This is a genomic window from Streptomyces niger (assembly GCF_000718305.1).
Lineage (GTDB): Bacteria > Actinomycetota > Actinomycetes > Streptomycetales > Streptomycetaceae > Streptomyces > Streptomyces niger.
On the sequence record NZ_JOFQ01000003.1, the window covers coordinates 230687 to 344940 of the forward strand.

General features: G+C 71.8%; 109 protein-coding genes and 4 pseudogenes (2 of these 113 running past the window's edge). 73 read left to right on the forward strand and 40 right to left on the reverse strand.

What is annotated here, in order from left to right:
* The 4 genes in view from IF20_RS07580 to IF20_RS07595 are tightly spaced (at most 23 nt apart) and all read left to right on the forward strand, a layout consistent with a single transcriptional unit that may run on beyond the window.
* A protein-coding gene (locus IF20_RS07580; protein ID WP_052864227.1) for an acyl-CoA dehydrogenase family protein crosses the window boundary here: on the forward strand, positions 1–126 show its 3' end. 1026 nt of this gene lie to the left of the window's left edge; only the last 126 of its 1152 coding nucleotides appear in the window; its start codon lies off the left edge, out of view; its stop codon occupies positions 124–126.
* A gap of 16 nt (positions 127–142) precedes the next feature.
* Positions 143–652, forward strand: coding sequence for a PaaI family thioesterase (locus tag IF20_RS07585; protein ID WP_052864228.1), 510 nt, complete (start codon positions 143–145; stop codon positions 650–652).
* The gene (locus IF20_RS07590; protein ID WP_052864229.1) at positions 649–1431 is read left to right on the forward strand and encodes a thioesterase II family protein; all 783 of its coding nucleotides are present in this window, start codon (positions 649–651) and stop codon (positions 1429–1431) included. Before IF20_RS07585 ends, IF20_RS07590 begins: the two co-directional genes overlap by 4 nt.
* Before the next feature lie 23 nt (positions 1432–1454).
* Entirely contained in the window at positions 1455–2264 is an 810-nt protein-coding gene (locus IF20_RS07595; protein ID WP_052864230.1) for an AfsR/SARP family transcriptional regulator, read from the forward strand.
* Positions 2265–2329: 65 nt separating this feature from the next.
* Here IF20_RS07595 and IF20_RS07600 read toward each other — a convergent pair whose 3' ends face one another.
* Both IF20_RS07600 and IF20_RS07605 read right to left on the reverse strand, forming a co-directional pair.
* The gene (locus tag IF20_RS07600) at positions 2330–3391 is read right to left on the reverse strand and encodes a fatty acid desaturase family protein (protein ID WP_052864231.1); all 1062 of its coding nucleotides are present in this window, start codon (positions 3389–3391) and stop codon (positions 2330–2332) included.
* 38 nt (positions 3392–3429) lie between these two features.
* Complete coding sequence (locus IF20_RS07605; protein ID WP_052864232.1) at positions 3430–4428, reverse strand: bifunctional lysylphosphatidylglycerol flippase/synthetase MprF; 999 nt, start codon at positions 4426–4428, stop codon at positions 3430–3432.
* A gap of 238 nt (positions 4429–4666) precedes the next feature.
* On the opposite strand from IF20_RS07605, the gene IF20_RS07610 reads away from it, so the two are divergent.
* The 9 genes from IF20_RS07610 (at position 4667) to IF20_RS07650 (ending at position 13136) form a co-directional block, all read left to right on the forward strand.
* On the forward strand, positions 4667–5611 hold the full coding sequence (locus tag IF20_RS07610) for a diacylglycerol/lipid kinase family protein (protein ID WP_234426557.1): 945 nt from the start codon (positions 4667–4669) through the stop codon (positions 5609–5611).
* Positions 5604–7280, forward strand: a complete 1677-nt coding sequence (locus IF20_RS07615; protein ID WP_110943934.1) for an MmgE/PrpD family protein — start codon at positions 5604–5606, stop codon at positions 7278–7280. Before IF20_RS07610 ends, IF20_RS07615 begins: the two co-directional genes overlap by 8 nt.
* The gene (locus IF20_RS07620; RefSeq protein WP_052864234.1) at positions 7277–8560 is read left to right on the forward strand and encodes an aspartate aminotransferase family protein; all 1284 of its coding nucleotides are present in this window, start codon (positions 7277–7279) and stop codon (positions 8558–8560) included. The genes IF20_RS07615 and IF20_RS07620 overlap by 4 nt, the downstream gene beginning before the upstream one ends.
* A 1-nt stretch (position 8561) precedes the next feature.
* Positions 8562–9062 carry a type II toxin-antitoxin system RatA family toxin gene (locus IF20_RS07625; RefSeq protein WP_110943935.1) on the forward strand — a complete coding sequence of 167 codons (501 nt, stop codon included), beginning with the start codon at positions 8562–8564 and terminating at the stop codon, positions 9060–9062.
* A gap of 3 nt (positions 9063–9065) precedes the next feature.
* Positions 9066–9602, forward strand: coding sequence for a hypothetical protein (locus IF20_RS07630; RefSeq protein ID WP_052864235.1), 537 nt, complete (start codon positions 9066–9068; stop codon positions 9600–9602).
* Complete coding sequence (locus tag IF20_RS07635) at positions 9595–10572, forward strand: ferritin family protein (protein WP_052864236.1); 978 nt, start codon at positions 9595–9597, stop codon at positions 10570–10572. The genes IF20_RS07630 and IF20_RS07635 overlap by 8 nt, the downstream gene beginning before the upstream one ends.
* Positions 10573–10581: 9 nt before the next feature.
* Positions 10582–11613, forward strand: coding sequence for a beta-ketoacyl-ACP synthase III (locus IF20_RS07640; RefSeq protein ID WP_234426558.1), 1032 nt, complete (start codon positions 10582–10584; stop codon positions 11611–11613).
* 72 nt (positions 11614–11685) lie between these two features.
* Complete coding sequence (locus tag IF20_RS07645) at positions 11686–11916, forward strand: acyl carrier protein (RefSeq protein WP_052864237.1); 231 nt, start codon at positions 11686–11688, stop codon at positions 11914–11916.
* Entirely contained in the window at positions 11916–13136 is a 1221-nt protein-coding gene (locus tag IF20_RS07650; RefSeq protein WP_052864238.1) for a beta-ketoacyl-[acyl-carrier-protein] synthase family protein, read from the forward strand. The genes IF20_RS07645 and IF20_RS07650 overlap by 1 nt, the downstream gene beginning before the upstream one ends.
* Before the next feature lie 42 nt (positions 13137–13178).
* On the opposite strand, the gene IF20_RS07655 is transcribed toward IF20_RS07650, so the two are convergent.
* Positions 13179–13973 (reverse strand): AfsR/SARP family transcriptional regulator, encoded by a 795-nt coding sequence (locus tag IF20_RS07655; protein WP_052864239.1) that lies wholly within the window; start codon positions 13971–13973, stop codon positions 13179–13181.
* A 262-nt stretch (positions 13974–14235) separates the two neighbouring features.
* Between IF20_RS07655 and IF20_RS07660 the strand changes: the two genes are divergently transcribed.
* Both IF20_RS07660 and IF20_RS07665 read left to right on the forward strand, forming a co-directional pair.
* Positions 14236–14823 (forward strand): maleylpyruvate isomerase family mycothiol-dependent enzyme, encoded by a 588-nt coding sequence (locus IF20_RS07660; protein WP_052864240.1) that lies wholly within the window; start codon positions 14236–14238, stop codon positions 14821–14823.
* Positions 14824–14942: 119 nt separating this feature from the next.
* A complete protein-coding gene (locus IF20_RS07665) occupies positions 14943–15365 on the forward strand; it encodes a PaaI family thioesterase (RefSeq protein ID WP_052864241.1) in 423 nt (140 codons plus the stop codon).
* A gap of 24 nt (positions 15366–15389) precedes the next feature.
* Here IF20_RS07665 and IF20_RS07670 read toward each other — a convergent pair whose 3' ends face one another.
* Together IF20_RS07670 and IF20_RS07675 are read right to left on the reverse strand one after the other, a co-directional pair.
* A complete protein-coding gene (locus tag IF20_RS07670) occupies positions 15390–16316 on the reverse strand; it encodes a fumarylacetoacetate hydrolase family protein (protein ID WP_052864242.1) in 927 nt (308 codons plus the stop codon).
* Positions 16291–17625, reverse strand: a complete 1335-nt coding sequence (locus IF20_RS07675; protein WP_052864243.1) for an MFS transporter — start codon at positions 17623–17625, stop codon at positions 16291–16293. The genes IF20_RS07670 and IF20_RS07675 overlap by 26 nt, the downstream gene beginning before the upstream one ends.
* Before the next feature lie 184 nt (positions 17626–17809).
* On the opposite strand from IF20_RS07675, the gene IF20_RS07680 reads away from it, so the two are divergent.
* Positions 17810–19129: an enolase C-terminal domain-like protein gene (locus IF20_RS07680; protein WP_052864244.1), complete on the forward strand. Its 1320-nt coding sequence runs from the start codon at positions 17810–17812 to the stop codon at positions 19127–19129.
* 5 nt (positions 19130–19134) lie between these two features.
* Positions 19135–19893: a FadR/GntR family transcriptional regulator gene (locus IF20_RS07685; RefSeq protein ID WP_052864245.1), complete on the forward strand. Its 759-nt coding sequence runs from the start codon at positions 19135–19137 to the stop codon at positions 19891–19893.
* Positions 19894–19971: 78 nt separating this feature from the next.
* Here IF20_RS07685 and IF20_RS07690 read toward each other — a convergent pair whose 3' ends face one another.
* On the reverse strand, positions 19972–20190 hold the full coding sequence (locus IF20_RS07690; protein ID WP_052864246.1) for a hypothetical protein: 219 nt from the start codon (positions 20188–20190) through the stop codon (positions 19972–19974).
* Between the two features lie 179 nt (positions 20191–20369).
* Here IF20_RS07690 and IF20_RS07695 point away from each other — a divergent pair, with 179 nt between their 5' ends.
* A complete protein-coding gene (locus IF20_RS07695; RefSeq protein ID WP_052864247.1) occupies positions 20370–21317 on the forward strand; it encodes a hypothetical protein in 948 nt (315 codons plus the stop codon).
* Positions 21318–21716: 399 nt separating this feature from the next.
* Here IF20_RS07695 and IF20_RS07700 read toward each other — a convergent pair whose 3' ends face one another.
* The 3 genes from IF20_RS07700 to IF20_RS07710 all read right to left on the reverse strand — a co-directional run bounded on the left by IF20_RS07700 (position 21717) and on the right by IF20_RS07710 (position 24927).
* The gene (locus tag IF20_RS07700; RefSeq protein ID WP_234426559.1) at positions 21717–22760 is read right to left on the reverse strand and encodes a DUF6114 domain-containing protein; all 1044 of its coding nucleotides are present in this window, start codon (positions 22758–22760) and stop codon (positions 21717–21719) included.
* A 35-nt stretch (positions 22761–22795) separates the two neighbouring features.
* Complete coding sequence (locus IF20_RS07705) at positions 22796–23305, reverse strand: DUF6230 family protein (protein ID WP_407702470.1); 510 nt, start codon at positions 23303–23305, stop codon at positions 22796–22798.
* 320 nt (positions 23306–23625) lie between these two features.
* Positions 23626–24927, reverse strand: coding sequence for a glycoside hydrolase family 18 protein (locus IF20_RS07710; protein ID WP_052864249.1), 1302 nt, complete (start codon positions 24925–24927; stop codon positions 23626–23628).
* A gap of 349 nt (positions 24928–25276) precedes the next feature.
* Here IF20_RS07710 and IF20_RS07715 point away from each other — a divergent pair, with 349 nt between their 5' ends.
* Positions 25277–26449 (forward strand): acyl-CoA dehydrogenase family protein, encoded by a 1173-nt coding sequence (locus tag IF20_RS07715; protein WP_052864250.1) that lies wholly within the window; start codon positions 25277–25279, stop codon positions 26447–26449.
* Positions 26450–26573: 124 nt separating this feature from the next.
* Here IF20_RS07715 and IF20_RS07720 read toward each other — a convergent pair whose 3' ends face one another.
* A complete protein-coding gene (locus IF20_RS07720; protein ID WP_052864251.1) occupies positions 26574–26990 on the reverse strand; it encodes a hypothetical protein in 417 nt (138 codons plus the stop codon).
* Between the two features lie 208 nt (positions 26991–27198).
* Here IF20_RS07720 and IF20_RS07725 point away from each other — a divergent pair, with 208 nt between their 5' ends.
* The 10 genes from IF20_RS07725 to IF20_RS07765 all read left to right on the forward strand — a co-directional run bounded on the left by IF20_RS07725 (position 27199) and on the right by IF20_RS07765 (position 37595).
* Positions 27199–27639: an Lrp/AsnC family transcriptional regulator gene (locus IF20_RS07725; protein WP_030261445.1), complete on the forward strand. Its 441-nt coding sequence runs from the start codon at positions 27199–27201 to the stop codon at positions 27637–27639.
* 112 nt (positions 27640–27751) lie between these two features.
* Positions 27752–29392 (forward strand): amidohydrolase, encoded by a 1641-nt coding sequence (locus tag IF20_RS07730; RefSeq protein WP_052864252.1) that lies wholly within the window; start codon positions 27752–27754, stop codon positions 29390–29392.
* Between the two features lie 634 nt (positions 29393–30026).
* Complete coding sequence (gene lnt, locus IF20_RS07735) at positions 30027–31739, forward strand: apolipoprotein N-acyltransferase (protein WP_052864253.1); 1713 nt, start codon at positions 30027–30029, stop codon at positions 31737–31739.
* A complete protein-coding gene (locus IF20_RS07740; protein ID WP_052864254.1) occupies positions 31736–32515 on the forward strand; it encodes a polyprenol monophosphomannose synthase in 780 nt (259 codons plus the stop codon). The genes lnt and IF20_RS07740 overlap by 4 nt, the downstream gene beginning before the upstream one ends.
* Positions 32516–32677: 162 nt before the next feature.
* Positions 32678–33214, forward strand: a complete 537-nt coding sequence (gene fxsA, locus IF20_RS37495; protein ID WP_110943938.1) for an FxsA family membrane protein — start codon at positions 32678–32680, stop codon at positions 33212–33214.
* A 273-nt stretch (positions 33215–33487) separates the two neighbouring features.
* Positions 33488–34525 (forward strand): alcohol dehydrogenase catalytic domain-containing protein, encoded by a 1038-nt coding sequence (locus tag IF20_RS07750; RefSeq protein WP_052864255.1) that lies wholly within the window; start codon positions 33488–33490, stop codon positions 34523–34525.
* Between the two features lie 53 nt (positions 34526–34578).
* Positions 34579–35457, forward strand: a complete 879-nt coding sequence (locus tag IF20_RS07755) for a DUF1918 domain-containing protein (RefSeq protein WP_052864256.1) — start codon at positions 34579–34581, stop codon at positions 35455–35457.
* Positions 35458–35564: 107 nt separating this feature from the next.
* Complete coding sequence (locus tag IF20_RS40885; protein WP_199896520.1) at positions 35565–35780, forward strand: DUF2180 family protein; 216 nt, start codon at positions 35565–35567, stop codon at positions 35778–35780.
* A 49-nt stretch (positions 35781–35829) separates the two neighbouring features.
* Entirely contained in the window at positions 35830–36984 is a 1155-nt protein-coding gene (locus IF20_RS07760) for a site-2 protease family protein (protein ID WP_052864257.1), read from the forward strand.
* 35 nt (positions 36985–37019) lie between these two features.
* Positions 37020–37595, forward strand: a complete 576-nt coding sequence (locus IF20_RS07765; protein WP_052864258.1) for an Rv1733c family protein — start codon at positions 37020–37022, stop codon at positions 37593–37595.
* A 76-nt stretch (positions 37596–37671) separates the two neighbouring features.
* Here IF20_RS07765 and IF20_RS07770 read toward each other — a convergent pair whose 3' ends face one another.
* The 4 genes from IF20_RS07770 to IF20_RS07785 form a co-directional block, all read right to left on the reverse strand.
* Positions 37672–38661: an Acg family FMN-binding oxidoreductase gene (locus tag IF20_RS07770; protein ID WP_052864259.1), complete on the reverse strand. Its 990-nt coding sequence runs from the start codon at positions 38659–38661 to the stop codon at positions 37672–37674.
* Between the two features lie 205 nt (positions 38662–38866).
* Positions 38867–39676 carry an FAD:protein FMN transferase gene (locus IF20_RS07775; RefSeq protein ID WP_407702466.1) on the reverse strand — a complete coding sequence of 270 codons (810 nt, stop codon included), beginning with the start codon at positions 39674–39676 and terminating at the stop codon, positions 38867–38869.
* Positions 39669–40121, reverse strand: a complete 453-nt coding sequence (locus IF20_RS07780) for an FMN-binding protein (RefSeq protein ID WP_052864261.1) — start codon at positions 40119–40121, stop codon at positions 39669–39671. The genes IF20_RS07775 and IF20_RS07780 overlap by 8 nt, the downstream gene beginning before the upstream one ends.
* A 75-nt stretch (positions 40122–40196) precedes the next feature.
* Entirely contained in the window at positions 40197–41576 is a 1380-nt protein-coding gene (locus tag IF20_RS07785; RefSeq protein WP_052864262.1) for a ferredoxin reductase family protein, read from the reverse strand.
* Positions 41577–41735: 159 nt separating this feature from the next.
* Here IF20_RS07785 and IF20_RS07790 point away from each other — a divergent pair, with 159 nt between their 5' ends.
* Positions 41736–42530: a response regulator transcription factor gene (locus IF20_RS07790; protein WP_110943940.1), complete on the forward strand. Its 795-nt coding sequence runs from the start codon at positions 41736–41738 to the stop codon at positions 42528–42530.
* Entirely contained in the window at positions 42527–44005 is a 1479-nt protein-coding gene (locus tag IF20_RS07795; protein WP_052864263.1) for a sensor histidine kinase, read from the forward strand. The genes IF20_RS07790 and IF20_RS07795 overlap by 4 nt, the downstream gene beginning before the upstream one ends.
* Positions 44006–44063: 58 nt before the next feature.
* Here IF20_RS07795 and IF20_RS07800 read toward each other — a convergent pair whose 3' ends face one another.
* A complete protein-coding gene (locus IF20_RS07800) occupies positions 44064–45224 on the reverse strand; it encodes a pentapeptide repeat-containing protein (RefSeq protein WP_052864264.1) in 1161 nt (386 codons plus the stop codon).
* Between the two features lie 94 nt (positions 45225–45318).
* On the opposite strand from IF20_RS07800, the gene IF20_RS07805 reads away from it, so the two are divergent.
* From IF20_RS07805 to IF20_RS07850, 11 genes are all read left to right on the forward strand, one after another.
* Positions 45319–46170 carry a class I SAM-dependent methyltransferase gene (locus IF20_RS07805; RefSeq protein ID WP_110943942.1) on the forward strand — a complete coding sequence of 284 codons (852 nt, stop codon included), beginning with the start codon at positions 45319–45321 and terminating at the stop codon, positions 46168–46170.
* Between the two features lie 27 nt (positions 46171–46197).
* Complete coding sequence (locus IF20_RS39015; protein WP_199896522.1) at positions 46198–46335, forward strand: hypothetical protein; 138 nt, start codon at positions 46198–46200, stop codon at positions 46333–46335.
* A gap of 205 nt (positions 46336–46540) precedes the next feature.
* Positions 46541–47764 carry a 4Fe-4S dicluster domain-containing protein gene (locus tag IF20_RS07810; RefSeq protein ID WP_234426561.1) on the forward strand — a complete coding sequence of 408 codons (1224 nt, stop codon included), beginning with the start codon at positions 46541–46543 and terminating at the stop codon, positions 47762–47764.
* Positions 47761–48213: a Crp/Fnr family transcriptional regulator gene (locus IF20_RS07815; protein ID WP_052864267.1), complete on the forward strand. Its 453-nt coding sequence runs from the start codon at positions 47761–47763 to the stop codon at positions 48211–48213. Before IF20_RS07810 ends, IF20_RS07815 begins: the two co-directional genes overlap by 4 nt.
* 44 nt (positions 48214–48257) lie before the next feature.
* Positions 48258–49070: an FAD/NAD(P)-binding protein gene (locus IF20_RS07820; protein WP_110943990.1), complete on the forward strand. Its 813-nt coding sequence runs from the start codon at positions 48258–48260 to the stop codon at positions 49068–49070.
* 10 nt (positions 49071–49080) lie between these two features.
* Positions 49081–49875, forward strand: a complete 795-nt coding sequence (locus IF20_RS07825) for an NADH-quinone oxidoreductase subunit B family protein (RefSeq protein ID WP_234426562.1) — start codon at positions 49081–49083, stop codon at positions 49873–49875.
* Positions 49872–51245, forward strand: coding sequence for a Ni/Fe hydrogenase subunit alpha (locus tag IF20_RS07830; protein ID WP_052864270.1), 1374 nt, complete (start codon positions 49872–49874; stop codon positions 51243–51245). The genes IF20_RS07825 and IF20_RS07830 overlap by 4 nt, the downstream gene beginning before the upstream one ends.
* 9 nt (positions 51246–51254) lie before the next feature.
* The gene (locus IF20_RS07835) at positions 51255–51935 is read left to right on the forward strand and encodes a CBS domain-containing protein (protein ID WP_052864271.1); all 681 of its coding nucleotides are present in this window, start codon (positions 51255–51257) and stop codon (positions 51933–51935) included.
* Positions 51936–51960: 25 nt separating this feature from the next.
* Positions 51961–53067 (forward strand): hydrogenase formation protein HypD, encoded by a 1107-nt coding sequence (gene hypD, locus IF20_RS07840; protein ID WP_052864272.1) that lies wholly within the window; start codon positions 51961–51963, stop codon positions 53065–53067.
* Entirely contained in the window at positions 53064–54095 is a 1032-nt protein-coding gene (gene hypE, locus IF20_RS07845) for a hydrogenase expression/formation protein HypE (protein WP_052864273.1), read from the forward strand. The genes hypD and hypE overlap by 4 nt, the downstream gene beginning before the upstream one ends.
* 99 nt (positions 54096–54194) lie before the next feature.
* Positions 54195–54455, forward strand: a complete 261-nt coding sequence (locus tag IF20_RS07850; RefSeq protein WP_234426563.1) for an SHOCT domain-containing protein — start codon at positions 54195–54197, stop codon at positions 54453–54455.
* A gap of 117 nt (positions 54456–54572) precedes the next feature.
* On the opposite strand, the gene IF20_RS07855 is transcribed toward IF20_RS07850, so the two are convergent.
* The gene (locus IF20_RS07855) at positions 54573–55445 is read right to left on the reverse strand and encodes a universal stress protein (RefSeq protein ID WP_052864274.1); all 873 of its coding nucleotides are present in this window, start codon (positions 55443–55445) and stop codon (positions 54573–54575) included.
* Between the two features lie 182 nt (positions 55446–55627).
* Between IF20_RS07855 and hypF the strand changes: the two genes are divergently transcribed.
* From hypF to IF20_RS07915, 13 genes and pseudogenes are all read left to right on the forward strand, one after another.
* A complete protein-coding gene (hypF, locus tag IF20_RS07860; protein WP_234426564.1) occupies positions 55628–58009 on the forward strand; it encodes a carbamoyltransferase HypF in 2382 nt (793 codons plus the stop codon).
* 6 nt (positions 58010–58015) lie between these two features.
* Positions 58016–58366, forward strand: coding sequence for a HypC/HybG/HupF family hydrogenase formation chaperone (locus tag IF20_RS07865; RefSeq protein ID WP_110943945.1), 351 nt, complete (start codon positions 58016–58018; stop codon positions 58364–58366).
* Between the two features lie 85 nt (positions 58367–58451).
* The gene (locus IF20_RS07870; RefSeq protein ID WP_052864275.1) at positions 58452–61169 is read left to right on the forward strand and encodes a bifunctional acetate--CoA ligase family protein/GNAT family N-acetyltransferase; all 2718 of its coding nucleotides are present in this window, start codon (positions 58452–58454) and stop codon (positions 61167–61169) included.
* 60 nt (positions 61170–61229) lie between these two features.
* Positions 61230–61952 carry a CBS domain-containing protein gene (locus IF20_RS07875; RefSeq protein WP_052864276.1) on the forward strand — a complete coding sequence of 241 codons (723 nt, stop codon included), beginning with the start codon at positions 61230–61232 and terminating at the stop codon, positions 61950–61952.
* Between the two features lie 50 nt (positions 61953–62002).
* A complete protein-coding gene (locus IF20_RS07880; RefSeq protein ID WP_052864277.1) occupies positions 62003–62551 on the forward strand; it encodes a hydrogenase maturation protease in 549 nt (182 codons plus the stop codon).
* A gap of 3 nt (positions 62552–62554) precedes the next feature.
* Entirely contained in the window at positions 62555–63367 is an 813-nt protein-coding gene (locus IF20_RS07885; RefSeq protein WP_052864278.1) for an HAD family hydrolase, read from the forward strand.
* Between the two features lie 127 nt (positions 63368–63494).
* On the forward strand, positions 63495–64391 hold the full coding sequence (locus IF20_RS07890) for a universal stress protein (protein WP_052864279.1): 897 nt from the start codon (positions 63495–63497) through the stop codon (positions 64389–64391).
* A gap of 93 nt (positions 64392–64484) precedes the next feature.
* Complete coding sequence (locus IF20_RS07895; RefSeq protein WP_052864280.1) at positions 64485–64745, forward strand: hypothetical protein; 261 nt, start codon at positions 64485–64487, stop codon at positions 64743–64745.
* 440 nt (positions 64746–65185) lie between these two features.
* Positions 65186–65854: a DUF305 domain-containing protein gene (locus tag IF20_RS07900; RefSeq protein ID WP_110943946.1), complete on the forward strand. Its 669-nt coding sequence runs from the start codon at positions 65186–65188 to the stop codon at positions 65852–65854.
* Between the two features lie 133 nt (positions 65855–65987).
* Positions 65988–66581, forward strand: a pseudogene (locus IF20_RS40445) (cellulase family glycosylhydrolase); the annotation flags it as partial.
* 139 nt (positions 66582–66720) lie between these two features.
* On the forward strand, positions 66721–67452 hold the full coding sequence (locus IF20_RS40450) for a glycoside hydrolase family 5 protein (protein WP_267881122.1): 732 nt from the start codon (positions 66721–66723) through the stop codon (positions 67450–67452).
* A gap of 119 nt (positions 67453–67571) precedes the next feature.
* Positions 67572–68675 (forward strand): annotated as a pseudogene (locus tag IF20_RS07910) (pectate lyase family protein); the annotation flags it as partial.
* Between the two features lie 132 nt (positions 68676–68807).
* Positions 68808–69233, forward strand: a complete 426-nt coding sequence (locus IF20_RS07915; protein WP_052864282.1) for a pyridoxamine 5'-phosphate oxidase family protein — start codon at positions 68808–68810, stop codon at positions 69231–69233.
* A 36-nt stretch (positions 69234–69269) separates the two neighbouring features.
* On the opposite strand, the gene IF20_RS07920 is transcribed toward IF20_RS07915, so the two are convergent.
* The 5 genes from IF20_RS07920 to IF20_RS07940 form a co-directional block, all read right to left on the reverse strand.
* A complete protein-coding gene (locus IF20_RS07920) occupies positions 69270–70088 on the reverse strand; it encodes a hypothetical protein (protein ID WP_052864283.1) in 819 nt (272 codons plus the stop codon).
* Between the two features lie 76 nt (positions 70089–70164).
* On the reverse strand, positions 70165–71688 hold the full coding sequence (locus IF20_RS07925; protein ID WP_052864477.1) for a GMC family oxidoreductase: 1524 nt from the start codon (positions 71686–71688) through the stop codon (positions 70165–70167).
* 135 nt (positions 71689–71823) lie between these two features.
* Positions 71824–72633, reverse strand: coding sequence for a PIG-L family deacetylase (locus tag IF20_RS07930; protein ID WP_052864284.1), 810 nt, complete (start codon positions 72631–72633; stop codon positions 71824–71826).
* A 144-nt stretch (positions 72634–72777) separates the two neighbouring features.
* Positions 72778–73401 (reverse strand): hypothetical protein, encoded by a 624-nt coding sequence (locus IF20_RS07935; RefSeq protein ID WP_052864479.1) that lies wholly within the window; start codon positions 73399–73401, stop codon positions 72778–72780.
* An 81-nt stretch (positions 73402–73482) separates the two neighbouring features.
* On the reverse strand, positions 73483–77145 hold the full coding sequence (locus tag IF20_RS07940) for a discoidin domain-containing protein (RefSeq protein ID WP_052864285.1): 3663 nt from the start codon (positions 77143–77145) through the stop codon (positions 73483–73485).
* 360 nt (positions 77146–77505) lie between these two features.
* On the opposite strand from IF20_RS07940, the gene IF20_RS07945 reads away from it, so the two are divergent.
* From IF20_RS07945 to IF20_RS07965, 5 genes are all read left to right on the forward strand, one after another.
* Positions 77506–78525 (forward strand): LacI family DNA-binding transcriptional regulator, encoded by a 1020-nt coding sequence (locus IF20_RS07945; protein ID WP_052864286.1) that lies wholly within the window; start codon positions 77506–77508, stop codon positions 78523–78525.
* 135 nt (positions 78526–78660) lie between these two features.
* Positions 78661–80013, forward strand: a complete 1353-nt coding sequence (locus tag IF20_RS07950; protein WP_052864287.1) for an extracellular solute-binding protein — start codon at positions 78661–78663, stop codon at positions 80011–80013.
* 7 nt (positions 80014–80020) lie between these two features.
* Positions 80021–81001 (forward strand): carbohydrate ABC transporter permease, encoded by a 981-nt coding sequence (locus IF20_RS07955; RefSeq protein WP_110943947.1) that lies wholly within the window; start codon positions 80021–80023, stop codon positions 80999–81001.
* A gap of 12 nt (positions 81002–81013) precedes the next feature.
* Entirely contained in the window at positions 81014–81907 is an 894-nt protein-coding gene (locus IF20_RS07960) for a carbohydrate ABC transporter permease (RefSeq protein ID WP_052864288.1), read from the forward strand.
* 77 nt (positions 81908–81984) lie between these two features.
* Complete coding sequence (locus tag IF20_RS07965; RefSeq protein WP_052864289.1) at positions 81985–83586, forward strand: glycoside hydrolase family 13 protein; 1602 nt, start codon at positions 81985–81987, stop codon at positions 83584–83586.
* A gap of 158 nt (positions 83587–83744) precedes the next feature.
* Here the strand turns inward: IF20_RS07965 and hisD are convergent, their stop codons facing one another.
* The 3 genes from hisD to IF20_RS07980 form a co-directional block, all read right to left on the reverse strand.
* A complete protein-coding gene (gene hisD / locus IF20_RS07970; protein ID WP_052864290.1) occupies positions 83745–85064 on the reverse strand; it encodes a histidinol dehydrogenase in 1320 nt (439 codons plus the stop codon).
* Between the two features lie 226 nt (positions 85065–85290).
* Positions 85291–86286, reverse strand: a complete 996-nt coding sequence (locus tag IF20_RS07975) for a LacI family DNA-binding transcriptional regulator (protein ID WP_052864291.1) — start codon at positions 86284–86286, stop codon at positions 85291–85293.
* Positions 86287–86888: 602 nt separating this feature from the next.
* Complete coding sequence (locus IF20_RS07980) at positions 86889–87464, reverse strand: helix-turn-helix domain-containing protein (protein WP_052864292.1); 576 nt, start codon at positions 87462–87464, stop codon at positions 86889–86891.
* A gap of 63 nt (positions 87465–87527) precedes the next feature.
* On the opposite strand from IF20_RS07980, the gene IF20_RS07985 reads away from it, so the two are divergent.
* The 3 genes from IF20_RS07985 to IF20_RS07995 all read left to right on the forward strand — a co-directional run bounded on the left by IF20_RS07985 (position 87528) and on the right by IF20_RS07995 (position 90598).
* Positions 87528–87728, forward strand: coding sequence for a hypothetical protein (locus IF20_RS07985; RefSeq protein WP_199896523.1), 201 nt, complete (start codon positions 87528–87530; stop codon positions 87726–87728).
* Positions 87725–88855: an aminotransferase gene (locus tag IF20_RS07990; RefSeq protein WP_052864294.1), complete on the forward strand. Its 1131-nt coding sequence runs from the start codon at positions 87725–87727 to the stop codon at positions 88853–88855. The genes IF20_RS07985 and IF20_RS07990 overlap by 4 nt, the downstream gene beginning before the upstream one ends.
* A gap of 537 nt (positions 88856–89392) precedes the next feature.
* A complete protein-coding gene (locus IF20_RS07995) occupies positions 89393–90598 on the forward strand; it encodes an ABC transporter substrate-binding protein (protein WP_234426565.1) in 1206 nt (401 codons plus the stop codon).
* A gap of 22 nt (positions 90599–90620) precedes the next feature.
* On the opposite strand, the gene IF20_RS08000 is transcribed toward IF20_RS07995, so the two are convergent.
* The 7 genes from IF20_RS08000 to IF20_RS08030 form a co-directional block, all read right to left on the reverse strand.
* The gene (locus tag IF20_RS08000; protein WP_052864296.1) at positions 90621–91337 is read right to left on the reverse strand and encodes a chitinase; all 717 of its coding nucleotides are present in this window, start codon (positions 91335–91337) and stop codon (positions 90621–90623) included.
* A 130-nt stretch (positions 91338–91467) separates the two neighbouring features.
* Positions 91468–91986 (reverse strand): lytic polysaccharide monooxygenase auxiliary activity family 9 protein, encoded by a 519-nt coding sequence (locus IF20_RS08005; protein WP_052864297.1) that lies wholly within the window; start codon positions 91984–91986, stop codon positions 91468–91470.
* Between the two features lie 225 nt (positions 91987–92211).
* Positions 92212–93396, reverse strand: a complete 1185-nt coding sequence (locus IF20_RS08010) for a MerR family transcriptional regulator (protein WP_110943950.1) — start codon at positions 93394–93396, stop codon at positions 92212–92214.
* A gap of 301 nt (positions 93397–93697) precedes the next feature.
* Entirely contained in the window at positions 93698–94048 is a 351-nt protein-coding gene (locus tag IF20_RS08015) for a VOC family protein (RefSeq protein WP_052864298.1), read from the reverse strand.
* A 91-nt stretch (positions 94049–94139) separates the two neighbouring features.
* Complete coding sequence (locus tag IF20_RS08020; protein ID WP_052864484.1) at positions 94140–94889, reverse strand: SDR family oxidoreductase; 750 nt, start codon at positions 94887–94889, stop codon at positions 94140–94142.
* Between the two features lie 179 nt (positions 94890–95068).
* The gene (locus IF20_RS08025; protein WP_456113153.1) at positions 95069–95437 is read right to left on the reverse strand and encodes a cupin domain-containing protein; all 369 of its coding nucleotides are present in this window, start codon (positions 95435–95437) and stop codon (positions 95069–95071) included.
* Positions 95438–95897: 460 nt separating this feature from the next.
* Complete coding sequence (locus tag IF20_RS08030; RefSeq protein ID WP_052864300.1) at positions 95898–96854, reverse strand: LysR substrate-binding domain-containing protein; 957 nt, start codon at positions 96852–96854, stop codon at positions 95898–95900.
* A gap of 197 nt (positions 96855–97051) precedes the next feature.
* On the opposite strand from IF20_RS08030, the gene IF20_RS08035 reads away from it, so the two are divergent.
* The 3 genes and pseudogenes from IF20_RS08035 to IF20_RS08045 all read left to right on the forward strand — a co-directional run bounded on the left by IF20_RS08035 (position 97052) and on the right by IF20_RS08045 (position 99512).
* Positions 97052–98206, forward strand: a complete 1155-nt coding sequence (locus tag IF20_RS08035) for a diaminopropionate ammonia-lyase (protein ID WP_052864301.1) — start codon at positions 97052–97054, stop codon at positions 98204–98206.
* Positions 98200–98661, forward strand: a pseudogene (locus IF20_RS08040) (LysE family translocator); the annotation flags it as partial. The gene IF20_RS08035 and the pseudogene IF20_RS08040, both read left to right, overlap by 7 nt.
* Positions 98662–98699: 38 nt before the next feature.
* Positions 98700–99512, forward strand: a complete 813-nt coding sequence (locus IF20_RS08045) for an alpha/beta fold hydrolase (RefSeq protein ID WP_052864302.1) — start codon at positions 98700–98702, stop codon at positions 99510–99512.
* A gap of 296 nt (positions 99513–99808) precedes the next feature.
* On the opposite strand, the gene IF20_RS08050 is transcribed toward IF20_RS08045, so the two are convergent.
* Positions 99809–100465 carry a maleylpyruvate isomerase N-terminal domain-containing protein gene (locus tag IF20_RS08050; RefSeq protein WP_052864303.1) on the reverse strand — a complete coding sequence of 219 codons (657 nt, stop codon included), beginning with the start codon at positions 100463–100465 and terminating at the stop codon, positions 99809–99811.
* Between the two features lie 271 nt (positions 100466–100736).
* Between IF20_RS08050 and IF20_RS08055 the strand changes: the two genes are divergently transcribed.
* The gene (locus IF20_RS08055; protein ID WP_052864304.1) at positions 100737–101831 is read left to right on the forward strand and encodes a serine hydrolase domain-containing protein; all 1095 of its coding nucleotides are present in this window, start codon (positions 100737–100739) and stop codon (positions 101829–101831) included.
* A gap of 249 nt (positions 101832–102080) precedes the next feature.
* On the opposite strand, the pseudogene IF20_RS08060 reads toward IF20_RS08055, so the two are convergent.
* The 3 genes and pseudogenes from IF20_RS08060 to IF20_RS08070 all read right to left on the reverse strand — a co-directional run bounded on the left by IF20_RS08060 (position 102081) and on the right by IF20_RS08070 (position 105197).
* A pseudogene (locus IF20_RS08060) lies at positions 102081–102548 on the reverse strand (hypothetical protein).
* 103 nt (positions 102549–102651) lie between these two features.
* The gene (locus IF20_RS37505; RefSeq protein ID WP_234426566.1) at positions 102652–103170 is read right to left on the reverse strand and encodes a hypothetical protein; all 519 of its coding nucleotides are present in this window, start codon (positions 103168–103170) and stop codon (positions 102652–102654) included.
* Between the two features lie 515 nt (positions 103171–103685).
* Positions 103686–105197: a SulP family inorganic anion transporter gene (locus tag IF20_RS08070; RefSeq protein WP_052864305.1), complete on the reverse strand. Its 1512-nt coding sequence runs from the start codon at positions 105195–105197 to the stop codon at positions 103686–103688.
* A gap of 268 nt (positions 105198–105465) precedes the next feature.
* Between IF20_RS08070 and IF20_RS08075 the strand changes: the two genes are divergently transcribed.
* On the forward strand, positions 105466–105939 hold the full coding sequence (locus IF20_RS08075) for a MerR family transcriptional regulator (protein WP_199896524.1): 474 nt from the start codon (positions 105466–105468) through the stop codon (positions 105937–105939).
* 103 nt (positions 105940–106042) lie between these two features.
* Here the strand turns inward: IF20_RS08075 and IF20_RS08080 are convergent, their stop codons facing one another.
* Positions 106043–106954: an LmeA family phospholipid-binding protein gene (locus tag IF20_RS08080; protein WP_234426567.1), complete on the reverse strand. Its 912-nt coding sequence runs from the start codon at positions 106952–106954 to the stop codon at positions 106043–106045.
* Positions 106955–107303: 349 nt separating this feature from the next.
* On the opposite strand from IF20_RS08080, the gene IF20_RS37510 reads away from it, so the two are divergent.
* The gene (locus IF20_RS37510) at positions 107304–107867 is read left to right on the forward strand and encodes a DUF3574 domain-containing protein (protein ID WP_407702467.1); all 564 of its coding nucleotides are present in this window, start codon (positions 107304–107306) and stop codon (positions 107865–107867) included.
* Between the two features lie 146 nt (positions 107868–108013).
* On the opposite strand, the gene IF20_RS08090 is transcribed toward IF20_RS37510, so the two are convergent.
* Positions 108014–108199, reverse strand: coding sequence for an antitoxin (locus tag IF20_RS08090; protein WP_052864306.1), 186 nt, complete (start codon positions 108197–108199; stop codon positions 108014–108016).
* A 213-nt stretch (positions 108200–108412) separates the two neighbouring features.
* Positions 108413–108763 (reverse strand): MarR family transcriptional regulator, encoded by a 351-nt coding sequence (locus IF20_RS08095; RefSeq protein ID WP_052864307.1) that lies wholly within the window; start codon positions 108761–108763, stop codon positions 108413–108415.
* A 129-nt stretch (positions 108764–108892) separates the two neighbouring features.
* On the opposite strand from IF20_RS08095, the gene IF20_RS08100 reads away from it, so the two are divergent.
* Positions 108893–109768 (forward strand): ANTAR domain-containing protein, encoded by an 876-nt coding sequence (locus IF20_RS08100; protein ID WP_110943953.1) that lies wholly within the window; start codon positions 108893–108895, stop codon positions 109766–109768.
* Positions 109769–109893: 125 nt separating this feature from the next.
* On the opposite strand, the gene IF20_RS08105 is transcribed toward IF20_RS08100, so the two are convergent.
* Positions 109894–110760, reverse strand: a complete 867-nt coding sequence (locus tag IF20_RS08105) for an AraC family transcriptional regulator (protein WP_052864308.1) — start codon at positions 110758–110760, stop codon at positions 109894–109896.
* A 187-nt stretch (positions 110761–110947) separates the two neighbouring features.
* On the opposite strand from IF20_RS08105, the gene IF20_RS08110 reads away from it, so the two are divergent.
* Both IF20_RS08110 and IF20_RS08115 read left to right on the forward strand, forming a co-directional pair.
* Positions 110948–111517, forward strand: a complete 570-nt coding sequence (locus IF20_RS08110) for a TetR/AcrR family transcriptional regulator (protein WP_052864309.1) — start codon at positions 110948–110950, stop codon at positions 111515–111517.
* A 73-nt stretch (positions 111518–111590) separates the two neighbouring features.
* The gene (locus IF20_RS08115; RefSeq protein WP_052864492.1) at positions 111591–112772 is read left to right on the forward strand and encodes a GDSL-type esterase/lipase family protein; all 1182 of its coding nucleotides are present in this window, start codon (positions 111591–111593) and stop codon (positions 112770–112772) included.
* 16 nt (positions 112773–112788) lie between these two features.
* Here the strand turns inward: IF20_RS08115 and IF20_RS08120 are convergent, their stop codons facing one another.
* Positions 112789–113316, reverse strand: a complete 528-nt coding sequence (locus tag IF20_RS08120) for a DUF402 domain-containing protein (RefSeq protein ID WP_052864310.1) — start codon at positions 113314–113316, stop codon at positions 112789–112791.
* A gap of 195 nt (positions 113317–113511) precedes the next feature.
* On the opposite strand from IF20_RS08120, the gene IF20_RS08125 reads away from it, so the two are divergent.
* Positions 113512–114254 carry the beginning of an SDR family oxidoreductase gene (locus IF20_RS08125; RefSeq protein WP_052864311.1) on the forward strand. The gene runs 823 nt beyond the window's last position, so the window shows 743 of its 1566 coding nt (coding positions 1–743); it begins with the start codon at positions 113512–113514; its stop codon lies beyond the right edge, outside the window.

The following is a 114254-nucleotide window of genomic DNA, read 5'->3' on the forward strand; positions in this document are numbered from 1 at the left end:
CGCTCCCCGGAGAGCGCGCTGCTCGCGGCCGCGGTACGCCCGCTGGCCTTCCACCCGCCGTCCCGCACCAGCACCGCGGAGCCGCTGCTCGGTTACTTCGACGGCGCCCCGCTCGTGCTGTCCTGATGCGACGATGTCGGACATGCCGGAGACGATGGAGAGCGCGATGCTCGCGCGGTGGCACGAACTGACCGGGGCGCAGATGCTGCAGGCGCTGGCCGACGGGGAGGTGCCGCACGGCGCGCACCACGACCTGCTGGGGCTGCGGGTGACCGGGGCGCGGCAGGGCGCCGTCGAGGAGACCTGGCGGCCCCCGCGGCAGCTCGCCAACTTCGCGGGGAGCGGGGTGCACGCCGGATACCTCGCCATGGTGCTGGACGACGCCTGCTGCGCCGCGGGCATGAGCCACGGGGACCGCGCCTATCCCATGATCACGCTGAGCCTGCACCTCGACTTCCTGCGGGCGGTACGGCCCGGCGAGGAATACACCGTGCACGCCGAACTGGTCCACGCCGGCCGCCGGCGCATGGTCGCCAACGCCCGGATCGTGGACGCCGAAGGCCGGACGGCCGCCCAGGCCCGCGCCGGCGTCGTCCCGGACACGGACTTCACCGAGCGGATGCGGAACGCCCCGGAAGGAGACGCGCCATGACGCGGCAAGGCCGCTGGTTCCACACCCCGGAGCAGCGCCCCGACGCGGACCGCCAGCTGTTCTTCTTCCCGCACGCCGGGGGCAGCGCCGCGTACTACCACCGGTGGGCGGCGCTGCTCCCGGGCGTGGAGGTACGGGCGGTCCAGCTGCCGGGGCGCCAGGAACGCCGGGCCGAGCCGCCGTACCGGCGGACGGGGCCGCTGGTCGAGGCGTTGCACGAGGCGATCGAGGCGGAGCTGGACGACCGGCCGTACGCGTTCTTCGGACACAGCCTGGGCGCGCTGCTCGGCTACCGCCTGGCCGTGGCCATCCAGGAGGACGGGGGCAGCGGACCGGCCCTGCTCGGGGTGTCCGGCTGGGCGCCCGAGCGGTTCCGGCCGGTGGACGCGCTGCTGCCGCTGCCGGACGGGGAGTTCGCCGCGGCGGTCCGGCGCTTCGGCGTCCTGCCGGCAGAGGCCGGTACGGACCCCGAACTCCTCGCGCTGGTACTCCCCGCCGTCCGCGCGGACCTGGCCCTCGTCGCCGACTACCGCGACGACGGCGGCGGCGTCGGCTGCCCGGTCGCCGCGTACGGTGGCCGGACCGATCCGACGCTGGAACCCGGCGGACTCACCGAGTGGGCCCGCCGTACGCCTGCCTTCCTGGGGGTCAGCGAATTCCCGGGAGGCCATTTCTACCTCACCGAACACGCCCTTGCGGTCGCGACGGATTTCTCCCGGCATATGCAGCGGGTTTCACAGCAGGGGAAACTCGATACCGAGAGGAAAGTCGGACGATAGCGGCCCGGGATAGTGTCTGCGGCATGGTCGAGTTCAGGATTCTCGGTGGCTTGGAAATGCTCTCCGCGGACGGCCGGGTCACGGTCTCCGGAGGTTTTCAGCGCATGCTGCTGCAGGCCCTACTGGTGAGCGAAGGGAAGGCGGTCTCCAGTGAGGCGCTGATGGCCGAACTGTGGGCGGAAGCGGCACCGTCCGGTGCCGCCAACGCTTTGCAGGCCCACGCCAGTCGGATCCGCAAGAAGCTCAGGGTGATCGAGCCGGGCCGGGACCGGCCACGCCTGGTCTGCCTGCCCTACGGCTACCAACTCCTGATGGACGGCGCTCGACTGGACGCCACGGCCTTCATGGAAAGCGCCGCGCGCGCCGAACGGCTGCGCGCGGACGCGCCCGAGGAGGCCGTGACCCTGCTGCGTGGCGCGCTGCGGTTGTGGCGCGGGGCCGTCTGCGGCGGCAACCTCGGCGGACCGTTGGGCAAGGCCGCCGCGGCACGGTACGAGGAGCACCGGCTGCGGGCCCTGGAGACGCTGTTCGACAGCGAACTGCTGCTGGACCGGCAGACCGCGATCCTGGCGGAACTGCGCGAGGCCCACCTCGCCAACCCGCTGCGCGAGCGCTTCTGCGAACAGCTCATGATCGCGCTGTACCGCGCGGGCCGGCAGGCCGAGGCGCTGGACACCTGCCGGCAGACCTGGCAGTGCCTGGTCGAGCAGCTCGGCGTCGATCCTTCGCCGTCCTTACGCCGCGTCGAGCACGCCATCCTGGTCCAGGACCCGGCGCTGGACCGCGGTCCGGTGTCCGCCGTGCACGCGGCGCGGGTGCGGTCCCACCGCTGACCGCCGGGTCCGCCGGACACGCGCACAGCGGCCGCCCTCCGTCCGGACGGAGGGCGGCCCGGCGTTCAGGCGGCGCGCCGATGGCGCCCGGCCCCGCCGTCCGCCCGCATCGGGGCGCTGACCTCGTGGAGGAAGACCGCGACCTCGCGATAGGAAGCGGCGAACCCCAGCTCCCGGTACGGCAGACCGTGCACCGTGCAGTACCTGCGTACGATCTTCCGGCACCGGCCGAGGTTCCGCTGCGGCATCGCGGGGAACAGATGGTGCTCGATCTGGTAGTTCAGGCCGCCGTAGAGGAAGTCGGTCAGCGGCGAGGGGCGGACGTTGCGGGACGTCAGCACCTGCCGCTCCAGCCAGTCCAGCGCCTCCTCCTTGCCCTCACGCACCGCCATGCCCTTGTGGTTGGGTGCGAAGACCAGGCCGAGGTACACGCCCGTCAGGGCCTGGTGCACCAGCAGGAACGCCACGGCCGTCAGCGGCGGCAGCACGAGGAACACGGCGCCCAGGAAGAGGACGACATGGGCCAGCAGCAGCGAGCCCTCCAGGAGAGGGCGGCGCACCACCCCGCGGGCGACCGCCAGCACCGCGGTCTTCTGGATCTTGTACGCCTCCAGGACCAGCAGGACGAAGAAGAGCACCGCCTGATGGCGCACGATGAACCGCTGTCGCGCGTTCCGGGTCGCGTACTGCTTGGCGTGGAAGACGGCCGTACGGCGGGCGATGTCGGGGTCGCGGTCGATGTGGTTGGGGTGACTGTGATGACGGTTGTGGTGCCCCACCCACCAGCCGTAGCTGATGCCGTTGACCAGGTTCAGATGGATCAGCCCCACGGCCGTGGCCGCGCGCCTGTCCCGGAACATCGCCTTGTGGCCGGCGTCGTGGCCCATGAACGCACACTGCACCGAGCACAGCGCCAGGTAGGCGGCGACCAGCAGTTGCCACCAGGAGTCGCCGAGAAGGAGGAACGCCACCAGCCCGGCGCCGCACAGCGCGACGTTCAGCGCCAGCCGCCAGGCGTAGTAACCGGGCCGCAAGGCGAGCAGACCCGCGTCCTTGACCTCTTGGAAGAGTGCGGTGAAGGGGGCGCCGGAGAGCGCGCCGGAACGGTACGGGGATGCCTGGGTCATGTCGGATGGCCTCCTGGGAAGTCGGTGGCGGCGTGCGGCTACAGCGCGTTGGCCGCCCGGAAGACGTGGGTCAGCGACCTGAGGGAGGCCCGCCCGCGGAAGGCGATGTACTCCGGAATCACCGTGTCCGGAGCCCACTTCTCCTTGTAGGCGAGCTGGCTGCGCGCGGGATAGACGGCCTCGCCGCGCTCCCACAACGTGCCGACCAGCCACCGGAACGCCGGGCTGTGACCGGGCACCTCATTCGCGGGGTCGAGCCCGGTGAACGGGGTGAAGCCGAAGTGCAGCCACCGCGCGCCCTCGCCGCGGAACACCTCGATCGCATGACTGTTGAGGGCCTCCGCCACCCCCGGCGGCCCGTCGGGGCGGCGCCGGCTCAGGTCGTGCAGCCAGCCGGACCGGCTGCCGTAGACGGGCGAGTACGAGATGTACCCGGCCAGTTCGCCGCCGATCAGCCCGATGAACAGCCGGCGGTGCCGCTGGGCCGCGCCTCCGTGCTGCCCCACCAGGAACTCCAGCGGCTTGGCGTGTTTCCCCTTGCCCGCGAGCCAGCGCGCGTCCAGCTCCCGCAGCGCGTCGGCCCACTTCTCGGCCGGGGCCTCCTGCACGGTCAGGCCGCTGCGCAGCGCCCGCGAGATCTTGTTGCGCAGGCTGACGAAGCGGGAGCCGCGCAGGGTGAAGTCGGCCAGGCTCACCGCGTAGGACGCGCCGATCTGGTTGACCGTGAACCCCAGCTCCCCGTAGAGCGCGGCGTCGGCACGCTGGAGCTGGATGCCGACCAGTCGCAGCCGGTGCTGCCGCGCGTGGTCGACGAAGGCGCCGAGCAGCCGGGCACCGTCCTCGGCGGGCGCGAAAGGGCCGCCGAACTGGACCAGGCAACGGCCCGAACGCCGATAGGCGATCACGCCTTTCGCGTCGGGCGAAGTGAAGTGGCTGTTTCCCTCGTTGAGCGCGAGGAAAGCGCTCGGATTGTCGGATCGCGTATAGGTGCTGATGGCGTGGTGCGCGAAAGTGTCCGAGGCCGGTTCGGTGGTCATGCGTCCATTCCTCCGAGCATGCGCAGTGGACGAGCCGACGTCCGAGTAGAGCAGCGCGGACTCGGTCGGGACAAGTAATTCCCGGAACCTGGAGCGTGAATTGAGCTGCCGTCAGTGCGTTGTCAGGCAAATATCAGGAATCGGTCAGGGAGCGGTCAGGAACCGGTCAGTGTGCTGCGTCAGGCTCCTTTCCGTGAATTCCTCGAATTCCTCTCCATGCCCGCCGCACGCCCTCGTCGTGGCCAATCCGGCAGCCGGCGGCTACTCCGCGGAGCTGGTCGGACGGCTGGCCGCCCGCTGCCGCGAACGGCTCGCCTCGGTGACGGTGCACCGCACCACCGGACGGGGCGATGCCACCGCCGCCGTCCGACGGGAGCTGGCCGAAGGACCTGCCGCACGCCGCCCCTCCCTGGTGGTGGCGGTGGGCGGCGACGGCACCGTGCACGAGACGGCCGAGGGCCTGCGCGGCCTAGGCGACGGCGCCGAGGCCGCACTGCTCATGATCCCCGGCGGCAGCGCCAACTCCGGCTACCGCACGTTCTGGGACGACCGCCCCTGGGAGGACGCGCTCTCCATGGTGCTCGACGGCCGCGCGACGGTACGCCGGGTCGACCTCGCGCGCCTCCCCGAGGCCGGCGCCCACGTCCTCCTCGGCTCCTGCACGGGGCTGGGCGCCCAGATCCTGGCGGCGCTCCGCACGGCGCGCCAGGCCGGTACGGCGCCCGGCGCGGGCCGCGCCCGCTACGCGCGCCTGCTCGCCGAGGCCGCCGCCGACTTCCGCCCCTACCCGGGCCGGGTCACCGTCGACGGCGAAGTACTGGCCGAAGGCCCCACCGTCCTGGCGGCCGTCGGCGGCGGGCGCTACCGCGCCGGCCAGTACCTCCTGCTGCCCCGCTCCGAAGTGGACGACGGACTCCTGGACGTCTGCGTCGTCGGCGGCCGGACCGACCCGGCCCTGCTGCCCGAACTCGCCCGGGACGCCCGCCACCTGGACCTGCCGGACACCGCGTACGGCCGCGGTCGGCGCATCGTCCTGGAACGGCTGGACGGCCGGGCTCTCGTCCTGGAACACGACGGCGAGCTGTGCGACGGGACCGGCACCACGGCCACCTTCGACGTGCTGCCAGGGGCGCTGCCGGTGTGGGCCGCGGCCAGCGGAGCAGGTGAGCCCGGAAATGGCTGAGAAGAGCAGCGCGCCGGAAGGCGCTCCGGCCGCCGGGCGAACGCCCCTCTTCGAAGAGCTCGGCGGCTGGGCCGCGCGGCTGACTCCCGACGCGGTCCCCGCACGCGTGCTGCGCCGCGCCGCCAGCCAGGTGCTGTCCCAGCTCGGCGCCGTCCGCGCGGGCATGGCGGAACCGCTCGGCCGGCGGCTCACGGCCGCGTTCGGCCCACCGCAGCAGAGCGACCCGCGACAGGCGGCGAGCGTCCTCGCCGGCCTCGGCTCGTTCCTGAACCTCGACGACACCGCCTACGCCGGACACCTGTCCAACTCCACCGTCGCGGTGCCCCTCGCCTTCGCCCACGCCCTGGAGCTGGACGGACCCGCGCTGCTCACCGCCGTGGTCGCGGCCAACGAATGCGCGGCCCGGATCACCGCCGCCGCGACGCTCGGCCCGCTGCGCGGCCAGACCGCGCTGCACGCACACCTCGCGGGCGCGGTCGCCGGACGGCTGCACTGCGAGCGCGCCCCGGCCGCACGGTGGACGGCGGCGCTCGGCCTCGCGTACGCACAGCCGCCCTGGCCGCTGCTGCGTGCCTTCCTCGCCAGCGACGCCCGCATCCTGAACGCCTTCGGTCCGGTCCGCACCGCCATGGACGCCTGCGATGCCGCGGCCGCCGGCCTCACCGGCGCCCCCGACCTGCTGGAACACCCGGACGGGTTCCTGCGCCGGTTCGCGACCGTACCGCTGCCCGAGGCGGTCACGGCGGGGCTGGGAACGCGCTGGCACACCGAAACGTTCTCGTACAAGCTGCACCCGGGCGGGCCCGGCATCGACGCGGCCGTGGACTGCGCCCTGGACCTCCACCGCGACCTGGGCGCCCCGTACGCGGCGGGACTCGCCGCAACCCTCGACGACGTCCTCGTGGAGGCCTCGCTCTACACGGTCCTCGCCGTGCAGCGGGCCCGCCGCTATCTCGACGGGCCCGAACGCCCCCTTGGCGCCCTCGTCCTGGACATCGGCCACCCCGTGGCCACCGCGCTGCTCACCGGACGGCTGACCGTCGCCGATCTCGGCCCGCGGGCCGCCGACGACCCGGTGCGCCGCGCGGTGGCCGCGAAGGTGCGGCTGCGCCACGACCCCGACCTCACGCGCGAACTCCTCGCATCCGAGGCGCCCTTCGGTGAAGCGCTGCGCCGGGCGGGCCCGGCGGCCGAACCCTGGCTGCGGGAGTTCGGCGGCGACGACCTCGTCCGGCTGGCCGGCGAACAGGCCTCGCCCGCCGACGACTTCGCCGAGGCGACCAAGGCCACCGGCGCCCGGGTGACCCTCCGCCTCAAAGACGGCCGCACCGCCGTCCGCGAACTGCTGATCCCGTACGGTGCCGCGGGCCCGCACACCCGCGCCCACCACGCCGAGCTGGTGTCCGCCAAGTTCCGTGCGCTCGGCGGACCGGCCGACGTCGCCGACGCACTGGACCGGCTGCCGGAGATGGCTGCGGCCGAACTCCGCGCATGGCTCGCGGCGGCGTTGCGTCCCGCCGCCGATCAGGCAGCCGTCAGCGATCCGTCAGGAGCCCGTGCCACTGTGACAGCGCATTCCCACCGGGCGCCGGACGGGCACCGCTTGCGAGCCTCCCGGCCCGTCCGGCGCACCGGTCCGGCCGACGACATCGAGGAGCGACGCCCGTGAGCCCTCCGGCGGAACCCGGCACCGGTACGGACGCGGAGATCCTCCGCCTGTACCGGGGCCACCTGAGCAAGGGCCGCGCGACCGTGGCCGAACTGTTCGGCGGCCGGATGGAGGTCGCCTCGTCCGGCGCCTGGCTGACGACCAGCGACGGCGAGCGGTACCTCAACTGCGGTGGCTACGGCGTGTTCCTGATGGGAGCCCGGCACCCCGTCGTCCTGGCGGAGGTACGCCGCCAGCTCGACGTCCACCCCGTCGCGACCCGCATCCTCCTGGAGCCGACCGTGGCCCGCGCCGCCGAGGCGCTCACCGCGGTCACCCCGCCGGGCCTGGACCGCGTGCACTTCTCGCTCTCCGGCACCGAGGCGGTCGAGACCGCGCTGAAGCTGGCCCGCGCGAACGGCAGGCGGAAGGTGGTCGCCACGTACCGGGGCTACCACGGCAAGACGCTCGGCGCGCTGTCGGTCTCCGGCAAGGACGTCTACCGGCGGCCGTTCCGCCCCCTGCTGGACGGCGTCACGCACGTCCCGTACGGGGACGCCGAGCTGCTGGAGAAGGAGCTGGTCGCGAGCCCCGGCGAGGTCTGCGTGATCGTCGAACCGGTACAGGGCGAAGGCGGCGTGATCATCCCGCCGGACGACTACCTCCGGCGGGTGGCCGGCCTCTGCCGGGAGCACGGCGGGTTCTTCGTGCTGGACGAGGTGCAGACCGGCATGGGCCGGCTCGGCACGTGGTGGGGCGCCGACGCCGCCGGGGTGGTGCCGGACGTGCTGGTCGCGGGCAAGGCGCTGGGCGGCGGCGTCGTCCCGGTCTCCGCGGCGATCGCCACCCCCGAGGCGTTCCGGCCCTTCGACAAGGACCCCTACCTGCACACCGGTACGTTCTCCGGCGCCCCGCTCCTCATGGCCGCCGTCCAGGGCGCGATCCGCGCCGTGCGGGAGGACGACCTCGTCCCGCGCGCCGCCGAGCTGGGCGCCGGGCTGCTGCCGCGGATCGCCGAGATCGCCGCACGCACCATCCCCGACCTGGTCACCGAGGTGCGCGGCCGCGGGCTGCTCATCGGGGTGGAGCTGGTGGAGGAGGGCCTCGCCGGCGAGCTGCTGATCGAACTCTTCAACCACGGCGTGGTGGCCAACCACTCGATGAACGGCGGCAACGTGGTGCGGTTCACCCCGCCCGCCGTGCTCACCGACGCGGACGTGGAGCATCTGCTGACCGCCTTCGAAGCGGCCACCCGCGACCTGGTCGAACGCGCCGCCCGGATGCCGGAAGGCGGTAGCTGACATGCGGCACGTGACGGTGGAGGCGCTCGTCCCCGACGTCCCGGCGGAGACCGTCTTCGACGCCGTACTCCACTTCGAGCGCTACCCGGAGCTCACTCCGCACGTGCGCGCGGCCGCGGTGCACGAAGGGCCGCCGGCGCCGGAGGGCAGCTCCAGCTGGGAGCTGTACTTCCGCAGCGGCCTGCTGCGCTGGACGGAGCGCGAGACCTACGACCGGGAGCGGCTGCACATCGCCTTCCGGCAGACCGACGGAGACTTCGACGAGCTGTCCGGCACCTGGTTGCTGCGCCAGGACGGCCCGGACTGCGCCCTGCGCTTCGACGCCGACTTCTCCTTCGGCATCCCCAGCATGGCGGGCATCCTCGACCCGATCGCCGCGCGCGTCATCGAGGAGACCGTCGCGTGGGCCGTCAACGGCATGTTCGCGGGCGTCCGGCTCGGCACGGCGGCCCCGGAGGGCGCCGCGCACGAGGGGGCGCGGCGACCGGGCGCGGGGGAGTGACCGGTGGACGCGGCCAACCCCTTCGAGACCCGGACCACCTTCCGGCTGCACCGCGCCGAATACCTGGCCGGACTCGCCGTGACGATCGTCCTGATCGTGCTGCACTTCGACGAGATCCGCTGGCTCCCGGCCCTCCTGCTGTTCGCCTACATCGACGTCATCGGCTACCTGCCCGGCGCCCTCGCCTACCGCCGCAGCCCGGACAGGCGCATCCCCAAGGCCTACTACGTCCTCTACAACGCCATGCACAGCCTGCTCACCGCCGGTGCCGTCGCCGCGCTGTGGTGCTGGCTGGTGCGCCCCGAGTGGGCCCTGCTGGCGCTGCCGCTCCACCTGTGCGGCGACCGCGGCCTGTTCGGCAACTTCCTCAAGCCCTTCGCCCTGCACTTCGAACCCGAACCCGAGCCGCTCTACCGGCGGTTGGCCGACGCCTTGCGGCCCCGCGGCACGGGATCCAGGGTGCCGGCGCCCCTCGCCGTGCGGGCCCCGTCCGGCGGGCCGGTCCGCACCCACCACAGGAGGACACCCCACGATGACTGACGCCACCCCCGCAGCGGACTGGGACGCGGCCCCCGGACTCCTCGACGGGGCCAAGACCCTCGACCTGACCGCGGAACAGTGCGACCTCGCGTACTGGCTCCGCCACGTCGCCCAGGGCACCCTGCGCGGCCGCGCGGTCACCGGACACCTCGACGAGGCGCCGGTACCCGCGTACATGAAGGAGCCGGGCCCGCTGCGCGAGGCCCTGATCCTCGAACTCGGATACCGCTCGGTGGCCGAGGAAATGGCCACCCGGGCGCTGGGGTATTACGTCGCCCACGCCCCCGGCATCGCGGAGCTGGAGTTCTACGCCACACAGCTGCTGGACGAGGCCCGGCATGCCCGGGTGTTCCGGGAACACCTCGTGGAACTGGGCATGCCCGCGGAGACCTTGGTACAGGACGTCCACGAGATGGCCGCCGACTACCGCACCAGGGTGCTGCGGCCCATCGAGGAGTACTGCCTGGAGATCGTCCGCGACCGGGCCGACTTCGTGGGCGGGGTCGCCGTGTTCACCCTCGTCGTCGAGGGCGTCCTCGCGCCCGCCGCCGAGCTGAGCGAGCGCAAGTGGGACCCGCTGGACCCGGCCGCCGGGGAGATCTCCCGCGGCGCGGCGATCGACGAGATCCGCCACCTGACCGTCGGCAGCTCGATACTCCGCGACCACCTCGTGGCCCGGCCCGCATACCGGCCGCGCCTGCTGGACATCCTGCGCGAGGGCCGGAAGCTCTGGGACGACCTGCCCGACGGCGAGTACGTCCTCGCCCGCGAGGAGCTGTTCCAGGAGGGCATGCGGCAACACGCCGACGTGGTCGGCGCGTACGAGATCTGGCCCGGCCGCCGCATGCTCGACACCACGCCCGAGGAGCGGTACGCCATGGCCGGCCGGTGGACGGACGAGATGACCGAGGTCCGGCTGGTCCACATGGGGCTCCCGGAGGCCGTCGCGGTACTGGGCGGAGAGGGCTGAGGGGGCGCGGTGAACGGTGACCAGCTGACCCGGGCCGACGCGCCCGCGGCGGTCGTGGCCGGAGTGGGCGGCCACGTGCCGCCCGGCGTGCTGACCAACGACGACCTCAGTGCCCGCCTGGACACGACGGACGACTGGATCCGCTCCCGTACCGGCATCGCCCGGCGCCGTGTCGCCCCGCGCGGCACGGCCACCTCCGACCTGGCGGTGGCGGCCGGCCGGCGGGCCCTGCGGTCGGCGGGCTCGCCCACGGTGGACGCGGTGCTGGTGGCCACCATGACGCCGGACCACCAGGCGCCGGCCACCGCGCCGGAGGTCGCCGCACGGCTGGGCCTCGGCGACGTGGCGGCGTTCGACGTCGGTGCGATGTGCTCCGGCTTCCTCTACGGGCTGGGCGTCGCCTCCGGGCTGATCGCCGGGCGCGTCGCCGGGCGCGTCCTGCTCATCGGCGCCGAGGTGCTGACCACGGTCGTCGACCCGGAGGACCGTTCGGTGGCGGCGCTCCTGGCCGACGGCGCCGGCGCGGTGGTGCTGCGCGCGGGCACGCCCGACGAGCCGGGCGCGGTCGGCCGCGTCGTCCTCGGCAGTGACGGCACCCGTGGCGAACTGCTCAAGATCCCCGGTGGCGGCTCCCGGGAGCGGCAGAGCGGCCACCCGCCGACGCCCGGTAGCGCGTACTTCCGCATGCGCGGCCGGGAGGTCTTCCGGCAGGCGGTGGAGCGGATGTCGGACGCCTCGCGGGCCGCGCTGGAAGCCGCGGGCTGGAAGAGCGGCGACGTCGACCGGCTCGCGGCCCACCAGGCCAACGCCCGCATCCTGGCCGCGCTCGGCACCGAACTCGACATCCCCGCCGAGCGGCAGCTCAGCAACATCGCCGGCACCGGCAACACCGCCGCCGCCTCCGTCCCCCTGCTGCTCGCCGACAGCGCACGGGACGGCGAGCTCCGGCCCGGCCACCGCCTCTTGCTGACCGCCTTCGGCGGCGGCCTCACCTGGGGCGCCACCACCCTGGTGTGGCCGGACGTGGTCCCCGGCCACTGACAGCGCGCGGCGCCCGCCGGGGCTTCCGGCGCGCACGACTCCCATCCGTCCCCACACTTCCGAGGAGCGACCGTGTTCGAGCAGCTGAAGGAGATCCTCGTCGGCAAGCTCCAGGTGCCGGCCGACCTGATCACCATGGCGGCCACGCCCGAGGCCATCGAGCTGGACTCCCTGGCCGTCGTCGAGCTCTCCCTCGTCCTGGACAAGGAGCTCGGCATCAAGATCAGTGACGACACCCTCGCCGAGGCCGGCACCGTCGGCGACATCGTCCGCCTCATGGAGGAGCAGGGGGCGGCCCTCTGATGTCCGGCGCGGAGACGGCCGTCACCGGCATCGGACTGGTCACCCCGGCGGGCATCGGTACCGCACCGAACTGGGAGACGCTCTGCGCGCCCAAGCCCGCCGCCGCCCTGGACCCGGAGCTCGACGGCGTACCGGTACGGCTGTCCTGCCGGGTGCCGGATTTCGATCCGGCCGCGCTCCTCGGGGCGCGCCGGGCCCACCGGCTGGACCGTTGCGTCCAGTTCGCGCTGGTGGCCGCGCGCGAGGCGCTCGCCGACGCCGGCCTGGACCCGGCCGACCGGGACGGCGCACGGATCGGCGTGGTGCTCGGCTGCGGACTGGGTGGGCCCGCGACCCAGGAGCGCGAGCACCAGGTGCTGTGCGAGGAGGGCGCCCAGTGGGTCTCACCCCTGCTGCTGGCGATGCATCCGGCCGGCATGCTGGCGGGCCAGCTGGCCATCGAGTGCGGCGCCCGCGGCCCCAACCTGGTGGTGAGCACCGCCTGCACCTCGGGCACCGCCGCCATCGGTGTGGCCAAGGACCTGCTGGCGCTCGGCCGCTGCGACGTCGTGCTGGCAGGCGGGGCCGAAGCCCCCGTCACCCCGCTGACCGTCGCCGGCTTCGCCCAGATGGGCGCCCTCTCCCGGCGCCACCACGACCCGTCGGGCGCGTCCCGCCCCTTCGATGTGGACCGGGAGGGCTTCGTGACGGGGGAGGGGGCCGGCCTGCTGGTACTGGAGCGCCCCGAGCACGCGCGGGCCCGCGGGGCACGCGTACGTGCCCGCATCGTCGGTCACGGCGGCACCGCCGACGCGCACCACGTCACGGCCCCGCACCCCGAAGGCCGGGGCATCGAGGCCGCGATGCGGGCGGCGCTCGCCGACGCCGACGCGTCCCCGGACGCGGTGGCGCACGTCAACGCCCACGGCACGGCCACCCGGCTCAACGACCTCACCGAGGCCCGCGTGGTGCGCCGGGTGCTCCCGGGCGGCCCGCTGGTGACCTCCACCAAGGGCGTCACCGGCCACCTGATCGGCGCCGCCGGCGCGGTGGAGGCCGCGTACACCGTCCTCACCGTGGAGAGCGGCCTGGTGCCACCGACCGCCAACCTCGACCGGCCGGACCCGGCCGTCGACCTCGACCTCGCCACCGCCCCCACCCGCCGCCGCATCGGTCTCGCCCTCACCCACTCCCTCGGCTTCGGCGGCCAGAACGCGGTACTGGCGGTGGCTCCCGCCTAGCGCACGGGGGGCCGGTCCGGGCGCCGTCCGGACCGCCGCCGCCTACGACGCGGGCATGTCCTCCTGACGCAGGATCGCCCGTTCCAGCGCACGCAGCTCCTGGCCCGGTTCGAGGCCCAGTTCAGCGGCGAGGCGGTGCCGGGCCTGCCGGTACGAGGCCAGCGCCTCCGCCTGCCGCCCCGACCGGTACAACGCCGTCATCAGATAGCCGCTCAGCCGCTCGTTCAGCGGATGCTCGCCCACCAGACCGGTCAACTCGTGCACCAGCGCCCGGTGCCTGCCCAGCCGCAGTTCCAGCTCGATGCGCTTCTCGGCCGCGGCGATCCGCTCCTCCGCCAGCTGCGTGGCCGCCCGGCCCATCGCCTCCCCCGCGAGGCCGGACAGCGCGGGCCCGCGCCACAGGCCCAGCGCGGCCCGGTACAGCCCGGCGGCCTGCTCCGGCCGGCCGTGTGCGGCGGCCAGGTCGGCGGCCGTGACCTGCTCCCGGAAGACCGTCACGTCCAGGTCACCGGGCTCGATGCGAAGTACGTAGCCGTACGTCCGCGTCTCGATCCCGCGATCGTGTCGGACCACGTCGGCGAGCTTGTGCCGCAGCTGCGAGATGCAGATGTGGACCTGGCTGCGGGCGGTCGGCGGTGGTTGCTCGCCCCACACGGCCTCGATCAGATCCGTCACCGGCACCACCCGGTCGGCACTGAGCAGCAACGTGGCCAGGATCAGCTTCTGGCGGGTCGCCCGCAGTGGCAGTGGGCATGGCCCCCGACCCGCCTCCAGTGGCCCGAGAAGGCGGAACAGCGGCTGGGCGTCGGGGCGGGAACGGGGGTCGGAACGAGGCATGAACCTTCTCCGTGCAAGAGAGTGTGGGGGCGCCGTGCTTCCGGACCGTGCGCACACTAGACGCTGCGTCGAATCCCGCTCAAGCTGGGTGATTCGGTACAGGAAAACATGAGCCAACCTCGGTACCAAGGTTGCCGTACGGCGCGGCCGACCCGGTGCCGACGCACGCCGGACCACGGTGTCAGGCAGGTGTCAGCGAACCGTCAGCGGCGGCCCGCACAATGGCGCCGACCGCGGGACGACCAGGGAAGCGAGGCCGACGGTGCGGCTGCCCGCCGAGGACGAACTCCGCCGGGAGCGTGCCGGCTTCCTGGACACGCTACAGAGTCTGAGCGACGCCGAGTTCGAAGGCGCCAGGACCCTGTGCGACGGCTGGGCCCCGCGGGACGTACTGGCCCATGCGATCGGCACGGACCGGCTCGGCGACTACCTCGCCAAGGGGCTGTGGATCGACCGCGCGAACTCCGCGCAGGTACGCAGGGGCCGGACCATGAGCCGCGCGGAGCTGATGGCGGCCGGGCGCCGCTGGGCCGCCCGCCCCTCGCTCTTCGGGCGCTGCGCCGCCGCGTTCCTCATCGGCGACATCGCCGTCCACCACCAGGACGTGCTGCGCGGGCTGGGCCGCAGCCGTCGCCTGCCGCGCGCCGTCGAACGCGCCGTCTTCCAGGAAGGCGTCCTGCTCAGCTTCGAACACAGCCGCCGCCTGCTGCGGTACCGCGTGGTGCCCACCACCGCCGGCCTGCCGGCGCTCGGCCGCGGACCCGAGGTGGCGGGTACGGCGGAAGCGCTCGGCATGTGGCTGGGCGGGCGGGACGAGGTGGCCACCGAGCTCCGATTCGCGTCCACATGAGGCGTGTTCACGGTGGAACGAGGTCGTTCCTGATCGCCGGCCGCTAGGATCTGAACCGTCCGGTGAGGACGATCGCCCGGTGACGACGCCCTGGAAACCGCCGCCTGGAGGCTGCTGCCATGACCACCCGGCCCGCGTACACCACAGACCAGTTGCTGGAGTCCATGCCGCTCGCCGTCACCCTGGGCGTCCGGATCGACTCGGCCGGGCCCGCAGCCGTCGAAGGACACCTGGACCACTCGGCCGCGCTGACGACGCTCGGCGGCGCCCTGCACGGCGGTGCGTTGATGGCCCTGGCCGACTCCGTCGGCGCGGTCTGCGCCTTCCTCAACCTGCCCCCGGACGCCACCACCACGACGCTGGAGTCCAAGACCAACTTCCTGCGCGCCGTGCGCGAGGGCTCGGTCCGCGCGACGGCCCGCCCGCTGCACGCCGGCCGCACCAGCATCGTCGTGGAGACCGACCTGCACGACGACCGCGGCCGGCACATCGCCCGGACCACCCAGACCCAGGCGGTGCTCCCGGCCCGACCGACGGCCTGACCGGGGAGTCGCCTCCGGCCCGGCTCAGTCCCGCCGGTGCGTCAGCCGGACCCACGGGTCGTCGAGGGCCTCGGTCAGCCAGTCCAGCGCGGCCCGGCCGGTGGTGACCGGGTTGACCAGCCGGCCCACGCCATCGATGACGATCTCCACGAGGTCGCCCTCCCGCAGTGTGAAGTCCAGCTCCGGCACGATGCCGGTACCGGTGGCGAGCACCGCGCCGTCGGGGAACGGCTGACCGTGGAAGAGATGGTGCACGAGGTCCTGCGGCGTGCGGTGGAAGGCGGCCGTGGAGGTGGTGGCCTCGTAGACGGCGCCACCGTTGCGGAGCACGGTCATCGCGATCTTCAGGGCCGCCGGGGCCGCGGTCTCCCACGCCGGCACGATGCCCGTCGAGAGCGCCGTGCTCCCGGCGTAGACCTTGGCCTGGGGGAGGTACAGCGGGTTCGCGCCCTCGATGGACCGGGAGCTGACGTCGTCGGCGACCAGGTAACCCACGGTCTCGGCGTGCCGGTTCAGGACGAGCGCCAGCTCCGGCTCGGGCACGTTCAGCGCCGAGTCGTCCCGTACCGCGACGGGTTCGCCGTCGGTCACCACGCGCCACGGCACGGACTTGAAGAACAGCTCGGGCCGCTCGGCGTCGTAGATCCGCTCGTACACCGACTGCTCGGTGCTCTCCGCGATGCGCGCCTCCCGCGAGCGCTCGTACGTCACCCCGGCCGCCCAGACCTCCATCAGCCCGTCCACCGGCGGCAGCAGCAGGACCTCCGCCTCCCTGGCGTCCGGCTCGCGCGCCGCCGTCTCCTCGACCAGCGCCCGCAGTTCGGCGGCGGTACGGCGCAGCAGCCGGGCCACCTGCGGCGCGCCGGGGAAGATGCGGATCGCGCCGCTGTCGTCCGCGAGTCCGGTGCGGACCACACCCGTGGTGTCAGCGAAGCGCACGATGCGGGTCATCGGTGATCTCCTCCTTCTCGGTCTGCTGTTGCTGTGTGGTGGGGGAGGCGCGCAGCCCTGCCCAGCGGAAGCCGGTGACGACCGCGGCGCCGGCGGCGACGATCAGGGTGATGGCGTAGAGGCCGTTGGTGCCGGAGCCGGTGGCCGACTCGGTGACGCCCATGACGTACGGGCCGAGGAAGCCGCCGAGGTTGCCGAAGCCGGAGATCAGCGCGATCGTGCCGGCCATCTGCACGCCGGTGAGGAGCGTCGGCGGCACGGTCCAGAACACCGGCTGGGCGCCGAGGAAGCCGAACGCCGCGACGCACAGGGCCGCGACCGCCGGCACCGGCGGCAGCAGCGCCCCGCCGATCAGGCCGGCCGCGGTGAGGATCAGGGCGAGGCGGAGCGGGCCGCGCCGGTTGCCGCTGCGGTCCGACAGCCAGGGCAGGACCAGTACGCCCAGCAGCGCGCACACCCAGGGCAGCGCCGAGACGAAGCCGATGCCGACGTCGTTCAGCCCCTCGATCCGGCCGACCAGCGCGGGCAGCCAGAAGGTGACCCCGTAGACGCCGATCTGGATCGCGAAGTACACGAACATCAGGCGCAGTACGCGGCTGTCGCCGACGATCTCCCGGATCCGGCGCGGTGGTTGCGCGTCGTCCGCCGGGCGGTCCGCCTCGATCCGCGCGGTCAGCAGCGCCTTCTCCTCGTCGGTCAGCCAGCGCGCGTCCTCGGGGCGGTCGGTGAGCAGCCACGGCACGGCGAGCGCCAGCAACACCGTCGGCGCCCCCTCCAGCAGGAACATCACCTGCCAGCCGTCCAGCCCCGCCAGGCCGTGCAGCCCGATGAGGTAACCGCCCACCGGATTGCCGATGATGCTGGAGACGGCCACGGCGGACTGGAACATGCCGGTCGCCTTCCCACGGTCGGCGGCCGGGAACCAATATGTGATGTAAAGGATCACGCCGGGAAAGAAACCGGCCTCGGCCGCGCCGAGCAGAAAGCGCAGCACGTAGAAGCCGGTCGGGCTGCTGGTCAGGGCCATCGCGCAGGACAGCAGGCCCCAGACGAACATCAGCACGGCGAGCCAGCGGCGGGCGCCCCAGCGGTGCAGCACCAGGTTCGAGGGCACGCCGAGCAGCGCGTAGCCGACGAAGAAGACACCGGCGCCGAAGCCGTACGCGGCCGCGTCGATCCCGGCGTCGGTGGCCAGGTGTGTCTTGACGAGCGCGACGTTCGTGCGGTCCAGGAAGCTGAGCACGAACATCAGGAAGAGGGGCGGGAGCAGGCGCCTGGCCACTTTCCGGCGCACGGTGTCCGCGTTCATCTGACCTCCAGAGGGAGACATCTGACCGCTGGACCGTACGAGCCGTGCGCCTGTCCGGCAATACTCCGTGCACCGGCAATTTTTCTGCGGGAAACATCTGGTCGGCGATGCAGACATCTGACATCTTGGTCGCGCTGCACCGCATCACCCGTCACCCGACGCACCCGTACAGGAGTGAGCGCCGATGACCGCCCGTATCGTCGACGTCGAGACGATCGACGTCCGTTTCCCCACCTCACGGCAGCTCGACGGCTCGGACGCCATGAACGAGGCCCCGGACTACTCGGCCGCGTACGTCGTCCTGAAGACCGACGCCGCCGACGTCCCCGACGGCCACGGCTTCACCTTCACCATCGGCCGCGGCAACGACCTCGCCGTCCACGCCGCCCGCGCGATCGGCGAACGGGCCGTCGGCAGGACGGTCGAGGAGATCACCGGCGACCTCGGCGGCTTCTCCCGCCACCTGCTCGGCGACAGCCAACTGCGCTGGCTCGGGCCCGACAAGGGCGCCGTCCACCTCGGCACCGCGGCCGTCCTCAACGCCGCCTGGGACCTGGCCGCCAAGCAGGCGGGCAAGCCGGTCTGGAAGCTGCTCGCCGACATGACGCCGCAGCAGATCGTCGACCTGGTGGACTGGCGGTACCTCAAAGACGCGCTCACCCCCGAGGACGCGCTGGCCATGCTGGCGGAAAAGGCCGCGGGACGGGCCGAACGAGAGGCGTACGTACGGGAACACGGCTACCCCGCCTATACCACCAGCGCCGGCTGGCTCGGCTACGACGACGCCAAGCTCGCCCGGCTCTGCCAGGAGGCCGTCGACGCGGGCTGGGACTCCGTCAAACTCAAGGTCGGCGCCGACCTCCAGGACGACATCCGGCGCTGCCGCATCGCCCGCGACATCATCGGCCCGGACCGCCGCCTGATGATCGACGCCAACCAGACCCTCGGCGTCGACGAGGCGATCGCCTGGGCCAAGGCGCTGGCCGAGTTCGACATCTGGTGGTTCGAGGAGCCCACCAGCCCCGACGACGTCCTCGGCCACGCCACCATCGCCCGGCGGATCGGCCCCACCCACGTCGCCACCGGCGAACACGCCCACAACGCCGTGATGTTCAAGCAGTTCCTCCAGGCCGACGCCATCGGCATCTGCCAGATCGACGCCTGCCGGCTCGGCGGCGTCAACGAAGCCGTCGCCGCGCTGCTGCTCGCCGCGGCGCACGGGGTGCCGGTCTGCCCGCACGCCGGCGGCGTCGGCCTCTGCGAACTCGTCCAGCACCTCTCGATCTTCGACTACATCGCCGTCAGCGGCTCCATGGAGAACCGCGTCATCGAGTACGTCGACCACCTCCACGAGCACTTCCACGACCCGGTACGCGTCCGCGGCTCGCGCTACCTGGTCCCCGAAGCCCCCGGCTACAGCGCGCGGATCCGCCGCGCGACGCTGGACGCCCACCGCTTCCCGGACGGCCCGGTCTGGAGCGGCGGCGACCGGGTGGCATCCTGACGTCCATGCCCACCAAGAAAGAGCGGCCGGGCCGCGGCGACGGGACCGGCGGCAGCGTCGTCGACGAGGCGATCGGCCGGCTGCGCAAGCGCATCGAGAGCGGTGAGTTCGCGCCCGGCCACCGCCTCCCCCCGGAGGCGGTGCTCGCCGCCGAACTGGAGCTGTCCCGCCCCTCGCTCCGCGAGGCCGTGCGCGCGCTGGCCATGGCGGGGGTGCTGGACGTACGGCGCGGGGACGGCACCTTCGTCACCGACCTGCACCCGGAGCGGCTGCTCAGCGCCCTCGGCAGCTTCCTGGACCTGGCCCAGGACACCGGCCTGGAAGAGATGCTGGAGTGCCGCAAGGTCCTGGAGCCCGGCGCCACCGCGCTGGCGGCCACCCGCATCGACGACGCCGCGCTGGACGGGCTGCTGGAGCGCATCGAGCGGATGCGCACCCTGCAGGACCCGGAGGAGTTGGTCCGCGAGGACCTCGCCTTCCACGCGGACATCGTCGCCGCGGCCGGCAACCGCACGCTGTCGTCGCTGGTCTCCTCCGTCACCCAGCGCACCGCCAGGGCCCGCATCTGGCGTGCCCTGGTCAAGTCGGACGTCCTCTGCTGGACCCACCAGCAGCACATGGACATCTACGCCGCGCTGCGCTCCCGCGACAGCCTGGCGGCCTTCACCGCCGCCGGCCGCCACGTCGGCGACGTGGAACGCTGGGTCCGCGAACGCCTGGACCCGCTGCGCGGCCGCGCGGAGCCGGACCGGGCGGACCGCTGACGGACGTACCGGCCCCCGCCAGGCGTGCGGAGGCCGGTACGCGGGCCCGGCGTGCGGCGGCCCGCAGGCGCGCCGCGCTCACTCGTCCCGCGGCCAATGGTCCAGGTCACCGCCGCGCCACTCGATGAGCGCGGGATCGCCCAGTGGGATCTCCGCGGCATCGGACACCCCGGCCCGGCGCAGGAACTCCGCGACGTCCCCACGGCCGTGGGCGAGCCCCACGATCTGGCCGTGAATGGTCACCCGCCGCCCACCGGCCGCGGGCGGATACACGATCACCGGTGGATGTGTGGTCATACCCCCAGGCTGTCCCCCCGCCGCCCGCCGCGCATCCCGAAGCCCCGAATCCGCTCGTGACGATGTCGGGAGGCGGGTTCCGGTACGTGCTCCGGACGGCGTCACGCGCGGTCGAGGCCGGACCGGCGGGCGGCTACCATCGGCGCATTCGTGGCTGTCGCCGGGAGGAAGAGGAAGAGATGGGCCTGTTCCGCCGCGGACCGAAGAGGGATCCGCGCGACACCCCGCGCGACGCGGAGTTCGGATTCTTCTCCGACCGGGAGGGCGGGAGCTTCCGCAGCCAGGTGCGGTCGGCCTTCGCCGAGCAGGGCCTGGAAGTGACCGTGTACGCCGGTATGGTCACCGATTCGGCGGGCCGGCAGTTCGGCCTCGGCAACCTCGCCGCCGTCTGCCACCGCGACCGGCGCGGCGAGCGCGCCTGGCCCGCGCTCGTCCGGGACCACGTCGGCAAGGTCCTCCGTACGATGGACGGCCCCCAGCCGCTGGAGACGCTGTCCGAGGACGAGATCCGGGCCCGCCTCTTCCCGCGCGTCGTCGCCGAGGACTCGCTGCCCGCCTCCGACGCCTTCCGGTACGCCCGGCCGCTCGCCCCCGGCCTGCGCGAGGTGCTGGCGCTCGACCTCCCCGAGGCCGTGCAGATGCTCGGCGAGGACTCGCTGCTGGACATCGGGGACATCGCCGAGCTGCGCATCCGGGCGCTGAACAACCTGCGGGCGCTGCCCGTCGAGGGCCACGAGACGGTGCGCCGGGGCGACGGCTCGGCCTTCGAAGTGGTGCTCGGCGACTCCTTCTTCACCGCCAGCCGGGTGCTGGTCCTCGACGAGCTGGCGGAGCGGCTGACCGGCGCGCCGCTGACCCCGGACGGCGCGCTGGTGGCGCTGCCCTTCCGGCACCAGCTGGCCTTCCACCGGATCCACGACGCCCAGGTGATCCCGGCGCTCCAGGCGATGGCGCAGTTCGCCGCCGCGGGGCACGAGGACTCGGCGGGCGCGATCACCCCGAACGTGTTCTGGTGGCGCCGGGGCGCGATGACCCGGCTGAGTGAACCGGACGGGGACGGGCTGCGGGTGATCGTCGACGAGGACTTCCAGACGATGCTGGACCGCCTGGTCCAGGACGAGGCGTAGGAGCCCGGGTCCACTGCCGGTAGCGGGTCGGCAGCGGGTCGGCGGCATTGGTGAGGCCCCGCACACGGGGGATGATGCGGGGCCTCACTCTGTACAACGGCCGGACCCGCCGAGAGGTTCCGCCGTTCCCGAAAATTTCGCGAATAAATCCACGGGGCGGCTCGACCGGCCCCACGGGCGGCTCACCGGCCGGGCCGACGCGGACATCGAGGGCGTCGCGCGGGCCGGCCGCTCCCCCCCGGACGGGGGATCGCCGCCCGACTGTCCGTCCGTGGGCACGGTCCGTGTCCGTGGGTACGGTCCGCAACCACCTCTCGGTCATCACCCGCTGGACCGAGGCGCGGAACCGGATCGACGCGACCCGGATCGCCCGGGAGTCGCGCCGGCGGATCCGGTCGGTCAGTCGTCCGCCTCCGCGCGGCGCCAGCCGTCCGGCGCGGGCCGCGGCGCGGGCGGGGAGGCGGTCCCGCCGCCGTCGGCACGGGCGGCATGGGCCGGCGCGCCGGCGCGCAGCCGCAGGCCGTCGGCGGTGATCACATCCGAGGTGACCAGCGCCTGCTCGGCGGAGACGTCCGTCAGGTACACGAAGGGCGGTACGAGCGGCGGCACGGGCAGCCGGTCGGGCGTGAAGGTCAGGCAGAGCACGCCCTCCACACAGCCGCTGAACTTCGTCAGGTAGAGCGTGACGTCCCCGCTGAGCTCCAGCGTCTTCGCGCCCAGCCCCAGCTCCTCACGGCCGTCGCGGGTGAGCAGCCGGTAGTCGGAGAGCGCCGCGGCCTTCATCCGCAGCACCATCGCCCGGACCGGGCCGCGCGCGGTGGGCACCTCCTCGACCCCGGCCACCGTGAAGCCCTTCGGCGCGAAACGGCTGGTGGTGACGGTGGGGACGGCGGCGGGCGCGGGGACGCCGGGCCCGGCGGCGCGCGCCTCGGTGGCCGGCGTGCCGAGCGTGACCAGCAGGGTCACCGGGAGCGCCACGGCGAGGGCGGTACGCGGGCCCGTACGGTCGGGCGGGCGGGCGGCGTCCTGCTGCGCCGCGGGGTCCGGCTCCGCGGGCAGTGGTGTCCATCCGAAGCCCATCGCCGCGCCGGCGATGCCGAGCCCCATGCCGACCAGGAAGCCGCCGAGGTTGGTGGCCGCGAAGGAGAGCACGGACAGGAGCAGCGCGTTGATGCTCACGTAGTGCCGCGCGCCGGGCGTGCACCACAGGAACAGTCCGGCCACGATCAGCGCCAGTCCGATGCCGAGCGCGGCGAGCCCGCCGATGCCCAGGCTGACCAGGACGCCCAGCGGGGAGAGCGGCACGAGCAGCAGCTCGGCGCCGCCGAGGACGAGCAGCAGCCCGGCCCAGAACGGCCGGGTCCGGCGCCACCTGCGGAACCGGGCCCGCGCCGCCGGCCACGGCAGCCGCTCCGTCATCCGGACCGTCAGCCGCTCCGTCATCCGGGCCGTCATCCGGGCCGGTAGCCGGGGGCGCCTCAGAAGCACTTCTCGCCGCCCAGGCCGACGCCGAGCTTCAGGCCCTTGAGCCGGAAGTCGCCGCCGGTGGCCGACCAGGCGTGGGACCGCACGCCCGCGACTTCGATGTCACCGGCCTGCAGTCCGAACTTGCCCTGCGGGCCGCGGATGCCCGGCACTTCGTCCAGCGTCGAGGCGTCCCGGCCGATCTGCGCGGTGCCGAAGCGCGCGTCGCCGACCAGGTCCTCGCCGTCGATGACGAGGTTGTCGGCGGTGACGGGTCCCGCGTCGCCGCCCGCGGTGAGCTTGAAGACCACCGGGCCCACCGGCGTCTTGACCTGGGCCGACTGGCAGATGTCGGTGAGTTTCGCGCGGCCGATGCCGAGCAGGGCCACCGGGTGGCCGGTGCCGTCGGCGGCCCGGTCGGTGTGTACGTAGGAGGCCAGCCCGTCACTGGTCAACTTCGAGGAGGTGACCTGGAAGTTGGTGCCCGACACGGCGAAGGACGCGGCGAGCACGCCCTGCGCCATCACGGTCGCCAGTGCCCCGACGGCCAGCACGGCGGGTACGGCCACGGCCGCGCTCTTCTTCCAGGACGTGCGGCCTTCCGGTACGGCCCGCTGATCGCTGTCCACTGCTTCCTCCCCGAGGAGCGCTCGGTCATGGCGTATGGCGTTCGGTCACAGCGCTGACGTGCGGTTACCTGCGGTAACAAAGGGAATGCCGAGAGACTAGGGCCGTTGTTGACGGTGCGTCAACAGTGCTGCACGAGGCGGTCGGAGGTGCCGGTGAGGACGACGAAGGGCGGGAGGCCGCGGCCTCCCGCCCTTGGTGCGCTCCGTCCCGGGTGTTACTTGATCGCCTTGATCAGCTCACCGTTCGCGGTGTCCCCGCTCAGCTCCCAGAAGAAGGTGCCGCCCATGCCCTGCTCGTTCTTGAAGGCCATCTTGGTACCGATGGTCTCCGGGGTGTCGTAGCTCCACCACTGGTCACCGCACTTGGCGTACGCGGTGCCGCCGACCTTGCCGGTCGCCGGGCAGCGGCCCTTGAGGTCCTTGTAGTCCTCGATGCCCGCCTCGTACTTGCCCGGGGCCGCGCCGGTCGCGGTGCCGCCCGGTGCGGCCTGCGTGACGCCGCTCCAGCCGCGCCCGTAGAAGCCGATGCCCAGCAGCAGCTTGTCGGCCGGGATGCCCAGGCCCTTGAGCTTCTTGGTGGTGTCGGCGGTGTTGAAGCCGGCCTTCGGGATGCCGCTGTACGAGGTCAGCGGCGAGTGCGGGGCCGTCGGACCCTTCGCGTCCCAGGCGCCGAAGTAGTCGTACGTCATGGGGTTGTACCAGTCGACGTACTGGGCGGCGCCCGCGTAGTCGGTCGCGTCGATCTTGCCGCCGGAGGAGGCGTCGGCGGTGATCGCCGCGGTCACCAGGTTGGAGCTGCCGAACTTCGCGCGCAGCGCCTTCATGACGTTGGTGAAGGCGGTGCGGCCGCTGGTGTCACAGGTCAGGCCGCAGGCGTTGGGGTACTCCCAGTCGATGTCGATGCCGTCGAAGACGTCCGCCCAGCGCTTGTCCTCGACCAGGTCGTAGCAGGACTGCGCGAACGCCGCCGGGTTCTTGGCGGCCTCGGCGAACCCGCCGGACCAGGTCCAGCCGCCGAAGGACCAGATCACCTTGAGGTTCGGGTGCAGCGCCTTGAGCTTGCGCAGCTGGTTGAAGTTGCCGCGCAGCGCGCCGTTCTCCCAGGTGTCGGCCTTGCCGTCGACGCTCTGGTCGGCGGTGTAGGCCTTGTCGTAGTCGGCGTAGGAGTCGCCGATCGCGCACTTGCCGCCGGTGACGTTGCCGAAGGCGTAGTTGATGTGCGTCAGCTTGGCCGCCGAGCCGGAGGTCTCGATGTTCTTGACGTGGTAATTGCGCTGGTAGACACCCCAGTTGGTGAAGTAGCCGACCACCTTGTTCCCGGCCGCCGTGGTCCCTGCGCCCGCCGAGGCGGGCTGGGCCGGGGCCTTCGTGGCGGCGGCGGGCTGCGCGGCGGCGGAGTCCGCGGTGGCCGCCGTGGCGGTTCCGGCGAGTCCGCCGGCGGTCAGCGCCGCCGTACAGAGACCCGCGGCGACCGCGGCGAGTCCGCGGGAGAGGCGCTTCTTGTGCGGTCTGAGCATGGTTGCTCCTCGGAGTGGGGGTCCATCGAGGGGAGAGTGCTGTGACCTGCGTCCGCAGTGGCGCCGAACGCGTGGAGCGTCGGGGGAGAAGGTAGAAGGACTAGACCAACTCGGTCAATGGTTTGGACCAATTTGCTGAACTCCCGCCGACCCCCGGACGACCATCGGAAGAAGTCGATCAACCGGTGACGGACACCGCCGTACCGGGCATACTCCCTGCGCCACCGCCGCAGGTCGTCGCCTTCCGCGATCCGGAGAGGGACCATCACCGCGGCGGTGGGCAACCGGCCGCGCCGCACCACCCGGGCGGCGCGCTGCCGCATCGCCCGACAGGGAGGAGAGCGCCGCCATGACCGAGTACGGCCCCGGGCCCGTGGACCGCAGGCTGCCCACCGACGAAGCCCGCCAGCTGATGACGCTCGTACGCGACCTGGCCGCGCGGGAGATCGCGCCCCGCGCGGCGGCGGAGGAGGCGGCGGGGCACTTCCCCCGCGAACTGTTCACCCTGCTCTCGGAGTCGGGCCTGCTCGGCCTGGCGTACGCCGAGGAGTTCGGCGGGGGCGGCCAGCCCTACGAGGTCTACCTCCAGGTCCTGGAGGAGCTGGCCGCGGCCCGGCTCACCGTCGGCCTCGGCGTCAGCGTGCACACCCTGTCCTGCCACGCGCTCGCCGCGTACGGCACCAAGGAGCAGCGCGCCGAGCACCTGCCCGCGATGCTCGGCGGCGGCCTCCTCGGCGCCTACTGCCTCTCCGAGCCGGTCGCCGGATCGGACGCGGCCTCCCTCACCACGCGCGCCACCCGCGCCGGGGGCGACTGGGTCCTCGACGGCACCAAGGCGTGGACCACCCACGGCGGCGTCGCCGACTTCTACACCGTCCTCGCCCGCACCGGGGGAGCGGGCGCGCACGGCATCACGGCGTTCCTGGTCCCGGGCGACGCCGAGGGGCTGAGCGCCGCACCACCCGAGCGCAAGATGGGCATGAAGGGGTCCCCCACCGCACAGGTCCACTTCGACGGCGTACGGATCGGGGACGCGCGGCGGATCGGCGAGGAGGGCCAGGGCTTCGCCATCGCGCTCGCCGCGCTGGACTCCGGCCGGCTCGGGATCGCCGCGTGTGCCGTGGGCGTGGCGCAGGCGGCGCTGAACGAGGCGCTGGCGTACATGACGACGCGCCGTCAGTTCGGCCGCCCGCTCGCCGACTTCCAGGGCCTGCGCTTCATGCTCGCCGACATGGCCACCCAACTGGCGGCCGGCCGGTCGCTCTACCTCACCGCGGCCCGGCTGCGGGACGAGGGCCGCCCCTTCACCAAGGAAGCGGCGATGGCCAAGCTCTTCTGCACGGACATGGCGATGCGGGTCACCACCGACGCGGTCCAGCTCCTCGGCGGGTACGGCTACACCGCCGACTTCCCGGCCGAGCGCTACATGCGCGAGGCGAAGGCCCTGCAGATCGTGGAGGGCACCAACCAGATCCAGCGCATGGTGATCGCACGGCAACTGACGGGCCCGGAGGGCCGCTGACAGGGCCGGAGAACCGCTGACGGTACGTCACGCGCGGGCCGGGCGGCCGGGGCGTACCGGTGTCAAAGGCGCGCGAGTGAGTCCTGCGGCTCACTCGCACGGTTCTTCTCGCGCCCGGGGGCGTTCAGAGGCGCCGGCGCATCACGGGCACCCGCACCGGCCGGGAGCCGGGGCCACCCACGTGGGAGAAGGGCTGGGTGCGCCAGTTCAGGCCCGCCGGGAGCGTCAGCAGCATGCCGCTGTCGTGCTCCTGGGGCGCCAGCGCGTCGTCCGGCGAGTCCGTCTCGGACACGGCCCGGCCGGACCCCTGGCAGACCGTCAGGCCGAAGGGGTTCCACGGCGAGGAGCAGACCGCGTGCTCGGGCAGCGTGTCCTCGTCGGCGAGCAGCGCAATGGGCTGCGCGCAGTCCGGGCAGGTGACCCGGTACAGCTCGACGGTGTCGAAAGCGTCGTGGAAGTCGTCGTCGCGGAAACTGTCGCCCTCCTGGGCGGCGGTGTTCTCCAGCGTGGATTCCTGCTTCGGGCGTCGCATGATGTCCATCCCCCTCGGGTGGGCTGCGAGATACCGCCATCATCCGGTGTCGGGCGGCCTCGACCACCACCAGCATTTCCCTGCCTCTCCTGTGCATAATCTCGGCAACGCTTCGGACGCGGAGTGATGGGTGTGGTGTTCGTCACAGAGGGGGCGTGCGATGTCCACGATCCGGCGCAAGCTGCGCCGCAGCGCCCCGGCACAGTAGGTTGATCGTGTGGAGGAGCTGGACCGACAAATCGTGGATCTTCTCGTCAAGGACGGGCGGATGAGCTACACCGACCTGGGCAAGGCCACCGGCCTGTCCACCTCGGCGGTGCATCAGCGCGTGCGCAGGCTGGAGCAGCGCGGCGTGATTCGCGGCTATGCCGCCATCGTCGACCCCGAGGCGGTGGGGTTGCCGCTGACCGCCTTCATCTCGGTCAAACCCTTCGACCCGAGCGCCCCGGACGACATCGCCGAGCGGCTGGCCGAGGTGCCCGAGCTGGAGGCCTGCCACAGCGTCGCGGGCGACGAGAACTACATCCTCAAGGTCCGGGTCGCCGCCCCGCTGGAGCTGGAGCACCTGCTCACCCGCATCCGCACGCTGGCCGGCGTCTCGACCCGTACGACCGTGGTGCTGTCCACGCCGTACGAGGCCCGCCCGCCCCGCATCTGACCCCGGTGGACGCGCGGGGGGAGGGCCGCGGCCGGCCGGCCCGTACGGATCCGGCCACGCGGTACCGACCCCGCGCGATCGCCCCGCACGCGCAGGGGCGAAACTGTCCGGTATGAGTGAACGCACCCCCGCACCGGCCCCCGACCGCACCGTCCTGCTGCGCGGCGGCGAGGTCCACAGCCCGGCCGACCCCTTCGCCACCGCCATGGTCGTCGAGGGCGGGTCGGTCGCCTGGGTCGGCTCGGAGGGCGCCGCCGACTCCTTCGTCGACGGGGTCGACGAGGTGATCGACCTCGACGGTGCACTCGTCACTCCTGCGTTCACTGACGCACATGTGCACACCACCGCCACCGGGCTCGCGCTGACCGGCCTGGACCTCAGCGACACCCGCTCCCTCTCCGCCGCCCTGGAGCGCATCCGCTCCTTCGCCGCCGCACGCCCCGCCGACCGCGTGCTCCTCGGCCACGGCTGGGACGCCACCGCCTGGCCCGAGGGACGTGCGCCCTCCCGTGCCGAGCTGGACGAGGCCACCGGCGGCCGCCCGCTCTACCTCTGCCGCATCGACGTGCACTCCGCCGTGGTCACCACCGCTCTTCAGGACCTCGTGCCCGGCCTGCGGGAACGCGCCGGCTTCGACCCCGCGGGGCCGCTCACGGGCGACGCCCACCACGCCGTACGCGAGGCCGCCCACGCCACCGTCACCCCGGCCCAGCGCGCCGCCGCACAAGAGGCCGCGCTCGCGCACGCCGCCTCCCTCGGCATCGGCACCGTCCACGAGTGCGCGGGCCCCGAGATCTCCGGCGAGGACGACCTCCTCGCCCTGCTCGCCCGCGCCGCCGAGGGCGACGGCCCGCGCGTCGTCGGCTACTGGGGCGAGATCATCACAAACGCAAAGGAAGCGGAGCGGATCAGGGAGCTGGGCGCCGTCGGCGCCGCCGGCGACCTGTTCGCCGACGGCTCCCTCGGCTCGCACACCGCCCACCTGTGCGCCCCCTACGCCGACGCCACCCACGCCGGCAAGGCCCTGCTCGACGCGGACACCGTCGCCGCACACGTCGCCGCCTGCACCGAAGCAGGGCTCCAGGCCGGCTTCCACGCCATCGGCGACGCCGGCGTGACCGCCGTGGTCGACGGCGTACGAGCGGCCGCCGGGCGCATCGGCCTCGACCGCGTGCGCGCCGCCCGGCACCGCGTCGAGCACTGCGAAATGCTCACCCCCGACACCATCGCGGGCTTCGCCGAACTCGCCCTCACCGCCTCCGTGCAGCCCGCCTTCGACGCCCTCTGGGGCGGCGCCGACGGCATGTACGCCGCCCGGCTCGGCGCCGAACGCGCCCGCACCCTCAACCCGTACGCAGCGCTGCTCAAGGCCGGAGTGCCGCTCGCCCTCGGCTCCGACAGCCCGGTCACCCCGCTCGACCCCTGGGGCACGATCCGCGCCGCCGTCTTCCACCGCACCCCGGAGCACGGCATCTCCGCGCGCGCCGCGTTCACCGCGCACACCCGGGGCGGCTGGCGGGCCGTCGGGCGCGACGACGCGGGCGTACTGGTACCGGGAGCGCCGGCCGACTACGCGGTCTGGCGTACCGGCGAGCTGATCGTCCAGGCCCCCGACGAGCGCGTCGAACGCTGGTCGACCGACCCCCGCTCCGGCACCCCGGGCCTGCCCGACCTCACCCCCGGCCGGGAGCTGCCACAGTGCCTGCGGACGGTCGTCGGCGGCCGGACGGTCTTCCAGCGGCCGAATGAGTGAACCTCCCGTGGCGGGTACCGCCGGGCGTCGTGCCCGGCGAGTACTCGCCCTACCTGCGGCAGTTCGGCACTGACCTGGTTGAACGCAAAAACGACGCAGGTAGAACAGCTGTTGACAGCAGGCCGTCGTCGGCCGGTAGGTTCGGCCGAGTCCACCACAAGGACGTCCGACCGGCAGACCTCCGCGCAGCCGTCGAACGCAGCTGGGCCATGGGGTGGTGCGCCGCGCAGGCGCACCACAACTGGGAGCCAGGTCCACCCCTGCGGCACGGAAGCGACGGACAGGCTTCAGCCGGGAGGGGGTACCCCCTGCTCCTCAAGAGCGTGGGGGAGGGTGCGACCCGGGTGGGGCCCGGACGCTCAGTAGACAACGGCTCTCGGTCGACCCGCAGCCAGCGGGTCCCAGGCCGGCCCGAAGGGCTCCGGGCCCCTATCCGCACCGCGGATCCACCCCACCCGCGCAACCCCGCCCCGCACCGCGGATCCCCGCGGACCCCGCGGATCATCGCGTACCTCCGCCGTCGCCGTCACCGAGAGCGACCGCGCACATCCGTACCTGCCACCGGCGTCCCGCAGGCCCGCGCCCCGTTGTACCGTCGGCTCACCACCGCACGACCTGCAGGAAGGCCGCGACCGTGCCATCGGGCTCCGAAACCACCGCCGAAGCCGTGCCAGGCCCTGCCCAGGGGCCCGGCGCCGACGGCCCCGCCGCCGACGGCGGCCCGGCGGCCACCGGGGCGTCCGACGCCGCCGGCCGACGCCCCGGCCGCCTGCGCCGCCTCGCCGCCCTCGTGCGCCGCGAGACGCCCCGCACGGTGCTCGCGATCCTCGCCGGACTCGCCCTCGGGCTGGCCTTCCCGCCGTACGACCTGTGGCCGCTCTCCTTCGTGGCCGTGGCGGCATTCAGCCTCCTCACCCGCGGCCGTACGGCCCGTCAAGCGGCCTGGACCGGCCTCGCATTCGGCTGGCCCTTCTTCTTCCTGCTGCTGAAGTGGCTCCACGTCGTCGGCTGGGACGCCGTGGTCGGCCTGTCCTTCGCCGAGGCCGTCTTCGTGGCGCTGATGGGCGCGGGTCTCGCCATGACCTCGCGGCTGAAGGCCTGGCCCCTGTGGGCGGCCTGCCTGTGGGTCGCCCAGGAATGGGCCCGCGACCGCGTGCCCTTCGGGGGCTTCCCCTGGGGCCGGCTCGCCTTCGCCCACACCGGCACGCCCTTCACCCCGCTCGCGGCGCTCGGCGGCGCGCCCCTGGTGACCTTCGCCGTCGCCCTCGTCGGCACCCTGGTCGCCGCGGTCGTCGCGACCCTGTGGGGGCTGCGCAAGAAGGCCGAGGGCGGCGGCACACGACTGCGCCGGGCGGTCCCCGCACTGGAGGCCTTCGGGCTGGCCGCGGCGCTCACCGTGGCCGGATACGCCGTCCCCGTACCGACCAAGGCCACCGACCACCTGAACATCGCCGTGGTCCAGGGCAACGTCCAGCAGCCCGGCATGGACTTCCTCGGCCGCCCCATGCAGATCCTCGACAACCACGCCTCGGCCACCGAGAAGCTGGCCGCCGACGTGAAGGCGGGCCGGGCGAAGAAGCCGGACCTGGTCATCTGGCCGGAGAACTCCTCCGACCTGGACCCGTTCCAGTACCCGGAGGCGAAGGCCCGCATCGACGAGGCGGTGCGCGCGATCGGCGTCCCGGTCCTGGTCGGCGCCCTCGTGGACCACCCGACCAAGCCCGGTTACGTCTTCAACGAAGGCATCGTCTGGGACCCGAAGTCCGGCCCCGGCGCCGAGTACACCAAGCAGCACCCGGTGCCCTTCGGCGAGTACGTGCCCTTCCGGGACCAGCTGAGCAAGGTCATCACCCGCCTCCAGCGGGTGCCGCGCGACTTCTACCCGGGCGACCACACCGGCGTCCTGGACATGGCGGGCGCGAAGCTCGGCGACGTCATCTGCTTCGAGGTGGCGTACGACGAGATCGTGCACGACACCGTGAACGCCGGAGCGCGCGCCCTGATCGTGCAGACCAACAACGCCACTTACGGGCGCACCGGACAGCCCGAGCAGCAGCTCGCGATGTCCCGGCTGCGCGCCGTCGAGCACGGCCGCGCCGTCGTGACCGCCGCCACCAGCGGCATCAGCGCCGTGGTCGCCCCGGACGGCGAAGTCACCCACCGCATCCCCGAATTCACCCGGGGCGTGGTCAGCGCGAGCCTTCCGCTGCGGGAGGAAAAGACGGTCGCCGACCGCGTCGGCGCGTCTCCGGAATGGGTGATCGCTATGGTGGGCCTTCTGTCCTGCGCTGCCGCGTTCGTACTCGGCCGGCGCGGGCGTACGAAGGACGAGAAGGGGCAGCAGTGACAGACGGCCGACAGGACGGCGGGCAGCGGCAGTACGGACCGCTGGGCGACACCTTGGTGATCATTCCGACGTACAACGAGGCGGAGAACATCAAGCCGGTCGTCGATCGGGTGCGCGCCGGGGTGCCCGACGCGCACGTACTGGTCGCGGACGACAACAGCCCGGACGGGACGGGCAAGCTCGCCGACGAACTGGCCGCCGACGACGACCACGTGCACGTCCTGCACCGCAAGGGCAAGGAGGGGCTCGGCGCCGCCTACCTGGCCGGCTTCCAGTGGGGCATCGAGCAGGGCTACGACGTCCTGGTGGAGATGGACGCCGACGGCTCCCACCAGCCCGAGGAACTGCCCCGGCTGCTGACCGCGCTCAAGGGCGCCGACCTCGTGCTGGGCTCCCGCTGGCTGCCCGGCGGCCGGGTCGTCAACTGGCCCAAGTACCGCGAGGTCCTCTCCCGCGGCGGCAGCACGTACTCCCGGCTGCTGCTGGATGTGCCGATCCGGGACGTCACCGGCGGCTTCCGGGCCTTCCGCAGGGAGACGCTGGAGGGGCTGGGCCTGGACGAGGTCGCATCCCAGGGCTACTGCTTCCAGGTCGATCTGGCCCGCCGCGCCGTCGAGGCCGGCTACCACGTCGTCGAGGTGCCCATCACGTTCGTCGAACGCGAGCGGGGCGACAGCAAGATGAGCCGCGACATCGTCGTGGAGGCCCTCTGGCGGGTCACGGCCTGGGGCGTCGGCTCCCGGCTGGACAAGCTGCGGGGGAAGAAGAGCGGTTGACGGGGGCTGTGGACAACTCCGCGGCGGGGGTGTGGCGGGGCTAGTTTGGGGGTGTGCGGTGGTGGCGGGGGAGGGGGTCCCACCCACTGGTCGGGGAGAGGGAGGGGCCCTGCCCATGACGAGGGTCGCCGCGAACGCCGTCCGACCAGGCACACTTGAGTCATGACGTCCGCCACCACGCCCCCGCACTCCCGTCCGCCCCAGCGCTCCCGCGCTCGCCGTCTGGTGCCCCTCGGCATCGCCGCGTGGGCCGTCCTGGAGATCTGGCTGCTCATCCTGGTCGGCGAGGCCGCGGGTGGGCTGGCGGTCTTCCTCCTGCTGGTGGCCGGCGTGGTGCTCGGCGGTTACGTCATCAAGCGGGCCGGCCGGCGTGCCTGGAAGAACCTGACCGGCGCGTTCCAGCAGCCCGGCGCGGACCCGGAGCGGCCCGCGGCCGAGCGCAGCGGCAGCAACGTCCTGCCGATGCTCGGCGGCCTGCTGCTGATGTGCCCCGGACTGCTCTCGGACGTCCTTCCGCACCGTTCACGTCGACCGTCTCCCTGTCCCCCGGCCTGCGGAGTCCAACGTATACGCCGCCGGCCCCGTTACCGGCGGGCTCCGGCCGCTCGGTGTGCCGCCTCCGGGGCGAGCGGCGCGGTCGACGGCCCGGCCTGCAGGCTCCATGCCGAGCCGTCGGCTCCCACCACCACAGGACGGTGATCCACCGTGTCGTCCTTTCGCCGCCCCGGGCGTCTCCGGGCTTCTCAGGGCACGTCGATACGTTCGCGCATCCGGGTGTCTGCGTGCAGGGCCGTTCAGGCCCTGTGCAAGGGCCTTCTCCTGGACCGGCCGGCCGCCGGTCGGCAACGGCCGGGCCCGTTCGGCCCTGGTGCGGATTTCCGTACGCGCGAAAGCTGGAGCCACAGTCGGTTCGGACGGCCGGGGACGTACCGGATCGCCGCGCACAGGGCGAACAGTTCGAAGGGGTCCCTCATGAAGGCGCACGTCTACCACGCACCGGGCCGGTCGTCCTGGGAGGACGTGCAGGAGCCCGGGATCCGGGATGCCGCCGACGTGATCGTGCGGGTCTCGGCCGTCACCATCTGCGGTACCGACCTGCACATCCTCAAGGGGGACGTACCGGAAGTGCGGCCGGGAACGGTGCTCGGCCACGAGGCCGTCGGCGAGGTCGTCGAGACCGGCGGCGAGGTGCGCAGCGTGCGGGCCGGCGACCGGGTGCTGGTGTCGTGCATCTCGGCGTGCGGCCGGTGCAGCTACTGCCGGGTGGGCGCCTACGGCCAGTGCCGCGGAGGGGGTGGCTGGATCCTGGGGCACACGGTCCACGGCACACAGGCCGAGTACGTGCGCGTGCCCTTCGCAGACCTGTCCGTCCATCCGCTGCCGAGTGCTGTGCGCGACCAGGACGCCGTACTGCTGGCCGACGTCTTCCCCACCGCCTACGAAGTGGGGGTGCTGAACGGCGCTGTACGGCCGGGCGACACGGTCGTGGTGGTCGGCGCCGGGCCTGTGGGGCTCGCCGCCATCGCCACGGCGCGGCTGTTCTCACCGGCGCGGATCGTCGCCGTGGACGTCATCCCGTCACGGCTGACGGCGGCCCGGACGTTCGGCGCGGACGTGAAGGCATTGGAGGGCGAGGAACCGGGGCAGCTCGTCGCCGACCTCACCGACGGCCTGGGAGCGGACGTCGTCATCGAGGCGGTCGGCGCCCCCGAGAGCTTCGAGATGTGTGTGCGCATGGTACGTCCGGGCGGGCACGTGGCCAACGTCGGCGTGCACGAGAAGCCCGCGACGCTTCACCTGGAAGACCTGTGGAGCAAGAACGTCACGCTGACTACAGGGCTGGTCGACACGCGCACCACACCCGCGCTGCTGCGCATGCTCACCGATGACCGGCTGCCGACCGCACCCATGGTCACGCACACCTTCCCCCTCGGGCGGATGGTGGAGGCGTACGACACCTTCACGCGGGCGAGCGAAACGGACGCACTGAAAGTCGTACTGACGGCCTAGTCCTGCCGCCGAGCGCCCCGGCGACGAAGCGGCGGGAGAGGAGAGTGGCACACATGCGAGCCCAACTCGGTGACGAACTGGTGGTGGAGAGCCCCACCACCGGAAGCCGCCTGCGGGCCGGAGAGATCGTCGGGCTGCATCACGCGGACGGCTCCCCTCCCTACGATGTGCGCTGGTCGGACACCGGCCAGGTGACACTCGTCCATCCCGGGCCGGACGCTCGCATCCGCCCGTCCAAGGTGCCGGAGAACCCTTCCGAGTCCTCCGGCTTGCACGGCAGGGTGCCCGAACCGCCGCCTCCCGGGAGCGACTTCGGACGTCGCGTGGCCCACGAACGGCAGCGCCTGGGCCTGAGCCGGGCCGAGGTGGCCGACCGGGCGGGGATGGCCGAGAACTACCTCTCCTACCTGGAGCAGCGACCGGCCGACCCGTCCTCCGCCACCGTGCTGAGGTTGGCGGCCGCCCTGGAGACCAGTCCGGATGCATTACGAGGCGCCGGGACGGAGCGGGCGCCGGGGGCGGGTCGCGCTGCGAACCGTCCCCGCCTGCATGAGCTCGGGCCCGAGGAATGCCGGCGCCTGGTGTCTTCTCACGGCGTGGGACGCCTGGCGCTGTCGACCGCCGACGGGCCCCAGGTGTTACCCGTGAACTATGCCCTGGTCGACGACACCGTCGTGTACCGAACGGCGCCGGGTACCGTCACCGCGGCAGCTGTCGGAAAACTCGCGGCGCTCCAGGTGGACCACGTCGACGAGGCCATGAGCCGGGGCTGGAGCGTACTGATGGTCGGGCCTGCGCGGCTCGTCACGGGACCGGCCGCCGAGGAACTGGACTCCCGCGCACCGTCGTTGCCGTGGGCCGGCGGAGACCGCCCCCTCTGGGTGTCGATCGGTCCGCTCCGCATCAGCGGGCGGCGGATAGACGTCGAGTGAGCCGGACGCCCCCTGCATGAGGCCGAACGGCCCCCGGTGCCGTGGGGCGCTGTGGCACACACTGACGGTAGGACGAAGTGAGAAGCCCGAGCATCGAGGTTCTCTTCATGAACTGCTTCGACTGCACACAAGAGCGAAAGAGCGTCCCAGCGGTCGCGGTCTGCTGTCACTGCGGCACGGGAGTCTGTGCCGAGCACCTGGTTCTCAGGACCGAGGAAGTGCACCACGACATGGGCACAGGCCCTTCCTGGGGGAAGCGTTCCGCCCGCCGTGCGACCTGCCCTACCTGCAACAGCGCCGAACAGGAAAATCCTGCCACCTAGACGTCGGTGCTCCAGCGCGTCAGGCCGCTGGGCATCTGAAGGAGGGGACGTGAAGGGAACACTCGCCCTCGGCCGGATCGCCGGTGTGCGGGTCGGCGTCCACTGGAGCGTCCTGGTCATCCTGGTGCTGGTGACACTCGCCCTTGCCCAGGGGCGCCTTCCCGACAACCACCCCGGCTACTCGGCAGCGGCCTACTGGGGAGTGGCCCTCGTCACCGCCGTGGTCTTCCTCGCTTCGCTGCTGGCCCACGAACTGGCGCACGCCGTCGTAGCACGCCGCAACCACGTCGAGGTCGAGGACATCACGCTGTGGATGCTGGGCGGAGTGGCGCGTCTGCGCGACGAAGCGTCGTCCCCGCGCGCCGAGTTGCGTATCGCCGGGGTGGGCCCGCTGACGAGCGCCGTATTGGGCGCCCTGTTCGTCGGACTGTTCCTGTGGCTGGACCGCCTGTCCGTCCCACGGCTTCTCGCCGAGGCCGTCGGCTGGCTCGCCGCCGTCAACGTCCTGCTGGCCGTCTTCAACTCCCTTCCCGCGGCCCCGCTCGACGGCGGTCGGCTGCTGCGGGCGTTCCTGTGGTGGCGCAGCGGCGACCGGCTGAAGGCCGCTCTGGGCGCCACCGCCGCCGGACGGTTCGTCGGCTGGTTGCTGGTGCTGCTCGGCTTCGCCTCCGTTCTGCTCGGCGGTGACCTTTCGGGTCTCTGGCTGGCGCTCATCGGATGGTTCATGATCGTGACGGCGACCGAGGAAGGCCAGCAGGCCCAGCTCCGCAGCACACTGTCCGGCGTCCCGGTGCGGCAGGTGATGACGCCGCACCCTGCCACCGTCCCCGCCACGGCCACCGTCGAGGACTTCCTCGCACATCTGCCTACCGGTTATTACCGCCATACGGCCTTTCCCGTCCTGGCCTCGGCAGACCTGGACGGAGCCCCGGTCGGCCTGGTCTCCGTCACACAGATCGACCGCATCCCGGCGGACCGCCGCGCCACCACCACGCTCGGCGACATCATGAGCCCGTTGGCCGATGTCGCCACCGCCCTTCCCGACTCTCCGGTGGTGAAGCTGCTGCCGCTCCTGGAGAGCGGTGCGGGGCGCCGCGCCCTGGTCATCTCGCCCACGACGGGCAGTCTCCTCGGCATCGTGTCGCGTTCGGACATCAGTCGCACCGTCTCCTGGCTTACGGCGGGAGCCGCACACCAGCCTTAGCGAGCGCGCCGGCTCGCGGTCCCGAGGAGGCCACCATGAGGCGCACGAAACTGCTGTGGCGCTGGCGGAGCAACCCGCTCAGGCGGCCCTCCGACATCCTTGAGGCGAGGATCATCCTCATGGCGGTCGTGCTCCTCTTGGCCGGCGGCCTCACTGCCGGGATCGCGACGGGGCGGGCAGCCGGCGACGCCCTCCGCGAACAGCGCCAGGGCCGAATTGCGACCACCGCGGTACTGGTCGATGACGCACCCGACCGGTCCGCCGACACCGCCTACCGAACCGGTGACGACAAGGTGAGCGTCACGGTCCGCTGGCAGGACCGCAATGGCTCGGCGCGGGTGGGCACGACGCGGGTCGAGCCGGATCGGCCGGCCGGCACGAAGATCACTGTCTGGGTCGACGAGCACGGCCGGCTCACCGCACGGCCTCCCGGCCCGGTCACCAGTGTCATCGAGGCGGCGCTGGTGGGAACCGTGGCGGCAATCGGCTGGTCCAGCCTGGTGCTGTGCGTGGTGTACGGGATGCGCCTGCGGCTGGAGCACCGCCGCGCCCAGCAGTGGGAACGCGAATGGGCCGCGATCGATCCGCGGTGGGGGCCCAAACGTTCATGACGGCCGCCACGTGACACGGCACACCGAGCGCGCCGGCAACGGTCGTCCGGGACACTGCCCCGCCGCGCCCGTCACCTCACTCGACGTCGAGCACCTCTCGCACCGGGCGGCGGGGCGTAGCAGGCCCCTGGGGGCCGTAGCCGAGGCGCAGGACCATCTGCACGAATCCGGTCGCCGACCGGGGATCTCGGGCCAGCCACCGCAGGTCGGGCCACTCCAGAGCATGGGAGGTGAGGGAGGTGGCCAGGTCGTGCGCGGTGGCGAGCAGAAGAACGCGTTCCAGCGCCTGTCCCGCGCGGAGCCAGTCCTCGGTCCCGTCCTCGGCGGTACTCAGCAGAGCGAGGTGGGGCGTGTTCTCGAACGTCATCGTGGCGCGGTCGGCCACCGGCCGACGGCCGGCGAAGTCACGTACCGGGGCGCCGCCGTACCACTTGCGCGGCCCGAAGGCGTAATCCGGGACACCATCCGTGGCGGTGTCGGCCTCGGCCGTCCCGATGCGGGACCACCGGTTCAGGTCTTCGGCGTTACGGGGATCCAGGGTGTCACGGCCCTCGGCGTCCCCGACGAGTTCCAGCAGCGACTGCGCGTGCCAGGCGCCGGGGAAGTCCAGCCGCGCGCCCTCCAGCCGAGCAGCCTCGCTCAGCGCCGCCCGCACCGCCTCGGGAATCTCCTTGTCCGCGAACGGGTAACGACTCGTGTGCCGCCTGCGGATCGCGGGGTACAGAGCGACGAGGGACGCATCGGCGGGCTCACGTTCCCTCAGGCGCACTTCAGCAAGCAGCTGCGGCTGCGCGGCATCGGGCAGCAGGTGCACACGCGCTTCCAGGCCGGCGTGTTCGGCGGCGACCCGAAGGTTGAACAGCGCTGCGCCGCAACCGAGATGCAGGCCCCGGTGCGTGGAGTCGCTGCGCGGCATCGCCCGTTCGAGATCGGCGAACAGCTGCAGGGTGCGGTGGTCGGCGCGGTGCCGGAAGCGCCACGGTTGAGCGTTGTGCATGGACGGGGCGGCGGTCGCATCACGAACAAGAGCCGTCACGGTCGTTGCGTCCAGCGGTGATACCGGCATCGCACCTCTCCCCTCAGGGGGCCACGGACCCGACGACTGCGAGCCCGCTCGTTCCGGAGCCAGGATAGTCGGGTACTCGTCCTCTTCCGGGGAGGTCGGCGCAGTCGTACCTTCGATCGTTCTGTTTCGGCTCGCTCGACGCGGCGCGAATGCGGGCGGCCCTTCATGCGCACCTGCTCGCGGTAATTGTTCTGGCGGCCGGCGGCTACTCGCACCGCGCTGTGAAATGGAGCCCGGGAGAGGTCGGCACGGTGAGCGCGTTGTACCCGGGGATGCCGGCGATCCACTCATGGGTCTCGGGCCCCAGCACGATCGCCGCCGTGGCGTACACATCAGCCCAGGTGAGTTGGGGCCCGGTCACGGTTGCGGAGAGGATGCCCGTCGCTGGCGTACCGGTGCGGGGGTCGGTGATGTGGCAGCCGCGTTCTGTCGTGCCGGAGGTGGCTATGGCCAGGTCGCGGCCGGTCACGGTGGTGAGGAGGCGGCCGGGGCGGTGAGGGTCGGCGATACCCACGCGCCAGGGCGTGCCGGGTGATGCCTCGCCACTGAGCTGAAGGTCACCGCCGCCGTTCACGTACGTGTTGACCGCGCCGCCCGCGCGGAGGATGCGGGAGGCCTCTTCCACTGCCCAGCCCTTGACGAGTCCTGAGGGGTCGAGGCGGCCTCCGGGGTGTGTGGTGAAACAGCCCCGGGTGCGGGTTTCCGCCTCGGCGCACAGGTCGAGCACGTGCTCGACCAGATCCGGGACCTGGTCGAGCGTTGTGGCGCCGCGGGCGAGGCGGCTGATGGCGCTGTCGGGGCGGTAGGTCGAGAAGAGTCGGTCGACGTGGTGGAGCCAGGCGACGGCATCACGCAGTGCGGTGGCGATGGCGGGGGTCGGCCGGTCGCGGACGTCGAAGGAGAAGACGGTGCCCATGACGTGCTCGACGTGGTGAAGACCTGGGCGGTGGGAGCGTTGTGCGGCGGCCGGCCTCCGGCCGCCGGGCGTATCGACGGGCTGAACGGTGTCAGGCATGGGCCCGGTCCAGTGCGCTCTGGAGGGACTGGATGTATCCCTCGCTGGTGTATGAGGCACCGGAGACCGCATCGATGTGCGCACTCTGGGCAGTCAGGGCCGCCCGCGTCAGCTGCGGTACGGCGTAACCGGCTAGCTGCTGATCGCGGCCGTTCGCGGAAGGCACTTGCAGCACCTTGACCGCGGTGATCCGTCCGCCCTTCAGCGTGGCGGCGACCTGGACGGGGCCGTAGCGCGTGTTGACGACGTCACCGGTGAAGGTTCCGTTGCTGCCGCTGGTCCTCGTCGGGGCGGTGGCGGTGCCCGTGCCGCCTGCCGACGACGGCGCGGGGGCCGCGGACGGTGCGGGAGCCACGGGCGGTGCGGTGGCCTGATGCGGTTTGAGCGAGAGCAGCAGGACGATGCCGGCGACGCTGGTGAGCGTGGTGACGGCGGCTCTGCGCACGGTGTCTCCTTGGAATGGCTACGAGGACGAAGACGTCAGGGGCGGCCGACAGGCCTCAGAGGGCGAAAGAGTCCCTCAGAAGGCGAAAGACTCGTGGTGGATGCGGTGACGCGGTACGCCCGCAGCGCGGAGGGCGGCCCGGGCGGCGTCGGTCATGCCGGGCGGGCCGCACAGGTACACGTCCCGTTCGGCGAGGTCCGGAACCTGCTGGGTCAAGGCGTCGGCCGTGAGTGGGAGGGCGTACCCGGCCGGGGACGAGACGGAGTAGCGGACGCGGGCGCCGCGGGCGGCGGCGATCGCGTCGAGTTCGCCGCGCAGGGCGAGATCCTGGGGGCGGTGGGCCCAGTAGATCAGCGCGGTGTCGCCGGGCAGCGTCTCGAAGAGGGCGCGCAGTGGTGTGATGCCGACACCACCCGCGAGGAGGAGCGACTTGCCGGCGCGGGCACGGGCCGGGGTGAGCCCGCCGTACGGTCCCTCGGCCCAGACGCGGGTGCCTGGCGCGAGCCCGGCGACGGCGGCGCTGTGCCGACCGACGGCCTTGACGGTGATCCGCAGGAAGCGCGGGTCGGCAGGGGCGGAGAGGGAGTACGGGGAGGCGGTCCACCACAGTCCGGGGGCGAGGAAGCGCCAGCGGAAGAACTGGCCCGGCCGGGCGCGCAGTGCGTCCAGCCGGTCACCGGTGAGGTGGACCGAGACGACGCCGGGGGCTTCGGGCCGTATCTCGGCGATGCGCAGCCGGTGCCGGCGGGCCGACCGCACCGGTACGAGGAAGCGGTACCAGCACACCAGCACCGCGACCGTCCCGTACAGCGCGTACCAGGCGGCCTGTGCCAGTGGGTGGCCCGCGAAATCGGCGCCGTCGGCGAGCTGGTGGCCGAAGGCGAGGAAGACCGCCGCGTAGGTGGCGAAGTGCAGGTGGTGCCAGGTCTCGTAGCTGACGCGGCGGCGGGCCGCGCGGGCGGAGACGGCCGCGGTCAGCAGGAACAGCAGGAAGGCGACGGTGGCTTTGAGCATGTCGGGGTAGTTCAGCACGACGGTGGTGGTCTCGGCGACGATGCCGGTCCGACCGGTGAGCGCATAGCCCCACAGGATCAGCAGCGTGTGGGCCAGGACCAGGGAGATCGTCCAGCGGCCGCCGAAGGCGTGCCAGCGGGCCAGCCGGTCGGTGCCGATCCCGTGGTCGATCAGGGGTACGCGGGCCATGAGCGCGAGCAGGACGGCGCAGGCGTACCCGGCCAGGAGGCCGGTGATGCGGCCCGCGCCGGTGAGCAGGCCCGCGAGGCCGACCACGGAGGACGTGTCCGTCCACCACAGGGCCAGAACTGCGGCGGCGCCGGCCCCGATGAGCAGCAGGACGAGCGACGGACCGGCGCCATTGGGCGGCCGGTACGCGGCGGCGCGATGGCGTGGGCCGGGCCGGGCGGCGACGCCGCGGGTGGGCATGAGGTCGGCCATGGGGGCGTCTCTCCTCGGTGAGCTGGACCGTTCGCGGCCCAGCCTCGCCGTCCCGCCTCTGAGAACCCTCTGAACGGGCGGCTTCCGAGGACATTCAGAGGATACTCAGAGCATTTCCCCGACGGCCCCGCGCCCGCGGCGGGGGATGCTGGGAGCACCATGCAGAACTTCACCTCGCCACCCGCCCTGAACAGGTCCGACGGCTCCCCCGCCCGGGTGCTCGTCGTCGACGACGAGCGGGACCTCACCGATGTCCTGGCTGCCGCGCTGCGCGCGGAGGGCTGCGAAGTCCGTACGGCGGCCGACGGCGCCTCGGCGCTGGAGGTGGCCGCGGCCTTCCGCCCCGACGCGGTGGTGCTCGACTGGATGCTGCCGGACATCGACGGGCTCGCGGTGCTGCGCGGGCTGCGTGAGCGCGCGCCGGGCATCTGCGTACTCTTCCTGACCGCCCGGGACGCGGTGGAGGACCGTATCGCGGGCATCACGGCCGGTGGGGACGATTACGTGACCAAGCCGTTCAGCCTGGAGGAGGTACTGGCCCGGCTGCGCGGGCTGCTGCGCCGGGCCGGCATGACGCACGCGCCCAGCGACCACCGGCTGGTCTTCGCCGATCTGGTGATGGACGAGGACGCGCGCGAGGTGAGCCGCGCGGGCGAGGTCGTGGACCTGTCCCGTACGGAGTTCGAACTGTTGCGTTTCCTGATGCGCAATCCGCGCCGGGCCCTGTCCAAGGAGCAGATCCTCGACCGCGTCTGGTCCTACGACTTCGGCGGCCGGGCCCACGTCGTCGAGCTCTACATCAGCTACCTCCGCAAGAAGATCGACGCGGGACGGGAACCACTGATCCACACTGTGCGAGGCGTGGGATACGTACTGAAGCAGGCCCCGCGGCAGGGAGAGGGACCGGGAGCCGGGCGGGATGCGGGGCGCGGCTCCGGGCAGGAGCGGCCGTGAGCGCGCGGCGCCGCCTTCGTGGCGTCCACCCACCCCGTTCGCTGCGGGCCCGGCTCACCGCCGGACTGGTGGTGCTCCTCGCGGTGGCGTGCCTGGCCGTGGGCACGACCACCGTCATCGCCCTGGAGCACTTCCTGGTACGCCGCCTCGATCAACAGCTCAGCGCGTCCGGTGGCCGCTTCGCCGCCAGCCTGGAGCACGGGGAGCGCCCGGACGCGGACAACCGGCCCGACACCCGTGGCCAGTCGGACGGCACCTTCGGCGCCCGGCTGCTGGGCGGCCGCGTCACGCAGGCCTCCGTCGTACGCGACGAGACCCAGGCGACCGTGCCGCTGACCGACACGGACCGCCGGGCGCTCGCCGACGTGCCCGTCGGCGAGGACGGCCACACCGTCCGGCTGAGCGCCCTGAACCACTACCGCGTCACCGCCGTGGCCGGCGACGACGGGGACGTCCTGATCACCGGGCTGCCGCTGCACCCGGTCGAGGAGACGGTCCACCGGTTGGAACTGGTGGAGGCGCTGGTCTTCGGCGCGGCCCTGGCCGCGACGGCAGTGGCGGGCGCACTGTGGGTACGCGTGTCCCTCCGGCCGCTGGACCGGGTCGCCGCGACCGCCGTGGAGGTGACCCGGATGCCGCTGGCCAGCGGACAGGTAGCGCTACCCGAGCCGTTGCCGCCGAGCGACCCGGACACCGAGGTCGGGCAGGTCGCCACCGCCCTGAACCGGATGCTCGGCCACGTCGGGGACGCCTTGGACCGCCGCCACGCGAGCGAGGAGAGACTGCGGCAGTTCGCCGCGGATGCCAGCCACGAGCTGCGCACCCCTGTCGCCACCGTTCGCGCCCACACCGAGCTCGCCCTGCGCCACAAGGGCCCCCTGCCTGCGGAGGTACGGCACGCCCTGGAACGCGTGCACTCCGAGTCCCAACGCATGTCAGGACTGGTCGACGACCTGCTGCTGCTCGCCCGGCTCGACGCGGGCCGGCCCTTGGCCCGCGAGCCGGTGGACCTCACCCGCCTCGCCCTCGACGCCGTCGACGACGCCCGCGCCGTCGCCCGCGACCACCGCTGGCGCTTGGACCTGCCGCCCGAACCCGTCTACGTCGAGGGCGACCCGCACCGTCTCCACCAGGTCATCGCCAACCTCCTCGGCAACGCCCGCGGCCACACTCCCGCGGGCACCGAGGTGACCCTGGCCATCGCCTCGGCCCCGGTCGGTGGCCGAACCCAACTCACCGTCACCGACAACGGCCCCGGCATCCCCGAAGCACTCCAGGCCGAGGTCTTCGACCGCTTCACCCGCGCCGACCACAGCCGCTCCCGCACCGCCGGCGGCACCGGCCTCGGCCTGGCCATCGTCCAGGCCGTCACCACCGCGCACGGCGGCACCGTCGACGTCTTCAGCCGCCCCGGCCACACCTGCTTCCGCCTCCGTCTGCCCTCCGCACCGGCACCTGATCAGCCGACCGGATGAAGGCAGTGTCGCTCGGAACCAGCTGTCGGAGCGCCGGGGCCCGTTGTGTGGCCTCGGGTCAGGACGCGGGCGGATGCCATGCCGAGGGCAAGGTCAGTCCGCTTGGTGCGGGTTGCCCGGACAGCGGCACCAGACCTTGCGGTCTGTCTCCCCGCGCTCCGGTGAAGTCGACCGTGCCGCCGCAGAACGTAGCATTCTCGAAGGTGACCTCGCCGCCGGAGAACATCGCGCGGAAGAAGGTGCTCCCGCCGCCGGAGAACGTCGCACCGGTGAAGTTCACGTGGCCACCGGAGAACGCCGCTTCGGAGAAGTCGGCCCTGCTGCCGGAGAATGTGGTAGCGACGAAGCCGACTGTGCCGCCGGAGAACCTCGCTTCGGAGAAGTCGACCGTGCCGCCGCAGAACGCCGCGCCGCCGAAGTCGACCTCGCCGCCGGTGAACGCTGCGCGGAAGAAGTTGACCAGGTGGCCGGAGAACGTCGCGTAGCGGAGATTGACCGTCCCGCCGGAGAAGGTGGCTTCGGAGAAGTCGATCGTGCTGCCGGAGAATGCCACGCGGCTGAGGTCTCCGCCGTCGAAGACAACGCCGGTGAAGTTCAGATCGTGGCCTTGCCAGGAGTGCGGATGATCGGCGGCAAGGCGAAGATGATCGCGGATGAGACGGATGATCGTGTGCCGGACTTGGCGCAGAGCCAGGTACGCGTGCCGAGCGTCCACGTCGTTCGGCGGGAGATCGGCCTCGGCGGTGTACGGTAGGCCGAGGTAGGCGCACAGGACGTCGATGCAGGTTTGCCGCAGTTCACGGGTGGGTGCGTCATCGGCGAGACCGGCCAGGGCGTGCACGCCGCCCAGACGTACCGCGGCGGACTCCTCGCCGAGCTGGGCGACGGCGGTGGTGAACCGCTCGGTGTGCAACCGGGTAGCGTCCCGCAGCGCACCGTCCTCGTCGACCCGCTGGCGACGGTAGGCCACCACCAGGGCGACCAGGGCGCTGGCTCCCGCGACCGCACCGAGGGACAGCTTCACCAGGTCGAACAGCGTCTTGGCGGTGACGTGGGGCTCGGGTTCGAGGCCCTGGGCACCCAGCAGAGCCCACACCATGAAGAAGACGCCGGCGGCCGTGACGATCGCGGTGAGAAACGCGGCAGGCAGGACGATCCACACGTTCCACAGGCGCAGGCCGCGCCGTTCCGTCCGGCGTCGGGACAGGAGAGCCCTCACACAGCTGAGACCACCCGGTCCTTGCGCCGGTTCCGGCTCAGCGTGCCGGCTCCACTCGTCAGGCCCCTTGAAACCGATCATCTAGGCTGACGCGGTGACTGATGAGCAGGAGCGGGTACGGCCGTCGGGAGTGTGGGCCACGGCGGTGGGGGTGGCCAGAGTGCGGGCGCTGGAGACCGAGCGGGAGGACGCGCTGTTCCGCGACCCCCTGGCACAGGCCTTCGCCGCCGCCGGTGGCCTGTGGCCCTCCTCGCCGCCGCGGCCCGATGACGAGGCCGCGCGACGCCGCCGGCTGGCCGTGTCGTTCTCCATCGTCGTCAGGACGAACTTCCTCGACGACCTGTTGCGGCAGGCCTCCGCGTCCGGGATCCGGCAGGTCGTGCTGCTCGGCGCCGGCATGGACAGCCGGGCCTTCCGGATGAACTGGCCCGAGGACACCCGCCTGTTCGAGGTCGACACCGCCGCCCCACTGGCCTTCAAGGCTTCGGTGCTGCGCCAGGAGCGGGCCGTCGCACGCTGCGAGCGGATCACCGTCCCGGTGGATCTGCATGAGGACTGGCCAGGCGCGCTGACCGCCGCAGGGCACGACCCGGCCGTGCCGACCGCATGGATCGCCGAAGGACTGCTGATCTACCTTCCCGCGGATGCGGTGGAGCTACTCCTGGCCCGGATCAGCAGGCAATCGGCGGCGGGCAGTCGGATGGGGCTGACGTTGGGCTCGCGCGGCGTGATCGAGCGCTTCGGCGCGGACGCGGCACCCGGATCGGCGGCGTCCATGTGGGTGTCGGAGATGCCCGATGACCCGGTGGGCTGGCTGGCCGGGTACGGCTGGGACGCCGACATTCACACCCTGCGCGAGCGCGCTGCCGTCTACGGCCGCCCGATCAGCACCCCGCCGCAGCACGAAGAGCGGCCGGGCGGACTGGTCTCGGCGATCCGCCGGTAGAGCGAGGCGGCTACCTCCACCACCGAATTGCCCAGCCTCCTGGGCTTCGCCCAACGCCTCGAACGCGACCTCAACGCCGTCACCGCGTGCCTCGCACCGCCCTGGAACTCCCGCGCCGTGGAAGGCCGCCCTGGAGCCCTCGACGTCCTCCTTGCGCCGCGCTGAGCCACGCATCGTAGCGGCCCTGGACCTGTTCGACGCCTTCGGCTCCAAGGAGAAGTCGGGCCGGCGTGAACCTGGACGGCGGGTCACTGTGCGGGCGCAGCCGGGGGCTGTCCGGTCCCGGACGGGGGCTCTTCGGCCCATGTCGGTGGGACCGGTCTGCGTACGACGCTGAGCATGACGGCTGGAGCACGTGCGGGAGGTCTCGGTGAAGGACGTACGGCGGGATGCCTGGGTACTGCGCGACGACGGGCTGGCCGCCCTGGTCCGGGAGCTTGCGCGCGACGGCCGGCAGGTGATCGGGCCGACCGTCCGGGACGGTGCGATCGTGCTTGCCGAGGTCGATGACGCGGCACAGCTGCCCCATGGCTGGGGCGTCGAGTTGGCGGCCGGACGGTACCGGCTGGTGCGCCGCGAGGATGCGATGGTGTTCGCACACAGCGCGGGGCCGCAGTCCTGGAAGGCGTATCTGCATCCTCAGCATGTGCGTCGCTGGACGGCCGACCGGAACGCAGGCGGTGAGTGGACCGTACGGGGAGAGGACGAGCGGGAGGCCGACGCCGTTCCTGCCTACGCCTTCCTCGGGGTACGCCCCTGCGACCTGCGGGCGATCGCCGTTCAGGGGCGGGTGCTCGGGGGTGGGCCGGGCGCCGACACCGCCTACCGGCGCCGTCTGGATCGGACGTTCATCGTCGCCGTGGAGTGCACCGATCCGGGCGCGACCTGCTTCTGTACGTCCATGGGCAGCGGTCCCGCGGTGGATGTGCACGATCGCGGCTACGACCTCGCGATGACCGAGCTGCTGGACGAGGGCGGGCATCGTTTCCTGATCCGGGCCGGCAGTGATGCGGGGGCGGAGCTGCTGACCCGGCTACCGGTGGAAGGCGCGGCGCCGCTGACCGAGTCTGCCGCGCGGCATGTGGTGGCGGACGCGGCGGAGCGCATGGGCCGGTCCATGCCACCGGTCGATCTGCACGCGCTGATGGCCGGTTCGATGGCGGCCGAGCGTTGGGACGACGTGGCGAGCCGATGCCTGACCTGCGGTAACTGCACGATGGTGTGCCCGACGTGCTTCTGCACCACCACTGAGGACGTCACTGATCTGACGGGCGACCACGCCGAGCGGTGGCAGCGTTGGGACTCGTGCTTCGATCTGGACTTCAGCCAGCTGCACGGTGGGCCGGTCCGGGCGAGCGGGCGCAGCCGGTATCGGCAGTGGCTCACGCACAAACTCGGCACGTGGCACGACCAGTTCGGCGAATCGGGATGCGTCGGCTGTGGACGCTGCATCGTGTGGTGTCCGGTCGGCATCGACATCACCGAGGAGGCCGCGGCGCTGGCCGAGGAGACCGGGCAGCCGGAGAACAGGGGCAGCGTGCAGGCGGCCGAGTCGGTCAGGCACGCGCGGCAGGAAGGTGGCGGGCGACGATGAAGACCGTGACGGGGCGATTCGGAGCACTCTCCGCGGAACAGAGCCGGAAGCTGATGGCGTTGGGGCGCGAAGTGTCCTTCCCCGCGGGGACACGGATCTTCGAGGAGGGCCGGCCGGCCGACCGGTTCTGGATCCTCCGCAGTGGCGCCGTCCAGCTCGACCTGCACGTCCCGGGCCGGCGGCCGGCGATCATCGAAACCCTGGGGCAGGGCGACCTGCTCGGCTGGGCGTGGCTCTTCCCGCCCCGCAGCTGGCATCTGGGCGCGGCGGCACTCAGTCCCGTACGGGCCTGGGAGTTCGATGCGGAAGCGGTACGCGGGCTGTGTCATGAGGACCCGGTACTGGGGCATGACCTGGTACTGGCCTGCGCCGAGGTGATCGGGCACCGGCTGCAGTGTGCGCGCACCCGTCTCATGGACCTGTACGGCCCTCACGGGAGCGGTGTGTGATGGCTTCGGTGCTGGCGACCTCGCCGTCCGGTGCCCTCTCGCGTGTGCCGTCGGTACCGGTGCCCTACCGGGTCGTCCGGCGCTGCCCGGAAACCGCGGACTCCGCGACGCTCAAGCTGGCGCCTGCCGGGGAGACGCTCCCTCCGTTCGTGCCGGGGCAGTTCGCCATGCTCTGTGCCTTCGGCATCGGGGAGATACCGGTGTCCGTTGCGGGGCTGCCGGTGGGTGAAGATGCGCTCGTCCACACGGTGCGTACGGTCGGTGCTGTTTCCGACGCACTGTATGCGATGGCCCCCGGGGCCACTGTGGGCGTGCGCGGCCCCTTCGGCACCGGCTGGGACCTCGGCATGGCCGCGGACAGGGACGTGCTGGTCATCGCGGGGGGCATCGGGCTCGCGCCCTTGCGGCCGGTCGTCCTCGACATCTTGGGCGAGCGGGAGCGCTTCGGCCGGTTGAGCGTCCTGATCGGGGCACGGACCCCCGCAGACCTGCTGTACAAGCTGCAGACGAAGGTGTGGAGCGCGGCGGCGGACGTCGCGGTCACGGTGGACCGTCCGGCGCCGGGCTGGTCGGGCTCGGTGGGTGTGGTCACCCGCCTGCTGGACCGCGCCGTCTTCCGGCCGGCCAACACCGTCGCCTACGTCTGCGGGCCCGAGCCGATGATCCGGGCGACGGCGCGGCAACTGGTCACGCGAGGCGTGCCGGCGCGGCGCATCCGCGTCTCGCTCGAACGCAACATGCGCTGCGGGTCGGCCGAGTGCGGCCACTGCCAGCTCGGTCCCGTGCTGCTGTGCCGGGACGGCCCGGTCATCGGCTGGCATCGCGCCGAGCCACTGCTGACCGTGCCGGAACTGTGAGGTGAGCACCGTGCCCGCTGCAGCACGCGCGACCCGTCCCACCCTCGCCGTTTTCAAGCTGGCCTCCTGTGACGGCTGTCAGCTCACCCTGCTGGACTGCGAGGACGAGCTGCTGGAGCTGGCCGGACGCGTCGAGATCCGGCACTTCCTGGAGGCGTCCAGTGCCGTCGGCTCCGGGCCGTACGACCTGGCGCTCGTGGAAGGCTCGATCACCACGGCCGAGGACCGGCGGCGCGTTCACGAGATCAGGGCTGCCGCGCGTCATCTGGTGACCATCGGCGCGTGCGCGACCGCCGGTGGCATCCAGGCCCTGCGGAACTTCGCGGATGTCGCCGAATACCGGGCGACCGTGTACGCCCGCCCCGAATACATCGCCACACTCGCCACCTCCACTCCCGTGTCCGCCCACGTCCCCGTCGACTTCGAGCTGCGGGGCTGTCCCATCGACCGCGGTCAGCTGCTGGAGGTCATCACCGCGTTCCTGGTGGGCCGCAAGCCGGACATCCCCGACCACAGCGTCTGCTTCGCCTGCAAGCGCCGGGGGACCGTGTGCGTCACCGTGGCCCACGGTACGCCTTGCCTGGGGCCGGTCACCCATGCCGGCTGTGGGGCGATCTGCCCCGCGTACGGCCGGGGCTGCTACGGCTGTTTCGGCCCCTCGGCCTCCCCGAACCTGCCCGCGCTGATCCCGTTGCTGCGGCGGGACGGCATGGACGAGCCGACCCTCGGCCGGGCGCTGCGCACGTACAACGCCACCGCCTTCGCCGAGCTGGCGGCCCGTTCGGGAGAGGAGCGGCCGTCATGACGCACCGGGGTTCGCGCGTACTGCGGGTCGGGGCGCTCAGCCGCGTCGAAGGCGAGGGCGCGCTCCACCTGCGAGTGCAGGAGGGCAGGGTTGCCCAGGCCGAACTACAGATCTACGAGCCGCCGCGCTTCTTCGAAGCCTTCCTGCGCGGGCGCGCGTACACCGAACCGCCCGACATCACCTCCAGGGTCTGCGGCATCTGCCCGGTCGCCTACCAGATGAGTGCCTGCCGCGCCGTCGAGGATGCCTGCGGCGTGCAGGTGGACGGCCAACTGGGCGCGCTACGCCGGCTGTTGTACTGCGGTGAGTGGATCGAAAGCCAGATCCTGCACATCCACCTCCTGCACGCACCCGACTTCCTGGGATACGCGAGCGCGGTCGACATGGCGCGTACCCGGCGCGCCGACGTGGAGCGCGGCCTGCGCATCAAGCAGGCGGGCAACGCGATCCTGGAGCTGCTCGGCGGGCGGGCCATCCACCCGATCAATGTGCGGCTCGGCGGCTTCCACCGCGTCCCCACCCGCGCCGAGCTGCGCCCGCTGCGCGAACAGCTGGCCAGGGCGAGGGACGACGCCTGGGAGACGGTCCGCTGGGTGGCCGGCTTCGACTTCCCCGACGCGGGTGCCGACCACGCGCTGCTCGCCCTGATCCAGCCGGGCCGCTACGCGATCGAATCCGGCACACCGGCGGTCATGGCCGCACCGCACGCCCACGGCCTGCCCGGCGACACCGACCAGCCCCTGCCCCTCCGCCAGTTCCCGGTGCACGCCTTCACCGAAGAGGTCACCGAGCGGCAGGTGCCGTACTCCACCGCCTTGCAGGCGACGCTCGACGGCGAGCGCTACCTCACCGGCTCCCTCGCCCGCTACGCCCTCAGCGGCCGGTGGCTCTCCCCCATCGCCCGGCAGGCGGCCCGCGAGGCAGGCCTCGGCGATCCGCTGTCCGGCACGGTGTGCCGCAACCCGTTCCGCAGCATCGTCGTACGAGCGGTGGAGGCCCTGTACGCGATCGACGAGGCGCTGCACATCATCGACGCGTACCGGCCACCGGCACGCCCATATGTGGAGGTGCTCCCCCGCGCGGACACCGGCCACGGCGCGACCGAAGCCCCACGCGGACTGCTCTACCACCGCTATGCCCTGGACGCGCACGGCACGGTCACCGACGCCCTCCTCATCCCGCCCACCGCGCAGAACCAGGGAGCCATCGAGGAGGATCTGCGGCGCCTCGTCCAGCACCGGCTCGACCACGAGGACGACCCGGCGACCGATGCCGAACTCACCGCCCTGTGCGAGCGCGGCATCCGCAACCACGACCCGTGTATTTCCTGCTCGGCCCACTTCCTCGACCTGACCGTAGACCGCTCCTGAGGAGTTCCCATGCCCGATGTCTCAGCCACCCCGCAGTCCCCGCACACCGTCGACGACGTGATGACTCGCACGGTCGTGGCGGTGGGCCGCAACGCACCGTTCAAGGAGATCGTCAAGACGATGGAGCAGTGGCAGGTCAGCGCGCTGCCCGTCCTGGAGGGCGAGAGCCGGGTCGTCGGCGTGGTCTCCGAGGCCGACCTGCTGCCCAAGGAGCAGTTCCGCGACCACACGCCCTCCCGCATCGAGCAGGCACGGGAGCTGGAGGCGCTGGTCAAGTCCGGCGGCATGACAGCCGGTGAGCTGATGACCGCCCCGGCCATCACCGTGCACGCCGATGCCACGATCGCCCAGGCCGCCCGCACCATGGCCGTCTACAAGATCAAGCGGCTGCCGGTCATCGATGCCGAAGGGCGGCTGGAAGGTGTGGTCAGCCGCAGCGATCTGCTGAAGGTGTTCCTTCGGGAGGATGCCGACATCGCGGAGGAGGTCCGTCGCGAGATAGTCGGGCCACTGTTCCGCTCGCACGGCCAGGAAGTCACCATCGAGGTGACCGACGGGGTGGTCACCATCAGCGGTGAGATCAAGGACTGCTCGCTGGTCCCGGTGGCCGCCCGGCTGATCCGCAGTGTGGAAGGCGTGGTGGACGCCGACATGCGCCTGACCGGCGTCCGCCACCGTTCGCCGTCCTGAGCCTCGCAGGCCCGCTGGAGGCTTCGTGAAGTACCTCGACGAGTACCGTGACCCCGGACTCGCACGCCGGCTGCTGGACGAACTCGCAGCCGTGGCGACCCGGCCTTGGCGGATCATGGAAGTGTGCGGCGGCCAGACCCACACGCTCGTCCGCCAGGGCATCGACGAACTGCTGCCCGCCGGGATCCGCATGATTCACGGGCCCGGCTGCCCGGTGTGTGTGACGCCGCTGGAGACCCTGGACCGGGCGATGGCCATCGCCGCCCGGCCAGGCGTCACGTTCACCAGCTTCGGTGACATGCTGCGCGTCCCGGGCACGCGCACCGACCTGCTGTCGTTGCGTGCCCGGGGCGCTGACGTCCGCGTCGTCTACTCCCCCATGGAAGCGGTACGGCTGGCCTCCGCGCATCCGGACCGTGAGGTGGTCTTCCTCGCCGTCGGCTTCGAGACCACCGCGCCCGCCAACGCCACGGCCGTGCTCCAAGCGGCCCGGCTGGGCCTGCGCAACTTCTCCGTCCTGGTCAGCCACGTCCTGGTGCCACCGGCGATGACCACACTGCTGGAGGACCCCGACTGCGAGGTGCAGGCCTTCCTCGCCGCCGGACACGTCTGCGCGGTGATGGGCTGGCGCGAGTACGAGCCGATCTGCGTCCGCCACCACGTACCGATCGTTGTCACCGGTTTCGAACCGCTGGATCTGCTGGAAGGCATCCTCATGGCGGTCCGGCAGCTCGAATCCGGCCGGGCCGAGGTGGAGAACCAGTACGCAAGGGCCGTCCGCCGCCAGGGGAATCCGGACGCGCGCTCGGCCGTCTCCCAGGTCTTTCGCGTCGCCGACCGCAACTGGCGCGGCATCGGGCCGCTCCCCGGCAGCGGCCTGGAACTCACCGAGGAGTACGCGGAGTTCGACGCGGCCCGCCGCTTCGACGTGGGCCGACTGCATGCCCTCGAACATCCGGAGTGCATCGCCGGTGCCATCCTCACCGGCGCCAGGCTGCCGACGGACTGCACGGCGTACGGAACGCGCTGCACCCCGCGCACCCCGCTCGGAGCACCCATGGTCTCAGCCGAAGGAACCTGCGCCGCCTTCCACGCCGCCGGACGAGCACCCACTCCGAGGAGCGCTTCATGACCCTCGTCTGCCCTGGCCCGCACCATGAGGAGGAGCGGGTGCTGCTCGGCCATGGTGCCGGTGGGCGTCTCAGCGCCGAGCTGCTGGGCTCCGTGCTGCTGCCCGCACTCGGCGCGCCGGACGGCCCGCTGGAGGACGCCGCCCTCCTCCCCGGGCATCCCGAACTCGTCGTCAGCACCGACGGCTTCGTGGTCAAGCCACTGTTCTTCCCCGGCGGCGACATCGGCTCCCTCGCCGTCCACGGGACCGTGAACGACCTGGCCATGCGGGGCGGCATGCCGGTGGCCCTGACCTTGTCCCTGGTCCTGGAGGAAGGACTTCCCCTCAGCGAGCTCCGCACGGTGATGGAGTCCGCCGGGAAGGCGGCGGGCGGCGCGGACGTGCCTGTCGTCGCCGGCGACACCAAGGTCGTCGAGCGGGGCGCCGTCGACCGGATGTTCCTCACCACCACGGGAATCGGCCGCCGCCTCCCGTTCATGCGTCCCTCCGCCGCCGGCGCCCGGCCCGGCGACGCGATCCTGCTCTCCGGCCCCATCGGCCTGCACGGCACCGCCGTGCTCTCCACCCGGGAGGGCCTCGGTTTCGAGGCGGACATCGTCTCCGACACCCGCCCGCTGCACCGCCTGGTACGGGCCCTCGCCCCGCTCGCCGGCCACGTGCACGCCCTGCGTGACCCCACGCGCGGGGGGCTGGCCGCCGCACTCAACGAGATCGCCCGCGACTCCCGGGTCGGTACCGAAATCGACGAGTCCCGCCTGCCGGTGCCCGCGCCGGTCGCGGCCGCCTGCGACCTGCTCGGACTCGATCCCCTGCAGGTGGCCAACGAGGGTTGTTTCGTCGCCTGCACCCACGAATCCGCGGCCGACACGGCGCTGGCGGCACTGCGCTCGCTGCCCGAGGGCTGCGGTGCCGTCCGGATCGGCAACGTCGTCCCGGACCATCCCGGCCGCGTCGTCATGCGGACCCTCGTCGGGGCACGCCGCGTGGTGGACATGCCGCTGGGGGAACAGCTGCCCCGCATCTGCTGACCACCGCGCTCCCGCAGGGCCGGCCGGCAGCTGTCAGGGCTGACCGGCCCATGGCTGCCCTTCCCCGGTCAGCGCACGCTTGGGTCGACTCTCCGGGAGGTGAGTGACGTGATGTACGGATACGGCACCGGCATGACGGGCTGGGGATTCATCGCGATGGCGATCACACAGCTTCTCTTCTGGGGTCTGCTGCTCGGGGGCGTGGCGCTGCTCGTGCGTTACCTCGTTCGCAGCCACCACGATGCGAGCCTGCCGCCGACCCGTCAGACGCCGCAGCAGGTTCTGGCGGAGCGGCTGGCACGAGGCGAGATCGACGAGGCGGAGTACCAGCGCCGCCTCACCACCTTGCGGAGCAGCTGACCTGACGCGTGCGGGTACCCGGGCAGGCACCGAGCCGCTGGTCGATGCTCCGGGCCTGCGGCTGGACGTTGCGGTACTCGACGTCCGGCCGTGCTCGGTGCGGCAGCCCGTGGACGTTCAGGTTTCCGGGACGACGGCGACCGGACACTGCGCATGGTGCAGCACCGTGTGGTTCACCAAGCCGAGCTGCAGCCCGGCATGTCCATGCCGCCGATGCGCGCCGACCACCACCATGTCGGCGGTGTGCGACGCCGCCACCAACATCGTCCCCGGAGCCCCCTCGACCGCCCGGCGCTCCACGGTCACCTGCGGGAATGCGGCAACCGGCTTGTTCAGCACCTCATCGAACAACACCTTTGTGCGGCGCTCGTGTTCGGCTCGGTACTCGCCGTGCGCACCGCACTGGCCGGGCACTTCGGTGCCGGCGCAGCGCCAAGCGTGAACGGCCTCGACGGTGCAGTCGCGGAGGGTGGCCTCTTCGAGGGCGAACGTCACCGGCGCCGCGCTCGCCATGCGCTCGCCAACCCCCAGAACCACTCTGCGTTCACCACCCAGGATATTTCCCGTCCGGCCACGCACCACGATCACGGGACAGTGAGCACGGGCCGCCACACCCAGCCCCACCGAACCGAGCAGCAACGACGTCAGCCGCCCCCGGCCGCGGTGCCCGACCACTACCGTTTTTGCCCGTAGTCCCTCGGCCAGCAGGGCCTCGACCGGGTCGTCCGGAGCGAGATAGGTGGTGACCTCCAGGCCCGGCACACGTCGAGAGGCGCGTTCGGCCGCGACGCCGACGATGGTCTCCTCCATGACGCGCTCGGAGGAGCGCTCGGTCGACCAATCAGGGAGGCGCCCCTCGTACCTTTCCCAGCGCGAGGCGTACACGACGCGCAGGGGAAGCCCGTACCGCGCGGCCGCGTCGGCCGCCCAGTCCACCGCGTCCAGACTGGCGCTCGAACCATCGACTCCCACCACGACCGGATGTTCCATGACGCCGCCCTTCTCGTCACCGCGGCTTCGGCAACCTGCCCCGGATTCCGCGGACAGCATCACGCCTGCCGTTCGGCTCCGGACAGGGTCGGACCGGCTCTGGCTCAGGGCCTTTCGGCCCCGGGCGCGTCATGCCTGCCGGGCTCGATGCTGAAGACAGCCGCAGCAGAGGGGGCTGCCTCATGGACGAGCCGGAATCCGGAACGCGGGCGATGAACGGCGGGGGCGGTCTTCCCCTCCGGGCCGCCGGTCCCGCCCGCGACGTGGCAGGCCGGAACAGGGTACGGATCGTCGTCAGCGGAACGGTGCAAGGGGTGGGCTTCCGCCCCTTCGTCCACCGGACCGCGACCCGCCTGGGACTGGACGGCACGGTACGCAATGTCAACGGGCATGTGGTGATCGACGCTGCCGGAGCGCCACTGTCCTTGTCCCGGCTCGTCACAGCGCTGCGCACGCAGGCTCCCCCGTCGGCAACGGTCGGCAGTGTCGAAGTCGACCGCGCCCCGGACGACATGCCACCCGGGGCGGGCTTCACGATCGGTCCCAGCGTCGCCGGCCCGCGACGGAGCGGTCTTCGCGAGATTCCTCCGGACGCCGCGACCTGCGACGCCTGTCTCGGGGAACTGTTCGCCCCCGGCAACCGGCGCTACCGCCATCCCTTCATCAACTGCACGGCCTGCGGCCCGCGCGCCACCGTCATCGAAACGCTGCCGTACGACCGGGCCCGCACGACCATGGGCCGCTTCGCCCTCTGCCCGACGTGCGCGCAGGAGTACGGCAACCAGTCCGACCGGCGTCACCATGCCGAGCCCCTCGCCTGTCCGCACTGCGGCCCCCGGCTCATCTGGGACTCACTGCGCGACGGTTCCGCTCTCCAAGCCGCCGAGGGGCTGGTGGCGGTCGGTGGCATCCTCGCGCTGAAAGGCATCGGCGGCTACCAGCTCGTGTGTGCTGCGACCCGGCCCGACACGGTCGATGAGCTGCGCCGACGCAAGCACCGCCGCCACAAGCCCCTAGCGGTCATGGTCGCCGATCTGCCAGCGGCACGACGACTGGCGCATGTCGACCGGGCCGCGGTCCGAGAACTGACCGCCCCGGACCGGCCGGTGGTGCTGCTCCCCGCCCGCACCGACAGTCCCGTACCGTCCGCTGCGGTCCACCCGGACACCGGGTACATCGGCATCTTCCTGCCCACCAGCGGCCTGCATCACCTCCTCCTGCGCGACCTGGCCCGTCCGCTCGTCGTCACCAGCGGCAATGTCTCCGGAGAGCCGCTCGCCATCGACGACGTCGACGCCCGCGAGCGGCTGGCCGGGATCGCTGACGGCTTCCTGACCCACGACCGCGGCATCCGCTCGCGGTACGACGACTCGGTCGTTCAAGTGGTGGAGGGCACCCGCATGACGCTGCGCCGCGCCCGCGGCCTGGCACCGGCTCCGCTCCCCCTGCCGCGGTCCGCGACGGCTCCCCTGGTAGCCGTCGGAGCCCAGTCCAAGCACACGTTCACCCTGGCGGACGGCCGACAGGCCGTGCTCGGACCGCACACGGGCGACCTGCACGACGCCGACACACTGGAAGCGTTCGAGAGTTCCTATACGCACCTCACCCGGCTCACCGGCGTCACTCCGCGGACAGTGGCCCACGATCTCCACCCGCGGTACCTGTCCACGCAGTGGGCGATGCGCTTCCCCGCGCAGCACCGCATCCCCGTACAGCACCATCACGCCCACATCGCCGCCTGCGCCGCCGAGCACCGCCTGCCCGGCCCCTTCCTCGGCGTGGCCTACGACGGACTCGGCCTCGGCGACGACGGCACCCTCTGGGGCGGTGAAGTGCTGCTCGCCGACTACACACACTTCCGCCGGCTCGGCCGCTTCGCCACCGCACCGCTGCCCGGCGGCGAGTCGGCGGTACGCCATCCCGACCGCATGGCGCTGGGCTACCTCTACGGCACCGAGCCCCTCGGCTCGCCCGAGTTCCCGCGGGACGCGACCGCAGCTTTCACCGACCGGTTCGACCCTCGCGCGCACGCCACACTCCGCACCATGGTGCGCCGCGGCATCAACTCCCCCCGGGCCTCCAGCGCGGGCCGCCTCTTCGACGCGGCCGCGGCCCTGCTCGGCGTGTGCGACGAGGTGACGTACGAGGGGCGGGCAGCGATCGCGCTGGAGGCCGCGGCGGGCCGGCGGAGGGCACCCGCCCTGCCCTGGCGACTGGTACGCGTGGCCGGCCTGTGGGTCTACGACCCGACGCCGACCCTCATGGCGCTGTGCGCGCCCTCCGGGACGCGGGACACCGCCCGGCTCGCCGCCGCTTTCCACACCACGATCGCCGAGGTGACCGCCGCACTCGTCGAGAAGGCGATGCACGCGGGCGCGCCGCGGACGGTATGCCTGGGCGGTGGCTGTTTCGCCAACCGCCGCCTGGTCATCGACGTACGCCGGCTGCTGCAGGCGCTGGACGTGGAGGTGTACGTCGGCGTCGACGTGCCACCCGGAGACGGTGGAATCAGTTACGGGCAGGCCGCCATCGCCGCCGCCCGGCTTTCCCGGAAGGGAACGTGAGCAGTCATGTGCCTGGGCATACCCGGTCGTGTGCTGTCGGTTCACGACGATGCCGGGCTGCGGATGGCGACGGTGGACTTCGGTGGTGTGCGCCGCGAGGTGTGTCTGGAGTACACCCCCGGCGCGTCCGTCGACGAGTACGTCATCGTGCACGTCGGCTTCGCCATCACCACCGTCGACGAGCAGGAGGCGCAGCGCACGCTCGACGTGCTGCGGGCGATGGGCGATGCCGTGGCGGGCGAACTGGGTGAACCCCTGCCCGCCGGCGATGCTGCGCGCCTGCGGCCGAGCCGCGGCGCCGCCTCCTCCGATCCGGTGCCGACCGCCCGACCGGAGGAGGGCCGTTCAGCCCCGTAGCGGCCCCGCCCGGCCCCTCAACCCCGGTCCGGGGCGGCCTGACGATGGCCGTAGGAGTTCAGCCCACGTCGGCGAAAGGGCAGCGATGGCCATGCACGCCGGAGGACCGGATGCGGTGCACGCGCTTCTGACGGACGGCACGACGGCGTCCATCAGGGCCGTCCGACCGGACGACCGCGAGCGGGTTCTGGAGATGTACCGGCACATGTCCGCGGACAATCTGCGTCGGCGCTTCTTCGCCATCAGCAGGCGCAGCGCCGAGCAGGCCGTCGAGCGAATCTGCACACTCGGCAGTCCCACCGATCAAGCACTGCTCGCTCTCGTGGGCGACAAAGTCATCGGGGTCGCCGAGTATCACCGCATCGACTCCCCCGACCGCCCACAGCTCGCGGAGATCGGTCTCACGGTAGCCGACGACTGGCACGAGCACGGCGTCGGCACACTGCTCCTGGAGCACCTGGCGCACGCCGCCCGCGCCGCAGGTGTCACCGCGTTCACCGCGGAAGCCCTCGCCGACAACCACCTGATGCTCAAGGTCGTCGCGGACCTGGGGCTGCGCACGACCCGGCGCTTCGAGCAGGGCGAGGTGCACAGCACCATCGAACTGCAGGAGGACGAGCAGTACCTCATGGCGGTCGACGACCGAGGGCGTACCGCCGATGTGGCCAGCCTGCGCCCCCTGCTGCAGCCGAAGTCGGTCGCCGTCATCGGGGCCGGCCGCAAGGAGACGTCGGTCGGCCGCGCCGTTCTCACCAACCTCCGCCACCACGGCTTCAACGGCGCGCTGTACGCGGTCAACCCGCATGCCGCGTCCATCGTCGACGTGCCGTCCTTCCCGACCGTCGCCCTGCTGCCGGAGGCGCCCGAGCTGGCCGTGCTCGCGGTGCCCGCTCATGCGCTGCCGGACGTGGCGGAACAATGCGGTACGCGCGGCGTGCGGGCCCTCGTGGTCGTCGGTGCCGGGCTGCGGGACGAGGAGGCGGCCGGATTGCTGGCGGCCTGCCGGCGGCACGGTATGCGGCTGGTCGGCCCCAACTGCCTGGGCCTGGCCAACACCGATCCCGCGGTACGACTGGACGCGACGTTCGCCGCCACCGCACCGCGTCCCGGCACGGCCGGGGTCGCCGTCCAGTCCGGCGGAGTGGGCATCGCGCTGCTCGGCGCGCTCTCCCGGCTGGGCATCGGCGTCTCCAGCTTCGTCTCGCTCGGCGACAAGTACGACGTCAGCGGCAACGACCTGCTGCAGTGGTGGGAGTGTGACGGTCGGACCGACCTCGCGGTACTGCACCTGGAGTCCTTCGGCAACCCACGCGCCTTCTCCCGTACCGCACGCCGACTGGCCCGGCGGATGCCCGTGCTCACCGTCGACGCGGGCCGCTCCGAAGCCGGCCGGCGCGCCGCCGCCTCCCACACCGCCGCGCTGGCCACTCCGACGATGACCCGCCGTGCCCTCTTCCGCCAGGCCGGCGTCATCCCCACCACCGGGCTGGGCGAACTCGTGGAGACCGCAGCCCTGCTGCACTCCCAGCCGCTTCCGGCCGGCCCGCGCGTCGCGATCGTCAGCAACGCGGGCGGCGCGGCGGTCCTGGCCGCCGATGCCTGCGCGGAAGCCGGCCTGACCGTTCCCGAACTGCCCGCCGCGCTCGCGGCGGACCTCTCGGCGGCGCTGCCCGAGGGGGCGCGCGTCGCGAACCCGGTGGACACCACGCCCGCCGTCACCTCGGCCGCGTTCGCCGAGTGCCTGGACCGACTGGCCCGCCATGGCGCGGTCGACGCCGTACTGGCCGTACTGGTACCCACCGCGCTGTCCGCGGCCGGCGGAGACGACCCGGTCGAGGCACTCATCCGCCCGCCGGGGGCCCGGAGCCGGCCGGTCCTGACGGTGCTCTTGGACCAGGCGGAACCGGTACGCCTGCTGCCGGCGTCGGACGGGCTGCCGGGATCGGACGGGCGGTCCCTTCCCGCCTACGCCGAGCCGGCCGCCGCGGCCCGTGCGCTCGGCCACGCGGTGGAGTACGCCCGCTGGCGCGCGGAACCGCTGGGCTCGATACCGTCCCTCGACCGCATCGACGCTCCGACGGCCGCCCTCCTCGTGGACGACTTCCTCCAGCACACGCCTGGCGGCGGCTGGGCAGACCCCCGGCTGTGCGGTGCCTTACTGGACGCGTACGGGATCCCTCAGCAGCCCTGGGCCTGGGCCGGCAGTCCGGACGCCGCCGCGGCGGCCGCCGAACGCCTGGGCCTGCCCGCGGCGCTCAAGGCCCACTGGCCCGGCATCGTGCACAAGAGCGAGGTCGGCGCCGTCCGCCTGGACCTGCGGAGTCCGGCGGCGGTGCGCGCCGCCTACCAGGACTTCACCGACAGGTTCGGCGAGCTGATGACGGGAACGGTGGTACAGCCGATGGCCGAGCGGGGCATCGAACTCGTCGCCGGCGTGACGCACGACGACGTCTTCGGACCACTCGTCCTCTTCGGCCTCGGCGGCACGGCGACCGAAGTACTGGCCGATCACGCCGCCCGGCTCGCACCGCTCACCGATCAGGACGCGCACGCCCTGATCACCGCACCGCGTTGCGCTCCGCTGCTCTTCGGACAGCACGGTGACGGGCCGGTCGACCTCGAAGGGCTCGAACAACTGCTGCACCGCCTCTCCCGCATGGCCTGCGACCTGCCGCAACTCGCCGAAGCGGATCTCAACCCCGTACTCGCCGGCCCCGGGGCCGTGACCGCCCTGGACGTGCGCATCCGGCTCGCACCACGCGCGACCGAGGCCCCCTACCTGCGCCGCCTACGGGCCCGCTGACCCGGCGCGGCCGGCCACACTCGCCAGCCGGTCCCACCATCAGCAGGAAGGAGCGGAACGATGCACCACCGATCCGTCAGCGACATCATGAACCGTGACGTCGTCACCGCAGAGCCCGGCATGGTGTTCAAGGACATCGCGTACCTGTTCGCCCACCACCGCATCAGTGGCATACCCGTCGTCGACGGCGACGGGAAGGTGTTGGGTGTGGTGTCCGAGACCGACCTGATGGCCCGGCAGACCGTCCAGGACGACGAACGACCGCACCGTTTCCCGCGCCTGTCTTTCGGCGGCGCACGTGCTGTGCGGACCAAGAGCCGCGCGACCACGGTCACCGATCTGATGACCAAGCCCGCCATCACGGTCGGCCCACGCCAGTCCCTCGTCGAAGCCGCCCGTGTCATGGCCCGCCACCACTGCAACCGGCTGCCCGTCATCGACGCCGAGGGCCGGCTGATGGGCATCGTCACCCGCGGCGACCTCCTGGGCGTGTTCCTGCGCTCCGACGACGACATCCGCAAAGAGGTGGTCGACGAGGTCCTGGTCCGCACCCTGTGGTTGGAGCCCCACACCATCGACGTCAGTGTGCACGGCGGAACGGTCACCCTATCGGGCACCCTCCAGCGCCGCAGTGAAATCCCTCTCGCGCTCCGCCTCACTTCCCGCATCGACGGCGTCGTCGAGGTCATCGACCATCTCGGCTACCAGGAGGACGACTCCCGCCTCCGGCCGAGCGAACAAGCCCTGCACGGCATCACCGAAGAGTGGCTGCGCCGGATCTGATCCGGACGAGCGCTCCGGGCAGCGCTCCCACTGACGACCGGAGGAACGCCATGGTCCAGTCCTTCCGCATCACAGTGATCGGTGTCGGCAACACCTTCCGGCACGACGACGGCATCGGACCGGCCGTGGTCCAGCGCCTGCGCGAACGAGCGCTCGGTCGCCCGCTGCCGCCTTCGGTCCGACTCGCGGACTGCGAAGGGGACCCGGGCCGGCTCATCGCCCTCTGGGACGGCATGGAGCTGGCCGTGGTCGTTGACGCCGCCCACGCCGAACCCGGCCATCCGGGCCGCGTGCACCGCATCAGCCTCACGGCCTCGCAGCTGCCCCCACCACCCACCAGCTCCCACGGCCTCGGGCTGGGCGAAGCTCTGCAACTCTCCGATGTGCTGGGCAGGCTGCCCCGACGCCTTCTCGTCTTCGCCGTCGAAGGCGCGGACCGGTCCATCGGTACGGGCCTCACCCCGGCGGTGGCCAAGGCCGTCGAACCCTTGGCGAATGCCGTGGAGGCGGAGATCGTTCGGCACCGCGACGCCACCGCACGCGGGGTGTCCAGCTCCGACCGAAGCGCTCGCTCCGACGAAAGCGCTCAGGAGGTGTGATCCATGAGCACGTACCAGCGGGAAGGCACCACGTACGCCGGCACCCGGGAATCCGCAAGCGTCTCCCCCGCCCTCGAACGCTCCCGACTGCTTCAGTGCCGGGCCCTGCTCCTCGGCATCGACGGACTGGTGACCGACACCGCACGGCTGCACGCCGGCGCCTGGAAACGCACCCTGGACGCTTACCTGCGGGACAGCGGACACGTACACCGCATGTCCGTCCGGCCCTTCGATCCGGAGACCGACTTCCGTCGCTTCTTCCAGGGCCGGGCACGACTCGACGGCCTCCGGGCCTTCCTCACCTCCCGAGGCATCTACGACCCCGGGCATCCCGACTCCCCCGACCTGCTCCGGACGCTGGCATCCGACGAGGACCGGTTCTTCGACGAACAGGTATGTCGACACGGTGTACCGGTATGGCCGGACAGCCTCGACCTCGTGGCGGCGGTGCACGCCCGCGCCCTCCCCGTCGCCGCCGTCTCGGCCTCCCGGCACGGCCGCCGGCTGCTGGAAGCGGCCGACCTGACCAGCCGGTTCGACGCCATCGTCGACGGTTGCGACCGCGCCCGGCTCCGAGTGCCGGCCGGCCCTGACCCGGCCCTGCTGATCGAGGGCACCCGACAGCTACGGACGGCGCCCGAGCACAGCGCCGTCATCGTCGCGGCCCCTGCCTGGATCACCGCGGCCCGCAGAGGCGGCTTCACACTCACCTTCGGAGTGAACCGGGAGGGACGCACGGAAATCGCCGTCGAGCTGTACGAGCACGGAGCCGCCCATGTGGCCTGCAGCCTGGCGGAACTCGTCCCGCGCGGATGATTCCCAGCTGGTGACCGACGGAGCGCCGGGCCGGGCAACCGGGCCCACCAGCGCATGGCGACCGGCACGCCGACGCGGTACTCAGAAAACCTCATCAGCGCAGGCGCAACGATCCGAGGAGGTCCGTATGTCGCAGACGCCGCAAGCGCCACACGGCCGGGTGGTCGTCGGATTCGACGGCTCGGCCCTCGCCGAACGTGCTCTGGACCGCGCGTCCGACGAGGCCCGGCTCCGCGGCACAGCCCTGGAGATCCTGGCCGGCTGGCCTTGGCCAAAACGCCCACTGCCTGATTACGGGGTTCAGGACGACGAGGGCAAGCTGCTCTACAGCAGCGCACGCCGAATGATGGACCGTGCCGTGGAACGAGCCCGGTCCCGGGCGCCGGACACCCTCATGATCCCCTCACTCACCACGGAATCCGCCGCCGAGGCGCTCCTGCGCTGCGGCCGCACCGCCTCACTGACCGTCATCGGTACCCGCGGACACGGCGGATTCGCGGGTCTGCTGCTCGGCTCCGTCACCCTGCGCGTCGCGGCGCACTGCACCACCCCGCTGATGGTGGTGCGCGGTGACGTCGGACGCGTCCGTGACACGGTCCTCCTCGGCCTGGCATCGGACACGGACACGGACGTGCAGGCCCTGCGTTTCGCCTTCGACGAGGCAGCCCGTCGCGATGCCGAACTGCGGGTCCTGCACACCTGGCAGTTCCCGGCCCCGCACAGCGCGCAGGCCCGGCCCTCGCAACTGGACTGGGACGATGTCGCAGGGTTGCGCAAGGCCGCGGAGGCGATTCCGCAATATGCCGTCGCCAGGCTGGCACAGGAGTATCCCGACGTCCGGGCGACCGCACTGGCCGTCTGCCAGAGCCCGGCGCAAGCACTCGTCGAGGACAGCCGAGAGGCCGATGTCCTGGTCCTGGCGGCACACCGCCGACCACGTCACTTCGGCCTCCAACTGGGCCCGGTCACCCACGCGGCCCTCCACCACGCCCACTGCCCGGTCGTTCTGGTGCCCACGGGCTGACCTGCCCGGTAAGTCAACGAGCTGCTCGAACAGGTCGAGCACCGTTTCCTCAACGGCCGGCACGCCACCCCGCCGGATGTGAGGGAGAAGGAGATGCCCAACAGTGACCGTTACAGGGACACCAAAGAAGCCGGCAAGGACACACTGAAGCTCATCTGGCGAATCTGGCTCTGGGCCGGCGTCGCGTGGGTCGCGGTGGCCTTACTGGTGCGGAATGTCCCCCACCTCAACGTCATCATGACGGTCGGCATCTTTGTGGGCGCGGTCATCGCCACACTGATAGCCGTCTTCGGGTCAGTCCATGTCGTGTGGGAAGAGAACCGGGCGCGACGACGCACGTTGCGCCATAAGTGATACCCGGCAGGTACGGTGCGATCGGCCGCACGGTCCCCGTCAGGCAGCAGGTTGCTGAACCGTCATCGCGGCAGAGCTGATGCGGAGGAGCGCGATGCGGGGCGGCACTTGGCGAAGTATGGCCCTGCCGGGGAACGAGGGGATCCCTACGATGAGCCTATGAAGTCTCGCGCCGCGCGCACCGGCTCCGAGACGCCCTCGACCGACAGGCCGGCGGCGGCCCGCCCTGGCACTCACGTCGCGCCTGCGGCCATCGCGTACAGCACGCCGACCGCCCGGACGGCTGACGTCCTGAGACCGCCGTTCCCGTCCGAGTTGCAGCTTCCGCGGAGCTAGAGACACCCGCACTACACCCCGGCTGGAGGTGGCGTGCTCCGGCCTGCCGGTATTCGTATCCCCGCGCGCCTGCGCGCGGGCACCCTCAAGGAGTTGTATCTCTCGTGGCATCTCGCCGTTCGCTCTTCCGCCGGAGTGTCGCCCTGGCTGCTGCCGCCACCGCCTCGGTGGTACTGGCCGCCTGCGGCGGCAACAGCGATTCCGCCGCCTCCCCGTCAGGACGCCCCCACCACGACGCGGGAACGACGACCTCCGCCAGCCCCTCGGCCACCGGATCCGCCGCGCATGGCAGCCACACCCCCCAGGACGTGTCGTTCACCCAGAAAATGATCATCCATCACCGGCAGGCCATGGCAATGGCCGACCTCGCCGCGTCGCGGGCGCGGTCCCCGCAGGTGAAAGACCTGGCCGCGGACATCAAACAGGCACAGGGCCCGGAGATCGCCACCATGTCCGGCTGGCTGAGGGCCTGGAACGAGAAGGTCCCGGACGGCGACGGTATGTCCGGCTCGGAGCCCATGCCGGGCATGGGCTCCTCCGCGATGCCCGGCATGATGACGCACGCCGACATGAGGAAGCTGAAGAACCTGTCCGGTCAGGCCTTCGACACGGCGTTTCTGCAGATGATGATCCGTCACCACCAGGGCGCCATCCAGATGGCGAAGGCCGAGCACGCCAAGGGCGCTCACGGGCCTTGCAGGGCGATGGCGAAGTCGATCGTCACCTCGCAGGCGGCCGAGATCACCGAGATGGACAAGATGCTCGGCAAGTAATCACCAACCGGCCGGGGCCGCGAGGCCCCGGTCCCGCACCCCCGCCCTCTTGCCGGCCGCCTCCCCGGGCGCCAGGATGCGGAGTCCCGGTGCGCCCTCGGGCCACTCGCCGACCGCCTTCCTCGGAGGCCACATGCGTCTGCGTCGCGCCGTCGTCACCCTGCTCGCCGTCCTCCTCGCCTTCGGTGCGGTCCTCCTCCCGGAGACGCCGGCGGCAGCAGAGGACGAGGCGCAAGCGGTCGCCGCGCCCACCGGCACCGTCCGCACGCCGGACGGCCGCACTCGGCTCGCCGACCGGCAGGGGCGAGTCCTCACCCTGCGCGGCCTCAACCTCGGCAAGACCGACACCGTCACGGAGCGGCGCGTCGCCCGCCTCGCCACCGAAGGGTTCACCCTGCTGCGGCTCAACATCCAGTGGGAGAAGGTGGAGCCGCAACGGGGCCGGTACGACACCGCCTACCTGCGGTACCTCGACCGGGTGCTGGGCTGGGCCGACCGGCACGGAGTGCTGGTGCTCGTCGACTGGCACCAGGACGTCTTCGGCCCGGCCTTCGGGCACAACGGCATCCCCACCTGGGCCACGCGCACCGACGGCCTGCCGTTCGAGCCCGACCCCGACGACTGGTTCGCCGATTACTTCCAACCGGCCGTCCAGGCCGCCTTCACCCACCTGTACGACGATGCGGATCTGCGTGCCGCGCAGGCCGACGCGTACGCTCGCGTCGCCGCGACGCTGCGCGGCCACCGCTCGCTGCTCGGTTACGACCTGTTCAACGAGCCCTTCGGCCCGGTCCCCGGCGATCCGACCGATCCCCGCGAACCAGCTGGCCGCCGCCATCGCCCTCGAACAGGGCCGGCTCCCGGCGATGTACCGGCGGCTGATCCGGGCCGTACGGGCCGTCGACCCCCACGCGTGGCTGTTCGTCGAGCCGACCGTCCTGGTCGGCCAGGGCGTCCCGACCAGCCTGCCCGGTTTCACCGATCCGCGGCCCGGGCCCGACCGCATCGGCTACGCGCCGCACTTCTACGACACGGCGGTGGAGTCCGGGCAGGACTGGGACCCGAACGGCGGGTTCATCGAGAAGTACGAGGCGGCCGTCGCCGGCTACCCGACCGCGCACCGGCTGCCCGTCCTGGTCGGCGAGTGGGGGCCGCCCCGGGCCACCACCCCCGGCAACGCAGAACTGATTCGACGTCAGGTCAGGTCGATGCCGAGCTTCGCCTCCGGCTGGGCCATGTGGTACGACTGCGACGCACCCGATGGCGGCGGCTATTGCGTACGCGGCGCCGACGGTCGCCCGGCACCGGGCAAGGAGCCGGCGTTCGCACCGTACGCCCGCGCCGTCGCAGGGACTCCTGGCCCCGAGTCGTACGACCCGACGACGGGCACGTACCGCCTCCGCCTCACCGCCGGCCGGCCGACGCACCGGGCCTGGACGGAGATCACCCTGCCCGCCGCGGCGTACCCGCGCGGCGCCCGCGTCTCCGTCGAGCACGCACCGGCTGCCGTGGTCCGCGTCACGGACGCCATCGCCCGGGTACGCCTGCCCGCCGCTCGTCCCGGCACATCGGTCACGGTGACCGTGGCTCGCCGCTGACTCACCCGGCGAAAACTGGTCGAGCCCCGGGGAACCGGTCGGCAACCTCGACGTCCGCTGCGGCGACTACGGCGTACAGCACCACCACTCAGTACGCCCAGACGAGCGGAGACACGACGATGAGACGACCAGTCGTACGGCGGCGGCTCCAGGCGGCGCTGGCCACGGTGGCCCTGGCGGCCGCGTCCGGTGTGGTCCTGTCCGTACCGGAAGCGTCGGCGGCAGCCGGCGGCGCCACCGGTTACGCCACCCAGAACGGCGGGACCACCGGCGGTGCCGGCGGGCAGACCGTACGGGCGACCACGGGCACCGAGATCCACGCGGCCCTGTGCAATCGTGCCAGCAGCACCACCCCGATCACCATCGAGGTCGAGGGCACCATCAACCACGGCAACACCGCCAAGGTGTCCGGCGACAGCTGCAACACCGCCGCCGGCGTGATCGAACTCAAGCAGATCAGCAACGTCACGCTCGTCGGAGTCGGCAGCGGGGCCGTCTTCGACCAGCTGGGCATCCACATCCGCGAGGCCCGCAACATCATCATCCGCAACGTGACGGTCAAGAACGTCAAGAAGTCGGGCTCGCCCACCTCCAACGGCGGGGACGCCATCGGCATGGAGAGGAACGTCCGCAACGTCTGGGTCGATCACAGCACGCTGGAGGCGTCGGGTGGCGAGTCGGAGGGGTACGACGGCCTCTTCGACATGAAGGACAACACCCAGTACGTAACCCTCTCCTACAGTATTCTGCGCAACTCCGGCCGCGGCGGTCTCATCGGTTCCAGCGAGAGCGACGTCTCCAACGGCTACGTCACCTTCCACCACAACCTGTACGAGAACATCGACTCCCGCGCCCCGCTGCTCCGCGGCGGCATCGCGCACCTCTACAACAATCACTACGTGCACCTCAACGAGTCCGGCATCAACTCCCGGGCCGGGGCGCGCGCCAAGGTGGACAACAACTACTTCGAGGACTCCAAGGACGTCCTCGGCACCTTCTACACCGACGCCGCCGGCTACTGGCAGGTCAGCGGCAACACCTTCGACAACGTGACCTGGTCCAGCCCCGGCGAGGACAACAACCCGGCCGGCCCGAACCCGCAGTCCAACACCTCGGTCGCCATCCCGTACGCCTACGGCCTCGACGCCACCGCCTGCGTGCCCGACATCGTGGAACGCACCGCGGGCGCCGGCAAGGGCCTGCAGGAGTCCAACGGCAGCTGCCAGGCGTAGCCGTGGCCTGACACACGACGGACGCGGCGTGCCGCCCCCGTCCTGCGCCACTTCGAGCGGGCTCTGTACGTACTGTGGAGAGTCGTCGAGACAGGAACCGAATCGAGCTGTTGAGGAGGACTCGTGGCATTGACCCGCGAAGAACGCGAGCAGTTCCTGGCCGAGCCGCACGTCGGTGCTCTTGCCGTGGCGGCCGAGGAGGGGCGGGCGCCGCTCTCCGTACCGATCTGGTACCACTACGAGCCGGGCGGTGAACTCTGGATCCTGACGGGGCGGAACTCCCGCAAGGCCCAGCTGATCGATGCTGCCGGCCGTTTCACGATGATGGTGGACCGCGTGGCGCCCACCGTCCGCTACGTCTCCGTCGAAGGGCCGGTCACAGGGGTGGGCCCCGGCACGCGCGAGGACCACCTCGCACTCGCCTCCCGGTACCTGCCCAGGGAGAAGGCCGAGGAGTTCGTGGACTTCGCCGAGCGGGAACTGGAACCGCACGTCATCATCCGCATGCGCCCGCAGCGCTGGGTCGGCGCCGACCTCGGCGAGGTGTAGGGCGGTCCTCGCGCGCGCACGGCCACTCGGGAACGGTCAGGAAGACGGCCGGGAGACGGTCACCATGACCGGGACCGAGTGGCCGGTCGCGCGCAGGGCATCGCCGGTTGCTTCGATCAGCCACAGCGCGACATCGGCGGACCACTCTCGCACGCGAACCGCGAACTGCGCCACCGGCCGCGTACCCGCCGGCAGTTCCCCGCTCGTTCCCCGGCACCGGAGGTGCGCGGCATCGATCGTGCGAGGGATGCGCACCTCCGCTGCCCCGCCGAGCCGTTCCTGTACGGCACGGTGCACACGCGCGGTCTCGTGCCGAGCACCCCACGCGGAGGAGGACGCTGCGGACACCGTCAGGTGAACCTCGGCGGACGCGGCGGAGGATACGGGTAGGGAGGCTGCCGGGGGACCGAGGGCGAACCACTCCCGCATCTCGTCCAGTTCACCGGACGCGTCCCCCGCGGTGATCTGCAGCGGCAGGTGGGCGCAGAGCGCGGTGAGGGCCACGGCGCCCACCCGGTCGAGCCCGTCGAGCAGCGTGCGCGCCATCGGCAGCACCGGAAGACGCGGGTGGCGTACGTCCTCGGGGATGTCGGCGCGCATCCAAGCGAGTTCGCGGATCTCACCGCCGCCGGCCCAGTCACCGCCCTGATCGCATGCGAGCCAGCGCTCCGGTTCGTGGCGGGCCTTCCTGCCCTTCGCGGTGCGCCAACCGTAGGGCGCGTACCAGCCGTAGGCGTCCGCACGCGCCAGCGCGAGATCCAGCACGGTCTCGCGGAGCTCCTCCGCATCGGCGTCCGCGAGCCAGGGGTGCCGATGAAGGATGCCGTGTACTCCGACAGTCGTTCCACAGTGCATGGCGGCTCCTCCATCGGCTCGCGGGTGCTCACGTCACCGGCGCGGGCCGGCTCCGTGAGCGTAGTCGCCCCGCAGGTCAGGACGCGGCGATGAGCAGGTCGGCGGCCTTCTCACCGACCATGATGGTCGGCGCGTTGGTGTTGCCGGACGGCACCGACGGCATGATCGAGGCGTCCGCCACGCGGAGCCCGTCCACGCCGCGGACGCGCAGTTCGGGGTCGACCACGGCGCGGGAGTCCTGGCCCATCCGGCAGGTGCCGACCTGATGGTGGTAGGTGCCGACCGCGCGCCGCACGTACGCGCGCAGGTCGTCCCGCGTACGGGCCTCCGGTCCAGGGGCCACTTCCGCCTTGCGCCAGGCGTCGAAGGCGCTCTGACCGCCGATCTCCCGGCACAACTCGACCGCGTCGACCAGCGCTTCGAGGTCGTACCGCTCGGCGAGGACGTTCGGGTCGACCAGTGGGGCGGCTCCCGGGTCGGCCGAGGCCAGCCGCAGCGTGCCGCGGGACAGCGGCCGGACGATGCCGGGGGCGATGGTGTACCCGTGCTCCGGGACCGGGTACGACTCGGCCGGGTAGACCAGGTGCAGGAAGAGCGGCTGCAGGTCGGGGCCCGGGCGACGCGGATCGGTGGCGGTGTAGAGCTGGCTCTCCAGCAGGTTCGCCCGTCCCGGCGGGAGCGGGCGGGAGGCCTCGTACACGTTGCTGACGAGGAGATGGTCGTGCAGGTTCTCCCCGACGCCGGGCAGGTCCACGGCCACGTCGACGCCGACTTCGCGGAGGTGTGCCGCGGGGCCGATGCCGGAGAGCAGCAAGGTCTGTGCCGAGCCGATGACGCCGCCGCTGAGCACCACCTCGGCGGCGGCGTACGCACGGTGCAGGCCGCCCTCGGCGGCGTACTCCACGCCGACCGCCCGGCCGTCCGCCAGCAGTACGCGGTGCACGTGGGCGCCGGTGGTCACGGTCAGCCGCGCGTTGTCCCGCACCGGCGCGACGAAGCTCTGCCAGGCGCTCATGCGGCGACCGTCGCGGATGGTGGCGTGGTTGTAGCCGACGCCGACCATCCGGTCGCCGTTGAAGTCGTCCGTCCGCTGGTGTCCGAGGGCGACGGCGGCCTCCACGAAGGCGGCGGCCGTCGGGTGCGGTTCGGTGATCCTGCTGACCGGCAGCGGGCCGCCCTTGCCGTGCCACGCGCTCTCGCCGTCGACGTGGTCCTCGGACCGCTTGAACAGGGGGAGCACGCTGTCCCAATCCCAGCCGGTGCAGCCTTCGTAGGCCCACGCGTCGTAGTCGCTGCGGTGCCCGCGGATGTAGATCATGCCGTTGAGCGAGCTGGAGCCGCCCAACACCTTGCCGCGGGGCCAGAACAGCGACCGGTTGTTCGCGTGCCTCTGGGGTACGGTCATCACCGCCCAGTCCAGCGGCGACTGCAACAGCAGCGGCCAGCCCTGCGGGCTGTGCACGCGCTCGTCGCCGTCGACCGGCCCGGCCTCCACCACGTGGACCGAGTGGCCGGCGTCCAGCAGGCGTCGGGCGATCACGCTGCCGGCCGACCCGGCGCCCACCACCACGAAGTCGTGCTCGGTACGTGGCTCCACCATGACGATCTCCTCCCGCGACATCATCGGCTTCACTGCAGAAACATCAGAGCACTGTCACCGCAGGGAAACCGTAAGCAGGCGGGGGCCACCCGGCCAGTCCGCAAGCGCACGAACTGCCGCCGGCAGGTGTGCCGTTCAGCACGCGGTCAGTTCCGTCCGCGCAGTCCGGGCCGCCGCTCCCGTACCGGCCACCGCCGTACCGACAGGGGCCTGGCGGAGGTACCACTCGGTGGCGAGCAGCCGTGCCTGTTCCGCCGGCGGAAGTCCGGCGATCACGCCCGGCGCGGCTCCCCGCTCGACCTCTGAGCGATGCGCCAGTACGGCGGCGATCTTCTGCTCCAGCCAGGGGCTGACATCCACGGTGGCGGCGATCTGTTCGTCCGGGACGCTGTAGGCCTCGCGCGTACCGATCACGTCGCGCAGCGCGGCCACGGCCGAGTGCGGGTGCGTGGCCAGGTAGAGGGCGCGCGGCTGCCACGGCGCTCCGGCATCCGGGTACAGCTGGCCGAGCCCGGCGGCCTGGGCGGCGAGCACGGTCACGCGGTGGGTGTGCACGTGGTCCGGGTGGCCGGGCAGCCCGCCGTAGCCGTCGTGGGTGACCATGATGTCCGGGCGGAACTCCCGGATGTGCACCACCAACCGCCGTACCGCCTCGTCGAGCGGCGCATCGCAGAAGCGCACGCACCCCGGGGCCGACGGCGCGAAGCGCGCGTCGGCGTAGCCGAGCATGCGCGGCTCCCCCGCGCCGAGGATCCGCAGTGCCGCGGCCAACTCCGCGGCCCGCCAGGTGTCCGCTGCCCAGGTCGTCGTGACGACGCCGGTACGTGCGCCCGCGGCCGCGTGCCGGGCGAGGACGCCACCCGCCGACAACGACTCGTCGTCCGGATGGGCGAAGACCGCCAGCAGGCTCGGTACGGGGTGGGCCTCGGGAGTGGGCACGGACATGACCAGATCACCTTCCGACGCGGGCGGGAAGGCCGATCGTATGCCTCGGAGGCGGGGCGCTACCGACCGCAGCCCGGATCGACCACAGCGCGTCCACCGGTCTCAGCGCGACCGGCCCCTGACCGGGTGGTTTCATCGCGGGCATCACGGCAGACCCACCAGGCCCCAGCCGCGGCGGGTGGCTTCCGTGACGACCTCGCCCCATTCGCGGAGGAGTGCGGTGAAGTCCTCGAAGGTGTCCGGGCGGCCGGCCCATCCCGCGCACTCCGCCGCGAAGGGTCCGCGCAGCTCTTCCAGGCGTGGCGCCGCCTGGTGCCAGGCGTGGGCCTTGGCCGGTGCCGCGTCCGGTGGGCAGATCAGGAGCGTGGGGCGGTGCCGGCGGTCGGTGGCGGCCGGGAAGAATCCTCCGGCGCCGGTCACCGTGGGGTCGTCGGCCGGGTCCTCGTACCGGAGCAGACCGTTCAGGAAGCGGTCCATCGCCTCGCGCAGGGACGCGTCGGCGAGCGGTCGCAGGTCGGCCCAGGCGTCGCCCGCGCGGGAATGCCACCGGTAGGCGCCGGTGGTGCAGAAGAAGCGGTACTCGGCACACCACTCCGAGTCCCTGCCCGGGGGTCGGATCCAGCCCTTGTCCCCGCCGTGGGTCAGGTAGTACGTGTCGTCGAGGTCCGGCGGCCAGATCGCGTCTTCGAGCGCTTCGATGCGGTCCTCGACGGGGGTCTCGCGCAGCCTTTCCCAGTCGGCTGCGACCAGGGTCAGGTCCAATCCCATGGGCGGCAGCATATGTCGCCCGATGCGGGCGGTGCGGCGGCCCGGGCGCCGGAGCGCCGGGGCCGCCTCGCCGGTTTCCTCCTACTCTCTGGTGATCTTGAACGTGCTGGTGGTGTTCTTGATGTCCTGCGCGTTGTCCGTCAGGCGCAGGTTGCGGAAGACGGCCTCGCCGACCGCGGGACCCTGGCCCGGCTCCGGGAGTTCGTTGGCCCAGACGCCGACGCCGGACTTGGCGTCGAACTCGTCACCGCTCTTGTGGGCACCGGAGATCGAGACGTCGGTGAGGACGGTGTCCTTGACCGGGTACTGCGGCTGACCGCCCACGTAGTTGGTCTGGAACATGATGCCGTGGTACGTCGGGTCGACGATGTCCACGTCCGTGACCCGGATGCCCTGGAAGATCTTCGAGGCGGAGAAGAGCCAGATGCCGGGGAAGGTCTGCTTGCCCCAGAAGTGGCCGCCGGCCCGCTCGATGGTGATGTGCTCCAGGTTCGTCGGGTCGGTGCCGAAGCCGTTCATCGGGTAGCCGAAGTCCAGTGAGGAAATGGTGATGCCCGAGTAGACGAGGGTGTCGGCGATCCGGATGTTGCGGAAGGTGTTGTGGTAGCCGCCGTAGACGGCGATGCCCGCGGCGCGCCAGGTCAGCAGCGAGGTGAGGTTCTCGTAGACGTTGTTCTTCTCGTCCGCGCCGCCCGCGTCGATGGCCGAGAAGAGCGCGAAGCTGTCGTCGCCGGTGGCCCGGGCCTCGCTGTTCGACACGACGTTGTCGGTGCTGCCGTTGGTCATGTTGACGCCGTCGGCGAAGGTGTTGCGGATGCGGGCGTTCTTGATGGTCATGTGGTCGGTGTCGGCGCCCCAGTAGAGGCAGACCATGTGCTCGGCCCAGACGTTGTCGATGGTGATGTCCGAGACGCCTGAGAAGTCGAAGACCTTGCCGGGGCCGTCGATGCGCGACGTGTAGTTGCCGAAGTACGCGAAGCCGGCGAAGGTGCTCCCCTTCGCGGTGGCGTCGGCGCGGAAGCCGATGTCGGTGTTGGATTGCGAGGAGGGGGCACGGAAGCGGGTGAACCAGGGGCCCGCGCCGACCACCTTCACGGCCTTGCCGTAGACCTGGAACTTGCTGGACGTCTCGTAGTCACCGGGCGGCAGATAGACGCCGACGAGCTTGCCGGTGGTGTCCATGCGCGCCTTGTCCAGCGCGTTCTGCACGTCCTGGTGGGTGAAGCCGGCCGGCACCACGTAGGCAGCCGGGTCGGGGTTGGGGGTAGCGGTGACCTGCTCCAGGTCCACGAAGTCGATCGCGTACCTGGAGGTGTTGGCCGCGTCCTTCTGCAGTCGGATCCTGGCGCCGGCCGGGACGGTCTCGCCCAGCAGGAGCTGCGCCTCGTCGTAGATGTGGCGCGGGCCGCCGGCTCCCGGGTCGTTGCCGGGTGCGGTCTCCGCTCCGTACAGCCAGGCGTACTTGGACGTCAGCGATACGGCCTTGCGGAAGGCGCCGTTGACGTAGACGTTCAGGGTCGCGTCGGTACCACCGCCGCCCGGTGCGTCCGGGATGGAGAAGCGGGTCACGAGGCTGTTGGTGGCGGCCTTGGTGGTGAACTCGACGTAGTCGCCGGTGTTGTTCAGCGTCACCGCCTTCCGCCCGGACGCCTCACCGGCCAGGTCACCGACCTTGCGGTTGGGGCCGACGGTCCTGGCCCCGCCACCGAGCGCACCGTCCTCGGCCTCGTACGTCTCGTACGGCATCGAGGCGCCACGGCCGACGAACAGCGGCTTGGTGCTCGTGTTGTTCTCCCGCCTGGCCGGGATCTCGTTGGCGTCGTCGGCGACGGCGACCTTGACGGTGTACTTGCCGTTCGCGGCCGTCCAGCTGCCGAGCTCGACCGGATCGGTGGAGCCGCCCGCCGCGATCGTGCCGTTGTAGGCGCCGGTCAGCGTCTTGACGGTGGTGCCCGAGGCGTTGACGACGGACAGGGTGATGCCGTGGCTGCCGCCGGCCGAGGGCTGGGTGCCCTGGTTCTTCAGGGCGACCGAGAAGGCGACGCCGTCGTCGGCGGACGGGGCGCCGGGCGACCAGGTCACCGCGGAGGCGACCAGGTCGGAGCTGGCGACCGGCTCGACCGTGAGCGGGGACGGGCTGGTGTAGCCGTTGTTGCCCTCGTTCTCCTCGATGACGGTGTCAGCCGGGTCGACGGAGGCGCTGAGCGGGTAGGTGCCCGCCGCGCGCGTACCGATGTTCTTGGTGACCGTCTTCGACTCGCCCGCGGCCAACGCGCCGACGGCGACGGTGCCGACCTTCTCCCCGCCGAGCTGGAGGGCGACATCGGTGGCGGTGGAGGCCTCCGTACCGCGGTTGCGTACGGTGGCGCCGAGGGTGATCGCGTCCGACTCGACCGGGGACTGCGGTGACGCGGTGAGCTGGGTGACCTCCAGATCGGGGTTGGGCGCGGGCACGCCCATGACCTGGAACTCGGCCACCTGGCCGCCCGGGGCACCGGAGTTGGCGGTGAACTTCAGCTGCACGTCGGCGGCCCTGGCGCTCACCGGGATGGTGACGCTGTTCCCGGTGGCGGGGTTGAAGGTGTAGTCCTTCGCGCCGACCAGGCTGGTGAACCCCTCGGCTTTCTGCTCGCGGCCGAGCACCTCGATGCGCTGGGTGCGGGTGGACCAGATGCTGTCGGGGTTGAGCTTGACGACGACGGAGCCGACGTCGGCGTTGGCACCGAGCTGCACGCCCAGCGTGGCCGGGTAGCTGCCCGGCGCGCCCTCCCAGTACGTGCTCGTCTGGCCGTCATTGGCGTTCTTCGCCACGTAGGTCTGGGTGTAGGAGGAGGCGGTGATGTCCTTGCCCACGGCGAGGTTGGTGACCGCGGCGTCGTGCGTGCCGTCCTTGCGCGGTGTGTCCTCCCGCGCCTGGCCCTTCTCCCGGGTCTTCCAGGTCTTCCGGGCCACCGTCCGGCTGTCCGGTGACTGGTTGCCGGCCGCGTCGCGGGCGCGGACGGTGTACGTCACGGCGGCGCCTCGCGTATCGGTGTCGGTGTACGCGGTCACCGTGCCCGGCAGGCTGGTACGCAGCCGCCCGTCGGCGTACACGTCGTACGCGGTGACCTTCTTGTCGTCCGTCGCCCGCGGCCAGGTGAGCGTGGTGTGTCCGGGGCGCGCGGAGTCGGCCAGGGTGAGGCCGCTGGGTGCGGCGGGTGGTCGGTTGTCCCCGCCCGCTGGGGCGCGCACTTCGAGTTCGGCGAGCTTCCCGCCGGCGGGCAGCAGGACGCGGATGTAGCGGGTCGTCATCGTACCGAGGGTGAGTTTCACGGCACGGCCGCCGCTGCCGCCGAGCCGCTGCCCCTGCCCCTGCGCCTGCGTCAGGTCGGTGAAGTCCTTGCCGTTGGTGCTGCCCTGCAGTGTGAACGCCTGGGCCGGTGCCGGACCGTTCCCGGGCAGCCGCAGGGTCACCTGGTCGATGCGTCTGGTGGCGCCGAGGTCGGCCTGCACCCACTGCGGGTGCGTGCTCTTCGCGCTCTGCCAGTACGTCGACGGATCGCCGTCGACGGCCCGGGCGGCTCCGTGACTCCGCTGGGCGCTGCTGGCCTCGGCCGTCGCGCCTTTCGCGGCGTTCGGCGCGGCGGCCGCGGTTGCCGCGGTTGCCGTCAGTGACGGCAGACCGGCGACCATGAGGCCGGTGGCAAGGAGGGCGACGGCACGCCGTCTGCCCTGGCGTGGTCGTGACAGGTCTGGTCGTGTCATGGATTCCCGATCTTCTGCCTCGCGCACATCCGGCGGCGAGGGAGCGACTCCGGTGGGGGCTCCGGGGCGGAGCCCGGGTTTTGCAGAAGCGTCAAGCGATCAGATGCTCGTTTTTTGCGTTCAGCGGCTGGAGAATCCCAGAGAAAAGTCATCTGGTCTACGCCTCCATCTGACTTTCTTCCCGTTGCACATCCACCCCGACTACGCCGAGATCCGGTAGTCGCGGCAAGCTCGCTGGCCAGCCCGGTATCGGTACGAACCGATGCGGCCCCACAATCGGCCGGCTCCCCGTCACCGGGCTTTCGTCGTCTTGCGCTCGGGCAGCAAACCGCTTGCATCGCTTGCGATAGCGTTGCGGCCATGACGCGACGACTTGCTCAAGTTGCCAAGAAGGTCGGGGTCAGCGAGGCCACCGTCAGCCGGGTCCTGAACGGCAAGCCCGGGGTTTCCGAAGCCACCCGCCGATCAGTGCTGTCCGCCCTCGACGTGCTGGGGTACGAGCGGCCGACCCAGCTGCGGGGCGAGCGCGCCCGGCTGGTCGGGCTGGTCCTGCCCGAGCTGCAGAACCCGATCTTCCCGGCGTTCGCCGAGGTGATCGGCGGGGCGCTGGCCCAGCAGGGCCTGACACCGGTGCTCTGCACGCAGACCAAGGGCGGCGTCTCCGAGGCGGACTACGTCGACCTGCTGCTGCAACAGCAGGTGTCCGGCGTGGTCTTCGCCGGTGGGCTCTACGCGCAGGCGGACGCACCGCACGAGCACTACGAGCAGCTCGCGGAGCGCAAGATCCCGGTGGTGCTGGTCAATGCGGCCATCGACGACCTGGGGTTTCCGTGCGTCTCCTGCGATGACGCGGTCGCCGTCGAGCAAGCCTGGCGGCATCTGGACTCCCTGGGGCACGAGCGCATCGGCCTGGTGCTGGGGCCCGACGACCACATGCCCTCCCGCCGGAAGCTGGCGATGGCGCGGGCCGCGGCCGCCGCGGTCGGGCGGACCCTGCCCGACGAGCACGTGGCACGGGCGATGTTCTCGTTGGAGGGCGGCCAGGCGGCGGCCAACCGCCTGCTGGAGCGCGGGATCACCGGCATCATCTGCGCCAGCGACCCGCTGGCCCTCGGCGCGGTGCGCGCCGCCCGGCGCCGCAAGCTCGATGTGCCGGCGGACGTGTCCGTGGTCGGGTACGACGACTCGGCGTTCATGAGCTGCACCGAGCCGCCGCTGACCACGGTGCGCCAGCCCATCGAGGCGATGGGCCGGGCCGCGGTGGACCTGCTGTGCGCACAGATCCAGGGCGGTGCCGTACCGCAGGAAGAGCTGCTCTTCGAACCGGAGTTGGTCGTCCGCGGCTCCACGGGCCAGGCGGCCCGGAGGCGGTCCGCGTAGCCGCGGCGAAGCGCTGTCAATTTTTTACGGAGTCCGTTCGACATATTGCGACCTACCGTCGGCGGTGGTTGAGTGTGCGCGCCGCACAGCGCGTTGCTGTGTGCTTCCCGCACTCCTGCCGTAAGGGGTCCACCCATGAGACGTTCCGGCTTCCGACGTGCCTGCACTGCCGCAACCGCCACCGCACTCGCGCTCACCGGGGTCGCCGCCTGCGGCTCCGGTGGCGCCGAGGCCTCGGACGGCCGGACGCGCATCACGGTGAACTGCTGGCCGCAGCCGAGCGCGAAGATCGACCACAAGCGCTTCGACGAGGACGTGAAGACGTTCGAGAAGCAGCACCCGGACATCGATGTCGTCGCCCACGACGCGTTTCCGTGCCAGGACCCCAAGACCTTCGACGCCAAGCTGGCCGGCGGCCAGATGGAAGACGTCTTCTACACCTACTTCACCGACACCGAGCATGTCGTCGACATCAACCAGGCCGCCGACCTCACCCCGTACGTCAAGGACCTCAAGGGCTACCGGGACATCCAGCAGGCGCTTCGCGACGCGTACACCGTGGACGGCAAGGTGTACGGCATCCCGCGCACCAACTACTCGATGGGCCTGCTCTACAACCGCGCGCTGTTCAAGAAGGCGGGCCTGGACCCGGACAAGCCCCCGACCACCTGGGCCGAGGTCCGCACCGCCGCGAAGAGGATCGCCGGACTGGGCGGCGGCACGGTCGGCTACGCCGACTACAGCGCGCAGAACCAGGGCGGCTGGCACTTCACCGCCGAGATCTACTCGCAGGGCGGCGACATCGTCAGCGCCGACGGCAAGAAGGCCGCCGTCGACAGCCCCGCGGGCCGGGCGGTGCTGCAGAACCTCCAGGACATGCGCTGGAAGGACCGCTCGATGGGGTCCAAGCAGCTGCTCATCATCAACGACACGCTGCAGATGATGGGTTCGGGCAAGCTGGGCATGTACCTCGCGGCGCCCGACAACGTACCGCGCATCGTCAAGGAAGCCGGCGGCAACTACAAGGACCTGGCCTTCGCGCCAATGCCCGGCGGCAAGGGCACGCTGATCGGCGGCGACGGCTACATGTTCAACAAGAAGGCCACCCCGGCGCAGATCAAGGCCGGTCTGAAGTGGCTGGAGTGGACCTTCCTCACGCCCGGCAACGGCTACGTGAACAACTACGCGCGGCTGGCGAAGGACGGCTCACCGGTGGGTCTGCCCGAGCCGCGGCTGTTCACCGGGGCCACTGACGCCACCGACCAGCGGCTGAAGAAGAAGTCCGCCAACGTCCCGGTCGGGAACTACGCGAGCTTCGTGGCCGGCAACCAGAAGCTCGACATGAAGCTGGAGCCGCCGAAGGCACAGCAGATCTACACCGTCCTGGACGGTGCCGTCTCCGCGGTGCTCACCAAGCGGGACGCCGACATCGACCAGCTCCTGAAGGACGCCCGGTCGAAGATCGACGGCATCCTGGCCCGGAACTGACACCGGCATGGAGACCGCATCCCCGCACACGGCCCCACCGCGGCCCACCGCCCCGCACACCACACGCACCGCCGGCGCGCCCGTTTCCCTGAAGACCCCCGGCAGGTCCAGGCGCCCGCTCCGCCGCCGGCTGGCCGACCAGGCCACCGCGTACGCCTTCCTCCTCGGCGGCCTGCTCTGCTTCGCGCTGTTCTCGTGGTACCCCGCGCTCCGCTCGATGGTCATCGCCTTCCAGAAGTACACCCCGGGCGCCGCCCCCGAGTGGGTCGGCACCGCGAACTTCACCCGGGTGTTCCAGGATCCCGAGTTCGGCGCGGCCTGGCGCAACACCGCCACGTTCACCGTGCTCGCGCTGCTCATCGGCTTCGCCGTACCGTTCGTCCTGGCGCTGGTCATCAACGAACTCCGGCACGCCCGTGCCTTCTTCAGGGTCGTCGTCTACCTCCCGGTGATGATCCCGCCGGTGGTCAGCTCCCTGCTGTGGAAGTGGTTCTACGACCCCGGCACCGGCCTGGCCAACGAGGCGCTCCGCCTCCTCCACCTGCCCACCTCCAACTGGTCCAACGGCGCCGACACCGCGCTCGTCTCCCTGGTGATCGTCGCGACCTGGGCCAACCTCGGCGGCACCGTCCTGATCTACCTGGCCGCGCTGCAGAACATCCCCGGCGAGCTGTACGAGGCGGCCGAGCTGGACGGCGCGAGCGTGTGGCAGCGGGTCCGGCACGTCACCGTTCCGCAGACCCGCTTCGTGATTCTCATGCTGATGCTGCTGCAGATCATCGCCACGATGCAGGTCTTCACGGAACCCTTCGTCATCACCGGCGGCGGCCCGGAGAACTCCACCGTCACCGTCCTCTACCTCATCTACAAGTACGCCTTCCTCTACAACGACTTCGGCGGTGCCTGCGCGCTCAGCGTCATGCTGCTGCTCCTGCTCGGCGCCTTCTCCGCCCTCTACTTGCGGCTCACCCGCACCGACGACCGGTAAGGAGGGCGCTTCATGACTCAGGCCGACCAGCGTGCCGTGCGCACCCTCGTCTCCCCGCTCACCCTGGGCTCGCCGCGCGGCAAGGTCCTGTACTGGACCGTGTTCACCGGCGTGGTGCTCGCCTTCGCGCTGGCCTTCCTCTTCCCCGTGTACTGGATGGTCACCGGCGCGATGAAGTCGCCGGACGAGCTGGTGCGCACCCCGCCCACCCTCGTCCCCGAGTCCTGGCAGCTCACCGGTTACACCGACGCCTGGGAGCTGATGTCGCTGCCCCGGCACCTCTGGAACACCGTCGTCCAGGCCTCCGGTGCGTGGCTGCTGCAGATCGTCCTGTGCACCGCGGCCGCGTTCGCACTGTCCAAGCTGCGCCCCGCGTTCGGCAAGGTGATCCTGGGCGGCATCCTCGCCACCTTGATGGTGCCGGTGCAGGCGCTGGTCGTACCGAAGTACCTCACCGTCGCCGACCTGCCGCTGCTGCACATCAGCCTGCTCAACGACCCGCTGGCGGTGTGGCTGCCCGCCGTCGCCAACGCCTTCAACCTCTACCTGCTCAAGCGCTTCTTCGACCAGGTGCCGCGCGACGTGCTGGAGGCCGCGGAGATCGACGGTGCGGGGAAGCTGCGCACGCTGTGGTCGATCCTGCTGCCGATGTCCCGCCCGGTGCTCGGCGTGGTGTCCATCTTCGCGCTGGTCGCGGTCTGGCAGGACTTCCTCTGGCCGCTGATGGTCTTCTCCGACACCGGCAAGCAGCCGATCAGTGTGGCACTCGTCCAGCTGTCCCAGAACGTGCCGCTGACCGTCCTCATCGGCGCGATGGTGATCGCCGCGCTGCCCATGATCGTGATGTTCCTGGTGTTCCAGCGGCACATCATCGCCGGCATCGGCGCCGGCAGCACCAAGGGCTGACGCGCCGGTCCGGCCCCTCCCCTCTTCCCGCATCCTTGTGCATGCGCGATGCGCCCTGCCCGAAAGGAAACCCGTTCATGGAAGGCAGCCAGTGTGCCGACGCCGACTGGTGGCGGTCGGCCGTCATCTACCAGGTGTACGTGCGGAGCTTCGCGGACGGTGACGGCGACGGCACCGGCGATCTGGCGGGCGTACGGGCCCGGCTGCCCTACCTCGCCGAACTGGGCGTCGAAGCCCTGTGGTTCACACCGTGGTACGTCTCGCCGCTGGCCGACGGCGGATACGACGTCGCCGACTACCGGGCCGTCGACCCGGCCTTCGGCACCCTCGCCGAGGCCGAGAAACTGATCGCGGAGGCCCGGGACCTCGGCATCCGCACCCTCGTCGACATCGTGCCCAACCACGTCTCGGACCAGCACCCGTGGTTCCGGGCCGCGCTGGCCGCCGGCCCCGGCAGCCCCGAGCGGGAACTCTTCCACTTCCGGCCCGGTCGCGGCGCACACGGGGAGCTGCCGCCCAACAACTGGACCAGCGAGTTCGGCGGCGTACCGTGGACCCGGCTGGCCGACGGCGAGTGGTACCTCCACCTCTTCGCCGCCCAGCAGCCCGACCTCAACTGGGCGCACCCCGCCGTCCGCCGGGAGCACGAGGACGTGCTGCGCTTCTGGTTCGAGCGCGGCGTGGCGGGGGTGCGCATCGACTCGGCGGCGCTGCTCGCCAAGGACCCGGGGCTGCCCGACATCACACCCGACCGCGCTCCGCACCCGTACCTGGACCGGGACGAGCTGCACGAGATCTACCGCTCCTGGCGTGCGGTCGCCGACGCCTACGGCGGCATCTTCGTCGGCGAGGTCTGGCTCCCGGACTCCGAACGCTTCGCCCGCTACCTGCGCCCCGACGAACTGCACACCGCCTTCAACTTCGCCTTCCTGACCGCGCCCTGGGAACCGGCATCCCTGCGTGCCGCGATCGACAACACCCTGGCCGAACACGCGCCCGTGGGCGCGCCCGCCACCTGGGTGTTGTGCAACCACGACGTGACCCGCACGGTCACCCGCTACGGCCGCTCAGACACCGGTTTCGCCTTCGCCGACAAGGCCTTCGGCACCCCCACCGACCTGCGCCTGGGTACCCGCCGCGCCCGGGCCGCCGCGCTGCTCTCCCTCGCCCTGCCCGGCGCCGTCTACCTCTACCAGGGCGAGGAACTGGGCCTTCCCGAGGCGGACATCCCACTCGACCGCATCCAGGACCCCATGCACGCGCGCTCCGGCGGCACCGACCCCGGGCGGGACGGCTGCCGAGTGCCACTGCCGTGGGCGGCCGGCGAGCCGCACGCGGGCTTCGGTTCGACGGGCGAGCCGTGGCTGCCGCAGCCGCCGGGGTGGACCGCGTACGCCGCCGACGTCCAGGCGACGGACCCCGGTTCGATGCTCTCCCTCTACCGGAAGGCGCTGCGCCTGCGCCGTACGGAAGCGGGGTTCGGCGACGGCCCGCTGCACTGGCTGCCGGCCCCGGACGGCGTCCTCGCGTTCGCCCGCCCCACCGGCCTGACCTGCGTCGTCAACCTCGCGCCCGAGCCGGCCCCGCTCCCCCGTCACCGCGAGGTCCTGCTCACCAGCGACCCCCTGGACGCCGCGGGCCGGCTCCCGCAGGACACCGCGGTGTGGCTGCGGTACTGAGGGGGCGAGACGACCTGACCGATGCCGGGCGAGAGGTTCGGGAAGAACAACTGCCGAACACCAGCGCGGCGGTGACACCTGGACCGTGTACGCGTACCACTCGACCATCGCGCCGATGGTGCCGGACTGCAGTGAGCGACGGCGGACCTGCTCCGGCGTCAGACGCGGGCGCCCTCGAAGTGGCCGCTCCAGGGCAGTGGGGCGCCGGCGTACTTGGCGGCCCGGACATCGCCGGAGCGGGCGTGGCCCTCGAACAGCTCGACGCGGGCCGCCCGTCCGCACAGCACACCGAGGTCGGCCGACGTCTGCTGGTCGCGCACCTCCTGGTAGGTGACGGTGCGGAGGTACATGCCCACCCACAGGCCACCGGTGTAGCGCGCTGCGCCACGCGTCGGCAGTACGTGGTTGGTGCCGATGACCTTGTCACCGTAGGAGACGCAGGTGCCCTCGCCGAGGAACAGGGCTCCGTAGGCGTGCATCTTGTCCAGCGCCTCGCGCGGGTTCTCGGTGAGGATCTGCACGTGCTCGTAGGCGAACTCGTCGGCGACCCGGTAGGCCTCGTCGAGGTCGTCGGCCAGGATGATCTGACCGTGGTCCCGCCAGGCGGGGCCGGCGATGTCGCCGGTCGGCATGTCGGGCAGGATCTCGTTGATGTGCCGCTCGGTCTCGCTCGCGACGCGCTCGCTGGTGGTCACCAGCACGGCGGGCGAGTCGGGGCCGTGCTCGGCCTGCGAGAGCAGGTCGACCGCCGCGACGAACGGGTCGGCGGTGTCGTCGGCCACGATGAGGATCTCCGTGGGGCCCGCGAAGAGGTCGATGCCGACCTCGCCGAACAACTGACGCTTGGCCTCGGCGACGTAGGCGTTGCCGGGGCCCGCCAGCATGTCGACGGGCGAGATCGTCTCGGTGCCGACGCTCATCGCGGCGATCGCCTGGACGCCACCCAGGATGTAGATCTCGTCCGCGCCGGCGAAGTACATCGCGGCGACGGTGGCGGCGGGGATCTCACCGCGGATCGGCGGGGTGCAGGCGACCACGCGGGGCACGCCGGCGGCCTTGGCCGTCACGATCGTCATGTGCGCGGAGGCGGTCAGGGGGTACCGGCCGCCGGGGATGTACGCGCCGACGGATTGGATCGGCACGTGCCGGTGGCCGAGGAACACGCCCGGCTGGGTCTCGACCTCGATCTCCGACATCGACTCCCGCTGTGCCTCGGCGAAGCGGCGGACGTTGGCCTGGACCGTCTTGATGTCCTCGATGACCTGGTCGTCGAGCGTGCCGATGATCTCGGCGAGCTGCTCCTCACCGAGCCGGAAGGACTCCGGCTCCCAGCGGTCGAAGCGCGCCGACAGCTCCCGGACTGCCGCGTCGCCACGCTGCCGGACGTCGGCGATCAGCTCGCGGACGGCCTCCCCGACGGTGTCGTTTCCCGAGGGCGCGGTGGACGAGGTGGTAGCGGCCTTGATGGTGCGGGACACGCCCAGCTCCTTTGCTCGCGGTGTGGATACGTATCCAATGGATGCGTATCCAAAGAATGCGAGACGGATGGCGAAACGGTCAAGGGGTGTCCGAGGACCGAGCGGAAGAGCGCTTCAGGCGGGACTGCACAACGAGATCATCAAGCAGGACTGCATGGCGAGGTCATCAGGCGGGATTGCATGACCGGGCCTCGCAGAGCTCCCCGGGCGGGGAAAGCCGAGGGCCTCAGACGGGGGCGGTGGTGGAACGCCCGACGAATTCCACCGGCAGCACCTCGTGCCGGAGCGGGGCATCCGGATCCGCCAGCCGGTCCAGCAGCAGTTCCACGCCGACCCGCGCGATGCGCTCCAGCGGCTGACGCACCGTCGTCAGGTCGATGCGTTCCCACGACGACAGCGGCACGTCGTCACAGCCCACCACGCTCAGCTCGCGCGGTACCGCAACGCCCGCCGCCGCCGCGGCGTTCAACGCCGCGTACGCCATGACGTCGTTGTGGCAGAACAGCGCGGTGGGCGGCTCGGCGCCGGCGAGCAGACCGCGCACCGCATCGTAGGCGGCATCGTAGTCGTACCCCGCGTAGAGCTCGGTCAGGGCAACCTCGCCGCAGGCCTGGGCCCGCTCACGGAATCCGCGGCCGCGCTGCTCGGACGTGCTCGCCCCGGCCAGGCCACACACCATCGCCATGCGGCGATGCCCCAGGTCGAGCAGGTGCTCCGCCGCCAGCCGGCCGGCGGTGACGTTGTCGGCCTCGACCTGGTCGGCTGCGAAGCCTTCGAGGGTGCGGTGACACAACACCACGGGTATGCCGTGTCCGCGGATGCGGTGCGCCAGCGGTTCGTCCCGTACGGCGGAGGTGAACACCACACCGTCCACGCCTTCACGCCGCAGCAGCGCCAGGCCCTCGTCGGCGGTCATCACGTCGGTCACCAACGTCAGTCGGAGCCCCTGTCCATGGAGCACCCGCTCCATCGCCTTGACCATGACCGGGTAGAAGGGGTTCGTCAGATCCCGGATGACCACCCCGATGAGCCCCGAGCGGGCTCCGACCAGGCTGCGTGCGGCCTGACTGGGTTGGAAGTCGTACTTGGCCACCACTTCGAGCACCCGCCGCCGGGTCTCGGGGGCCACGCTTCCGCCGTTGAGGACACGGGACACGGTCGACTGCGCCACACCCGCCTCACGGGCGATCTGTACGCTCGTGACGGTCGGCCGCCGTGCCATGGGTCCCTTCCCCTCCAGCTGGTGTCGGGGCAACGATACCGTCCCCGCACGGCATCCTGCCTGGCCGTGGCGGGGCGTCGTACTCGGCCCGCCACGGACCGCACCGCATCGTCCCAGGCGTGCGGGCTGCGGTAGTGGTGCACGTGTCCTGCCGCGAGGACGGACCGCGGTTCTTCGAGGTACGGCGTGCCGACCGGGAGACGCAGCCGCGCGAACAGGGTCGGTTGCGGCTGCCGGCACCACGTCGCCGTAGACGTCGTAATGGCTCGTCAGCAGGCCCTTGAACAGCGGCTCGTGCAGCACGGGGCGGGGAGGCCCAGAAACGTGCCGTACGCCGCCTTACGACACCTGTCGGGCAGACGTACTTGGCGCGGAGCCGGCTGCGGCCCCGCCCGACTGCGACCTGTGTCGTCTACAGAGGGGCGGGGCCGGCGGAGTGTGCCCGGCCGCTGCGCATGAACGGTGGGACAATGGCCGCGCACCCGCGTCTCCAGCACAGTGCCCAGCCTGCCTCCGCGCACGGCCGGCCGGGCATTCGCGTGAAACCCACCGGCGCACGGCCACGAGCGCAGCGCCCGACGGCGGCCCGCAGCCGTCGCCGGTCAGGCGCCCGTGACGACCCGTACGAAGACGACCGGTTCGGCGCCCTCGTTGCGGTAGGCGTACTCCTGGTCGCTGGCGATGACCGCACTCTGCCCGGGCGCCACCACCTGGGCACCGGTCGGCAGGGACAGGGTCAGGCGGCCGGACAGGACGTGGTGGATCTCCTGCGCGCCGGGCCGGTCGGCCTCGGCTGCGTACCGCCCACCGGGCGCCAGGGTCCAGCGCCACAGCTCGGCCCGCGGTTCCTGGGTCGCGCCCAGGAGCAGCGCCTGGCTGCCGTCCGGGGCCTGCCACACGAGCGTTCCCTCGACCTCGGCGTGCGCGGCATCGTCCGCGGGCAGGGCGAGGGCCGCGAAGTCGGTGTTCAGCGCGCGGGCGACCCGGTCGACGGTGGCGAGGCTGGGATTGGCCTGGCCGAGTTCGATCTGGGTGAGCATCCGGCGGCTCACCTCGCCGGCCTCCCCCAGCTGCTGCACACTCCACCCGCGCTGCTTGCGCAGCGCGCGGATGCGCCCGCCGATGCGGGTGACGAACTGCTGCGTGGCACTGCTGTCGGCGGCTGCCTCACTGCTCATAATGCGCAGTATAGTGCGCAAAAAAGTTGCCAGGCCGCGCGGATGAGCAATATATTGCCCATCATGCGTGTGACCACCTCTCCCCACGTTCCCGAGCAGGCTGTGCCGGCAGCGCTTCGCGAGGCCTTCGGCGGTCTTGCGCCGAGCGATGCGTCCGCCCCCACCCAATTCGTCGTCGACCTGCCCGGCGGAGGCGAAGTCATCCACTACCCGGCCGTGCTGACGACGGACGACGGCGGGACGACGGAGAGGCAGTCGCGGTGAGGATCAGCGAATTCGCGGTCGAGCAGTGGATGAACGAGTACGAGGAGACCTGTCGGTACAACCTGGCCGAAACCTGCGTCCGTTCGCTCACCACCGGTGAGTTGCTGGACCTGTCCGGCCGACGCGAGGAGGTGCTGACCGAACTGGCCGCCACCCCGCTCACCTACGGGCCGATCGCGGGCAGCCCGCGCCTGCGCACCCTCGTCGCCGGCCTGTACTCGACCCAGAGCCCGGACAACGTCCTGATCACCCACGGCGCCATCGGCGCCAATGCCCTCGTACACGCCACCCTCGTAGCCCCCGGCGACCACGTCGTCGCCGTGGTCCCCACCTACCAGCAGCACTACTCCATCCCGGACAGCTACGGCGCACGCGTCGACCGACTGCCGCTGCGCGAGGACCACGACTGGCTGCCCGACCTCGACGCACTCGACCGCCTGGTCACCTCGGACACCCAACTCATCGCGGTCAACAACCCGAACAACCCCACCGGCGCGCTGATCGACGAGGCCGGGCTGACCCGCATCGCCGAGATCGCCCGCCGCGTCGGCGCGTGGGTACTGTGCGACGAGGTCTACCGGGGCGTGGACCAGCACGGTCACGGCTTCACCACCTCGATCGCCGACCTGTACGAACGCGGCATCTCCACCGGCAGCATGTCCAAGCCGTACTCCCTGGCGGGACTGCGTCTGGGCTGGATCGTCGGCCCCACCGAGCTACTGGCCGACGTCGCCACGCACCGGGACTACACGACCATCAGCGTCGGGCGCATCGACGACCTGCTGGCCTGCGTAGCACTGGAGCACAAGGACGCGATCCTCGCCCGCTCCCACCGGATCACCCGCACCAACCTGGCGATCCTCGACGAGTGGGTCAGCGGCCGCGACGACATCAGCTACGTGCGGCCGGCCTCGGGCACCACCGCGTTGCTGCGCTACACCGCCCCGATCGGCTCCTACGACTTCTGCACCCGCCTGCTGAAGGACACCGGCGTGATGTTCACCCCCGGCGCGGCGTTCGACATCGAGCACACCGTACGCATCGGCTTCGCCGACGACACCGAGACCCTGCGTACCGGTCTGCGACTGGTCGGCCGATTCCTCGACCAACTGGACTCACTCGCTTGACTCGACCGACTCGCTTGACTCGGCCGGCTCGATCGACTCGATCGACTCGATCTGCCCTCATCGCGCGGGGCATGGTGTGAATGACGGTCGAGCACGGGGTCCGGGTGTTCGACCGTTTTCACTTCTCGCCCGAGCCGGGGCGGCAGGGCGAACCCGCTGTCCCGATGAGGGCGTACCTGCGGTGCACGGCGCGTGATCCCGAGCGATGCTGTGTGCCGACCCGTGCAAGACGGCGTCTGCCCGCCACGGCCCCGGGCATGCTCCGCCGAACGGGGCACGTTCGAGACGACCTGGTCACCAACGCGGACAGCGCTGACACGCCACTCGAAGAGAGCACGGCTGCACCGCTCTTCCCTCTCGCGAGTCGAATGCGCAGCCATGCGGGGGAAAGAGCCGGCCCGGACGTTCGGTACGGGTGCCCGGCGAGGGATGTGCCTCGTGACAGAAGCCGGCGGATCGGTACGTCCGCGTACGTCCGCGTACGTCCGCCGGTGTGTTCCCGTTCCGACGGCGGCGAGCGTTCCGAGAGGTCCGGCAGTGGCGAGACAGGTGGAAAGCGGCACGGGCCCGGGCGGCCTCTGCATCGGTGCGGTCGTGCCGCGGACGGGTCGACTGGCCAAGCTGGGCGACCCGCTGTCCTTTGTCCTCGACCGCCTGGCACCACGGCTGTCGAAGCCGGCCCGCGGCTCGCGCCGGCAGCCCGTCCGGCTCGCCTGGCGTGACAGCCTCTCCGATCCCGTGGCGGCGCGGCGGGCGATGACGGAGCTGGTGCACCAGGAGCGAGTACAGCTGGTGGTGACCATGGCCGGCACGAAGGTGTTGCCGGCCGTGGCCGACGCCTGCGAGGAAGCCGGCGTGGCGTGCCTGACCACCACCTTCCCCTGGCAGGCGTTCGTCTACGGGCGCGGCGGCGACCCGCGACGGCCGTTCGCCTGGACGTACCACTTCGCCTGGGGGCTGGACGACATCGCGGCCGTGTTCGCCGAGATGTGGGAGCAACTGGGTACGCGGCACACCGTCGGCTGTCTGTGGAACGACGACCTGCAGGGACGGCTGCTCCGTCACCGGGAGCACGGCTTCGTGCCGGTGGCTGCCGCGCGGGGGCACCACCTGGTCGACCCGGGTGGCTACCGCGAGCCGGCACGGGACTTCACGCCGTCCCTCGACTCCTTCCGGGAGCGGGGGGCCGACATCGTCACCAGTGCGGCCACCGCCGAGGACCTTGCGCTGTTCCACCGTCAGGCGCGCGAACGCGGGGCGCGGCCCCGCCTGATCACGTGCTCGCGCTGGCTGGCCTATCCGCGCGGGGCGACGCTCGCCGAGCTCGACCGGGCGGGTGTGGCCACCCTGATGTACTGGTCGCCCCGGCACCCGCACCGGTCCTCCCTCGACGGCACCACCGCGGCCCAGCTGGCCGCGGACTACGAACAACACACCGGCAACCGGTGGTTGCAGCCGCTGGGCCTGGCGCACGCGCTGCTGGAAGTGGCTGTCCACGCCCTGTCGACCGCCGACGATCCGTACGACCGCCGCGCGGTCGCCGACGCGGTGGGGCGCACCCGCCTGGCCACCCTCGCGGGGCCACTGGATTGGACGAGCGGGCCCACTCCCAACGTCGCGCTGGTGCCGCTGATCGGCGGGCAGTGGAAAACGGGCGGCCACCACGGCCATGAGCTTGCCGTGGTGGCCAATTCCCGCTGCCCCGAGGTTCCGGTGGAGGCCGATCTCACCCCTGCGTACTGAGTGACACCGGGGTGCTCCGGACTCAACAGCTGAGGTTGCCGCCCGGTTCGACGCCGAGGACCTGGGTGAAGCGCTGGTAGCTGTCGATCCGGCTCTGGACCTGGCCCGGGTTGCCGCCGTTGCATTCCAGGCTGCCGTTGATGGCGCGGATCGTCTCACCGAAGCCGGCGCCGTTGACCATGGCGTCGTGCGGCGTCATCGTGCCGGGGCCCTTCTGGGTGTTCCAGTACCACAGGCCGGTCTTCCACGCGACGGCCGCGTCGTTCTGCACGAGGTCCGGGTTGTTGAGCAGGTCGATGCCGAGCGCGTCACCGGCGGTCTTGTAGTTGAAGTTCCAGCTCAGCTGGATGGGCCCACGACCGTAGTACTTGTCGTTGCCGGCCGGGCAGCCGTAGGGCTGGCTGGTGTCGCAGTAGTGCGGGTAGTTGGCCTGGTTCTGCTCGACGACGTGCACGAGCCCGCCGGTCTCATGGCTGACGTTGGCGAGGAAGGCGGCGGCCTCCTGCTTCTTCACCGTGTCACTACCGGTGTTGGAGAAGCCGGGGTAGGCGCTGAGCGCGGCGGTGAGGCCGCTGTACGTGTAGAACGAGTTCCGGTTCGGGAACATCTGGTTGAACTGGGCCTCGCTGACCACGAACGCGGCGGCGTCGGCCTTTCCGCCGACCTGCGCGGAGGCCGGCGAGGCGAGCGTCATGCTGCAGAGAGCGGCCGCCGCGCCGGTGGCGGCGAGCAGTCCCATGATGCGACGGTGCACGGTGTCGACTCCTGGGGGTGAGTGAGTGTGCGTGCGGCTGAGCGGAGGGCGGGCGAAAGCTGTCGACGTGGACGAGGAGGCGGGGCGGGGAGGTCCCGCCCCGCGCGGCGGCCTGTCAGCCGCCGACGTTGACGTCGATGCAGGCGTAGAAGGCGTTGTCGGTGTCGGCGACGTTCCAGACGGCCAGGACCTTCTGCTTGCCCGTGAGGTTGCCGAAGTCGACCTGGTGGTTCACGACCTCGCCCGGCTTGGCCCCGCCGTCGTCGAACAGGGCGATCCGCTGGCCGCCGACGTAGTACTCCCAGGTGCTGGTGGAGTGGCGTGCGGTGAGCTTCCACGAGAACGTGGTGTTCTTCGACACCGGCGTGACGGTCCAGCCCTTGCTGTCGTCGTCCAGCTCGGCGAACCGGCTGTTGCCGCCACTGCAGCTGGTCAGGCCCTTGGGGCCCTCGACGCTCTGGGGCTCGTACGTGATGTCCCCGCAGGACACCGTGCCCGCGGCGCACTGCGCCTGGCGGCTCGGCGGATCGGAGATGTAACCGTGGGCGCTCGCCGAACCGGCGGGGAGGCTCAGGGCGATGGCGGGGGCGAGAGCGGCACCGATGAGGGCAGCCGTCTTCCTGGTGGTGCGCATGGGGGAACTCCTTCACATCAGGCCTTCCCTGACGTACGCGGTCGTGTGGGGGACCACGTGCGCGGGGCAGGCCTCTCGTGGGTGGGGCCAAGAGGCGCAAAGGTGTCGCGCTCCCACCGCCCGGACAGGGAGAAGTTGCCTGAGTTGCGTCCCATGGGGACCAACTCCCGGCCCGATGCGGTGAGTTCTTTGGACTAGACCATACAAGCGGCGGTCATGACCGTGTCAAGGGTGTGACACAGAGGTATCCGTGGGGCGGAGGCGTTCCGGGACCGCGAAGCCTTCCAGGATCTGCAGGGCCTGCTGCAACCCGCCCGGGCGGTGGATGCCCGGAGCCCCGCGCCGTGACCAGCCGGGACCGGCGGCGAGGACGGCCGGATGGACACGGGACCCCTTCAGGCCGTGGCCGGGGCCGTACGCCAGGGACAACAGTGCAGGCGCAGCCGTGGCGCGAGTCTGCGACCACAACACAACGGCGCACGGCCCGGTCCTCCGTACCGCCTCGGTCAGCGCACCCACCGGCACCGCGGCGCCGAACATGCGCACCGGGACGCCCCGTTCCCCCAACGCCGCGGTCAGCGCTTCCAGGCCCAGGGTGTGCGCCTCACCGGGGACGCAGGCCAGCAGTACCGGCCGTCCGCCCGGAGCCGTCGGCGAAGTCGCCGCGCATCCGGTGGACCGGCGGAGCGCCGTGGAGAGATGCCAGGACAGCAGGTGTTCCGCTTCCACGTACCGTTCGCCGTGCGGGTCCCCGGAGCAGGCCCAGGTGCGGCCGATGGACCGCAGGGCCGGGCTCAGTACGCGTTCCCAGGCGTCGACCAGGCCGTACTCGGCCAGTGTGCCGGCGAGTAGCTCGTCCAGCAGTGGAGCGTCGAGGCGGACGGCGGCGCGGCCGAGGCCCCGGACCCGGCGCCGCGCGTCGGCATCGTCGTGTGGCGTCGTCGTACCGAGGATGGCTGCGGCATCCGCGCCGGAGCGGGCCGGGGTGCGCTGCCGGGGCGTGGCCGACACCGACAACACCGACGCGTTCCCCGGCATGTCCCCTGTCCCCGGCGTGTTCGCCGCCGCCGGCATGTCCGCTGCCGCCGGCATCTGCCCTGTCACAGGCATGCCCCCTGCGCTACGGACCAGTTCGGCGGCCTCCGCGGTCGGCACACCGCGGGCGGTCAGCTCACACAGCCGCTCCAACATCGCGACGTCCTGCTCGCTCCACCGCCGGTGTCTGCCGCCCTGGTGGCCGGACGGCCCCAGCCCGTAGCGCCGGGCCCACGAACGCAGCGTGGCCGGGGCGACGCCCAGCCGTGTCGCGACGTCTCCGGTGGTCAGTCTGGCCCGGCGCGTAGGAGGTACGTCGGGTGCCTCCGCAGTGGTCGGTCCGGTCCGGCGCGTGCGCGGTGGTGCGGTCTCCATGACGGCACGGTAGGGCGTACAGGCGTGACGTGCCGCCCACTCGGCCCATCATGCACCGGGCGGGCGACACAGAGCGCCACACTCCCTCGCGGCAGCGTGAAGGGCGGCTCCCGCGGCACGAGCGGGGTCCGGGCCCGTGCCACTCCGCCGCGTGCGACGTCACCGGCCCGGACTCGGGGAGGGCCGGTGACGCCTGAACGCGGGGTTGCGGTGTTCGGGTACTCCTTGCCCTGGCATGGTGCGACGAGCGGCCGGCCGCCGCCAGCTGCAACGTTCGTGCCACGCTTTCCGCTGCCAGTGACTAACCGTGTCCGCTGACGAAGCAGAATTCGTTGCCTTCGGGATCGACCAGGATCTGGAACTGTCCGTACGGGTTGGTGACCAGCTCGCCGACGGCCACCGCGCCCATCCGGACCGCCTCGGCGGTCGCCATGGGGATGTCGCCCGCCAGCAGGTCCAGGTGCACCCGGTTCTTCGTGGTTTTCGGTTCGGGGACCCGCTGGAAAGCCAAGCGCGGCATCTCGGGCGGATCCACATAGCTCCAGTCCGCGTTCCGACGCACCGCTTCGCTCTCCAGCAGCCGGGCCCAGAACCGGGCCAGCTCCTGCGGATCGTGGCAGTCGAAGACGATCTCATCCAGTCGTGCGCGCATCCCGGCACTCTAGGCGTTGCGCTGCCGTAAGAGCCGAAAACCAGTGCCGGAAAGGGGAACGGGGAAAGGGGAAGGGAAGGGAAGGGAAGGATCAGGCGGAGCGGCGCAGCCAGTCGTCGAAGTGGGTGACGGCCAGGCGGGCGCGGCCGTCGTCGGGGACGAGGCTGCGCTCCGCCAGCTCGGAACCGAAGTAACGGGCGTGCGGGTCGGCGACGACGGTACGCGGGTCCTTCCAGGCACGCAGCGCCTCGGCGACCAACTCGTCGAAGCGGAACACCTCGGGGCCGGCCACCTCGGTGATGCCCTTCAACGGGGCCTCGGCGGCCGCGCCGGCCACCGCTTCGGCGACATCGTCCGCCGCCATGGGCTGGAAGAGCACATGCGGCAGGCGCACGGTGTCGCCCTCGGTGGCGGTGTCGGCGATGCCCTTGACGAACTCGAAGAACTGCGTCGCGCGGACGATCGAGTACGGGATCGGCCCCTTCTTGATCAGCTGCTCCTGCGCCACCTTCGCCCGGAAGTAGCCGTTCTCGGGCAGGTCGTCGATGCCGACGATCGAAAGTGCCACGTGGTACGCCACGCCTGCCGCCTCTTCGGCGGACAGCAGGTTGCGGGTGGAGGTGGTGAAGAAGTCCAGTACCGCCGACTCCTCGAAGGAGGGCGAGTTGGACACGTCCACGACCACCTGAGCTCCGGCCAGCGCGGCGCTGAGGCCCTCACCGGTGAGAGTGTCGACGCCCGTGCTGGGCGCGGCGGGCACCGTCTCGTGTCCACGGTCGTTGAGCTTGGCGATCACTTTGCTGCCGATGAGGCCGGTGCCTCCGATGACCACGATCTTCACGGTGCGTACTCCCATGCTCGGTGGCGAGGGGCGGGGCGGCGCGGGCGACGTGCGAGGTGACGAGGTGACGAGGTGACGAGGTGACGAGGTGACGAGGTGCGTAGCGGCGTGGCGCGTCGTGCGTGGTGCGTGGCGCGTGGTGGTGGCAGTTGGTTTGCCGCTGGTGGGATTCGTCCGGTCTATCGGGGCGCGCGCAGGTGTGCGCGCTGCTTCAGCTCATCGTCGTCGACCAGGACGAGCATCGGCTGGTCCGGCGCGCAGAACATGGTCACAAGGAAGCGCAGGCGCGTGTCGTTGCTGTGGTTGCCGTCCTGGTAGTGGATGACGTCCCCGCCGGGCTCCCAGAACGTCTCCCCTGCGCGTACGATCCGCTCCGGCTCGCCCTCCAGCTCGAAACGCATCTCGCCTTCCAGTACGTAGCCGAAGGCCGGCCCCGAGTGACGGTGCGGCGGAGTGCCGGGGTCGCCGGGCGGGAACTCGACCTGCACCGTCATCGCGTGCGCGCCCTCGGGAGGGGCGGGCGGGGTGACTTCCTGCAACACGGTCAGCGCGGTCTTCCAGGCCTCTGAGCGCGGCTGCTGCGCGCGGGTGTCGGACACGGCGGGTCTCCTCCTGCTGTGTTGCGATACCGGTGGTCGAGGGGCGGGCGGGAAAGGGACGGGCGCCCTGCCCGCTGTCCCCTTCTCCCGACCCGAGTGCACGGCTGGCCGACAGACCTCATCGCCCTGCTGGGTTCGACAGGACTCATCGGGCGGACCGGCGGCTCGCGGGGTACGCGCACAAGGAGGTCCCATTGTTCAGAGCCCCGGCACGCGCGGTGAGCGTCGAACCGGACAATGCCCACATGCCGGTGCCGGCCGGGCCCTGGGGCATCGGCACGGCGTCGGCGCGGACGTCGATGACGCCGGCCATCCGCATCACGTTGGGACACAGCGTATGACGCGTCATAAACAGCAGTGATCCGCCTGTGATCCGCCGGTCGCCCCTCAGGTACGCGGCGGTGCTCCCTCAGGTGCGCGGCGGTGGTCCGGCGTCGTCAGCGGACGTGCTGCCGGAGTGGAGGCCGACGGCCCGTACGAGGGCATCGCGGCACGCGAGGACGGCGGGGTGGCGGCTGCGGCCACGGCGTACGACGGTGCACAGGCGACGGCTGCGCTGGCCACGCGGGAGTCGTCGCAGCGGGACGCCCGGCGGGCTGCCCCGCCAGGTGAGTTCGGGCAGGAAGGCGGCGGCGTGCTGTTGCTCGACGAGGCGGAGGTGCAGCAGGAGATCCGTCGTCTCGAACCGCACGTCCGGCTCGAACCCGGCGTTACGGCACAACGTCACGGCCCAGTGCCGGGCAGCCGTGCCTTCGGGTTCCATCACCCAGGGATGGTCGGCGAGTGAGCGCAAGGCCGCCAGCGGACTCTCGGCGGCGTTCGGCCCGTCGATCGCGCCGGGCAGCGCGAGGTGGAGGGGATCCTCGAAGAGGTCTTCTTGTTCCAGGTCGGCGGGGCGCGGGTTGGGGTTACCGGGGTACTCCTCGGCGAGGACGAGGTCGAAATCGCGGGCTTGGAGGGCGGGCAGTGCCCGTTCGGGTTCCATGTGCGTGACGTGGACGCGCAGGTGCGGGTGGCGGTCGCGCAGTACGTCGAGCATGGTCGGCACCAGGGCCAGGGCAGCGGTCTGGAACGACGCGATGCGCAGGGTGCCGGTGAGGTCGGCCAGCGAGGTGGCGATGTCCGCCTCCGCGCGCTCCAGTCGTTCCAGTACCGCATCGGTGTGGGCGACGAGGATCTCGGCCTGCTCGGTCAGCCGTACGCGCCGCCCGACCGGTTCCAGCAGCCGGACGCCGACCTCCGCCTCCAATTGGGAGAGCTGCTGGGAGACCGAGGACGGGGCGTAGGACAAGGCCGCGGCGACGGCCGCAAGCGTGCCGCGCTGCTTGAGTTCGCGCAGCAGGCGCAGTCGGTGCAGGTCGAACATCGGCAGCCCGTTCTCCTTACGTCCTTACGTCCTTACGACCTCATGTCCCTGCGACCCCACTCCCTGCGACCTACTGCGCCGGCACAGCGCCGGCGCAGTAGGTCGCAGGGCGCCACACAAATGATCGGGTTGTCCGAAGGGTATACGTCGGAAACATTCGCTGGACCGATCGGAGTGGCGTACCGGAACCTGATCAGGTGACTGATCACCTGGCCGGAAGCGCCTCTCCTCTCCGTACGCTGCCGTGGTACGCACGGCCCAGCGCCCGTACGTGGCAGTGCCCGCCCGCGCCCGCCGAAGTGCGGAGCTTCCACTCCGACCTGCCCGACTACTCCCCCACTCCGCTGACCGACCTGCCGCCCCTGGCGGACGGGCTGGGGGTCGGCCGGGTCTTCGTGAAGGACGAGTCGTCCCGCTTGGGACTGCCTGCCTTCAAGGCGCTGGGCGCGTCGTGGGCGATCCACCGCGCCCTTGCCGAACGGACCGCGAACGGCGCTGCGCCGGGCCCGGTGACGCTGGTGACCGCGACCGACGGCAATCACGGCCGGGCGGTCGCCCGTACGGCGCGCCTGCTCGGGCAGCGTGCCCACGTCTTCGTTCCGCGGGGCGTGCATCCGCAGGCCGTGGCGGCCATCGCCGCCGAGCGGGCGCGGGTCACCGAGGTGCCGGGGCCGTACGACGAGGCAGTACGGCTGGCGGCGCGGGCGGCCGACGCACCGGACGCGGTGCTGATCCAGGACACCGCCTGGCCGGGCTACGAACAGATCCCGAGCTGGATCGTCGAGGGCTACAGCACCCTCTGCGCGGAGATCGACGAGCAGTTGGCGGCCGCGGGCATCACGGCGGGGCCCGACCTCGTGGCCGTGCCGGTGGGGGTGGGGTCGCTGGCCCAGGCGGTGGTCACCCACTACCGCAGCCGTACGTCCGGGAGTGCCGCGCGTGCGCCGGCGCCGCAGGGCCCGGCGCTGCTGTCGGTGGAGCCGGAAGCCGCGGCCTGCGTGCTGGAGAGCCTCCTCCTCGGTGAACCCGTCGGTGTCACCACCGGCGAGACCGTCATGGCCGGGCTGAACTGCGGTACCCCCTCCAGCATCGCCTGGCCCTACCTGCACGGCGGGCTGGATGCCGCTGTCGCCGTCCCGGACGCCGACAGCGCACGCGCGGCCGCCGACCTCGCCGCGCTCGGTGTCTCCTCGGGTCCCTGCGGAGCCGCGGCGCTCGCCGGCCTGCGTGCGGCGCTCACCGGCACGGACGCCGACGCTCGCCGTACGGCACTGGGCCTCGACCCGCACTCGGTGGTCGTCCTCCTGAGCACCGAAGGCACCGCCGCCAACCCGCACTCCCCCGTATGCTGACCCAGCTCGCGGCCGCGCTCGGTGTCCTCGGCCTGCTGACCGTCGTTCCGGGCCCGGACCTGGCGATCGTCACCCGACGCGCCGTCGTGGCCGGGCCCCGGGACGGGCTGCGGACGGTCGGCGGCATCGCGTCCGGGCTGCTGGTATGGGGCGCCCTGACCGTCGCCGGGCTCGCCGCCGTACTGGCCGCGTCCCCCGTCGCCTACCTGGTACTCAAGCTCCTGGGCGCCGGCTACCTGGTCTTCCTGGGGGTGCGGACGCTGCGGCAGCACCGCCGCGCCGCCCCGTCCGCGACCGAAACCGACACCCACGCCCACACCGCCGGTGGGAGCCCATAGCGGACCGGCCTGATCAGCAACGTCCTCAACCCGAAGATCGCCGTCTTCTACACCGGGCTCCTGCCCACGCTGGCGCCCGCCGGGCTGCCCGCCGCCTGGGCCATGGCGCTCATCATTCACCGGCAGTGCATCACTTACGGAAAGCGACTCCACCGATGGACACCGCATCGCTGAACGGCACCGTGCTCGCCTACGACGTGGCAGGTCCCGACGACGGCACGCCCGTGCTGCTCATCCACGGACATCCCTTCAACCGCACGCTGTGGGAGCCGCAGGTCGCGGCCCTTGCCGCGGCCGGCTATCGGGTGGTCACCCCGGACCTGCGGGGTTACGGGCAGAGCCCGGTGAGCGGCGACGTCGTGTACCTGTCCGACTTCGCCGACGATCTCGCCGCTCTCCTCGACCACTTGGGCATACCGAAGGCAGTGGTCGGCGGTGTCTCCATGGGTGGGCAGATCACCATGGAGATGCAAGCCCGCCATCCCGACCGCGTCGCCGCCATGGTGCTCTCCGACAGCTCGGCGCCGGCGGAGACGCCCGACGGGAAGCTGTTCCGCAACCGCCTGGCCGACCGCCTCCTCGCCGAAGGCATGGCCGGGTATGCCGATGAAGTCATCGACAAGATGCTCGCCGCTTACAACGTCACCGCCCTCCCCGATGTTGCCGACCGTGTGCTGACGATGATGCGTACGACCGATCCGCGCGGCGCGGCGGCAGCGTTGCGGGGCCGGGCCGAGCGGCCTGACTACCGTCCCGGCCTGGCTGCGGTCGACGTACCCGTGCTGCTCCTCGTCGGGGCCGATGACGCCTACACCCCGCCGGCCGACGCCGAAGAGATCCGGCGCCATGTCCCGCACGCCCAGCTCGCGGTCATCGACCAGGCGGGGCACCTGCCCGGGGCCGAACAGCCGGCGGCCTTCAACCGGCACCTGATCGACTTCCTGGACCGGGAGGTCGCCGGCGGGTGACGGTCAACGGAGCAGTGGCTGGGTGACGCGCCACAGGCGCGGGGCAGGTCGCCCTCCTCGAAGGCGTGCCCCTCGCCCGGGGGTTCAGCCGTCGGCGAGGGCGCAACCACGCCCTGCTCGGCGGCCGCGGTCCGCAGCGGCGTGCCGCGCGGGTGCGGAGGGCTTTTGCTCGTACGGCCGGTGTGCCGCGCGGGTGAGGGCTCCTGCCCGTACGGCCGGTGTGCCGCCACGGACCGCCACGAACCGCCACGGACCGCCACGGACGGCCACGGGCCACCGCCTGCGCGGAGCGGCCGTCAGCCGAGGATGAGCGGGAGCTTCGCGGCCATGTCGCCCAGTGCGGCCGTCTCCGCTGCGGTCGGTGTGCGGCGGCCGGCGCCGATCAGCAGTGCATCCGTATCGGCCAGCGAGGCGGGAAACTCGGCCCCGGCGATCCGCTCCAGGGCGGTGCGTGCTGCGGCGAGGGTCTCGGCGGGCGGCCCGGCGACGGCGGGCAGGTGGGCGATCAGGTCGAGGTGGTGCAGGGTCGCTTCGAGAACGTAGGCGGACAGGTAGTCGGCTACGGTCAGCACCTTGTCCTGCGTGCTGACGCGGGCGGCCGGATCGGCGAGCCCGGCGGCGCGGCCGGCGGCGGAACCGACGTCGTCGAGGTGGAACTTGAGCCACCGCGGCTCGCCGTAGGCCGCGGCCAGCCGGGGGATCAGCGCGTCGAGCGGGTCCTCGCCGGTCGGCGGGGCGTCGGCGAGGTCCCAGTAGGTGGCCGCGTCCACGGTCGGTTCGGTGTCGGCCGGCGTGACCAGGGTGATCAGTACGTCCTGGGCGTCGATGACCAGGTGGCACACCAGGTCCCGTACGAGCCAGCCGGTACAGCCGGACGGCCGCTCGAAGTCCTCGTCCGAAGTGTCGGCGACAGCGGTGAGCAGCGCCGTCCACGAGCGTGAGAAGAGATCCACTGCGGCACGGTATGCCGGACCGGAGCGGCGGACAAGCGAATTCGGGGCAGGCGGCCGGCCCCTTCGGGTGGGGCGGCCGAGGGGAACGGTTCCCCCGAGGGCCGACCGACGGAGCTACGGTTCTCTGTAATTGCGTAATTCAGCTTCGGAATAACGTAATATCGAGCCACGTCTCGGAACGATGCGTTCGGGGCTCTCGACGGGCCGCGGGAACCACACAGCACAACAGGGGCCCGGGCACCGGGAGTTGCCGTCAACGGAGGGGGAGTTCATGAACCGAAGGAAGCTTCTGGGCGTGGCGGCGGCAGCGGCCGGTGTGTCGCTGTTGTCCGGCACCGCCGTGGCGGCCGAGGAGGATGTGGCCACGCGGGTGCGGCGTTACCTGGATCGGGCGCTGGCCCAGGACTGCCCGAGCGTGGTGTGCGGTGTCATCCGCGGCAAGGACGAGTACGTGGCGGGCGCGTCCCGGAAGGGCGGCGGCCCGGTACCGCACCGCAGAACGGTGTTCCAGCTCGGTTCGATCGGCAAGACGCTCACCGCGACGGCTCTCGCGCGCGCCGTGAGCGCGAGCAGGACCCGCCTCGACGCGCCGCTCACGCTGCCCCCTGGATTCCCCGTGCCGCGCAAGGGGAATCGGCGGATCACCCTGGTCGACCTGGCGACCCACGCCTCCGGCCTGCCCTCGCTCCCGCCGAATCTTCTGACGGGGGCGGATCCGTACGATCCGTACGCGCATTACACACTGGACGACCTGGCCGCCGGGCTGGCCGAGACGACCCTGCTGACCGAACCGGGCACCGAGTACGCCTACGCGAACTACGGCTTCGGGCTGCTCGGCCAGGCCCTCGCCTTCGACGACGTGGACGCGATGCTGCGGCGCCGGGTCACCGAGCCGCTGCGCCTGCCGGACACGACGACGACGCTGCGGCCGGACATGGCCGCGCGCAAGGCCGTGGGCCATCTCGCGGGCGAACCCGTCCCGGACTGGCACGATCACGTACTCAGCGGTGCGGGCACTTCGCTCTACAGCACCGCCGACGACATGATCCGTTTTCTCCGCGCCCAACTGCGGCCCGAGCGTTCGCCGTTCCCGGCCGCGATCGAGCTGACCCAGCGTCCCCACTTCACCGCGAGCGCGGACCTTCGGCTCGGGCTCGGCTGGCACCTCAGCCCGCTGGCCAACGGCCGGACCATGACCTGGCACAACGGTGGCACGGGCGGGTTCAGTACGTGTGCCGCGTTCAGCAGGCGGAGCGGGACGGCGGTGGTGATGATGACGAACACCTTCAGCGAGCCGGCGCCCGGTGGGAACCGCCCCATCGACGAGCTGACCTACACCCTGCTCGCCGAGCTCGACGAAAGCTGACAGCGGAGCCGGAGAGAAGCCGGCCGACGATCCGGCGTCGCGCGCTGATCCGCGAACGCCGGATGGCCGCCGTGCCGGTGGGGCATCCCCGCACGGTGACCGTCCGGGGGCGAGTGGCTGACCAAGCTCGCGACCGGCGCGGCGGTCGGCGTCACGGCTGAGGGCACGGTGCCCACCGCGGTTGCCCACCGCTTCATGACCACGCGACACACCGGGCTACTCACTGACGGCCCCCTGTCCGAGCCCGATTCAACGCACCAGCGGCGCGGCACGAGCCACAAATCCCTCGATCGCCTGCTTGGCCTCGGCGTCGCGGCTGTTCCGGTCCGCCTGGTCCCGCGCGTTGGACACCTCGCGCGTGCACTCGTAGGCCCGCTCGGCGGCGCGTACCACCTCTCCGTCATCGGTGAGCAGTTTGACCCGGTAGAGCGCTTACCGAGCCACGGTTCTGAGGCGGTGCGCCTCATCCCGCGCCACGAGGAACGCCTCCCCCTCCGGCTCCGCTTTCTTGCGGTACCAGCGATCCGCCTGGCCGTGGCGGTACTGCTCGGCCGCCTCGGCGAACGCGCTGTAGGTGGCCATGCGCTCCTGCCGCAGTGCCTCGGACCGGGCGAACGCCTCACTGCGCCGGGAGGCTTGCCGCTGGAACGCATGCGTGATGACGGACCCCAGCAACGTACCCACAACCGCGACGACACTCGTCCAGATGGCTTCCACGCCGCCAGTCGATCACAGGAACACCGCCGCGAGGCAAGCCGCCCCCGTCCTGCATGCGACCTACGCTTCGGCCGGGACCCGTTACCCGTTACCTGTTACCCGTTCAGGCGGCGAGTCGCTGGTCCCGGGCGTGGGCCGGTGCCGGAGTCCGGGACACCGCGCGCGTGGGGGTGGCCGGCAGACGTGCCGGGGCGGCCGCGATCCGGGCGGGTTCCGTCGGGGCGCTGGTGGGCAGGACCCGGTACGTCGTCTTGGTCGGGTCCTCCAGCGGCTCGCCCAGGGTCAGCCGGCCTGCGGAGTACAGCTCGTCGCAGACGGCGGTCGGCAGGGCCACGTAGCAGCCTCCCTTGTTGGTACGGGAGTCGTACGGCTGCCAGTAGCCGTACCGGCGTCGCCCACCGGCCCGCACTGTGACGAACACCGGGGTGCGGGAGTCGCGAATGGTGCGGAGGACATCGGCGGTGGCGGGAGCGGTGGCAGGGGACGCGGCGCGGTCGGCCGGGGCGGCGGAGCGGGCACGCGAGACGGGACGGGAGTACGGGCGAGCGGCCGCTCGGGACGCGGATCGGGCGGGACGCGGGGACGGGGGCTGGTACGGAGACTGGTGCCGGGTCTGGAACATGATCACCCTCCCGTGACCGCAGTGCGCGGAACACCGAGTCGTCCGGCCGGCGCGGGCCGCATCGACAGCGGCCTGCCGCCGGATATCGCTGATATGACAGGCCGGGCAGGTGTCGCCCGACCACACGTGAGCATGAGTTCGCCGGCCGGTACCCGGGCGGGGACGGGAGACATCAGGGCGCGCCTTTCCGAGGACAGGAACTCATGATCACGTACCCATTCAACCAGGTGTTGATCGCTCACCCAACTTGCTTATGGGTGCGTGTCGTTATCCGCTCCACCGCGCATGCCTCTCAGACGGTACCGAGCAGCGGACGGTCCCGGACCGGACAGTCCCGAGCGGGGCCCGGGGGTCCTGCCGCGCGTCAGCCCGCACACCGCCCGGTCCGGGTCTCCGGTACGAGCGCGTTCGCCGAGCACTCCCCCTTGGCACTCCCCCTTGGCACAGCCCGCTTGGCACGGCCTCCTTGGCACGGCCTCCTTGCGGGGCCTCGGGCGGGCGCCCGGCCGGCGCGGTCAGTGGCTCCCGGTGAGTTCGCCGCTGAGTCGGCCGTGGAGATGCGCGCTGGAGTCGTTCAGGCCGGTGATCTCGACGGTCTTGCCGCGCTGGGCGTACTTGGTCTCGATCGCGTCCAACGCGGCGACGGACGAGGCGTCCCAGACGTGCGCGGCGGACAGGTCGATGACGACCCGGTCCGGGTCACCGGCGTAGTCGAACTGCCCGACGAGGTCGTTGGACGAGGCGAAGAACAGCTCGCCGGTGACCCGGTAGACGGCGGTGCTGCCGTCGGGGTCGGTCACGGCGGTGACCTCGGCGAGGTGGGCCACCCGCTTGGCGAAGACGACCATCGCGGTGATCGAGCCGACGACGACTCCGATGGAGAGGTTGCTGGTGGCCACCACGATGACGACCGTGATGACCATGACGGTGGTCTCGCCGACCGGCATGCGCCTGAGCGTGGCGGGCTTGATGGAGTGCCAGTCGAACGTGCCGACGGAGACCAGGACCATCACGGCGACCAGCGCGGCCATGGGGATCTCGGAGACGACGGGCCCGAGGACGATGCAGAGGATCAGCAGGAAGAAGCCGGCGAGGAAGGTGGAGAGCCGGGTCCGCGCACCGTTCTTGACGTTGATCATCGTCTGGCCGATCATCGCGCAGCCGCCCATGCCGCCGAACAGCCCGGTGACGATGTTGGCGATGCCCTGGCCGATGGACTCGCGGGTCTTGTTGGAGCGGGTGTCGGTGAGCTCGTCCACCAGCTTCGCCGTCATCAGCGATTCCATGAGCCCGACGAGCGCCATCGCCAGTGCGTACGGCGCGATGACGGTCAGGGTGTGCAGGCCGAACGGTACGTCCGGCAGGCCCGGCACCGGCAGGGAGGACGGCAGTTTGCCCTTGTCACCCACGGTCGGGACGGCGATGCCGGCCGCCACGGTGATGACCGTCAGGATGACGATGGAGACGAGCGGCGCGGGCACGGCCTTGGTGATCCGCGGAAAGAACACCATCAGGAGCAGGCCGGCCACCACCAGCGGGTAGACCGCCCACGGCACGTCGCGCAGGTTCGGTATCTGGGCGGTGAACAGCAGGATGCCCAGCGCGTTGACGAAGCCGACCATCACCGAGCGCGGTACGAATCGCATCAGCTTGGCGACGCCCAGCACACCGAGAACGATCTGGAAGACGCCGGCCAGGATGACGGTCGCGATCAGGTGGCCGAGGCCGTACTCGCGGGCGACCGGGGCCACCACCAGGGCGACGGCGCCGGTGGAGGCGGAGATCATCGCGGGCCGGCCGCCGACGAAGGCGATCACCATCGCCATGGTGCAGGCCGCGAACAGCCCCACCTCGGGGGCCACCCCGGCGATCACCGAGAAGGAGATCGCCTCCGGAATCAGCGCCAGGCCGACAACCAGTCCGGCCAGCACCTCGGTACGGAAGACCTTGGGCGAGGCCAGCCAGGCGGGGCGGCCGGCTGCCTGCAGCCGCCCACGGGCGGCAGCGAGTGAAGACAACGAAGACAACAACGCGGTACCTGTCATGTTCGGGCACGCCGCTCGGCGAGCCGGAAGGGGCCGGGAGGGACGGAGCGGGCCCGGCCGTGCTCGCGGCTGCGCTCACGTCCCGGGGCGCGGCGTCATGGCGAAAGAATCGGTCTTTCCGGGGCGGCATCGGCCCCGACACGACAACGGAGAGCGGCAGCACTCACCGCCCTCCGCGAACAACTCTACCCTAACGTTAGGGTAGAGAACGTTAGGGTAAAGATCGGTTCGGAGACTGAAGGGAACGCGTGTGGACGGCAAGCTCATGCAGATCGGCGAGGTCGCCGCGCGCACCGAACTGTCGCTGCGCACGATCCGGCACTACGAGGAGACCGGTCTGGTCGTCCCCTCCGCCCGCTCCCAGGGCGGTTTCCGCCTCTACACCGAGACGGACGTGGCCCGCCTCATGGTCATCCGCCGGATGAAACCGCTCGGCTTCACCCTGGAGCAGATGCGCGACCTGCTGCAGGCCACCGACCGTCTCGACGCCGACGCACGCCGTGACGGGAGCGGGGGCGGAGGCGGGGCCGCGGACGGCGACGGCGACGGCGACGGCAGCCTGAACGCCGACGAACGCGAAGCCCTTCTGGACCGCGTACGCGGCTACGAGCGGGCCGCTGCCGAGCAGGTGGAGAAGCTCCGCGTCCAGCTGGCCCGGGCCGAGGACTTCGCCGCCACCCTGCGCGCCCGCCTCGACCAGGACCCGCCGGGCGTATCCTCCTGACGGCTTCCCGCCCTGACGTGCGCGCCCGCAGCCCTCGCGTTCGCGCCGTAGGGGGTCCACATGCCCGTCGCGTACCTCGTCGCGTACGCCGCCGCGTGCGCCGTCACGTACCCAGTGGCACGTCCGCACCGGTGAGCTTCGCCCGTATGCCGTCCTTCGTGACGGAGATCCCGCGCAGCCGGAGGTCGCCCGGCAGGTCGTCCGGCAGTCGGGCCGAGAACTCCATGTCCTTGGCGGCCTTCGGTTCCCGGACCTTCTGCAGGCCGCGGATGAACGACGGATCGATGCCGGTGGGCTCAAGCACGGAGGGATGTTCGGCAAGGGCGTCCAGCGCGTGTCCCTTCATCAACTGGCCCGGGAGGAGGCGCCGCCCGGTCGCCTGCTGGAGGTCGCGCTCGTCCACCTTGCCGGCGGCGGGGGTGGCCAGCTGCAGGCCGCCGCCCTCGCCGGGGGTGTACGTGAGCAGCCCGGGCACCACGACCCGCGCGCCCGCCACGGTCAGGGCCAGGCCGTGGTCCCCGGTACGCCGCAGATGCGCCCGCGCCCGGATCTCCGCCTGCTTGCCGGCCACCGGCAGATCGCCCTTGACCAGCACGCTGTTCTTCTGGCGGCCGGGGACCAGACGGACCTGCGAGGCCCCGACTTCGCGGTTCAGGTCGTCGAAGTCGAGGAACACATCCCCGCGCACCCGACTGAGGACCGCGCCCTTGACCGACGTCGGGAGGCTGCCGACGATCCGTATGTCGTCGACCGTCCCCTTCACCTGCGCGACGGAGACCCGTCCGGCGGGTACGTCGGGCACGTTGACCTCGACGTGATCGAGGTGGCCGGCGGCGAGCTGGCCGAGGAACGGAAAGCTGTCGATGTGCACCTCGGGTTCGGCGCGTAGCTTCAAGGCATCCTGCACCTTCTGCGCCGCCAGGTTCTCCGCGTAGAGCACGGCCCAGCGGTCCCCGAGGGCCAGGAACGCGAGCACGACGCCCAACGCGACGGCTGTCTTCGCGGTCCTCCGCACGATGCGACGCCGGCGGGGTCGCCGGCCCCCATCGGACGGAGGTGTCCCTACGGATATCTCACTACGTGTCTCCAAAGGCTCCGGCCCTGCAGGGCCTACAGGCCCGACAGGCCCCGCAGGTCCTGCAGGTGTCGCTGCTCGTGTCTCCGGTGTCGTGCGTTCGGGAGGTCCGTTCGAGGTCACCGCCACATGCGATCACAGGGCGGGGGTGTTCGTCCAAGCACCCTGGTGCCAGGGCACGGTGGGACGAGCACAATGCGACGGGCGCGGCTGCCCGGGCGCGCCGAGCGTATCCACCGGCGCCTGCGGTCGTTGGTCGACCGAGCCCCCGAGGAGAGGAAACCCGTTGGTGTCGATGTCCCAGCCCCGTCTGCGTCTCGCGGCCCTGGCCGCGTCCACCGTCCTGCTCGGTACCGCCGCGACCGCCTCCGCCGCGGTCACCTCCGCTCCCCCGGCCGCGCACACGTCCGCCGCCCGGTCGGAGGGCGGCGGCCTGCTGCCGGGGCACGCGCCAACAGGCGGCGACACGGCGGGAGGTGATACGGCGGGGGGTGACACGGCAGGCGGCGAACCGGCGGGCGGCCGCCCGTACATCGAGACCAGCCTCTTCTTCGGTACCGCCCATCCGGACGGCAGCCCACCCGTCACCCACAAGCAGTTCCGGGACTTCGTCGACGAGTTCGTCACGCCCCGCTTCCCGGACGGGCTGACCGTCCAGCAGGCGCAGGGGCAGTACCGGGACCGCCATGGGGCCATCGAGCGTGAGCGCTCGTACGAGCTGATCCTCTTCTACCCCACCGGGCAGGCGGAGCCCAGCGGCCGCAAGATCGAGGAGATCCGGTCCGCGTACGAGAAGAAGTTCGCTCAGGAGTCGGTGGCGCGCGTCGACGACCGTACGCGCGTCGACTTCTGACCTGAGGGAACGCAGACTTCTGACCTGAGGGAACGCGGCGCGGGCCGAACAGTGCCGGCTCCTGGCCCCGCGCGGCCGGGCCCGGCATCCGCCGTTCGTGTGCGGACGCGCACGGCGGGTGCCGGGCCGGAGACGCTACCGCAACGCTACTGCGGCGGGCGGTCCTGGTCCCTGCCCAGTTGGTCCCTCAGCTTGTCCTGGGCGGTGTCGACCTGGCTGCTGTATTTGCCCTGGGTCTTCTCGTCGACGAAGTCACCGGCTTTGTCGACACCCCGTCCGGATTGGTCCTCGTGGCCCTTCAGCATCTGCTTGAGCTTGTCCAGCACCGACATCGTGGCTCTCCTTCGGTGGTCGTCCGGTCCCTTCCAGGGTCCTGGACCATCACGGGGGCCGCATCTTGTGGCCTTGACCTGCGGGTCAACGGCAGGCGTGAGCCGCCCGGGGCCCTGCGGGACGAGAGCCCTGCGGGACGAGACGTGACGAGCCCCTGCGGGACGAGAGGCGCACAGGACGCATCGGTGTGCGCGGGGCCGTGCTCGCTTCGCTCAGGCCGTGGCGTGACGCCGGTCGCTGCCGTCGGGAGACGTGGAGCGGTCGGCTTCGTCCTGGACGAGCAGGGAGAGCAGTGCGGCCACCGTGAGTCCGGATTCGGCCGGGTGGCGAAGTACCTTGCTGGGGTCGATCCGGTACGTGTTGGCGCGTCCCTCCCGGGTGTGGGAGAGATAGCCGTCCTGCTCCAGGTCGGCAATGATCTTCTGGACGGCGCGTTCGGTGAGCCGGCAGTGGGCCGCAATGTCACGGATGCGAGCGTTGTGATCGTCGGCGATGGCTGCCAGCACCCGCGCATGGTTGGTGAGAAACGTCCATCCAGTGTGTGGCTCGGGCACTCCATCCATGCCCCAACCCTAGCGACTAGGTATACGCGCATTCAAAAGCACGTACTCTATTTCCGGTATTAGTTGACGTACATATGCCGCGGAGGGCAGCCTGGGGGCGGCGTTGGGCGCAGATGAGGGAGAGAGGCCATGCCGGAGCCTGCGTACTCTGAGCAGCCCCTCACCGGGGAGAACACCGGCAGCGCGCACGGTCGTCACGTACCTGCGGAAACTTCGCGGCCCGCGGCGACGGCCGACGCCGCGCCCGCCGGTGACCGGATGCTCGTGACGGTACGGGGCGAGCTCGACCTCGACTCCTGCCGGCAGCTCCAGGCCGACCTGAGCCAGGCCCTGAGCCGCTCCGTCAGGGGGCTCGACCTGGACCTCTCCGGGGTGGGGTTCTGCGACTGCGCCGGCCTCAACCTCCTGCTCGCCGTGCGCGAACGGGCCCTGGACGACGGGAAGACGGTCGTCATCGGTGCCGGCAGCCGCGCGCTCGACCGAGTGCTCGACCTCGCCGGCTCCCGGAACCACTTCACACCCCCGACATCCCGAACACTCCATACACCCCCTACGCTCTCGGCACCCACTTCGCCCTCGACACCCCCCACGCCCTCGACACCGAACGACAAGAACATGACACAGTGCGCCGACCACGCCGCGAACCCGCAGCACACCGCTGATCAGCAGCACACCACTGCTCAGGAGCTGCGCACCCTGGTCGCTCAACTGCGGCGGGCGATGCAGACCCGACCGACCATCGACCTGGCCCGGGGCATCCTGATGGCCTCCTTCCGCCTCAACCCCGAGGCGGCGTGGGACGTACTGGTCACCGCCTCGCAGAACAGCAACACCAAGCTGCACCGCCTGGCCGAGGGCCTGGTGGGCACCATCCAGGGCACCGACCTGCCCGAGTCGGTACGGGAACACCTCGCGGCCGCCGTCGCCAAGGCGAACGCCACACCGTCGCCCCCACCGGCGGCGCCCGCCGAGTGCGCGGAGCCCGACTCCCTGCCCGAGGGCTAGGGGCTCTCGTTCGGGCCGGTGCCGCCGGTCCGCTCGCGCAGGGCGAGGGAGAGCTCCGTCGGAGGTCGCATCCGTCGGACGGGGCGGGACAGCGCGCGGTGGCACCCGCCGCCCCGCCCCTGCGCTCAGGCCGCGGTGCGCTCCACGGGGATCCACAACTCCGCGTCCGCGTGGGCCGCGTCCTGCGACAGCCGGGTACGCAGGATTTCGGGGCCCGGCCTGCTCTGGTACGGGTTGGACGGGAACCACTGCGTGAACACGTCCCGCCACAGCAACTGCAGCGCCTGCGGGAACGGCCCGGAGTTCTCGAAGACGGCCCACGTCCCGGCCGGAACGGTGCGTGCGTCCAGGTCCGCCGGTGCGGCCGCCCCTGTCACCACGCCGTGGTAGTAGTCGAGTTCGGTACCCTCCGCGCGGCTCGGGTCGAGGTCGTCGCTGACCGCGACGATCCCCTCCGGCTGCTGGTCCGACAGTGCGGTGATGCGCCGCAGCGTCTCCTGGTCGATGCCGCGGATGAACTCCGCGATCGCCGGGTTCACCCCGACGTGGACCAGCGGGACGCGGGCCTTCTTGCCGACGATGCGGAACTGCTCCTTCTCCACGACCCGGTATCGCATGCTGCTACTCCCTTCGACGATGAGGCGGAAGGACATCCGCGGTTGGGAGCGCAGCGTTGCGCCGGTCCGCCGGGCCTCGCCCGGTCCCACCCCGTGCATGGCCCGGAACGCGCGCGCGAACGCCTCCCCCGAGCCGTAGCCGTACCGCATCGCGATCTCCAGCAGCGTCCGCTCGCCGGCGAGCACCTCGGCGCCCGCGACGGTGAGCCGTCTGCGCCGGACGTACTCCGACAACGAGATCCCGGCCAGCGCCGAGAACAGCCGGCGGAAGTGGTACTCCGACGTCACCGCGATCCGGGCCAGCTCGGTCACCTCGATCTGCCGGTCGAGATGCGACTCGATGTGTTCCAGCGCCTCGTTCAGCCGCTCCAGCACTGCGGTCTCCTTCCCTTGCGCCCACCACGTCAGGAAGGCCGCATACTGCCGCACCCGACATCTCATGCCCGGTCCGGTCGGGTGCGGGAGGCCCGGACGTACGCCCCGCACAGCCTGACGTGAATAGGGATTTGCCTAATACTATTAGGCAGTCGCATAATGCATTAGGACGATGGAAGGGAGGGCCATGGTGCGGGCCGGATTGACCGCGGAGCGCCTCGCGCGAGCCGGGGCGGAGCTGGCCGACGAGGTCGGGTTCGACCAGGTGACCGTCTCGGCGCTCGCCAGGCGGTTCGACGTGAAGGTCGCGAGCCTGTACTCGCACGTGAAGAGCTCCCACGACCTCAAGACCAGGATCGCGTTGCTCGCCCTGGAAGAGCTCGCCGACCGGGCCGCCGACGCGCTGGCGGGGCGGGCCGGCAAGGACGCGCTGACCGCGTTGGCGAACGTCTACCGCGACTACGCCCGCGAGCACCCCGGCCGCTACGCCGCGGCACAGCTGCGGCTCGAACCGGCGACGGCCGCTGCCAGTGCCGGCGTACGGCACGCCCGGATGACGCGGGCGATCCTGCGCGGCTACGACCTGACGGAGCCCGACCAGACGCATGCGGTCCGGCTGCTGGGCAGCGTCTTCCACGGCTACGTCAGCCTGGAGCTGGGCGGCGGCTTCGACCACAGCGCGCCCGACACGCAGGAGACCTGGGAGCGGATCCTGGACGCCCTCGACGCCACCCTGCGGAACTGGCCCGCGACCTGAGCCCACCGGCCCACCCCGCCATCGCACACGCCACCACACCCACTCGGATCAACAGGTTGAGGCCATGCACGCCATGCACTCCCAGGACAACTGGTTCAGTACGCCCGTCACCGAGGACCTGCTGCGCGGCGCCGTGGAGGTGGAACACACCGACCACGGCGTGCTGCCGCACCGGCTGCCGGCGTGGGCCCGCGCCCAGTGCGCCGACGGACAACTGGCCATGGCCGAGGCCCAGCCCTCCGGCGTACGGCTGGTCTTCCGCACCCGGGCCACCGCCATCGAGCTGGACACGCTCCCCACCAAGCGCGTCTACGTCGGCGTCCCGCCCCGCCCGGACGGCGTGTACGAGCTGCTCGTCGACGGCACCCCGGCCGGTGCGGGCAGCGTGGCGGGCGGCAACACCCTCACCATCGACATGACGGCCGGCACCTTCGAGCACCGGCCCGGTCAGCCCGGCACCGTCCGCTTCGCGGACCTGCCCGGCGGCGACAAGGACATCGAGATCTGGCTGCCGCACAACGAGTCCGCCGAGCTCATCGCCCTACGCACCGACGCTCCCCTGGAACCCGCACCGGACCGGGGCCGCCGGGTGTGGCTGCACCACGGCAGCTCGATCAGCCACGGTTCCGACGCCGCCGGCCCCACCACCACCTGGCCGGCGCTCGCCGCCCGCCTCGGTGACGTGGAGCTGATCAATCTGGGCTTCGGCGGCAGTGCCCTGCTCGATCCGTTCACCGCCCGCACGATGCGGGACACCACCGCCGACCTGATCAGCGTCAAGCTCGGCATCAACCTGGTGAACGCCGACCTGATGCGGCTGCGGGCCTTCGCCCCGGCGGTGCACGGCTTCCTCGACACCATCCGCGAAGGCCACCCCACCACACCGCTGCTGGTCGTGTCGCCTCTCCTGTGCCCGATCCACGAGGACACGCCCGGCCCCAGCGCCCCGGACTTCAGCAACCTCAGCGCGGGGCAGCTCCGGTTCCGGGCCACGGGCGACCCTGCCGAGCGGTCCGCCGGCAAGCTGACGCTCAACGTCATCCGGGAGGAACTGGCCGGCATCGTGAAGCAGCGCGCGGCCGACGACGCGCACCTGTACTACCTCGACGGCCGCGAGCTCTACGGCGAGGCGGACGCCGCCGAACTGCCGCTGCCCGACCAGCTGCACCCCGACGCGGCCACCCACCGGCGCATCGGCGAACGCTTCGCCGCGCTGGCCTTCGGCGCCGACGGCGCGTTCGGGTCCCTCGACTGACGCCGCCGTCCCACCGTCACCGGGGCACGTCGCCGGTCAGCTTCCGGAAGTGCCCTGCCCGGGCCAGCGCCTCCAGTTCGTCCAGCGAGCGGCGGGCCGCGGCAGCAGCCGCCGGGTCGCGTTCCTCGATGCCGCTCGCCGCGAACTCGTCCTCGTCCAGCCGCAGTACGGTCGCGCCGTCCGCCGACAGCCACAGGTCGAGGTCCAGATCCTCGACCACGATGCCGGCCGGCCCGACGGCCGCGGGCCGGGTGACGTCGCAGTACCAGCCCTTCACCGTGCCGTCGGCGCTCCGTACCTCCTTGACGGCGTACCAGCGATCGCGCCAGTAGTGCTCGGTGAACACGTCACCCGGCTCGAAGCGTACGAACCCGAAATCGCGCACCCCCTCCCCCGCCCAGGGGGCCCGCACGACGACATGGGTGCCGTCGTCTCCCAGGACGGCCGCCGGGTAACGCACCTTGGTCCGCTCCCCCTTCCGCAGACCGACCAGCACCTCGCCACCGACCGGCAGCCTTCCGTCACCCAACACGTCCCCGCCCATGCGTCCCCTGCCCTGGTCTTCCGCTTCCTGATCTTTCCGCGCCCATGCTTCCTTCCGTGGACGGCACGCGCCACCGCCACGCGCAGGATCGTCAAAACAGTTCGTCCCACCCCGCCGCCGCCATAATCGGGCGGGAGAGGGCGGGAGAAGGACGGGGGAACCGGGCGGCGGACGGAACGTGGAAGGGAGTCGGCCGTGCAGACGGGCGCACCGCAGGACACCGACGGATTGCACTGCCTGGTCACCGGGGCCACCGGGTACATCGGCGGTCGGCTGGTCCCCGAGCTGCTGGCGGCCGGCCACCGGGTACGGTGCCTGGCCCGCACGCCGGAGAAGCTGCGCGACCACCCGTGGGCGGACTCGGCGGAGGTGGTCAAGGGCGATGTCACCGACGCCGATTCGATCGCCGCGGCGATGGACGGCATCGATGTCGCCTACTACCTCGTGCACTCGCTCGGCACCGGAGCCGAGTTCGAGGAGAAGGACCGCCGCGCGGCGGAGACCTTCGCGGAACAGGCCCGTGCCGCGGGCGTGCGGCGCATCGTCTACCTGGGCGGCCTGACCCCGCGCGGCGTCCCGGAGGAGGAGCTCTCCCGGCACCTGCGCTCCCGCGCCCAGGTGGGGCACATCTTCCTCGACGCACCGGTGCCCGCCACGGTGCTGCGCGCCGCGGTGATCATCGGGTCCGGATCCGCGTCCTTCGAGATGCTGCGCTACCTGACCGAGCGGCTGCCGGTCATGGTCACACCGAGCTGGGTGCGCACCCGGATCCAGCCGATCGGCGTCCGGGACGTGCTGCGCTATCTGGTGGGTTCGGCCCGGATGCCGGCCGAGGTGAACCGTGCGTTCGACATCGGCGGCCCGGACGTCGTCACGTACCGCGAGATGATGCGCCGGTACGCCACCGTCGCCGGGCTGCGCCGCCGGCTGATCATGCC

Coding starts and splice junctions, on each gene's coding strand:
- IF20_RS07585 (WP_052864228.1), top strand. CDS start 143: ATGCCGGAGACGATGGAGAGCGCGATGCTCGCGCGGTGGCACGAACTG.
- IF20_RS07590 (WP_052864229.1), top strand. CDS start 649: ATGACGCGGCAAGGCCGCTGGTTCCACACCCCGGAGCAGCGCCCCGAC.
- IF20_RS07595 (WP_052864230.1), top strand. CDS start 1,455: ATGGTCGAGTTCAGGATTCTCGGTGGCTTGGAAATGCTCTCCGCGGAC.
- IF20_RS07600 (WP_052864231.1), bottom strand. CDS start 3,391: ATGACCCAGGCATCCCCGTACCGTTCCGGCGCGCTCTCCGGCGCCCCC.
- IF20_RS07605 (WP_052864232.1), bottom strand. CDS start 4,428: ATGACCACCGAACCGGCCTCGGACACTTTCGCGCACCACGCCATCAGC.
- IF20_RS07615 (WP_110943934.1), top strand. CDS start 5,604: ATGGCTGAGAAGAGCAGCGCGCCGGAAGGCGCTCCGGCCGCCGGGCGA.
- IF20_RS07625 (WP_110943935.1), top strand. CDS start 8,562: ATGCGGCACGTGACGGTGGAGGCGCTCGTCCCCGACGTCCCGGCGGAG.
- IF20_RS07635 (WP_052864236.1), top strand. CDS start 9,595: ATGACTGACGCCACCCCCGCAGCGGACTGGGACGCGGCCCCCGGACTC.
- IF20_RS07650 (WP_052864238.1), top strand. CDS start 11,916: ATGTCCGGCGCGGAGACGGCCGTCACCGGCATCGGACTGGTCACCCCG.
- IF20_RS07655 (WP_052864239.1), bottom strand. CDS start 13,973: ATGCCTCGTTCCGACCCCCGTTCCCGCCCCGACGCCCAGCCGCTGTTC.
- IF20_RS07665 (WP_052864241.1), top strand. CDS start 14,943: ATGACCACCCGGCCCGCGTACACCACAGACCAGTTGCTGGAGTCCATG.
- IF20_RS07670 (WP_052864242.1), bottom strand. CDS start 16,316: ATGACCCGCATCGTGCGCTTCGCTGACACCACGGGTGTGGTCCGCACC.
- IF20_RS07675 (WP_052864243.1), bottom strand. CDS start 17,625: ATGAACGCGGACACCGTGCGCCGGAAAGTGGCCAGGCGCCTGCTCCCG.
- IF20_RS07680 (WP_052864244.1), top strand. CDS start 17,810: ATGACCGCCCGTATCGTCGACGTCGAGACGATCGACGTCCGTTTCCCC.
- IF20_RS07685 (WP_052864245.1), top strand. CDS start 19,135: ATGCCCACCAAGAAAGAGCGGCCGGGCCGCGGCGACGGGACCGGCGGC.
- IF20_RS07690 (WP_052864246.1), bottom strand. CDS start 20,190: ATGACCACACATCCACCGGTGATCGTGTATCCGCCCGCGGCCGGTGGG.
- IF20_RS07695 (WP_052864247.1), top strand. CDS start 20,370: ATGGGCCTGTTCCGCCGCGGACCGAAGAGGGATCCGCGCGACACCCCG.
- IF20_RS07700 (WP_234426559.1), bottom strand. CDS start 22,760: ATGACGGAGCGGCTGACGGTCCGGATGACGGAGCGGCTGCCGTGGCCG.
- IF20_RS07705 (WP_407702470.1), bottom strand. CDS start 23,305: ATGGCGCAGGGCGTGCTCGCCGCGTCCTTCGCCGTGTCGGGCACCAAC.
- IF20_RS07710 (WP_052864249.1), bottom strand. CDS start 24,927: ATGCTCAGACCGCACAAGAAGCGCCTCTCCCGCGGACTCGCCGCGGTC.
- IF20_RS07715 (WP_052864250.1), top strand. CDS start 25,277: ATGACCGAGTACGGCCCCGGGCCCGTGGACCGCAGGCTGCCCACCGAC.
- IF20_RS07720 (WP_052864251.1), bottom strand. CDS start 26,990: ATGGACATCATGCGACGCCCGAAGCAGGAATCCACGCTGGAGAACACC.
- IF20_RS07730 (WP_052864252.1), top strand. CDS start 27,752: ATGAGTGAACGCACCCCCGCACCGGCCCCCGACCGCACCGTCCTGCTG.
- fxsA (WP_110943938.1), top strand. CDS start 32,678: ATGACGTCCGCCACCACGCCCCCGCACTCCCGTCCGCCCCAGCGCTCC.
- IF20_RS07750 (WP_052864255.1), top strand. CDS start 33,488: ATGAAGGCGCACGTCTACCACGCACCGGGCCGGTCGTCCTGGGAGGAC.
- IF20_RS07755 (WP_052864256.1), top strand. CDS start 34,579: ATGCGAGCCCAACTCGGTGACGAACTGGTGGTGGAGAGCCCCACCACC.
- IF20_RS40885 (WP_199896520.1), top strand. CDS start 35,565: ATGAACTGCTTCGACTGCACACAAGAGCGAAAGAGCGTCCCAGCGGTC.
- IF20_RS07765 (WP_052864258.1), top strand. CDS start 37,020: ATGAGGCGCACGAAACTGCTGTGGCGCTGGCGGAGCAACCCGCTCAGG.
- IF20_RS07770 (WP_052864259.1), bottom strand. CDS start 38,661: ATGCCGGTATCACCGCTGGACGCAACGACCGTGACGGCTCTTGTTCGT.
- IF20_RS07775 (WP_407702466.1), bottom strand. CDS start 39,676: ATGCCTGACACCGTTCAGCCCGTCGATACGCCCGGCGGCCGGAGGCCG.
- IF20_RS07785 (WP_052864262.1), bottom strand. CDS start 41,576: ATGGCCGACCTCATGCCCACCCGCGGCGTCGCCGCCCGGCCCGGCCCA.
- IF20_RS07790 (WP_110943940.1), top strand. CDS start 41,736: ATGCAGAACTTCACCTCGCCACCCGCCCTGAACAGGTCCGACGGCTCC.
- IF20_RS07815 (WP_052864267.1), top strand. CDS start 47,761: ATGAAGACCGTGACGGGGCGATTCGGAGCACTCTCCGCGGAACAGAGC.
- IF20_RS07830 (WP_052864270.1), top strand. CDS start 49,872: ATGACGCACCGGGGTTCGCGCGTACTGCGGGTCGGGGCGCTCAGCCGC.
- IF20_RS07835 (WP_052864271.1), top strand. CDS start 51,255: ATGCCCGATGTCTCAGCCACCCCGCAGTCCCCGCACACCGTCGACGAC.
- hypE (WP_052864273.1), top strand. CDS start 53,064: ATGACCCTCGTCTGCCCTGGCCCGCACCATGAGGAGGAGCGGGTGCTG.
- IF20_RS07855 (WP_052864274.1), bottom strand. CDS start 55,445: ATGGAACATCCGGTCGTGGTGGGAGTCGATGGTTCGAGCGCCAGTCTG.
- hypF (WP_234426564.1), top strand. CDS start 55,628: ATGGACGAGCCGGAATCCGGAACGCGGGCGATGAACGGCGGGGGCGGT.
- IF20_RS07865 (WP_110943945.1), top strand. CDS start 58,016: ATGTGCCTGGGCATACCCGGTCGTGTGCTGTCGGTTCACGACGATGCC.
- IF20_RS07870 (WP_052864275.1), top strand. CDS start 58,452: ATGGCCATGCACGCCGGAGGACCGGATGCGGTGCACGCGCTTCTGACG.
- IF20_RS07875 (WP_052864276.1), top strand. CDS start 61,230: ATGCACCACCGATCCGTCAGCGACATCATGAACCGTGACGTCGTCACC.
- IF20_RS07880 (WP_052864277.1), top strand. CDS start 62,003: ATGGTCCAGTCCTTCCGCATCACAGTGATCGGTGTCGGCAACACCTTC.
- IF20_RS07885 (WP_052864278.1), top strand. CDS start 62,555: ATGAGCACGTACCAGCGGGAAGGCACCACGTACGCCGGCACCCGGGAA.
- IF20_RS07890 (WP_052864279.1), top strand. CDS start 63,495: ATGTCGCAGACGCCGCAAGCGCCACACGGCCGGGTGGTCGTCGGATTC.
- IF20_RS07895 (WP_052864280.1), top strand. CDS start 64,485: ATGCCCAACAGTGACCGTTACAGGGACACCAAAGAAGCCGGCAAGGAC.
- IF20_RS40450 (WP_267881122.1), top strand. CDS start 66,721: ATGTACCGGCGGCTGATCCGGGCCGTACGGGCCGTCGACCCCCACGCG.
- IF20_RS07920 (WP_052864283.1), bottom strand. CDS start 70,088: ATGCACTGTGGAACGACTGTCGGAGTACACGGCATCCTTCATCGGCAC.
- IF20_RS07925 (WP_052864477.1), bottom strand. CDS start 71,688: ATGGTGGAGCCACGTACCGAGCACGACTTCGTGGTGGTGGGCGCCGGG.
- IF20_RS07930 (WP_052864284.1), bottom strand. CDS start 72,633: ATGTCCGTGCCCACTCCCGAGGCCCACCCCGTACCGAGCCTGCTGGCG.
- IF20_RS07935 (WP_052864479.1), bottom strand. CDS start 73,401: ATGGGATTGGACCTGACCCTGGTCGCAGCCGACTGGGAAAGGCTGCGC.
- IF20_RS07940 (WP_052864285.1), bottom strand. CDS start 77,145: ATGACACGACCAGACCTGTCACGACCACGCCAGGGCAGACGGCGTGCC.
- IF20_RS07945 (WP_052864286.1), top strand. CDS start 77,506: ATGACGCGACGACTTGCTCAAGTTGCCAAGAAGGTCGGGGTCAGCGAG.
- IF20_RS07950 (WP_052864287.1), top strand. CDS start 78,661: ATGAGACGTTCCGGCTTCCGACGTGCCTGCACTGCCGCAACCGCCACC.
- IF20_RS07955 (WP_110943947.1), top strand. CDS start 80,021: ATGGAGACCGCATCCCCGCACACGGCCCCACCGCGGCCCACCGCCCCG.
- IF20_RS07960 (WP_052864288.1), top strand. CDS start 81,014: ATGACTCAGGCCGACCAGCGTGCCGTGCGCACCCTCGTCTCCCCGCTC.
- IF20_RS07965 (WP_052864289.1), top strand. CDS start 81,985: ATGGAAGGCAGCCAGTGTGCCGACGCCGACTGGTGGCGGTCGGCCGTC.
- IF20_RS07975 (WP_052864291.1), bottom strand. CDS start 86,286: ATGGCACGGCGGCCGACCGTCACGAGCGTACAGATCGCCCGTGAGGCG.
- IF20_RS07980 (WP_052864292.1), bottom strand. CDS start 87,464: ATGAGCAGTGAGGCAGCCGCCGACAGCAGTGCCACGCAGCAGTTCGTC.
- IF20_RS07985 (WP_199896523.1), top strand. CDS start 87,528: ATGCGTGTGACCACCTCTCCCCACGTTCCCGAGCAGGCTGTGCCGGCA.
- IF20_RS08000 (WP_052864296.1), bottom strand. CDS start 91,337: ATGGGACTGCTCGCCGCCACCGGCGCGGCGGCCGCTCTCTGCAGCATG.
- IF20_RS08005 (WP_052864297.1), bottom strand. CDS start 91,986: ATGCGCACCACCAGGAAGACGGCTGCCCTCATCGGTGCCGCTCTCGCC.
- IF20_RS08010 (WP_110943950.1), bottom strand. CDS start 93,396: ATGGAGACCGCACCACCGCGCACGCGCCGGACCGGACCGACCACTGCG.
- IF20_RS08015 (WP_052864298.1), bottom strand. CDS start 94,048: ATGCGCGCACGACTGGATGAGATCGTCTTCGACTGCCACGATCCGCAG.
- IF20_RS08030 (WP_052864300.1), bottom strand. CDS start 96,854: ATGTTCGACCTGCACCGACTGCGCCTGCTGCGCGAACTCAAGCAGCGC.
- IF20_RS08045 (WP_052864302.1), top strand. CDS start 98,700: ATGGACACCGCATCGCTGAACGGCACCGTGCTCGCCTACGACGTGGCA.
- IF20_RS08055 (WP_052864304.1), top strand. CDS start 100,737: ATGAACCGAAGGAAGCTTCTGGGCGTGGCGGCGGCAGCGGCCGGTGTG.
- IF20_RS37505 (WP_234426566.1), bottom strand. CDS start 103,170: ATGTTCCAGACCCGGCACCAGTCTCCGTACCAGCCCCCGTCCCCGCGT.
- IF20_RS08090 (WP_052864306.1), bottom strand. CDS start 108,199: ATGTCGGTGCTGGACAAGCTCAAGCAGATGCTGAAGGGCCACGAGGAC.
- IF20_RS08095 (WP_052864307.1), bottom strand. CDS start 108,763: ATGGATGGAGTGCCCGAGCCACACACTGGATGGACGTTTCTCACCAAC.
- IF20_RS08100 (WP_110943953.1), top strand. CDS start 108,893: ATGCCGGAGCCTGCGTACTCTGAGCAGCCCCTCACCGGGGAGAACACC.
- IF20_RS08110 (WP_052864309.1), top strand. CDS start 110,948: ATGGTGCGGGCCGGATTGACCGCGGAGCGCCTCGCGCGAGCCGGGGCG.
- IF20_RS08115 (WP_052864492.1), top strand. CDS start 111,591: ATGCACTCCCAGGACAACTGGTTCAGTACGCCCGTCACCGAGGACCTG.
- IF20_RS08120 (WP_052864310.1), bottom strand. CDS start 113,316: ATGGGCGGGGACGTGTTGGGTGACGGAAGGCTGCCGGTCGGTGGCGAG.